Below are 113,376 nucleotides of genomic sequence, written 5' to 3' on the forward strand. Positions count from 1 at the left end.
GCACGAGACGGCACGCCCGGCATCGGCATCGTGTTCGAGACGCGGCCCGACGGGCTGCACATCGTCGACGTGATTCCCGACGCGCCCGCGGAAAAAGCCGGCGTGCGCCCCGACGATCTCGTCGTCGCGATGAACGATACGAGCGTCGTCGGCATCGATGCCGCCGACCTGACCAAACTCGCCAAGGGCGACGCAGGCGTGCCGCTGAAGCTCACGGTCCAGCGCGGCCCGTCGCACGCGGTGCTGAGCTTCGCGCCCGTGCGAACGATCCTCAAGCCGCATCCGGCGACCGCGAAACGGCTCGACGGCGACATCCTGTACACGCGGCTGTCGAGCTTCCCGGAACCGGCGGTCGGTGACTACGTCGACGCGATACAGGCCGCCCGCCACGCGGGGCCGCCGGTGAAAGGCGTGATTCTCGACCTGCGCATCAACGGCGGCGGCGCACTCAATGCGGCGATCGGCATCACCGCGCTGTTCGCGGGACGCGACCGCACCGCGATGGTGACAGTCGAACGCGGCGACGCCAACCGCCGCCGCTACACGACCAACTGGCCCGACTACGAATTGCCGGTCATGCACGGCCAGGATCCGCTCGCGCCGCTGCAGGCCGACGACTGGTGGCGCACCGTGCCGCTCGTCGTACTCGTCGACGGACAGAGCGCATCGGCCGCCGAAGCGACCGCGGCGGCGCTGAAGGATCTCGGCCGCGCGAAGCTGCTCGGCATGCCGACCTACGGGAAGGGGCTCGCGCAAACGGGCGTCGACCTGATCGACGGCACGCGCCTGAATTTCACGTACGCGCGCAACCTGCGGCCGAACGGCTGCCCGATGGACGGCTACGGCGTCGTGCCGGACTGGCTCGTGCCGCCGCGTCGCGACTCGGACGTCGACGGCGTGCTGCTGTGGTACCGGGAAGCCGATCTCGCCCGTGCACCGTATGCGGACCGGCTGGCGCCCGATCCGTTCGCGAAGGTGCGCAAGGAACGGCAGAAGCTGCGCGAGCAGCGTGCGCTCGCGAAGATCGATACGGCGAAGAGCGCGGCGCTGCCGCAGCGCGAGTTCGGCACGGCAACCGACTGGCAGCTCGGCCAGGCGCTTGCGGCGCTCGCCGGGCGCCCGGTGCGGACCGTCGAAGCCAGACCGCAGCTGATGCCGGCACAACCCGTATGCGAGCGCGCCGGCAACTGACGCGCGCCGCCCCATCCTGTCACCGGAAGCCGAACCGCCTGCGCAGCACGACCAGCGCCACGAGGCTCAGCACGGCCGCGAACATCAGGTAGAAGCTCGGCGCGGTCTTCATCCCGGTCGCCTTGATCAGCCACGCGATGATGAACGGCCCGAAGCCGCCGAAGATCGTCACCGCCACGTTATACGCGAGCGACATCCCGGTCGTGCGCGTCTGCACCGGAAACACTTCGGACAGCAAACCCGGCAGCGCCGCGAAGTAGCCCGTCATCAGGAACGCGAGCAGCACCTGCAGCGCGATCAGCGTGCCGAAGCCCGGATGGGCGACCAGGTACGCGAATGCCGGGTAGATCAGCACGAGGATGCCGACGGCCGGCGCGATCATCACGCGTACGCGGCCGTAGGTGTCCGACCAGTGGCCGACGAGCGGCGCGAACGCCATCTGGATCACGCCGACGACGAGGATCGCCGCGAACGCGGCCGACGGCGCGAGGCCGAGCTGCTTTACGCCGTAGGTCGGCATGAACAGCACGAGATAGGTCGCGACGGTGCCGAGCACGACCACGCCCATCGCGGCGACGAGGCGCGCCTTGTGCGATGCGAACGTGTCGCGCAGCGGGTTCGCGGTGCCTTCCGCCGCGAGGAACTCGGGGGTCTCGTCGACCTTCGTGCGGATGTAGTACGCGACCGGCCCGAGCAGCAGGCCGAAAAAGAACGGCACGCGCCAGCCCCACGACGCCATCTGCGCGGCCGTGAGCTGCGCGTTCAGCACGGTGCCGAAGCCGGCGGCGAGCAGGGTCGTGAGCCCCTGGCTCGCGACCTGCCAGCTCGCGAAGAAGCCGCGCCGGCCCGGCACGTGCTCGGCGAGGAACGCAGTCGCGCTGCCGAACTCGCCGCCGGCCGAGAAGCCCTGCATCAGCCGCGCGGCGACGAGGATCACCGGCGCCGCGACGCCGATCGTCTCGTACGTCGGCAGCACCGCGATGATCAGCGTGCCGCCCATCATCAGCAGGATCGACAGCGTGAGCGCGGCCTTGCGGCCCGCGCGGTCGGCATACGCGCCGAGCACGATCGCGCCGAGCGGGCGCATGAAGAACGACACGCCGAACGTTCCGAGCGTGAGCAGCAGCGACACGGTGTCGTTGCCGGCCGGGAAGAACAGCTTCGAGATCGTCACCGCAAAGAAGCCGTAGACGACGAGATCGAACCACTCGAGCGCATTGCCGATCGACGCGGCGACCACCGCGCGCCACACGCGCGGCGACGAGGCAATGGAGCTGGACTGCGTGACGGCATGCATCGGCGATCTCCTTGTCGTTGTACGTTCTGTTCGGGGCGGCCGCCCGCGCGCCGTCGGCCTGCCCGACGCCGCATGGCCGCATGCTGCGCTCGGGCGATTATAGGCGCGCAAAAAAAACCGCCGCGCCCCCGGTAACGGGAGCGCGGCGGTTTGCCCGCGGCGACCGGCGCGACGGCCGGCCTCGCCGGGAAGTCTTACTGCTGCTTGACCGCTTCGGCCGTGATCAGCAGCTTCGTCTTCATCTTGAAGCCGTACTGCTTGCCGTAGTCGAGGCCGAAATCGTCGCGGCTGAATTCGCCGACGGCGTCGACACCGCACACTTCACGCTTGAGCATCGGGTGCGGCATGCACTTGAGCGAATCGATCTTCAGCGTCAGCGGCTTCGTGACGCCGTGCAGCGTCAGGTTGCCGACCACCGATACCGGCTTGTCGCCGTCGAACTTGATCGTGCCCTTGTAGTTCGCCTGCGGGAACTTCGCTGCATCGAAGAATTCGGCCGTCTGCAGGTGCTCGTCGAGCTTCGCGCTGCCGGTGTGGATCGACGCGATGTCGGTCGTCACGTCGACGGTGCCCGTCTTCGCCGCGCGGTCGAGCGTCACGGTGCCGCTCGACTTGTCGAACTTGCCGCGCCAGACCGACAGGCCGCCGAAGTGGTCAGCCTCGAAGCTCGGGTACGTGTGGCTCGGGTCGAACTGGTAGATCGCGCTTTCGGCAAATGCCGAGAACGACAGCGAAGCGGCCAGCGCGCCGGCGGCGATGATCAGATGCTTTTTCAAACTTTTTCTCCTGGGAACGGCGCCGCGCCCTCGCGCGGCATTCAGTTGAGGCGGCAACCCGCCGCTTACTTCGTGGCGACGAGATGGAACTTGATCTGCACTTCGTCCGCGACGATCGACGTGTCCTTCCACTCGCCGGTACCGACGTTGAAGGCCGAACGCTTAATCGGCAGCACGCCGTCGAAGGTCTGCGTCGCGCCGTTTTGCGCGACCGTGACGGGCACCGTGACGGTCTCGGCCTTGCCCTTGATCGTCAGCTTGCCCGTCACGTTGTACTTGTTGCCGCCGGCCGGCGCGATCGCCGACGACACGAAGGTCGCCTGCGGATAGGTTTTCGCGTCGAACCAGTCCTTGCCGGCGACCTGGTCGTTGTACATCTTGTCGCCGAGGTCGAAGCTCGCGACGTCGATCGTCATCTGCGCGCTGCCCTGCGCAGCTTTCGCCGGGTCGAACTTCACCTGCGCGGAAAACTTCTTGAACGCGCCTTCGGTCGGCACGTTCATCTGCTTCGACACGGCGGACACCTTGCTCTTCGCGAGATCGACGTCGGCATGCGCCGCGCCCGACGCGACAAGCGCCGCCGCGGCGAACGCGGTCAGCATGGAGCGGGAGAAAGACACTTTCATGGGATCCTTCATTTGGCAAAGGGAAGCATGCGCGACAGCAGGCCGTCGCGGTCCAACAGCTGGTGCTTGAGCGCCGCGAGCACGTGCATCGCGACGAGTGCAAGCAGAATGTAATTCAAAGACACGTGCAGCGTCTTGAAGGTTTCCTTGAGCGCCGGATCGGGGTCGATCAGCCGCGGCAGCGGCACGATGCCGAGATAGACGACCGGGATGTTCGACGCCGAGCTGTACAGATAGCCCGTCGCGGGAATCGCGATCATCAGCACGTACAGCAGCATGTGCACGCCGTGCGACGCCGCGCGCTGCCACGCGGGCGTACCGCCCGGCAGTGCCGGCGGCACGTGGGTCGCACGCCAGAGCACGCGCACGACGGCCAGCGCGAACACCGTCACGCCGATCCACTTGTGCCACGAGAAGTACTTCAGCTTGGTCGGCGTGAAGCCGGGAATGTCCGTCATTACCCAGCCGAGCGCGAAGCCGCAGACGATCAGCAGCGCGATCAGCCAGTGCAGTGCGATCGCGGTATGCGCGTAGCGTGCCGGCACCGCCGGCAGCGATTTCGATGCCATCTTGGATTCCTCAGTTCAGCGAACGGCCGCGCCGGTAAATTCGTCCGACGCGTGTCAAGGGCGCCATGCTACCGCAACCTTTTGACGCGCGCGGACTCTGAAGACAGGCCCGCCAGCCGGCTGACAGCTTCCTGTCATGTTACCGATCAGTCACATAACGCGCGATCGTTGACACGCCGAAAAAGGCCTTTTGGTAAGATTGGCGCGGGTTCCGGCCCCGTCGACGTGTCTCCCCAGCCGTCGCACCACTGCCTTTTCCATGCAACGAAACGACCTGATTGCCTGCCACGAGTGCGACGCACTGTTGCACAAACCGCGCCTGAGCGGACGTGAAATCGCACGCTGCCCGCGCTGCGATGCGCTGCTCTATCGCAACAGCACCGCGCAGATCGAGCGGATCTGCGCGCTCGCGCTCGCGGCGCTGATCACGTTCTCGATCGCGCAGGCGTTTCCGATCCTCGAAATGGACGTGAACGGCAACCGCGTGCAGACCACGCTGATCGGCGCGATCGATTCGCTGTGGCACCAGGACATGGCGATCGTCGGCGTGATGGTGTTCTGCTCGACCGTGCTGTTCCCGCTCGTCGAGATGTCCGCGCTGCTGTACCTGTTGCTGCCGATACGGCGCGGCGTCGTCCCGCCCGGCTTCAACCTGGTGCTGCGCGCGATCGAGCTCGTGCGGCCGTGGGGCATGATCGAGGTGTTCATGCTCGGCATCCTCGTCACGATCGTGAAGATGGTGAGTCTCGCAAGGGTCGTTCCCGAGGCCGCGCTGTTCGCATTCGCCGCACTTACGCTGATGATCGCCGTCGTGCTGATGTTCGATCCGCGCACGCTGTGGGACATCGCCGACGATCTGCGCGCCGGCCGCTCGCCCGGGCAGCCCGACGATGCCGCCCCGCTGCCGAAAGCCGCCCGCCGATGACGATCCCGACCGCCGCCCGCGAGGGCTACGCCAGCTGCCACGCATGCGGCCTCGTGCAGACGCTCGACCATCCGCACGCACACTGCGCGCGCTGCGGCAGCGTGCTCCATTTCCGCACGCCGAACAGCCTGATGCGCACGTGGGCGCTGCTGCTCGCCGCCGCGATCCTCTACATTCCCGCGAACCTGCTGCCGATCATGCGCACCGCGTCGATCGTCGGCTCGCAGGAAGACACGATCATGAGCGGCGTGATCTATTTCTGGGTCTCCGGCGACTGGCCGCTCGCCGTCGTCGTGTTCGTCGCGAGCATCCTCGTGCCGATGCTCAAGCTCGGCGTGCTGCTGATCCTCGTGATCAGCGCGCAGCGACGCACCGCCTGGCGGCCGCTGCAGCGCACGCGCCTGTTCCGGATCGTCGAGCGCATCGGCCGCTGGTCGATGCTCGACATCTTCGTCGTGACGCTGACCGTCGCGCTCGTCCATTTTCGTTCGCTCGCCATCATCACGGCCGGCCCCGGCGCGCTCGCGTTCGGTTCCGTCGTGATCCTGACGATGCTCGCATCGATGCAGTTCGATCCCCGCCTGATCTGGGATCCAGTCGAAACCTCAGGGAATCACCATGAATAGTCCACAAGGCCCGCAGCACGACGCGCCCCGGCCGCCCGATCCGACGATCTCGACGAAAAGCGGGTGGCTGCCGTCGCTCGTCTGGCTCGTGCCGCTGATCGCCGCGCTGATCGGCATCGGCCTCGTGATCAAGTCCGTGCGCGAGCGCGGCCCGGAAATCACGATCAGCTTCCACAGCGCCGAAGGGCTCGAGCCCGGCAAGACCCAGGTCAAGTACAAGGACGTCGAGATCGGCATGGTCAAGACGATCAAGCTGTCGAAGGACCTGTCGCGCGTGCTCGTCCAGGTGCAGCTCAAGAAGGAAGCGGAGGACTTCGCGGTCAAGGGCTCGCGCTTCTGGATCGTGCGGCCGCGCGTCGGCGCGACTGGCGTGTCGGGGCTCGGCACGCTGCTGTCGGGCGCGTACATCGGCGTCGACGCCGGGCGCTCGGAGGATACGCTGACCGACTTCACGGGCCTCGAGACGCCGCCCGCCGTCACGGGCGACCAGAAAGGCACGCAGTACGTGCTGCGCGGCGATTCGCTCGGCTCGGTCGACATCGGCTCGCCGGTCTACTACCGCCGCGTGCAGGTCGGCCAGGTGGTCGGCTTCTCGCTCGACAAGGACGGCACGGGCGTCACGTTCAACGTGTTCGTCAATGCGCCGTACGACCAGTACGTCGGCGTGAACTCGCGCTGGTGGCAGGCAAGCGGCGTGGACCTGCGGCTCGACTCGAGCGGCCTGAAGCTGAACACGCAGTCGCTCGCGACGGTGATCCTCGGCGGCATCGCGTTCCAGACGCCGCCGAACCAGGGCACCGGCGCGACGGCGCCGAACAACACGACGTTCCGCCTCGCGTCCGACGAGGGCGACGCGATGCGCGACCCGGACGGCCAGCCGCTGCAGGTCGTGATGAACTTCAACCAGTCGCTGCGCGGGCTCGCGGTCGGCGCGACGGTCGACTTCCGCGGCATCGTGCTCGGCGAAGTGACGAATATCGGCATCGACTTCGATCCGAAGACGAAGAACTTCCTGATGCCGGTGACGATGAACGTGTATCCGGAACGCCTCGGCCGCCGTTTCCGCGAGACGATCGAGAGCAAGGGCGACCAGGCGCGCCGCGAGATCGTCGAGCGGCTCGTCCAGCACGGGCTGCGCGGCCAGCTGCGCACCGGCAACCTGCTGACGAGCCAGTTGTACGTCGCGCTCGACTTCTTCCCGAAGGCACCGGCCGTGAAGATCGACACGGCGCGCCAGCCGCTCGAGCTGCCGACCGTGCCGAACACGCTCGACGAGCTGCAGCTGCAGGTCGCCGACATCGCGAAGAAGCTCGACAAGGTGCCGTTCGACCAGATCGGCGCGAACCTGAACAGCGCGCTCGCGAACGCGGACAAGCTGTTCAAGCAGCTCGACACGCAGGTCGCGCCGGAAGCGCGCGACACGCTGTCGGCCGCGAAGCAGACCTTCTCGACCGCCGAGGCGACGCTGCAGCAGGATTCGCCGCTGCAGTCCGACGTGCGCGGCGCGCTGAAGGAACTCACGCGCACGCTGCAATCGCTGAACGCGCTCGCCGACTATCTGGAGCGCCACCCCGAATCGCTGCTCAAGGGCAAGCCAGGAGATAAACAATGACGACGACACGCGTGAACGGTTTCGCGAGCGGCGCGGCGGCGGCTGTCGCCGCCCTCGCGCTCGCCGCGTGCAGCTCGCCGCCCGCGCGGTTCTACACGCTCAGCCCGGCCGACGCCGCGGCGCCGCTGCGTACCGCGCCGGCCAACCCGGCATTCCTGATCGAGGTGCCGGCGGTCGGCGTGCCCGAGCAGGTCGCGAAGAGCCAGCTGGTCGTGCAGAAGAACGCCGCGCAGGTCGACGTGCTCGAGCAGGAACGCTGGGCGTCGCCGCCCGCCGACGAGATCCGCCGTGCGCTGTCGGACGATCTCGCCGCGCAGCTCGGCACGATCGACGTCGCGAATTCCGCGTACCCGCCCGGCGTGCCCGTGTATCGCATCAGCGTGAACGTGCAGCGTTTCGAATCGTGGCCGGCCAGGCGCGCGGCGGTCGACGCCGTGTGGAGCGTGCGCTCGCTCGCCACGCAGGCCGTGATGACGTGCCGCACGAGTGTCGCGGAACCCGTTGCCGACGGCTACGACGCGCTCGTCGCCGGCCACCGGCGCGCGCTCGACGTGATTGCCACGCAAGCCGCGGCCGGCGTGCGCGCGATGGCCGCGCGACGCGGCACTGCGGCTGCCACGGCACCCGCTGCCGGCAGCAGGACGGCCGCCGCGCCGGTCGTGCCGTGCCCGGCCAACCCGACCTCCGGCGGCGACGCCGGCGCAACGGGCAAGTCCGGCGCGTAAGCAGGCAGGGCGAAGGCGAGCACTCGGCGGCAGGCTCGCCGGCGCGGTTTCGGGCGGCGTGATCGGGACCGTCGCCAACGCGCTGGCCGCCGTCGGCGTTGCGGCGCCGCCCGCCCCCATCACGCTCACCGGCCAAAAGGCCGCTTTGCATTGTTTGTCAAAGTCGGCCGGAACCGGCGCCATGCCATACGGTCGGCTTGCGTTTTCCGGCCCGATTGACGATCCTACGCACTTTCCGGCTCGCGCCGTTCGTCGTGCGCGCCGGCCAGCGGCGCCGGGCGGCGTTCGGCCCGACCGCCGTGCCTCCCGGCGCCCGCACGCGATCGGCGTGCACCGCAGCGGGCAGCCGCATCGCGGGTCGCCGCGCATCGTCCGGCAACCGGCCCCGTCTCACCCGTTCTCCCCGGCGCCGCGCCGCTTCCCCGGCCGGCATCCCGAACCCGCCCGCCGAGGGCTTTCGCTATTCCGTTTATGTTTCGTTCCCTGACGACCCTGATCAAGAAGTGGCGCGCGTCGCGCAATGCCGGTCACCAGCTCGATGCGCTGCTCGCGCACGCCGACGCCGATGCGTCGTACGCCGAGCGCAGCGAATGGCTGATCGAGCTTGCGCACTGGCTGCGCCGCACCGGCACGATGCAGGCCGCGCACGACGCGCCGGCCGATCGCGACGCCGATGCGCGCGCGTATCCGGCCCATGCGCGGTTGCGCTACCTGTTCCACGTGCTCGATCGCAATCCCGCGTGGAAAACCCACGCCGCGCGCATCCTGCGCGGCATCCTGCGCGAGTGCGACGGCATTTCGTTGCTGTGCGACGCCGGCATGCCCGTGCACTCGGGGTTCTTCGGCGCGCTGTTCGAGCGGATCGACTCGTCGCTGATCCCGCCCGCGCCGAACCGCCGCGAGCTGTCGGCGCTCTTCACGCTGATGTTCCCGACGCCGGAAGACGCGCAATGGATCGACGCGTTGCCCGACGATCTCCTCACGCGCCTCGCCGAACTGCTCTCGTTCGACGTCACCGACGAAGAGCGCCACGAGCCGGGCTCGTTCTCGCGCGACCTGCTGGCCGCGCTGCACAACCTGACCTGCCAGATCAGCTCGACCGGCCTGTCGCAGACGGTGCGCAGCCGGCTCTCCGACGACGATGCACGCAAGCCGCTCGAAACGCAGCCGTTCTACCGCCTCACGCGTGCGATGCTCGCGGTCGAGACCGCGCATGCGGCCGTCGAGGACGGCGGCGACCCGAGCAAATTGCTGCACGAAGTGAACTACCTGCGCGTGCTGCTCGACGAATGCCGGATCGCCGTCGACGACGTGTTCTCGCACCTGTACCGCAACGGCGTATCGGTCGACATCGTGTTCCAGGTCGAACGGATGCGCATGCGCATCGTGCGCGCCGAGATGCTGCTGAACGCGTGGATGGCGCGCGACGACCTGCACGGCATGGCGCACCTGACGGCCGAGCTCGTCGACGCGAACCACAACAGCCAGAGCGTGTCGCACCTCGTGCGCAGCAACTTCTCGCTGTTCGCGCGCAAGCTCGTCGAGACCAACGCGGACACCGGCGAGCACTACATCTCGCGCGGTCGCGCCGAGTACCTGAAGATGCTGCGGATGGCCGCGGGCGGCGGCCTCGTCACCGTCGTGACCGTGTGCGTGAAGTTCGCGATCACGGGCGCGCACCTGCAGTCGATGCTCGAAGGGCTGCTTGCGGGCGTCAACTACGCGGCCAGCTTCATGCTGATGCACTTCCTGCATTTCACGCTCGCGACCAAGCAGCCCGCGATGACCGCGCCGACCCTCGCGCGCGAGCTCGACGACACCGGCAACGAGGAAGGCGTGAAGGCGTTCGTCGCGTCGGTGATCGCGCTGATCCGTACGCAGGCCGCCGCGATTTCCGGCAACGTGCTCGTCGTGCTGCCCGTGTGCCTGCTGGTGCAGCTGTTCGCGGGCAACCTGCTGCACGCGAACCTGATCTCGCCGGAGAAGGCGCATGCGACGCTGCACTCGTTCTCGCTGCTCGGCCCGACGCCGCTCTACGCGGCGCTGACCGGCGTGCTGCTGTGGGCGTCGAGCCTGCTCGCCGGCTGGGCCGACAACTGGTTCGTGCTGCACCGGGCCGGCGACGCGCTCACGTACAACCGCCGGCTGCGCCTCACGCTCGGCAAGGCCGGTGCCGCGAAGCTCGCGCACTTCTGCCGGTCGAACGTGGCCGGCGTGGTCGCGAACGTCGGGCTCGGCCTGATGCTCGGCCTCGTTCCGGCGATCGTCACCGTGATCATGTTCCCGTTCGAGGTGCGGCACGTGACGCTGTCGGCCGGCTCGATCGGCATCGCGCTCGGCGTGCTGGGCAAGGGTGCGCTCGGCACACCCGAGCTGTGGTGGGCCTGCGCCGGCGTGCTCAGCATGGCGATCCTCAACGTGCTCGTGAGCTTCGCGCTCGCGTTCACGATGGCCGTGCGCTCGCGCAGCCTGCGCCGCACCAAGGTGCGCGCGCTCGTCGCCGCGATCGTCCGGACGGTGCTGTCGAATCCGCTCGCGCTGTTCTGGCCGGGCAGCGGCCAGGCCGCGCGCGCCGGCCAGCCGGGCTCGCACTGAGCCCGCAGCGGCATGGCGGTGCCCGCCCGGGCACCGCCGCGCGGCCTGCTGGCACGCCTGCGCGGCGCCCCGGCCCGCGCCGCAGCACCGAAACGCGACGCAACGCCGGCCCCGGTCGCCCGCGCCGCGTACAATAGTGGACTTTTGCACGTCCTCACCCGCCTTATGTCCTCGCCCACCCTGTACGAATTCTTCGCTCCCTGCCCGCGCGGCCTCGAAGCGGCGCTTGCCGCCGAGCTGGCCGAAATCGCCGGCCGCCATCTGAACGGCGCGCCGTTCACCGCGGGCGCGCAGGTGCCGGGCGGCGTCCACTTCAGCGGCGGCTGGGCCGCCGGCATGGCCGCGAACCTCCATTCGCGGATCGCGAGCCGGGTCCTGCTGAAGATCGCGCACCGCGCGTACCGCAACGAGCAGGACGTCTACGCGCTCGCGCTCGAGCAGCCGTGGGAGCGCTGGTTCGCGGCGACGCAGACGCTGCGCGTCGACATCACCGCGATCAAGTCGCCGCTGAAGAGCCTCGAATTCGCGACGTTGCGCGTGAAGGACGCGATCTGCGACCGGATGCGCGACAAGACCGGCGCGCGCCCGAGCATCGACACCGGTGCGCCGGACGTGCGCGTGTTCGCCTTCCTGACGGCGGGCGAGTGCACGCTGTACCTCGACACGTCGGGCGAGCCGCTGTTCAAGCGCGGCTGGCGTCTCGACAAGGGCGCGGCGCCGCTGCGCGAAAACCTCGCGGCCGGCATCCTGCGCCTGACGGGCTGGACGCCCGGCACCGCGCTGTACGACCCGATGTGCGGCAGCGGCACGTTCCTCGCGGAAGCCGCGCAGATCGCGCTCGGCGTGGCGCCGGGCGTCGAGCGCCGGTTCGGCTTCGAGAAACTCAAGCAGTACGACATCACCGCGTGGCAAGGGCTGAAGGTCCCCGCGCTGGACGCGAAGCGCGCGGCGCGCGGCAAACGCGGCGAAGCGCTCGGCGTGTACGGCAGCGACATCTCCGGCGACATGCTCGAGAAGGCGCGCGCGAACCTCGAGCGTGCAGGCGTGCCGTCGGTATGGCTCAAGCAGGTCGACGCGCGCGGGATGACGCCGCCGTGCGACGGCCCGGGCATCATCCTCGCGAACCCGCCGTACGGCGAGCGGATCGAAGTGCGCGGCCGCAGCGCGCGCGGCGAGGTGCGCGAGACGGGCCGCAACCGCGGCAACGACGACGCATTCCGCCGTACCCACACCGACGCACCCGACAGCGAGTTCTTCAACGCGCTCGGCGATGCGCTGAAGCAGCGCTTCACGGGCTGGCAGGCGTTCCTGCTGACGTCCGACCGTTCGCTGCCGGGCCAGCTGCGGCTGCGCGAATCGGCGAAGACGCCGCTGTTCAACGGCGCGCTCGAATGCCGGCTGTTCCGCTTCGACCTGATCGCCGGCAGCGTGAAGGCGCGCCCGGCCACGCCGGAAGGCGACGCGTAAGCCTCACCGTCGCGCGGGGCCGCCGGCGCGGCGCGCGCGCATGCCGCCGGCGCGCGTCGGTGCTTCGGCAGCGCGCACGAAAGCACGCCCCCCGTCTCGAGCAGCCTCTCCCGGCGTGTTCGCACGGGCGGCCAGCCGCCGCGAATCTCCGAATCCCCCCCGAATCATCCCCGGTTCATCCCCGAACCGGACACGACCGTCTTGCGTGACGGCCAGCCTCACGACACCGTGGTATGGCTCGAGCCGATCGATCACGCGCGATTCCCCCTCCTTGAACGCGTGCGCCATCTGACGTCCAGCCGACGCGGCGGATCGGTCTCGGCCGCTTCGCCGAGATGTCGGCCCGCGGCGGATCACCGTCATCCCGACGCGCTCGCCGCGAACCCGGCCGCCATCCATGTCAGGGCTGACAACTCTACTGACAATACGGTGTCAGCAGCCCGCGCTCACACTGCAATCCCGGCGCAATGCAGGCTGGTTTTACTCCCGAACCCGAATAACAACGCAACAAGGAGCTCGTCATGACGTCAGCAACCGCCACTGCCACCCCGGAACGCGCGATCGCGTGGTTCGACATTCCGTCCCTCGATTTCGACCGGGCGATCCGCTTCTACGAAACCGTGCTGCAAACCACGTTGGAGCGCGCAGTCATCGGCGGCGTGCCGATGGCCACGTTCGACCGCGACGCGTCCAGCACGGGCGGCAGCATCGTGTTCGATCCGCAGCAGATCAAGCCGAGCGCGAACGGCGTGCTCGTCTACCTGAACGCCGGCGAATCGGTCGTCGCGGCGCTCGAACGTGCGAAGCGCGCGGGCGGCGTCGTGCAGGGCTCGGTCGTCGAGCTGCCGAACAACTACGGCTACGTCGGCTACCTGATCGACACCGAGGGCAACCGCGTCGGCCTGCACGCGCCGAAATGCCACTGAGCACAACGGCCGCCGGGCGCGCGCGGCGCTATCATCGCGAGGTCCCCACTGCCGTTGGAATCGAGGTGCCGTCATGACGCGCCGTGCCGACCGCCTGTTCCAGATCGCCGAGCTGCTGCGCGGGCGTCGTCTCACGACCGCGCAGCAGCTGGCCGACTGGCTGTCGGTGTCGCCGCGCACGGTCTATCGCGACGTGCGCGACCTGCAACTGTCAGGGGTGCCGATCGAAGGCGAAGCCGGCATCGGCTACCGGCTGAACCGCAACGCGAGCCTGCCGCCGCTCACGTTTACGGCCGAGGAGCTCGCGGCGCTCGCCACCGGCGCGCGCATGCTCGAAACCTGGGGCGGCGCGCGCTTCGCGAGCGGTGCGCGTTCGGCGCTCGCGAAGATCGCATCGGCAATGCCGGCCGACAAGCGCACGGCGCTCGACCGCCTGCCCGTGTTCGCGCCATCGTTCCACATCGACGAGACGTTTTGCGCGAAGGTCGACGCGATCCACCAGGCCATCGATACGCGCCACGTCGTCAGCTTCGACTACCGCGACCGGCTCGGCGCGCATTCGCAACGCCGCGTGTGGCCGCTCGGGCTCGTCTACTGGGGCGGGCGCTGGACGATCGGCGCGTGGTGCGAGCTGCGCGAGGATTTCCGCACCTTCGACATCGCGCGGATGGGCGACATCCTCGTGCACGAGCAGTTTCCGGACATGGAAGGACGGCGGATCGCCGACTACATGCGAATCGCGGAAGCGCCGATGCGCTGACGCGGCACGACGGCGCGCGCGTTGCGCGCCGCCGCGGTTCGCGCGCCGCGCTGCCGCACGGCGCCCGGCCCGCCGCCGCTCCCTACCCGCCGAACACCACCGTCCGCTTCGACCGCTCGTCGACGTGCAGCGAGAACACGTCGGGCCGCGCGTAATGCCCGACCACGTCGAAGTCGTAGCGCGCCCGCACGAGTTCATCGGTATCGATGCGCGCGGTCACGAGCCCGGCTTCGCCGATCAGCGGCTCCGTCAGCAGGTCGCCGAGCGGCCCGACGATCACGCTGCCGCCACGGATCAGCGGCCGCTCCGGATCCCAGCCCGGCACGTCGATGCCGAGCGCACGCGGCGACGGCTGCACCTGGCACGCGCTGACGACGAAGCAGCGCCCCTCGTGCGCGATATGCCGCATCGAGCTCTGCCAGACGTCGCGCTCGTCGACGGTCGGCGCGCACCAGATCTGCACGCCCTTCGCGTACATCGCGCAGCGCAGCAGCGGCATGTGGTTCTCCCAGCAGATCGCGGCGCCCGCGCGGCCCGCGGCCGTGTCGACCACGGGCAGCGTCGAGCCGTCGCCCTGCCCCCAGATCAGCCGCTCGGTGCCGGTCGGCATCAGCTTGCGATGCTTCGCGACGAGCCCGTCGCGCGGATCGAAGAACAGCGCCGTGCAGTACAGCGTGCTGCCGCCGCGCTCGATCACGCCGACCACGAGGCTCGCGCCCGTGCGCTGCGACAGTGCGGCCAGCTCGTCGGTTTCGGGCCCCGGCACGTCGATCGCCTGCGCGGCATAGCGCGCGTACGCGTCGCGGCCTTCGGGCAGCCGGTAGCCGAGCCGCGTGCCGAAGATCTCGCCTTTCGGATAGCCGCCGAGCACGGCCTCGGGCAGCACGACGAGCGACGCGCCGCTGTCGCGGATCGCGGTTTCGTAGCCGAGGATCGTGTCGAGCGTGGCGCGCGTGCCGGCGGGCGATGCGCCGATCTGCAGTGCGGCGATGACTGACGTGGACATGAAGGCGTCTCCGGTGAATGAGGTAACGCCATCTTTATCGATATGATGTCATCGATCAAATCGATAGAACGATAAGTGTCATGAATGCCGATGATATCGCCAGCCTCGACCTGAACCTGCTGAAGGTGTTCGAGGCGCTGTACGAGGAAGGCGGCGCGAGTCGCGCGGCGCTGCGGCTCGGCCTCACGCAGTCGGCGGTGAGCGCGGCGCTCGCGCGGCTGCGCGTGATCTATGCCGATCCGCTGTTCGTGCGCACCGGCCGCGGGCTCGCGCCGACGCCGCGCGCGGACGAACTGAAGCCGATCCTGTCCGACGCGCTCGACCGTTGCCGCGAAAGCCTCGCGATCGCGGCCGACGGCGGCGACCGCCTCGGCCGCACGATCTCGATCGGGCTGTCGGACGATTTCGAGATCGCGCTCGGCCGCGCGCTGATCGACGCCGTCGCGCGGGAAGCCGCCGGCATCCGGCTGATCTTCCGCCAGACGCACAGCGGCATCGCCGGCGACGCGCTGCTGCGCCATGGCGTCGACCTTGCCATCGCATCCGGCGGTTTCTCGGCGAACGGGCTCAGCCGACGCGCGGTCGCGACGGGCGGCTATGCGTGCCTGATCGACCCGGCCGCCCGCGAGCGGCCGCCGCGCACGCTGACGCTCGCCGATTTCCTGCGGCGCGACCACCTGCTCGTATCGTCGGGCGGCGTGATCGGAATCGTCGACGAGGCGCTGGCCACGCTCGGTCACAAGCGGCGCGTCGCGGCGTCGACCACGCATTTCGCCGCATTGCCGTACCTGCTCGCCGGCTCCGATGCGATCGCGACGATTCCCGCGCATGCGGCGCGCGCGATCGCGCAGTCCACCCCGCTGCGCGCGCTCGCATGCCCGGTCGACTTGCCGCACTACCCGGTCGAAATCGGCTGGCGCACGAGCACGCAGCGCGACCCGGCGATCGTGCGCGTACGCGACTCGATCGCCGCATGCGTCGCCCATCTCGTCGCGCCGTGAAATCGGCAAGCCAGACGAATTGAAAGGGTCTGATTCGTTTAGCGCAGCGACCGGCAGCGTTCGGGCGCAACCGGTAAAATGCCGAACCATGAAACCTGAAATCTGGACCCCGCATGTGACGGTCGCCGCGCTCGTCGAGCACGCCGGCCGCTTTCTCATGATCGAGGAAGAAACCTCGTCGGGCCTGCGCATCAACCAGCCGGCAGGCCATCTCGAAGCCGGCGAAACGCTGGCCGACGCCGTGATCCGAGAAACGCTCGAGGAAACCGCGCACCCGTTCACGCCCGACGCGCTCGTCGGCGTCTATCTCGCGCACTACGACCGTCCCGGCACCGCCGGTGCAACCTACCTGCGCTTCACGTTCTGCGGCGCGGCGGGCGAGCCGATCGCGGGCCACACGCTCGACGACGGCATCGTCCGCACGCTGTGGATGACCGCCGACGAACTGCGCGCCTGCAGCGCGCGCCATCGCTCGCCCGCGGTGATGCGCTGCGTCGACGATTACCTCGCCGGGCGGCGCATTCCGCTCGATTTCGTGCACACGCATTCGGTCGCACCGCGCCCCGAAGCATTCGAACGTCAGGCGGTCAACAAATGAGCAAGCGCCGTGTAGTGGTGGGCATGTCGGGCGGCGTCGATTCGTCGGTGACCGCGTGGCTGCTCAAGGAACAGGGTTACGACGTGGTCGGCCTGTTCATGAAGAACTGGGAAGACGACGACGACGGCGAATACTGCTCGACGCGCCAGGACTGGATCGACGTCGTGTCGGTGGCCGACCTGATCGGCATCGACGTGGAAGCCGTCAACTTCGCGGCCGAATACAAGGACCGTGTATTCGCCGAATTCCTGCGCGAATACTCGGCCGGCCGCACGCCGAACCCCGACGTGCTGTGCAACGCCGAGATCAAGTTCAAGGCGTTCCTCGACCACGCGATGTCGCTCGACGCGGAAATGATCGCGACCGGCCACTACGCGCGCGTACGCGAGCGTGACGGGCGTTTCGAACTGCTGAAGGCCTTCGATCATACGAAAGACCAGTCGTACTTCCTGCACCGGCTGAACCAGGCGCAACTGTCGAAGACGATGTTCCCGCTCGGCGAGATCCCGAAGACGAAGGTGCGCGAGATCGCCGCGCAGATCGGGCTGCCGAACGCGAAGAAGAAGGATTCTACCGGCATCTGCTTCATCGGCGAACGGCCGTTCCGCGATTTCCTGAACCGCTATCTGCCGACCAAACCCGGCCCGATGAAGACGCCGGACGGCAAGGTCGTCGGCGAGCACATCGGCCTCGCGTTCTACACGTTCGGCCAGCGAAAGGGCATCGGCCTCGGCGGCAGCAAGACCGGCAACGGCGATCCGTGGTTCGTCGCCGCGAAGGACATCGCGTCGAACACGCTGTACGTCGTGCAAGGCCACGATCATCCGTGGCTGCTCGCGCGCGAGCTCGTCGCCGGCAACGTGAGCTGGGTCGCCGGCGAACCGCCGGCCGAAGGTTTCGCGTGCGGTGCGAAGACGCGCTACCGGCAGGCCGATGCGGCGTGCGCATTCGGAGCCGCCACGCCCGGCCCGGCTGGCGAAGCGCGCTTCTCGCTCGCGTTCGACGACGCGCAGTGGGCCGTCACGCCCGGCCAGTCGGCCGTGCTGTACGACGGCGAGATCTGCCTCGGCGGCGGGATCATCGAATCCGCGCTGTCCGGCAACACGCAGCCGAACGAAGCACCGGCCCTCGCGCTCGCCCGCTGACACTGCCGCAGGTGCAGCGCAAACGGGCGCCGGCCGGAAGCGGCCCCGCCGCTCACCGCATGTTCTGCACCGACGCGTCGTAGCGCTCGCGCGCCGCGTCCAGCTCGGGAAAATGGCGCTCGGCCCAGCGGTCGAGCGCCACGAGCGTCTCCACGAGCGACCCCGCCACCGCCGTCAACCGGTACTCGACGTGTGCGCGCCGCGCCGCCACCGCGGTGCGTTCGATCAGCCCGTTGCGCTCCAGTTCGCGCAGCGTCTGCGTCAGCACCTTCTGGGAAATCCCGCCGATACGCTTGAGCAGCTCGCCGTTGCGCAGCGGCCGCTCGGCCAGCGCCGGCAGGATCAGCAGCGACCACTTGCCGGCGACCAGCGCCAGCGCATCGCGCGCCGAGCAGTCCGCTGCATAGACGTCGCCGGGAAATGCCATGGTTACCTCCGGGTGCGTGATTGCGCGGCCCCACTGCCGCCGGCCATCATCGTCGCACACTCCCGGAGCCCGCCATGCATGTGCTGATCGTCGTCGCCCATCCCGAACCGCAGTCGTTCAACGCCACACTCGCCCGCACGGCGGCCGACGCATGGCGCGCGGGCGGCCATGCCGCGACGGTCGCGAACCTGTATGCCGATGCGTTCGACCCGTGCGAGGCACCGCGCCACTATGCGGACCGGATCGACACCGCCCGCTTCGACGCACAACGCGAGCAGCGCCATCACTGGGAGCGCGGCACACTCGCGCCCGATGTCGCGCATCATATCGGCCTGCTGAAGCAGGCCGATGCGCTGATCCTGCAGTTCCCGCTGTGGTGGTTCGGCGCGCCCGCGATCCTGAAGGGCTGGATGGATCGCATATTCGTCTACGGCGGCCTCTACAGCAGCCGGCAGCGTCACGATCGCGGCGTGCTGCACGGGCGGCGCGCGTTGCTGAGCGTCACGACCGGCTCGTCGGCCGCCGCCTGCGCGCCCGACGGCCGCGAGGGCGATACCCGCCTGCTGCTGTGGCCGATCATGTACGCGCTGCGCTATGTCGGCTTCGACGTGCTCGAACCGCACCTGATCCACGACGTCCGCGGCGGCCTGGCCGACGACGCCGCGCGGCGGCAGGACGCGCGCCTCGCACGAAGCGTCGCCGACTACCGCACGCGGCTGCGCGACTGGCCCGCGTGGCCGCTGGTGCCGTTCAACCGGGACGAGGATTTCGACGACGACGCCAGGCTGAAACCCGGCGCGCCGGCGTACAGCCCGTTCATCCGCCCGGCCGGGGCCGGCCGGTAGCCGCCGGCTCGGCAACACGAGCATCACGACACCCGTAGTAGACTCTCGACCATCGTGGGCGCCGGCAGCGGCGGGTACTGTACGGGCAGCATGCCCGCCGGGCCTGCGCGATGCCTCGGGCGCCGACCTGCCGGCCGCCGCGCAATTCTGGCGACGTGACGGCCATCCAGACAATGACGATGGAGTCCCCATGTTTTCCCGACGCTATATCGCGATGTGGTGCGCGGTCCTGCTGTTCGTGGCCGTCGCGGCGCTCGCTGCCCGGCACACGATCGCGTGGCTGTGGCTCGTAATCCCGGCCGCCCTCGTCGCCCTCGGCCTGTACGACCTGAAGCAAGACCGCCACGCGATCCTGCGCAACTATCCGCTCTGGGGCCACTTCCGCTTCCTGTTCGAATTCATCCGACCTGAAATCCGCCAGTATTTCGTCGAGGACGACACCGACGAGAAACCGTTCTCGCGCGCGCAGCGCAGCCTCGTCTACCAGCGCGCGAAGAACGTCGCCGACAACCGGCCGTACGGCACCGAGCTGAACGTGAAGGCCGTCGCGCACGAATGGATCAGCCACTCGCTCGCGCCGACGAAGCTGCCGAACCACGATTTCCGTATCCGCGTCGGCGCGAACCGCGCGCAACCGTACGACATTTCGATCTTCAACATCTCGGCGATGAGCTTCGGCTCGCTGTCCGCGAACGCGATCCGCTCGCTGAACCTCGGCGCGAAGAAAGGCGGTTTCGCGCACGACACGGGCGAAGGCTCGCTGTCGAAGTACCACCGCGAGAACGGCGGCGACATCATCTGGGAAATCGCGTCCGGCTACTTCGGCTGCCGTAACGACGACGGCACGTTCAACCCCGACAAGTTCGCGAAGCAGGCCGCCGATCCGCAGGTCAAGATGATCGAGGTGAAGCTGTCGCAAGGCGCGAAGCCCGGCCACGGCGGCGTGCTGCCGGCCGCGAAGATCACGCCGGAAATCGCCGAGACGCGCGGCGTGCCGATGGGCAAGGACTGCATCTCGCCCGCGACGCACTCGGAGTTCTCGACGCCGCGCGGGCTGCTCGAATTCGTCGAACGGCTGCGCACGCTGTCGGGCGGCAAGCCGACCGGCTTCAAGCTGTGCATCGGCCATCCGTGGGAATTCTTCGGGATCGCGAAGGCGATGCTCGAAACCGGCATCGTGCCGGACTTCATCGTCGTCGACGGCGCGGAAGGCGGCACCGGTGCGGCGCCGCTCGAATTCACCGACCACGTCGGCGTGCCGCTGCAGGAAGGGCTGCTGCTCGTGCACAACACGCTCGTCGGGATCGGCGTGCGCGATCGCGTGAAGCTCGGCGCGAGCGGCAAGATCATCACCGCGTTCGACATCGCGCGTACGCTCGCGATCGGCGCGGACTGGGTGAACTCGGCGCGCGGCTTCATGTTCGCGGTCGGCTGTATCCAGGCGCAGCACTGCCATACCGATCGCTGCCCGACCGGCGTCGCGACGCAGGACCCGGTGCGCCAGCGCGCGCTCGTCGTGCCCGACAAGGCCGAGCGCGTGTACAACTTCCACCGCAATACGCTGCACGCGCTGCAGGAGCTCGTGCAGGCGGCCGGCCTCGCGCATCCGTCGGAGCTGCGCGCGCATCACATCGTGCAGCGGGTCGCGCCGCATGAAGTACGGCTGATGTCGCAATTGCTGAAGTACCTGAAGCCCGGCGCGCTGCTCGACGGCCAGACCTGCGGCTTCTCGCTGTACGACAAGTGGTGGCCGATTGCGCGCAGCGATTCGTTCACGCTCGGCGAAGCCGTGTACGCGTCGATCGAATGACGCAGGCCACCGCCCCCGCCGCGGGGCGGCCCGGCAAAAAGAAAAGCGCCCCGCGGGGCGCTTTTCTTTTGTCTGCCGAATGCGTAATCGCGTGAATGCGTCGCGTGCGGCTCAGTTCTGCGGCAGCGTGTCGGCGAACGACGGCCGCTGCAGCAGCTTCGCGAAGTGCTTGTCGAGGTTCGGGTGGCGATCGCGCCAGTTGAGCTCGGGCATCCGGAAGTCGAGATAGCCGAGCGCGCAGCCGAGTGCGATGTCGGCGAGCGTGTAATGATTACCGACGCACCACGTCTTGCCGCCGAGGCCCTGCGACATCGCGACGAGACCGTCGTCGATCTTGCGTTGCTGGCGCGCGATCCAGCTCTCGCTGCGCTGCGCTTCGTCGCGCATCGTATGTTCGACGCGAATCGCGACCGCCGCGTCGATCACGCCGTCGCCCAGCGCTTCCCAGCACCGCACCTCGAGGCGCTCGCGGCCCGACGGCGGAATCAGCTTGCCGACCGGCGACAGCGTATCGACGTATTCGCAGATCACGCGGGAATCGAACACCGCGGCACCATCCTCCATCACGAGGCACGGGACCTTGCCGAGCGGATTCGATGCATGAATATCCGTCTCCGGCGCCCACACGTTCTCGAGCTCCAGCTTGTAGTCGATCTTCTTTTCAGCCAGCACGATCCGCGCCTTGCGGACGTACGGGCTGCTGAGCGAACCGATTAATTTCATCATCTGCCTTTTTAAGGGAACCGCCGAGAGTATACGTTGTCGCCGATCATAACCGGCCAGCGTCGCGCGACAGAAAATCGCCCGGACGGCCTGTGGATGGTTTGCAACAACCGCCGCACGGGCCTTCCGGGGCGGCTTCCCGCCCCCTCTTTCACGCATGGCGTCCCGCGGCGCTACAATCGCACGAATGAACGCGCCCCTCGATACCGCCATCGCCGTCGACGTCTACCGCCAGCGCCGTGAACGCGTGCTTGCCGCACTGCGTGCCGCCGGCGGCGGCGTCGCCATCGTCCCCACCGCGCCGGAAGTGCCGCGCAACCGCGATACGGACTATCCGTACCGGTTCGACAGCTACTTCCACTACCTGACGGGCTTCAGCGAGCCGGACGCCGTGCTCGTGCTCAACGCGGCCGCGCCTCACGGCGCGCCGGAGTCGATCCTGTTCTGCCGCGGCAAGAATCCCGACCGCGAAATCTGGGAAGGCTTCCATTACGGGCCCGAAGCCGCGCGCGACGCATTCGGCTTCGATGCGGCGTTCGCGGTCGACGTGATCGATACCGAGATGCCGCGCCTGCTCGCCGACGCGGGCACCGTGCACTACCGGTTCGGCGCCTCGGCCGATTTCGAGCGTCAGCTCGCAGGCTGGCTCGACGCGGTGCGCGCGCTGGCGCGCACGGGTGTCGCCGCACCGGACGCGATGCTCGACCTCACGCCGCTGCTCGACGACATGCGGCTCGTGAAGGACGAGCACGAGCTCGCGATCATGATGCGCGCCGCACACATCTCCGCACTTGCGCACCGCCGCGCGATGCAGGCGTGCCGCCCCGGCATCCGCGAATACGAACTCGAGGCCGAGCTGCTGTATGTATTCCGCAAGCACGGCGCACAGTCGCCCGCGTACGGCTCGATCGTCGCGGCCGGCGCCAACGCATGCGTGCTGCACTATCCGGCCGGCAACGCAACCGCACAGGATGGCGACCTGATCCTGATCGACGCCGCGTGCGAACTCGACGGCTACGCATCGGACATCACGCGCACGTTCCCGGCCAACGGGCGCTTCTCGCCCGCCCAACGCACGCTGTACGACATCGTGCTCGCCGCGCAGCAGGCCGCGATCGACGCGACGCGCGCCGGCGTGCCGTTCGAGGCGCCGCACGACGCTGCCGTGCGCGTGCTCGCGCAGGGGCTGCTCGACACCGGCATCATCCCGAAAACGCGCTTCTCGAACGTCGACGACGTGATCGCCGAGCGTGCCTACGCGCGCTTCTACATGCATCGCACCGGCCACTGGATCGGCATGGACGTGCACGATTGCGGCGACTACCGCGAGCGGCTCGCCGAACGTGACGGCAACGGCGCGCTGCCGTGGCGCACGCTGAAAGCCGGCATGACGCTGACGATCGAGCCCGGCCTGTACGTGCGCGCCGCCGACGACGTGCCGCCCGAGTACTGGAACATCGGCATCCGCATCGAGGACGACGCGATCGTGCGCGAGCACGGCTGCGAGCTGATCACGCGCGGCGTGCCCGTCGCGGCGGACGAGATCGAAGCGCTGATGCGCGCGGGCGCATGACCGGCTGCCGCCGACCGTTACTTCCGTTTCACGAATCAAGATGACGACCGCCTCCTCCCCGGCCACGCCGGACTACGATCTCGCCATCGTCGGCGCGGGCCCCGTCGGGCTCGCGCTCGCCGGCTGGCTCGCGCGCCGCAGCGCCACGCAGCACGCATCGATCGCACTGATCGATGCACGCGAACCGGCCGCGAGCACGAACGATCCGCGCGCGATCGCCGTGTCGCACGGCAGCCGCGTGCTGCTCGACACGCTCGCGTGGCCCGCCGACGCGACGCCGATCGAACATATCCACGTCTCGCAGCGCGGCCATTTCGGCCGCACGCTGATCGACCGCGATGAGCACGGCGTCGCCGCACTCGGTTATGTCGTGCGTTACGGCTCGCTCGTGCAGGCGCTCGCGGGCGCCGTGCGCGGCACGCGCGTCGACTGGCTCACGTCGACCACCGCGCGCGCGCCGCAGCAGGATGCCGACGGCGTCACGCTGACGCTCGACGGCCCGCAGGGCGAGCGCACGCTGCGCGCACGCGTCGTCATCAATGCCGAAGGCGGCCTGTTCCACGAACAGCAGGCCGACGCCGGCAAACATCGCCGCGACTACGGACAGACGGCGATCGTCGGCACGGTCACGGTATCGGCGCCGCGCCCGAACGTCGCATGGGAACGCTTCACGCACGAAGGACCGCTCGCGCTGCTGCCGCTCGGCGGGCCGCGCCAGGCCGAGTACGCGCTCGTCTGGTGCTGCACGCCCGACGAAGCGGCGCGCCGCGCCGCGCTGCCCGACGATGCGTTCTTGCGCGAGCTCGGCACCGCATTCGGCGCACGCATGGGCGACTTCGTCGCGATCGCGGGCCGCGCATCGTTCCCGCTCGGCCTGAGCGCCGCGCAGACGCTCGTCAACGGCCGCGTCGCGATCGTCGGCAATGCCGCGCAAACCCTGCACCCCGTCGCGGGCCAAGGGCTCAACCTCGGGCTGCGCGATGCACATACGCTCGTCGATACGCTGTCCGCGCAAGGCTTCGAAGCAACCGCACTCGCCACCTTCAACGCGCGCCGCGCACTCGACCGACGCTTCACGATCGGCGCGACCGACACGCTGGCACGCCTGTTCACGATCGACTCGGGCCCGCTCCCGCTGCTGCGCGGCGCCGCGCTCACCGCGCTGGAGTTCGTGCCGCCGCTCAAGAAGGTGATCGCGCGCCAGATGATGTTCGGCCAGCGCAACTGACCCGCGGCGCGCCCAGTCGCGCCACTCAAACCGGGTCAAATCGGCGGGGCATGGGAATACGGTAAAATGCGCGTTTCCGCCTACCCTTTCCCTGCCCGCGCCCGCCGCGGGCGGTGCCATTGCGATGCCCGTTATCGGCCCTCACGTATTGCGTAACAACCTGTTCGTCGCGCCGATGGCCGGCGTGACGGATCGTCCGTTCCGCCAGCTCTGCAAGCGGCTGGGAGCCGGTTACGCCGTGTCCGAGATGGTCGCGTCCAACGCGCAGCTGTGGAAAAGCGCGAAGACGATGCGGCGCGCGAACCACGAAGGCGAGGTGGAACCGATTGCGGTCCAGATCGCCGGCGCCGATCCGGCGATGATGGCCGAAGCGGCCCGCTACAACGTCGACAACGGCGCGCAGATCATCGACATCAACATGGGCTGCCCGGCGAAGAAGGTCTGCAACGTCGCGGCCGGCTCCGCACTGCTGCAGAACGAGCCGCTCGTGCAGCGCATCGTCGAGGCCGTCGTCGCGGCCGTCGGCACGGGGCCCGATGCGGTGCCCGTCACGCTGAAGATCCGCACCGGCTGGGATCGCGAACACAAGAACGCGATCACGGTAGCGCGCCTGGCCGAAGCCGCCGGCATCTCGATGCTCACCGTGCACGGCCGCACGCGCGCCGACCTGTACCGCGGCGACGCCGAATACGACACCATCGCCGCCGTGAAGGCGGCGGTGCGGATTCCGGTGGTCGCGAACGGCGACATCACGTCGCCCGCGAAGGCGAAGGCCGTGCTCGACGCCACCGGCGCCGACGCCCTGATGATCGGTCGTGCCGCGCAAGGTCGGCCGTGGCTGTTCCGTGAAATCGATCATTTCCTGCAAACCGGCGAGCTGCTGCCCCCGCCCCGGATCGACGAGATCCAGCACGTGATGAACGAACACCTGGAAGACCACTACGCTTTCTATGGTGAATTCACGGGAGTCCGTACTGCGCGCAAGCACATCGGCTGGTACACTCGCGGCCTTTCCGGTGCCAACGGGTTCCGGCACAGGATGAACACGCTCGATTCCACCCGCGAGCAGCTCGCCGCCGTCAATGCATTCTTCGAGGCGCAAAAGGCGCTGTCGGACCACCTCGTCTACGTCGATGACGAAGAGGAAAACGGCCAGGGCGAGTCGGACGACCATAACCAGTTAGCAGCATGAGCAAGCACAACATCGAACAATGTGTCCGCGAGAGCCTGGACGTGTATTTCCGGGATCTAGACGGCTCCAATCCGCATGACGTCTATGAAATGGTGATGTCCTGCGTCGAAAAGCCGATGCTCGAGGTCGTGCTCGTACAGGCGGGCGGCAACCAGTCGCTCGCCGCGGAGTACCTCGGCATCAATCGCAATACGCTGCGCAAGAAGCTGCAGCAGCACGGCCTGCTGTAGGCAGCCGTCCCGTCCCCGTTTCCCTGGCTATTGGTGGTTCCATCATGATCAAGCAAGCGCTCATTTCCGTTTCCGACAAGACCGGCATCGTCGACTTCGCGAAGTCGCTGTCCGACCTCGGCGTCAAGCTGCTGTCGACGGGCGGCACCGCGAAACTCCTCGCCGATGCCGGCCTGCCCGTGACCGAAGTGGCCGATTACACGGGCTTCCCGGAAATGCTCGATGGGCGCGTGAAGACGCTGCACCCGAAGGTGCACGGCGGCATCCTCGCCCGCCGCGACCTGCCCGAGCACATGCAGGCGCTCGAGCAGCACGGCATCCCGACGATCGACCTGCTCGTCGTGAACCTGTATCCGTTCGTCGCGACGATCGCGAAGGACGACTGCACGCTCGCCGACGCGATCGAGAACATCGACATCGGCGGCCCGACGATGCTGCGCTCGGCCGCGAAGAACCACCGCGACGTGACGGTCGTCGTCGACCCGGCCGATTACGCGGTCGTGCTCGATGAAATGAAGGCGAACGGCAACGCGGTCGGCTACGCGACCAACTTCCGCCTCGCGACGAAGGTGTTCGCGCACACCGCGCAATACGACGGCGCGATCACGAACTACCTGACGAGCCTGACCGACGAGCTGAAGCACGCATCGCGCAGCGCGTACCCGGCCACGCTGAACCTGGCGTTCGACAAGGTGCAGGACCTGCGCTACGGCGAGAACCCGCACCAGAGCGCCGCGTTCTACCGCGACCTCGCGACGCCGGCCGGCGCGCTGGCGAACTACCGCCAGCTGCAGGGCAAGGAACTGTCGTACAACAACATCGCCGATTCCGATGCAGCGTGGGAATGCGTGAAGACGTTCGACGCACCGGCCTGCGTGATCATCAAGCATGCGAACCCGTGCGGCGTTGCAGTCGGCAACGATTCGGCCGACGCGTACGCGAAGGCATTCCAGACCGACCCGACGTCGGCGTTCGGCGGCATCATCGCGTTCAACCGCGAAGTCGACGAAGCGGCTGCCCAGGCTGTCGCGAAGCAGTTCGTCGAAGTACTGATCGCACCGTCGTTCTCCGACGCCGCGAAGCAGGTGTTCGCCGCGAAGCAGAACGTGCGCCTGCTCGAGATCGCACTCGGCGACGGCCATAACGCATTCGACCTGAAGCGCGTGGGCGGTGGCCTGCTCGTGCAGTCGCTCGATTCGCGCAACGTGCAACCGAGCGAGCTGCGCGTCGTCACGAAGCGCCAGCCCACCGCGAAGGAAATGGACGACCTGCTGTTCGCGTGGCGCGTCGCGAAGTACGTGAAGTCGAACGCGATCGTGTTCTGCGGCAACGGCATGACGCTCGGCGTCGGCGCCGGCCAGATGAGCCGCGTCGATTCCGCGCGCATCGCGAGCATCAAGGCGCAGAACGCCGGCCTGACGCTGGCCGGCTCGGCCGTGGCATCGGATGCGTTCTTCCCGTTCCGCGACGGCCTCGACGTCGTCGTGGCGGCCGGCGCGACCTGCGTGATCCAGCCGGGCGGCTCGATGCGCGACGACGAAGTGATCGCGGCGGCCGACGAACACGGCATCGCGATGGTCCTGACGGGCGTGCGCCACTTCCGTCACTGATCACGGCATGCGGCCCGCGCGGCCGCTGCACGACAACCCGGCGGCATCCCCCCGCCGGGTTTTTTATTGCGCGGCGCCTTCGCACACGACCGGGCGACCGGCTTGCCGCGCCAATCGTTGTAGTATCGCTGCATCACGCCATTCTCCTCACTCATGCGAATTCTCGGCATCGACCCCGGCCTGCGCGTCACCGGCTTCGGCGTCATCGACGTCAGCGGCCACCGGCTCGCCTATGTCACGAGCGGCGTGATCCGCACGCCGACGGCCGACCTGGCCACCCGGCTCGGCACGATCTTCCAGGGCGTCTCGACCATCGTGCGCGAGCACGCCCCCGATCAGGCCGCGATCGAAAAGGTGTTCGTCAACGTGAACCCGCAGTCGACGCTGCTGCTCGGCCAGGCACGCGGCGCCGCGATCTGCGGGCTCGTCGCGGGCGGCCTGCCGGTCGCGGAATACACGGCGCTGCAACTCAAGCAGGCGGTGGTCGGCTACGGCCGCGCGACCAAGACGCAGATGCAGGAAATGGTCACGCGGCTGCTCAACCTCTCCGGACAACCGGGCTCCGATGCGGCCGACGCGCTCGGCATGGCGATCTGCCACGCGCACGGCGGCGATACGCTCAGCACGCTCGGCGGCCTCGCGCCGGCACTCGCGAAGAAAGGGCTGCGCGTGCGGCGCGGGCGGCTGGTCGGCTGACACCGGCGCCCCCTTCACACGGCACGCCGGATCGGCCGCCGTGCCCGCGCGCGATGCGCACGCGCCGTGCATCGCCCCGGCCTGATGGCCGAGTCCGTCGGCATCGCGCCGCACGTGCGCTACACTCGCGCTTTCTTCCTCGCATCAAGCCATCCATGATCGGTCGCATCGCCGGCATCCTGCTCGAAAAGAACCCGCCCCACCTGCTCGTCGACTGCAACGGCGTCGGCTACGAGATCGACGTGCCGATGAGCACCTTCTACAACCTGCCGCAAACGGGCGAGCGCATCGTGCTGCTCACGCAGCAGATCGTCCGCGAGGACGCGCACCTGCTGTACGGCTTCCTCACGCCGCAGGAACGCACGACCTTCCGCGAGCTGCTGAAGATCACCGGCATCGGCGCGCGCATGGCGCTCGCCGTGCTGTCCGGCATGAGCGTGCAGGAACTCGCGCAGGCCGTGACGATGCAGGACGCCGCCCGCCTCACACGCCTGCCCGGCATCGGCAAGAAGACGGCCGAGCGCCTGCTGCTCGAACTGAAGGGCAAGCTCGGCGCCGATCTCGGCGCGCTCGCCGGCGCCGCCTCGCCGTCCGACCACGCGACCGATATCCTCAACGCGCTGCTCGCGCTCGGCTATTCCGAAAAGGAAGGCCTCGCCGCGATCAAGAACGTGCCGGCCGGCACCGGCGTATCCGAAGGCATCAAGCTCGCACTGAAGGCGCTCTCGAAGGGGTAACGCCCGCATGACGCGCCGCCAACCGGTGCGTTGAAGCCAGTGTCGCGCAGCCGCGCGACGCTCGCCAGTCGGCCGTTCGGCCAGGTGGGCGCGACAGCGGCGCGCGGTACAATGGCCGCATGATTGAAACCGACAAACTCGCCACCGAGCAGCGGATCATCGCCGCCACGCCCGCCTCGTCGCACGAGGAGGTGTTCGAACGTGCGCTGCGGCCGCGCCAGCTCGACGACTACGTCGGCCAGGAAAAGGTGCGCGGCCAGCTCGAGATCTTCATCGAAGCCGCCAAGCGCCGCTCCGAGCCGCTCGACCACGTGCTGCTGTTCGGGCCGCCGGGCCTCGGCAAGACGACGCTCGCGCACATCATCGCGCGGGAGATGGGCGTGAACCTGCGCCAGACGTCGGGCCCCGTGCTCGAGCGTGCGGGCGATCTCGCCGCGCTGCTGACGAACCTCGAAGCGAACGACGTGCTGTTCATCGACGAGATCCACCGGCTGTCGCCGGTCGTCGAGGAAATCCTGTATCCGGCTCTCGAGGATTACCAGATCGACATCATGATCGGCGAAGGCCCGGCCGCGCGCAGCGTGAAGCTCGACCTGCAGCCGTTCACGCTCGTCGGCGCCACCACCCGCGCCGGGATGCTGACCAACCCGCTGCGCGATCGTTTCGGGATCGTCGCGCGCCTCGAGTTCTACGATGCCGATCAACTGTCGCGCATCGTGCGGCGCTCGGCGTCGCTGCTGAACGCGCAGATCGATCCGAACGGCGCGCTCGAAATCGCGAAGCGTTCGCGCGGTACGCCGCGGATCGCGAACCGGCTGCTGCGCCGCGTGCGCGACTTCGCGGAAGTGAAGGCCGACGGTCAGATCACCGCAGCCGTCGCCGATGCCGCGCTCGCGATGCTCGACGTCGATCCGGTCGGCTTCGACCTGATGGACCGCAAGCTGCTCGAGGCGATCCTGTACAAGTTCGACGGCGGCCCGGTCGGTATCGACAACCTCGCGGCGGCGATCGGCGAAGAGCGCGACACGATCGAGGACGTACTCGAGCCGTACCTGATCCAGCAGGGCTTCCTGCAGCGCACGCCGCGCGGGCGCGTCGCGACGCTGCTCACGTATCGCCACTTCGGGCTTTCCGCGCCCGACACCGGCCGCACCGAACGCGGCGAGTGGGATACCCCCGACGGGAAGTAACCCGTCGCCCGAACCGCAACCGCCATGACGACGCCGCCCAGCTCCCGCCCCGCCGCACCCGCACCGGGCCCGCGCTGGGCCGAGCCGATCCGCAAGCGGCTCGTAGCCGGCGTCACGCACCTGACCGTGGGCGGCGGCCCGTCGCTCGACCTCTCTTCGCCGCCGGGCGACCCTGGCCTGTTCGGCCCCGACGCGATCTGCTGGCGTGTGCATGCCGACTTCACGTCGATGATGACGGGCGGCATCGCCGCGCTGCTGCTGCAGGCTCTCCACCCGCTCGCGCTCGCGGGCGTCTGGGATCACTCGTCGTTCCGCACCGACATCCTGGGCCGCCTGCGACGCACCGCCACGTTCATCACCGGTACGACGTTCGGCAGCCGCGCGGACGCACTCGCGCTGATCGAACGCGTGAAATCGATCCACGCGCACATCTCGGGTACCGCGCCGGACGGCCGCCCGTACCGCGCCGACGATCCGGCGCTGCTGACCTGGGTGCATGTCGCGGAAGTGTCGAGTTTCCTCGCCGCGCATCTGCGCTATGTGAATCCCGCGCTGCCGGGCGAGTTGCAGGACCGCTACTACGCCGAAACGGCATTGATCGCCGAACTGCTCGGCGCCCACGAGGTGCCCCGTTCGCGTGCCGAGGTGGCCGCCTATCTCGCGCGCATGCAGCCTGAGCTCGAGGCCGGGCCGCGCACGTTCGACGTGATGTCCATCCTGTTGAACGTGCCCGTCGCGAAGCCCGCGCTGCGGCCGGCCGCGTCGCTGGTGATGCATGCGGGAATCGACCTGCTGCCGCCGTGGGCGCAGCGCATGCTCGGCGTGTCGGCGTTCGCGCCGCTGCGCCGCGCCGTGGTCCGGCCGGGCATCCGGGTCGTCGCGCCCGTGCTGCGCTGGGCGCTCGTGAACGGCGCATCAAAGCGTGCGCGCCGCCGCGCCACCGCGACACCGTCCGACGGCACCCCGTCTACCTGACGATTCGCTTCCTCATATCATTTCAATTTACTGTCAAATACCTGTGACAAGCTGACGGGCTTGCACCCGCGCACGGTCGCACGCGCCGTCCCTTCCGCCTGTCCGTGACCCGCGCGGTGTCCCGCCCACCCGACCGACACCCGATGCCCGCGATGCCACGCCTGCCGATCCGTTTTGCCCTTGCCGCCAGCCTGTCCACCGTCTTCGCCCTCACTGCCTGCGGAGGCGACGATGTCGCCGCCGTCGCGCGTTCGGATGCGCAAACGCCGTCCGGCGGCACCCCGGCCGCGCCGGCTCCCACGCCGCCGGCCACCGTCACGCCGCAACCGGGCAAGTGGAAGGCCGCTCGCACGGGCGACCTGATCGACGTGACGCTCGGCGATCTCCACCCGACGCAAGGCGCGATCGGCTACGACCAGATCTACTACAAGCTCGGCCGCTACGAACTGCAGCCCGACAAGAAATTCGACGACTTCTGCGCGGACGAAGGCCTCGGCGGCGTCGCTTCGGGCGGGTACACGGCCAAGTCGGTGCTGCGCGAGCCCGCGAGCTACACGTGCACGACGACCGATGTGAACGCCCGCGACCGCTCGGTGCTGAACCCGGTCGTGATCGGCCCGAACGGCGATGCGCTGTACCTGACCGACGGCCATCACGGGCTGTCGACCTACTACGAGACGCCCGACGGCGGCCCGGCGCTGCACGTGCACGTCGTCGTCAAGGACAACCTCAGCGACTACTCGGGCGACGCGTTCTGGCAGCAGATGCAGAGCCGCGGCTACCTGCGCCTCAAGAACGGCGAAGGCAAGCCGATCACGACCGCGCAACTGCCGACCGGCCTCGGCCTGAAACTCGGGATGACGAACGACCGCTACCGCTCGCTCGTCTATTTCACGCGCGACATCGGCTACAGCAAGCCCGCACAAGCCACCGACTACCTCGAGTTCTACTGGGCCGACTGGCTGCGCGCGCAACCGGGCACGTTCGCGCTCACCGGCTATGACCTGACGCGCGCCGGCACAACCGACCCGGATCCGGCGAAGGCCGACACGGGCTACCTGAACGCGGTCTGGAATGCGTCGACGCGCATGGTCACGGCCACCGACCCGGTGATCGACGGCAAGACGGGCGCCGACCTCGGGCGCGCGGACGCGATCAACGGCGGGAAGAAATACAACAAGGGGGAATTCGACAAGCTGCGCCAGCCGATCACGGCGGACAAGCCCGGCAAGATCGCGTACGCGCTCGACTACAAGACGCGCCACGCGCTGCCGCAGTAAGCAGCCGGCACCGCGCAGGAAGGAAACCCCGACCGGCGATGCCGGACGGGGCCTGCAGCTCAGAGCACCTTGCGGTACCCATCGTCGTCGCTTGCGGCGTCCAGGTGCGAGACGTCGGCCCACTGCACGACTTGCGCTCGGCCATCGACGTAATCGACGACGTTGATGCTCGTGTTGAGCAGCTGATAATTGCGCGGCGCCGACAGCTCGATGCCGTTCGCAAAACGATAGACGCAGTCGAGCACGCCGCCATGTGCGACGCACGCGATCCGGCCACCCGGATGCTCGGCGACGATGGGTTCGAGCGCATGCAGCACGCGGTGGTAGAACTCGCGCTGCGACTCGCCGCCCTCCGGCGCGAAGCCGGGGTCGCGCGTCTGCCAGGCTGCGTACGCATCGGGGAACAGCGTCTCGATCTCGGCGCTGTCGTGCCCCTGAAACTGGCCGTACGAACGTTCGCGCAGCCCTTCCCGCAGCCGCGGCGTCAGCCCGAGCGCGTCGGCGAACGGCTGCGCGGTCTGCTGCGCACGCATCAGGTCGCTCGAATAGATCGCGTCGAGCCGTGCACCGTCACGCGCGTCGCGCGCGAGCCTCACGGCAAGCCGCTGCGCCTGCTCGAGGCCCGTTTCTGCCAGCGGGATGTCGATATGACCCTGGATGCGCTTGATGCGATTCCAGGCCGTCTCGCCATGGCGGATGAAAAGAATCTGCGTGGTGGCCATCGCGGCGCGTCTCCGGGGAAGAATCAGGGCCGCACTTGCAGCCAGAATGTCACGGGGCCGTCGTTGACGAGGGACACCTGCATGTCGGCGCCGAACTCGCCCGTCTCGACGACCGGATGGCGCGCACGCGCGGCCGCGACGAAATAGTCGAACAGCCGCGCGCCTTCGTCGGGCGGCGCGGCCGGCGTGAAGCTCGGCCGCAGCCCGCTGTTGGTATCCGCCGCGAGCGTGAACTGCGACACGAGCAGCAGGCCGCCTGCGCGGCCCTCGCCGTCGATATTCGACACCGGCAGGTTCATCTTGCCGGCGGCGTCGCTGAACACGCGGTAGCCGAGCATCTTCGCGAGCAGCTTGTCGGCCACTGCGTCGGTGTCGCCGCGCTCCGCGCAGACCAGCGCGAGCAGGCCCGCGCCGATCTCGCCCGTCGTGCGATCGCCGACGCGCACGTCGGCGCGCTTCACGCGCTGGATCAGCGCGATCATGCGGTCAGCGTGACGCGTGCGAAGCGGCGCTTGCCGACCTGCACGACGAATTCGCCGGCTTCGACCTTCAGGCCCTTGTCCGAGACGGTCGCGCCATCGATCTTCACGCCGCCCTGCTCGATGTTGCGCAGTGCCTCGCTCGTCGACGGCACGAGGCCGGCCTGCTTCAGCAACTGGCCGATCGCGAGCGGCGCGCCCGCGAGCGTGACCGACGGGATGTCGTCCGGCACGCCGCCCTTCGCGCGATGGTTGAAGTCCTCGAGCGCACGCTCGGCGTCGGCCTGCGAGTGGAAGCGCGCGACGATTTCCTGCGCGAGCAGCACCTTGAAGTCGCGCGGGTTGCGGCCGCCTTCGATCTCGCGCTTGAAGCCGGCGATCTCGTCCATCGGGCGGAACGACAGCAGCTCGAAGTAACGCCACATCAGCGTGTCCGAGATGCTCATCAGCTTGCCGAACATGTCGTTCGGATGCTCGCTGATGCCGACGTAGTTGCCCTTCGACTTCGACATCTTCTCGACGCCGTCGAGGCCTTCGAGCAGCGGCATCGTGAGAATGCACTGCTGTTCCTGGCCATATTGCTTCTGCAGTTCGCGCCCGACCAGCAGGTTGAACTTCTGGTCGGTGCCGCCGAGCTCGAGGTCGGCGTTCAGCGCGACCGAGTCGTAGCCCTGCATCAGCGGGTACAGGAATTCGTGGATCGAGATCGGCACGCCGCCCTGGAAGCGCTTCGTGAAATCCTCGCGCTCGAGGATCCGCGCAACCGTGTAGCGCGACGCGAGCTTGATCATCCCGTCCGCGCCGAGCGGCATCGACCATTCGCTGTTGTAGCGGATTTCGGTCTTGTCGCGGTCGAGCACGAGCGCGGCCTGCTCGAAGTAGGTCTTCGCGTTCGATTCGATCTGCTCGCGCGTGAGCGGCGGGCGCGTCGCATTGCGGCCCGACGGATCGCCGATCAGCGACGTGAAATCGCCGATCAGGAAGATGACCGTGTGGCCGAGATCCTGCAGCTGACGCATCTTGTTCAGCACGACCGTATGGCCAATGTGGATGTCAGGCGCTGTCGGGTCGAGGCCGAGCTTGATGCGAAGCGGCGTGCCCGTCGCCGCGCTGCGTGCAAGCTTCTGCGCGAACTCTTCCTCGACCAGCAGCTCGTCGACGCCGCGCTTCGTGACGGCGAGCGCATGCCGGACTTCGTCGGTGATCGGGAAAACAGGCTTGGAACTGGGTTCGGTGCTCATCGGTGCCAGGAAGAATGTCGCAAAAACAGGGATTTTCCCATAACTTGCGCGCCCATCGCTTAACGGCGCGTCACGTTGCGCGGATAATCGGGCGCAAGGCGCGCGGCACCGGCCCGCGCCGCACGATCCAGGAGGACCCAACGTGCCGCAACGACAGCCGCAACACGCCCATCCGGCCGACGGCATCTACTTCGGGCTGATGTCGGGCACCAGCATGGACGGCGTCGATGGCGTCGCCGTGCGTTTCGAGGCCGGCCGTGCGCCGGTCGTGCTCGCGGAAGCGTTCGTCGGCTTCGCGCAATCGCTGCGCGACGCGCTGTTCGCGCTGCAGCAGCCCGGCGACGACGAGATCGACCGCGAATCGCTCGCGGCGAACGCGCTGGTCGCGCGCTACGCGGTGTGCTGCCACGAGTTGCAGCGCACGGCCGGGCTGTCGCGCGACGAGATTCGCGCGATCGGCGTGCACGGCCAGACCGTGCGCCATCGCCCCGAGCGCGGCTATACGCGGCAGATCAACAACCCGGCATTGCTCGCCGAGCTGACCCAGCTCGACGTGATCGCCGATTTCCGCAGCCGCGACGTCGCCGCGGGCGGCCATGGCGCGCCGCTGGCGCCGGCCTTCCATGCGACGGTGTTCGGCGCACCGGGCGAGACGCGCGTCGTCTGCAATCTCGGCGGGATCAGCAACATCACGATCCTGCCCGGCGAAGGCGGCGACGTGCGCGGCTTCGACTGCGGCCCCGCGAATGCGCTGCTCGACGAATGGGCGACCCGCCATCTCGGCAAGCCGTACGACGACGGCGGCAAGTTCGCTGCGCGCGGCACCGTCCACGCGCCGTTGCTCGACGCGCTGCTCGACGAACCGTATTTCACCGCCCCGCCGCCGAAAAGCACCGGGCGCGACCTGTTCAATCCCGCCTGGCTCGACGCGAAGCTCGCCGCGTTCGCGCAGGTCGCGCCAGAGGACGTGCAGGCGACCCTCACCGCGCTCACGGCCGTGTCGGTCGCACGCGAGATCGCGCAGCACGCAGCCGGCTGCAAGGCCGTGTTCGTCTGCGGCGGCGGCGCACGCAATCCGGTGCTGCTCGACGCGCTCCGGAACGCGCTGCGCGAGGCCGGCGTGCCGGCCACGGTCGATACGACGGCCGCGCTCGGCGTGCCGCCTCAGCAGGTCGAGGCGCTCGCGTTCGCATGGCTCGCGTACCGCTTCACCGCGCGCCAGCCCGGCAACCTCGCGACGGTCACGGGCGCAGCCGGCAATCGCGTGCTGGGCGCGCTCTATCCGCGCTGACGCGGCACCTGCTCCACGGCAGGCGCCCGTCGCCATTGCGAACGGGCACAAAAAACGGGGCATGAAGCCCCGTTTCTCATTCCGGCGAACCGGATCGGATCTGCCGTGTGCTCAGACCGAGAACGACGAGCCGCACCCGCAGGTGGTGCTCGCATTCGGGTTCTTGATCACGAACTGGGCGCCGTTGAGGTCGTCCTTGTAGTCGATCTCGGCGCCGACCAGGTACTGGTAGCTCATCGAGTCGATCAGGAGCTGGACGCCGTTCTTGTTCATCACGGTGTCGTCCTCGTTGACTTCCTCGTCGAACGTGAAGCCATACTGGAAGCCGGAGCAGCCGCCGCCCTGCACGAACACGCGCAGCTTCAGGTCGGGATTGCCCTCTTCGTCGATCAGTTGCTTGACCTTGTCGGCTGCGGCGTCGGTGAAGACGAACGGAACCGGCATTTCGGCCGTCGTTGCTGCGGATTCGGTAACAGCGTTCATTGCGAACTCTCCAAAAAGCTTTAGCCGCTATTGTAGGGCCGATCAGAAGATCGTGCTGAAGTCCATGAAATCAATAGGTTCTTGTCGATTTCATCAAACACGCCTGCGCGGGCCGCGGCAGCACGCGCCTGGAGACGGACATAAAAAAACCGCCAGCGCGAACGCTGGCGGTTTTTCCGGCGGACGCCGCCCGGGGGCGGCGAGGCCATGAAGCGGAATTAACGCTTCGAGAACTGCTTTGCGCGGCGTGCCTTGCGCAGACCAACCTTCTTACGCTCGACTTCACGTGCATCGCGCGTGACGAAGCCTGCGTTCGACAGCGACGGCTTCAGCGTCGCATCGTAGTCGATCAGTGCACGGGTGATGCCGTGGCGCACTGCACCTGCCTGACCCGTTTCGCCGCCGCCGTTGACGTTGACCTTGATGTCGAACGTCTGGCCGTGGTTCGTGAGTTCCAGCGGTTGACGCACGATCATCAGCGACGTTTCGCGCGAGAAGTAGTCAGCGATGGGCTTGCCGTTGACGATGATGTCGCCCTTGCCAGCCTTGATGAAGACACGTGCGACTGCGCTCTTGCGGCGGCCCGTACCGTAGTTCCAGTTACCGATCATGTGGGCTCCCCTTAGATCTCGAGCGCCTTCGGCTGTTGCGCCGAATGCGGATGCGTAGCTTCAGCGTAGACCTTCAGCTTCTTGATCATCGCGTAGCCGAGCGGGCCCTTCGGCAGCATGCCCTTGACCGCCTTCTCGAGCGCGCGGCCCGGGAAGCGTTCTTGCATCTTGCCGAACGTCGTTTCATAGATACCGCCCGGGTAACCCGAGTGACGGTAGTACTTCTTGTCCAGAGTCTTGTTGCCCGTGACCTTCAACTTGCTTGCGTTGATGATGATGATGAAATCACCAGTGTCGACGTGCGGGGTGAACTCAGGCTTGTGCTTGCCGCGCAGACGGCGTGCCACTTCGCTGGCAACACGGCCGAGAACCTTATCCGTCGCGTCAATCACGTACCATTCACGCGTCACCTCATGGGCTTTTGCGGAAAACGTCTTCATGATCGATCCAAAAAAATTGCTTAGCCCGATGTGTTCTTCCTGCTTGTCTGTGTGCGCTTCGAGGCGCGGTGCAGGCTCTCCCTGTTCTTTTTCCGTGGGCATGAATGCGGAAAAGCCCTGAATTATAAAGGAAATACGACAAGGCGGTCAAAGGGAATCCACTTCCCGTGTCCATGGCGGCCGAAATGGGCCAAAATCCGTTCGTGCCCCGACAAGCCAGGCGAACCGAGCGCCCGGGGAGGCACCCATCGACGCGCGGCACATGACCATCCCGCGCCAGACCGGCCGAATCTGGAAAACAACAAACAAGCATGATGAATCAACGACTTACGCCCTTCCTTGCAGCCGCACTGCTGGCCGCCGCGGCGCCCGCCGTCGTCGCCCGCACCGACTGCGAAGCCAAGCTCGACGCACTCGATACACGCATTACCGAAGCCCGCGCCGCCCATGCCGAGGATCGCGTCGCCCGCCTGCGCGCGGTGCGCGAACGCGTCCGCCACTTCTGCGCGCGCGGGCACGGCCATGCGTCGGCCGTCCACGCACCGGCACCCGACGCACGCTCGCCCGGCACGGCGCCCGGCCCGACCGCGCAGCCGGCCGCCAAGCAACCGGCGTAACGATGCCGGGGCGCGCAAGCCGTACGCCGATGTTTGCATGGGACGAAAAAAAGCCCGAACGGCTGGTTCGGGCTTAATCCACCATAGGAGGAGGGTGGAGGAGACATTCGGAGGTTGCCGCAGCGCGACAACCAATGAGGCTCATTATACGAACGCGTCGCCGGCTGCACAAGAAAATTTACATTACGAAATCAAACACCATAATGCGGAATATTTCGCACCGCGTTTGAAAAATCCGCCTTCCCCTTTGAAATCAATCACTTGATCGCACACGGCAGGGCCGAAATTCGCCTCCGATTAGAGCAAAACCCCTAAATGCGACGGGGAATTGGCCGTCCGGCGCACCGCTCGCGCCGTTCCGGCATTGCGCGTCGTGCAGCGCATCAGCCGGCCGTTGCGCAGCGGGCTACAATGCCGGATCGAATCCGAATCAGGCAACGCTGGAGTGCAAGCATGGAATGCAAAGTAAGCTGGATGGGCCAGGACAGCATGGCGTTTTCCGCCGAGACCGGCAGCGGCCACCTCGTCACGATGGATGGCGCGCCCGAAGGCGGCGGCCACAACCTCGCGCCGCGCCCGATGGAAATGGTGCTGCTCGGCACCGGCGGCTGCACGGCCTATGACGTCGTGCTGATCCTGAAGAAGAGCCGCCAGGAAGTCAGCGGCTGCTCGGTTACGCTGAAGGCCGAACGCGCGAGCGAAGATCCGAAAGTGTTCACGAAGGTGCACTTCCACTTCACCGTCACGGGCCGCAACCTGAACCCGTCCACGGTTGAACGCGCGATCAACCTGTCGCACGACAAGTATTGCTCCGCGTCGATCATGATCGCGAAGACAGCCGAACTCACGCATTCGTTCGACATCGTCGCCGGCTGAACCCACGGCGAGCGCGCATGAAAAAAGGGCCGGCGCTCCGTGGGGAGACGCCGGCCCTTTCGCATTCGAGCGGCAAAGCAGGCCGATAAGCCGGATTCTGTGCACGCTGCGCGCCGAAGCACGCAACGCGTGGCAGCCATTCCTCTAGGCGCGCCATTGCTGACGCGCTCAAGCTTCCTACCCGCAGACGAGACGGGGGCCCCGTCCTGCATCCGAAAATGCGCGCCTGCCTACTTGGAATTGCTCCGGGTGGAGGTTACCGTGCCGGCGAACGTCGCCGTCGCCGCGGTGCGCTCTTACCGCACCGTTTCACCCTTACCTGATCCCGGCTTGCGCCGGGCCATCGGCGGTTTGCTTTCTGTTGCCCTGTTCCGCGTGTCGCCACGGATGGCCGTTAGCCATCACCCTGCCCTGTGGAGTCCGGACTTTCCTCGCCCCCGCGCGCCCGAAGGCGGCGAGGCCGCGACTGCCTAGCCTGCTTTGCGACGCGCATTCTAGCACTGCGCGCCGCGGGCCGCATGGAGTCGGGCTCACGCGGCGGTGCTAAAGGTCACGCCAGTTTCCAGCCGATCGTCTCGCCGGCTCGCAGCGGCACGACGGGCGTATCGCCCGCGAAGATCTCGCGTGGCAGTTCCCATGCCTCGCGACGCAGCGTGACCGTCTCGGCGCTGCGCGGCAGCCCGTAGAAATCGGCGCCGAAGAAGCTCGCGAAGCCTTCCAGCTTGTCGAGCGCGCCGGCGTGATCGAACGCTTCCGCATACAGTTCGAGCGCGTGCAGCGCCGTGTAGCAGCCCGCGCAGCCGCACGCGGTCTCCTTCGCGTCGCGCGCATGCGGTGCGCTGTCGGTGCCCAGGAAGAAGCGCGGGTTGCCCGACGTCGCGGCCTCGACCAGTGCAACGCGATGCGTCTCGCGCTTCAGCACCGGCAGGCAGTAGTAGTGCGGGCGAATCCCGCCGACGAACAGCGCGTTGCGGTTGTAGAGCAGGTGATGCGCGGTGATCGTCGCGCCGAGCAGGCCGGGCGCCGCGTCCGCGTCGCGCACGTAGTCGGCCGCGTCCTTCGTCGTGATGTGTTCGAACACGACCTTCAGGCCCGGGAAATCGCGGCGCAGCGGCGTCATCACGCGGTCGATGAAGACCTTCTCGCGGTCGAACAGGTCGATCGACGCATCGGTCACCTCGCCGTGCACGAGCAGCGGCATGCCGGTTTCCTGCATCGCCTCGAGCGTCTTCGCGCATTTCGCGAGATCGGTGACGCCGTGGTCGGAATTCGTCGTCGCGCCTGCCGGATACAGCTTCACGCCGTGCACGAAGCCGCTTTCGCGCGCGCGGCGAATCTCGTCGGGCGGCGTGTTGTCGGTCAGGTACAGCGTCATCAGCGGTTCGAACGTCATCCCGGCCGGCAGCGCCGCGAGGATGCGCTCGCGATAGGCCTGCGCCTGCGCGGTGGTCGTCACCGGCGGCTTCAGGTTCGGCATGACGATGGCGCGGCCGAACTGGCGCGCGGTGTGCGGCAGCACGGCGGCGAGCATGTCGCCGTCTCGCAGGTGCAGGTGCCAGTCGTCGGGACGGGCGAGCGAGAGCGTCGCCGGGGAGGAAGCGTTCGAGGCAGTCATAGGAGGCGTCGTGAGGAACGGGCTGGCCATCGGCGGGGCCGGAACGCGCGTGCGCGGGCCGACTGACGGCAAACCGCAACACGGGGCCTTCGGCCGGCGGAATCCGCTTTTTACCGCTCAGGGCTCGGTGATATGCTAGAAGCCGCATTGTACCGGGGTTCGCCCGGTTCGTTACCCCCCGCCTCAGCCTGCTGCCCCAAGTAAAATGTGCCAACTCTTAGGAATGAACTGCGCCGCGCCGACGGACGTCACATTCTCCTTCACAGGTTTCGCGGCCCGGGGCGGCCTCACCGATCACCATGCCGACGGCTGGGGCATCGCGTTCTTCGAAGATAAAGCCTGCCGCCTGTTCATCGATCACCAGGCCTCGGCCACGTCGCCGATCGCCGAAATGGTGAAGCGCTACCCGATCAAGTCCAAGAACACGATCGCGCACATCCGCAAGGCGACGCAAGGCCACATCCTGCTCGAGAACAGCCATCCGTTCATGCGCGAGCTGTGGGGCCGGCACTGGATCTTCGCGCACAACGGCGACCTGCAGGACTACGCACCGGACATGGACGGCAGCGTCTACCATCCGGTCGGCACGACCGACAGCGAACAGGCATTCTGCGTGCTGATGCAGGGGCTGCGCGAAGCGTTCCCCGGCGCGCAGCCGCCGTTGCCCGAACTGTTCGAGCGCGTCGGCGAGCTGACGCGCGGCATCACCGATCACGGCGTATTCAACTTCCTGATGTCGAACGGCCAGGCGCTGTTCGCGCATTGCTCGACGCGGCTGCACTACCTCGTGCGGCGCTGGCCGTTCTCGACCGCGCACCTCGTCGACGAGGACCTGTCGATCGACTTCGCGAAATACACGACGCCCGAGGATCGCGTCGCGGTGATCGCGACGCAGCCGCTCACCGACAACGAAGTCTGGACCGCGTTCGAGCCGGGCGAGCTGATCATGTTCCAGTGCGGCGACGTCGCCGCGCGGATGCGGATCCCGGTGCCGGAGCGCGTGCTCGAGAAGCTGCGCAATCCGTCGCTCGACGCGTCGGCATCGGCGCCGCGCGACACGCGCGAGGTGCTCGCGACCGCCGCCGAAGTCGATTCCGACGACGCGATCGACTTCTGAGCGTCCGGCGCGCCAGCGCCCTCCTCCTTTCACCTTTTCGCCGCGGCACCGCACGTCGATGGCCCACCGCGTCCAATCGCGGCGGCGGCTTCGTGCGCAAGCGACTCGGTAACGCTCACCGTCGCAACAAATCGCCCTCCCCTGCGCCGACTGCGTTTCATCGCGACCACAGTCCGGCACATCGAAGCGACGCCGCACAACACTTTTCGGATTTGATTTATTTTCAATTTAAAACAAATCGAAAACCAAAATACGGCGGCGGTATTCAGATAATCCGGCAACCGCATTTTAACGCACCAATCCGGCACAAACCGTGCGGCACCTCACCGAGCCAGCAGCCGCTGATTTGCATCACCCAAGCCCGCCAAGACCCTATACAGCAAGGCTTTCAGTTCGATTCATCGCACAACCAAAAAATACCCGATGAAAACAGCATGATTGCCGCATTTGTTAGATTCCCGACAATCGATCACTCGCCCGATCAATAGACTCCGCCCATCCTCGGTGTAACGAATTGCGATTCGCGGAGAAACGGCCACGGCCGCCGCACACCCATTCACGCCATTCTCCACCGCGGATTGCGATTTCACCGCGCCGCGGTGAAAACCACATCAAAACAAGAGAGAGGGGCTTGTCGTGAATCATTCATTTCGATCGATATGGAGCGAGACCACCTGCTGCTGGGTCGCGGTTGCGGAAACGGCACGGGCGCGCGGCAAGCGCCCGGGCAGCGCGTCCGGCACGAGCCGCCGCGCCGCTCACGCGGCAACGCACCGGACCTCGCTTCGCATCGTGGCATTCGGCGCGTTGCTCGCCGCGCTGTCGGCCGGCTCCGCGCATGCGTCGACCTGCGGCGGCGGCACGGCCGTCGCGAACGGCGGCACCTGCGCGCCCGGCAGTTTCAGCCCGACCGTCAACGACAACCTGGCAGGCTCCGCCACCGTCTCCGGCGGCGACACCGTCGGCGTGTCGGGCGCATGGACCGGCGCCGGCGGTGACCCGGGCTACACGCTCACGCCGATCGGCAGCACGACCATCGTGTCGGGCAACCCGACCCAGCCGCTGCTGTCGCTGGGCGGCAAGACGCACAGCGTCAGCACGCCCGACTCGATCACCGGTACCCACACGACCGTCGCGACCTACGACTCGTCCGCGTTCTCCGCGTCGACGGCCGGCGCGACCGAGGTGCCCGTCTACCATGACGTGAACGGCGATCAGTATGTGAACGCGCGCATCGGCACCGTCACCGCCACCGGCGGTACGCTCAACGTGTCGATCGGCAATGCGGCGAACGCGCCCGATGCGGCCGGCAACGCGATCTCGATGGCCGCGAAGGGAACCGACCTGACCTTCGCGGACGGCAAGGGCGCCACGACCAGCACCGTCAACTGGAACTCGCGCAACCAGATCCGCTTCACCACCGGCGATTACGTGGCGGACGGCGGCGCCATCGGCAGCCGCCAGCTCGACGTGCCGGCCTACGCGGGCACCTTCACCGCATTCGACGGCAGCACGTGGAAGGTCACCGACGCCGCCTCACTCGCCGCGTACAACGACTTTCTCGTGCGCTCGGTGCAAAGCGGCGCGCTCGGCTCGCAGGCCGCCTACGACAGTGCGCTCGGCCAGGCCGTCACGTTCTCGCAGCAAACCTTCCAGTATCAGAACAACGTGTCCCCGGGCGACAAGAACACGTTGCCGATCGGCTTCCTGTCGGCGATGCACGGCACGGGCGCGAACGCGACGCTGCACATCGGCACGGACGGCCAGATCGACTTTCGCGGCGTCAACACGATCGTCCCGAGCTCGGCCGTGCTCGCGGAAAACGGCGCGCACTTCATCAACGACGGGCGCCTGTCGGGCGACTTCACGCTGGTGCGCCTGCTGAGCGGCGCAAGCGGCGTCAACAACGGCGTGATCTCGTCCGGATACGCGTCCGGCGACGACTTCGACACGAGCGGCAGCACGCCGCCGAACAACTTCAACTTCCATGCATACACCGAAGGCAACGGCGTATTTGCGAACGGCACGGGCACGTCGTTCGTGAACAACGGCGTGATGAACGTCGGCGCATGGACGCTCGACGGCAACCAGCCGGACCTGCAGAACTACGCGGTCGCCGCGACAGGCGGCGCGACGGCATCGAACGCCGGCACGATCAACGTCGGCGTCAATGCGACGACACTCGACAGCCAGGTGATCGGCGGCCTCGTCGACGGCGGCAGCTTCACGAACCAGGCCGGCGGCACGATCTACCTCGGCCGCTCGGCGCAGTACGCGCCCGGCGGATCGGCAAACGACGTCGCGCTCGCCGCGCACGCGTACGGCATCCTGCTCGGCAATTCCGGCACCGCGAGCAATCTCGGCACGATCGTGATCGGCTCGCAGACGCAGAACGGCGCCGCGATGGCGAGCATCGGCTCGGCGGCCGGCACGCTGAGCAACGCGGGCGCGATCGTCGTCGACGGCGCGGCGTCCGGCACGCCGCTCGCCAACGTCGGCATGCTCGCGGCCAACACGGCCGCGACCGTGACCAACACCGGCACCATCACGCTGAACGGCGTCAACGGCATCGGCATCAGGGTCGTCGGCAACGGCACGACTGCGACGGCGGCGACCTCGACCGGCACGATCAACGTGGCCGGCGGCCTCGATCCCGCATCGGGCACACGCAACTACGGCGTATGGGCCGAGGGGCCGCTCGCGAAAGCGACGCTCGACGGCGCACTCAACCTGACGGGCACCGGCGCGATCGGCGCGCACGCGCGCTCGGGCGCGACGATCGACGTCGGCGCCAATGCCGTGCCCGCCTTCAAGTCGGGCACCAACCAGATCGGCTTCTACGCGTATGGCGCGGGCTCGAAGATCAACGTCGCCGCGCAGCACCTCAGCGTCGACACCGACGATTCGACGCTGTTCCGCGTTGCGGGCGGCGCAGCCTACACGGGCGCGTCGACGGCCGGCACGCTGACGACCGACGTCAACGGCCAGCGCGCGCACGGCGTGCTCGCGACCGACGCCGGCACCGTGCTGTCGACCGGCAACGCGATCTACAACGTCAACGGCGCGAACGGCATCGCGATCGCGGTCGAAGGCGGCGCGCAAGGCACGATCGACGCCGGTGCGACGATCAACCTGAACGCGGCCGGTGCGATCGCCGGAGTCGTCGACGGCCAGGCGCACGACCTCGCCGGTGCCAATGCCGGTGCACCGGTCGCGACGACGCTCACCAACGACGCCGCCGTCACGTCATCGACGGCCGGCGTGACGGGCTTCGTCGCGCAGAACCTCGGCACGCTCGCGAACCGCGACACGGTGCTGCTGACGGGCGCCGGCTCGACGGGCGTCGTGATCGGCGCACTCGGCACGGTGAACAACGCGTCGACGATCCGCGTATCCGACGGCACCGGCGCGCTCGTGCAGGGTGCGTCGGCGACGCTCGCCAACGCAGGGCTGATCGAAGCCGACGACGGCATCGCGGGCGTGCACCTGACGGGGGCCGGCGCATCGGTCGCGCTGTCGGGCACCGGCACCGTGAGCGCGAACGGCAGCGCCGACGGCGTGCTGATCGACTCGACCGTCACGGGCGGCGGGCTCGCGGCCGGCGCGACGTCGATCGCGGTCGGCGGCTCGGGCAAGGGGATCGACAACCAGGGGACGAACGCGACGATCACGCTGGCCGGCACGCAGATCGGCACGACCGGCAGCGGTGCCGACGGCCTGTCGTCGACGGGCGCCGGTGCACGCATCGCGGCCGATGCGGCGACCGTCGTCCGGACCACCGGCGACAACGCACGCGGCTTCTTTGTGTCGGGCGCGGATTCGACGCTGGCAGCCAACGGTACGACCGTCACCACGACCGGCGCGGGTTCGGCTGCAATCGTGACGAACGGTGGTGCGACCGCGCTGCTGTCGGGCGCGAAGATCACGACGGCCGGCGCGACCGCCGACGGCCTCGTCGCGCAGAACGGCGGCCGCATCGGCGATACGGGCTCGACGATCGCCAGCACCGCCGGCAACGGCGCCACCGCCGACAGCGGCGGCGTGCTCGCGTTGACCGGCACGACGCTCAAGGGCGCGACGGCCGGTGTGCTGACCTCCGATACGCTCGCAAACGGCGCGACGAGCTCGGTGCTCGTCGACGGCGGCAGCGTCACGTCCACCACCGGGCCGGCCTTCGCCGCGCGCGGCGGCACGGCCGACATCGCCGTGCGCAACGGCACGGTCGTGACGGCCGGCAACGGCACGCTGCTCGACCTGTCGAACGGCAGCCACGCCACCTTCACCGCATCGGCCGTGAACCTGGCCGGCGACATCGTCTCCGACGCATCGAGCACCGGCAACGTGCTCCTCGCGAACGGCACGACGCTGACCGGCAAGATCGATCCGGTCGCACTGACCGTCGACAACACAAGCACGTGGCGCATGACGGGCAGCTCCGTGCTGAGCAGCCTGAACAACGCGGGCCTCGTCACGTTTGCCGCACCGACCGGCTCGCCGACGCTCGCGGGCAGCTACAAGACGCTGACGACCGGCAGCTACGTCGGCAACGGCGGCACGATCGCGCTCAACACGTTCCTCGGCGCCGACGCGTCGCCGACCGACCGCGTGATCGTGAACGGCGGCGCCGCGAGCGGCACGACGGGCCTGAAGATCTCGAACACGGCCGGCACCGGTGCACAGACGAAGGGCGACGGGATTCCGGTGGTCGTCACGGCCAACGGCGGCACGACCACCGCATCGGCGTTCCAGCTCGCCGGACCCGTACAGGCAGGCGCGTACGAATACCGGCTCTATCGCGGCGGGCAAGGCGACGCGAACGGCTGGTACCTGCGCTCGCAACTCGATCCGTCGGATCCCGGCAACCCGATCCATCCGTCCGGCGGCGGTGACGGCGGCAACAACGGGAACGGCAACGGCGGCACGCTCGCGTATCGCCCTGGCGTGTCGGGTTATGCCCTCACGCCGCTGCTCAACGCCGATTACGGCTTCTCCACACTCGGCAAGCTGCACGAGCGCGTCGGCGACATCTACAACCTCGAGAAGCAGCAGCCCGGCAATCGCGACGGCGTGTGGGGGCGCATCGGCGGCCAGAGCCTCGACGCGAACGCGGGCCGCTTCGCGGCCGACGAGCGCACGTTCTTCGCGCAGTTCGGCAAGGACTGGACGCTCGACCAGGCGCCGAACGGCGGCGGCAGCACGCATGCAGGCGTGACGGCCAGCATCGGCGTGTCGAACGCGAGCTTCAGCGACATGGCGCGCGCGGATACGGCCAACCTGTCGACGTCGACGGGCTCGGTCGAGATGCATGCGCAAAGCGTCGGCGGCTACTGGACCAGGTACCTGCCCGACGGCACGTACTTCGACAGCGTCGGACAGGTCACGCACTACGGCAACCGCTATCGCGACAGCTACGGCAACGAGGCGTCGCAGAACGGCTTCGGCGTCGCGCTGTCGCAGGAAGTCGGCAAGCCGTTCGCGATCGGCGCGCTGCCGGTCGCGGTCGAGCCGCAGGCGCAGCTGATGTACCAGTACCTGAAGCTGAACGGGTTCAACGACAACGTCTCGGCGGTATCGGGCACGACGACGAACGCGCTGCGCGGCCGCGTCGGCGTGCGCATCTTCCGGCCGAACCTCCAGTCGGATGCGGGCGGCGGCGCAGCCACGCCGTACTTCACGGCCGACGTGCTGCACGACTTCCTGTCGCCAGGGCAGACCGTCGTCGGCGGCACGCCGTTCGCGACGCATCTCGGCCGCACGTGGTACGAGCTCGGCGTCGGCGTGACCGCGGGCTTCGGCAAGTCGGGCGAGCTGTATGCGAACGCGAAGATCGCGCGCAACATCGGCGGCGACTACCGGCGCGGCATCGTCGGGCAGGTCGGCTACCGGTACAGCTGGTAACGGCAGACGAAAAAAAACCGCCCGGGGCGCGACCGGGCGGTTTTCGTAACGGCGCACCTGCAGCGCCGACGAGCGCGAACGCTCAGTGCAGGATCTTCGCGAGGAAGTCCTTCGCGCGTTCCGATTTCGGATTCGAGAAGAAATCGTCCTTGCGGTCGTCCTCGACGATCGCGCCCTTGTCCATGAAGATCACGCGATGCGCGACCTTCTTCGCGAAGCCCATCTCGTGCGTGACGACCATCATCGTCATCCCTTCCTGCGCGAGTTCGACCATCACGTCGAGCACCTCGTTGATCATCTCCGGGTCGAGCGCGGACGTCGGCTCGTCGAACAGCATCGCGATCGGGTCCATCGACAGCGCGCGCGCGATCGCGACACGCTGCTGCTGGCCGCCCGACAACTGACCCGGGAACTTGTGCGCATGCGCCTTCAGGCCGACGCGGTCGAGCAGCTTCATGCCCTTCTCGTTCGCCTCGTCCTTGCCGCGGCCGAGCACCTTGATCTGCGCGAGCGTCAGGTTCTCGGTGATCGACAGGTGCGGGAACAGCTCGAAATGCTGGAATACCATCCCGACCTTCGAGCGCAGCTTCGACAGGTTCGTCTTCTTGTCGCCGACCGACTGGCCGTTCACGAGGATCTCGCCCTGCTGGAACGGCTCGAGGCCGTTCACCGTCTTGATCAGCGTGGATTTACCCGATCCCGACGGGCCGCACACGACGACCACTTCGCCTTTCTTGACCTCGGTCGTGCAGTCGGTGAGAACCTGAAACTGGCCGTACCACTTCGAAACGTTCTTGATGGAAATCATCTTGTGACCTTTTTCTGGAGACCCTTGACGAGTGCAGACGCCAACGAGCAAATCACGAAATAGCATGCGCCGGCGAACAGGACCATCTCGACGGTCGTGCCGTCGCGATCGCCGACGTTCGCAGCCGTGCGGAAGAAGTCCGCGAGACTGATCACGTACACGAGCGACGTATCCTGGAACAGGACGATCGCCTGCGTGAGCAGCAGCGGCACCATCGCGCGGAACGCCTGCGGCAGGATCACGAGGCGCATCGCCTGCGCGTAGTTCATGCCGAGCGCGAACGCGGCGTTCACCTGCCCGCGCGGCACCGCCTGGATGCCGGCGCGGATGATCTCGGAATAATACGCGGCTTCGAACAGCGAGAACGCGACCATCGCCGACGCAAGACGAATGTCGATCGTCGGCGACAACCCGAGCACGCCCTGCAGCAGCTGCGGCACGATCAGGAAGAACCACAGCAGCACCATCACGAGCGGGATCGAGCGGAACACCGTCACGTACGCTTTCGCGAACCACGCGAGCGGCTTCACGCCCGACAGCCGCAGCAGCGCCAGCAGCGTGCCCCAGACGATCCCGACCACGATCGCGATCAGCGTGATCTTGAACGTGACGATCGCGCCCGTCCACAGCGTCGGCAGCGCGCCGGGAATACTACTCCAGTCGAACTGATGCATCACTTGCCTCCGATATAGCCGGGCAGCCGCGTACGGCCTTCGATCCAGCGCATGAACGCCATCACGACGAGGTTGATGATCACGTACGCGAGCGTCACCGCGATGAACGATTCATACGTCTGCGCGGTGTAGTCGACGAGCTGGCGCGCCTGCGCGGACAGGTCGAGCAGGCCGATCGTCGACGCGACGGCGGAGTTCTTGAAGATGTTCAGGAATTCCGACGTGAGGGGCGGCACGATGATGCGGTACGCAACGGGCAGCAGCACGTAGCGGTACGTCTGCCATTGCGTGAAGCCCATCGCGAGGCCGGCGGCGCGCTGGCCCTTCGGCAGCGCGTTGATCCCCGAGCGCACCTGTTCGCACACGCGCGCGCCCGTGAACAGGCCGAGACAGATGATCGACGCGGTGAAGAACTGCGTGGCGGGCGGCAACTGCTTGATCCAGGTGCCGATCGATGCGGGCAGCAGCTCCGGTATCACGAGATACCAGACGAAGAACTGCACGATCAGCGGAATGTTCCGGAAGATCGACACGTACACGGTGCCGATCGCGGACAGCCATTTGTTCGGCACGGTGCGCAGCACGCCGAACAGCGAACCGACGATCAGCGCGATGACCCAGGCGACGAGCGACACTTCGATGGTCACCCAGAAGCCGGACATCAGCCATCCGAAATAAGTCGTCGGCTCGCCGGTCGACACGGGGCTCAGGAAGATGCCCCAGTTCCAGTGGTAAGACATGGGCAAGACTCCAGCAAAAAGAGACGGAAGAAGCGGGGCCTCTTCCGTCTCATTAGCGTCATTTCTGCATCAACGGCCCTGCGGTCAGTCGAGTGCCTTGTCGTTCGGGTTCGCGTACAGCTTCTTCATCGAATCGGACAGCGGGAAGTTCAGGTTCAGCCCCTTCGGCGGGATCGGGTTCTCGAACCACTTCGCGTAGATCTTCGCGGCTTCGCCCGACTTCTCGACTTGCGAGATCGCGTCGTCGACGACCTTCTTGAAGTCCGCATCGCCCTTGCGCATCATGCAGCCGTACGCTTCTTCCGATTGCGGCGTGCCGACGATCACCCACTCGCCCGGCTGCTTCGCCTTCGCGCGTTCGCCCGCGAGCAGCGCGTCATCCATCATGAACGCGACCGCGCGGCCCGATTCCAGCGTATTGAACGAATCGCCGTGATCCTTCGCGCTGATGATGCTCATGCCGAGCTGCTTGTCGTTGTTCATCTTGCGCAGCAGGCGCTCCGACGTCGTACCGGCGGTGGTCACGACCGTCTTGCCCTTCAGGTCCGCGAAATCCTTGACGCCCGAATCCTTCTTCGTCATCAGGCGCGTGCCGATCACGAAGATCGTGTCGGAGAACGCAGCCTGCTGCTGGCGCTCGAGGTTGTTGGTCGTCGAGCCGCACTCGATGTCGACCGTGCCGTTCTGCACGAGCGGGATGCGGTTCTGCGACGTGACCGGGATGTTCTTCACCTGCAGGTTCGGCAGGTTCAGCTTCTTCTTCACCGCGTCGACCACCTTCAGCTGGAATTCGCGCGAATAGCCGACCACCTGCTGGTTCTGGTCGTAGTAGGAGAACGGAATCGACGATTCGCGGTGGCCCAGCGCGATCACGCCCGTGTCCTTGATCTTCTTCAGCGTGCCCGTCTCCTGAGCATGCGCGCCGCTTGCGAACGCGCAAAGCGCCGCGAACATCAGGACTGCCTTTTGGTATTTCATTTTGGTCATCTCCTTGGCTAAAACCCGCGCCAGTGTATCAAAGTAATATTTTTGAAAGTACTGGTTGTTTACCGCACTACGAATCGCGCTGCGCGAAGCCTTCCTCCCGGCTTCGGGCGCCCCTTCCGGCGCCTGAATGCGCGCGCGGGCGATGCCGGATTCGGCACCGCCCGCGAGGGTTCATGCACGCAACCGGATGGATTGCGTCATGGATTGATCGTAGTCAACCGATCCGGAATCGGCAACCGCCGATCGAGGATCGCACGATCAGGGGTACAGGCCGCGCATTTCGCGCGCCATCAGGATGCGCTTGCACGCAACGATGAACGCTGCGGTACGCACCGACACCTTGTGCTCTTCCGCGACCGCCCACACGCCGGAGAACGCTTCGCGCATCACGCGTTCGAGACGGTGGTTGATCTCGTCTTCCGTCCAGAAGAAGCTCGAGAAATCCTGCACCCATTCGAAATACGACACCGTCACGCCACCCGCGTTCGCGATCACGTCCGGGATCACCAGCACGCCGTTCGCGGTCAGGATGTCGTCTGCCGCCGTCGTCGTCGGGCCGTTCGCGCCTTCGACGATGATCTTCGTGCGGATCTTCCCTGCGTTCTTCTCGGTGATCTGGTTTTCCAGTGCCGCCGGGATCAGGATGTCGGTTTCGACGGTCCAGAACTCGTCATTCGGCATCGGCTCCGCGCCTTCAAAGCCCGCGACGCCGCCCGTGCGTGCGACGTGGTCGAGCAGCTTGTTCGAATCGAGGCCGCCCGGCTGGTAGATCGTGCCCGTGTGATCCTGCACCGCGATCACCTTCGCACCCGCTTCCTGGAACAGCTTCGCCGCGATGCCGCCGACGTTGCCGAAGCCCTGCACCGCGATGCGTGCGCCTTCGATCTCGAGGCCCTTCTTCTTCGCCGCTTCGCTGCCGACGACGAACACGCCGCGGCCCGTTGCTTCCTTGCGGCCGAGCGAACCGCCGAGTGCGATCGGCTTGCCGGTCACGACGCCGGTCGACGTCTGGCCCTGGTTCATCGAGTACGTGTCCATCATCCACGCCATCACCTGTTCGTTGGTGTTGACGTCCGGCGCCGGAATGTCGGTGTTCGGGCCGATGATGATGCCGATTTCGCTGGTGTAGCGGCGCGTCACGCGCTCGAGCTCACCACGCGACAGCTTGCGCGGGTCGACGCGGATACCGCCCTTCGCGCCGCCGTACGGCACGTTCACGGCCGCGTTCTTGACCGACATCCATGCGGACAGTGCCATCACTTCCGACAGCGTCACGTCCTGGTGGTAACGCACACCGCCCTTGCCCGGGCCGCGCGACACGTTGTGCTGCACGCGATAGCCTTCGAAGTGCGCGACGGTGCCGTTGTCGAGCTCGATGGGGCAGTCGACGATCAGGATGCGCTTCGGGCGCTTCAGCGTTTCGAGCCAGCGCGACAGCGAGCCGAGATACGGCGCGACGCGATCGACTTGCTGAAGGTAGTTGCCCCACGGGCCGAGATCGTCGGCGTGCAGGTAGGACGGGATGGACTGCAATTGCGAAGACATGGATGCTCCAACGGTCAACAGGTGCGCACATTGTCGAAAAACCCGTTTTTTTTATCCAATGCCGTTTGCTTATTCGATTATGCGTTTCTTGCATGATCGCGATTTTTCGCAAATCCGCGGTCGATTTGCGCAAGAACGCACGCGATCGATCGTGCATCGCGTGCGGGAAAAATCGTGTTTCCTGGATGCGGGAGGGCCGCCGGACGGGCGCCCGGCAAGCGCCGCAAGCTCGGCGACAGCCGGCCGACCCGCGCGGTCGCGGTTAACCGCCCACGGTTAACCCGCGGTTTCGCGCAGCTCGTCGCGCACGACGTCCCACAGCGCTCGCACGAGCTTCTGGCGCGGATCGTCGCCCTGCAGCGCGAGCTTGTCGCAGTACAGCCGGATTTCCATCGTCAGCGTGAACGGGTGCGCGCCGCCACGCACCGACCGGTCGAGCCGGATCAGGCGGCCGCCGGCGACCGCATCCTCGACCGCACTGTGCGGCAGGAACGCGATGCCGTGGCCCGCGAGCGCCATCGCCTTCAGCCCTTCGGCCATGTCGGTCTCGTAGACGCGATCGAGGAACAGCGGCGTCGACGCATTCGCGACGATGACTTCCGTCATCCGGCCGAGATACGCGTTCGGCGTATACGACAGGTACGGCACGCGCGCGTCGGCCGTGCCCGGCAGCGTATAGCGCGGCCGCCCCGCGCGGCCCGGCGCGGAGAACGGGCTGATCGGCTCGCTGCCGAGGATCAGCATGTCGTAGCGCGCCGGGTCGAGCGCGACCGGATGGCTCGGGTGGTGGTAGCCCATCACGAGATCGCAGCCGCCCTCGACGAGCGACAGCACCGCGTCGTGCACGTTCAGCGCGCGCAGCCGCGTGTGGACCTGGCCCATCTTCGCTTCGATCCGCTGCAGCCAGCGCGGGAAATACGTGAGCGACAGCGTGTGCGGCACCGCGAACTCGATCGTCGGCACGGGCGCGCCGACGTGGCCGCGCAGCAGCGTGCGCGCCTCGTGCGCCTGCGACAGCATCGTCAGCGCCTGTTCGTAGAAGATCTGCCCGGCCTGCGTGAGCCGCGTCGGATAGACCGAACGATCGATCAGTTCGGTCGCGAGCCACGCCTCGAGCGCCTGGATGCGTCGCGAAAACGCCGGCTGGGACACGTGCCGCAGCTCGGCGGAGCGGCTAAAGCTGCGCGTTTCAGCGAGCGAAACGAAGTCTTCGAGCCATTTCAGTTCCATGCAGGCGGGCGCGGCGGGCGGCGGTCGGGAAGAAGCCTGCATTCTACCGGCGGGCGAGCGCGGCCGGCGGCTTGGCGGACGGCCGGCGCGCCTGCGCGGGCGGCCGCCGGCACGCCATTCGCGCGACGCCCCGCCGCCGCCCGGGCGTCGTGCGCCCGCGCCAATCGCCGCCGAACCGGTTCGGCCGGGATCGTCCCGCGCCGATGGTAAAATGCCGGATTCTCCCTCCCCTCGCTCGACCCGGCCCCAAGGCCCGCCCGATCATGTCCGACACTCGTCCCGATACGCTTTTCGCCCTCACCGCGCTTTCGCCCATCGACGGCCGCTACGCCAGCAAGACCGAAGCGCTGCGCGACTGGCTCTCCGAAGCCGCCTTCATGCGCCACCGCGTCACCGTCGAGGTGCACTGGCTGATCGCGCTGTCGCGCGCCGGCTTCGCGGAAGTCCCGCGCTTCTCCGATGCGTCCGAACAGTTCCTGCTGCAGCTCGCAGAGCGCTTCACCGCGCACGACGCCGCCCGCATCAAGGACATCGAGCGCGTGACGAACCACGACGTGAAGGCCGTCGAATACTGGCTCAAGGAATCGGTGAAGGGCCAGGAAGAACTCGAAAAGGCCAGCGAATTCATCCACTTCGCGTGCACGTCGGAAGACATCAACAACACGTCGCACGGCATGATGCTCGCCGGCGCGCGTGAGCACGTGATCCTGCCGGCGCTGCGCACGGTCTACCAGCGCCTCGTCGCACTCGCGCACGCGCACGCCGAGCAACCGATGCTGTCGCGCACGCACGGCCAGCCGGCCAGCCCGACGACGCTCGGCAAGGAACTCGCGAACGTCGCGGCCCGCCTCGCCCGTGCGATCACGCGCATCGAGAAGGTCGAGATCCTCGGCAAGATGAACGGCGCGGTCGGCAACTTCAACGCGCATCTGTCGGCCTATCCGGAATTCGACTGGGAAGCGTTCTCGCGCGACGTGATCGAGAACCGCCTGAAGCTCACGTTCAACCCGTACACGATCCAGATCGAGCCGCACGACTACATGGCCGAGCTGTTCGACGCCGTGGCGCGCGCGAACACGATCCTGCTCGACCTCGACCGCGACGTGTGGGGCTACATCTCGGTCGGCTACTTCAAGCAGAAGACGAAGGCCGGTGAGATCGGCTCGTCGACGATGCCGCACAAGGTCAACCCGATCGACTTCGAGAACTCGGAAGGCAACCTCGGCCTCGCGAACGCGACGCTGCGCCACCTCGCCGACAAGCTGCCGGTGTCGCGCTGGCAGCGCGACCTGACCGACTCGACGGTGCTGCGCAACATGGGCGTCGCGCTCGGCTACTCGCTGCTCGCGTACGACTCGCTGATCCGCGGCCTCGACAAGCTCGAAGTGAACCCGCAGCGCCTGAACGAAGATCTCGACAACTGCTGGGAAGTGCTCGCGGAGCCGGTGCAGACGGTGATGCGCCGCTACGGCATCGAGAACCCGTACGAGCAGCTGAAGGAACTGACGCGCGGCAAGGGCATCACGCGCGAAGCGCTGCAGGAATTCGTCGGCACGCTGGCGATCCCGCAGGATGCGAAGGACCGCCTGCTCGCGATGACGCCGGCGTCGTACATCGGCAAAGCCGTCGAACTCGCGAAGCGGATCGCGTAAGCACCGCCGTCGCCTGACGTAAAAAAGCCCGATGCGAAGCGATTCGCATCGGGCTTTTTGTTGCCTGCCGCAGTCCGGTCAGAACGAGATCATCCGCCCCGGGTTGAGCGCACTCATCACGCTCATCGCGGCCTTCGCGGCGGGAATCGCGATCGGCGACAGCTGGCGGCCGAGCGGAATCGCGCGATGGTCGATGCCGGTCAGCATCGAGAAATCGTCGTTGCGTCCGACGAAATCGTCACAGATCGCCTTGCCGATCCGCACCGTCTGCGCGACGCCGTGGCCGCTCCAGCCCTGCACCATGTACATCGGCACGCGGCCGTCGGTCTTGCGGCTGTCGGTCGCGCCGTTCAGCGTGAAGTCGCTGACGCCGCTCCAGCAGTAGTCGAGCGCGAACCGGCCGTCATGCTGCGGGAACACCGTGTTCAGCCGCGTGAGCAGGTACGCGTTCACGTCCGGCTGCGCCCAACAACTGCCGGTGCCCTGCCCGCCGAACAGCAGGCGGTTGCCGCGGACCGGCCGGTAATAGTCGATCTGGAACTGCGTGTCGTACACGGGCATGCCGGCCGGCAGCAGCGTCGCGACGTCGACGTCCAGCGGCGCCGTCACGCTCACGTAGGTAAAGAACGGCACCGTGGTCGCCGCGCCTTCGTCGAGCAGCCGGAACGTCGTGTTGTGCAGCGCGAGCACGACGCCGCGGCGCGCGGTGATCGTGCCGCCCGGCGTCGTCGCGACGACGCCCTCCCGTGTCTCGTCGAGCTCGAGCACCTCGGTGCCCTCGAACAGCGCGCCGCCGTTCAGCCGGAAGCCGTGCACGAGGCCGCGCACCAGCGCGAGCGGATGAATCTGCCCGCCGAGCGCGTCGATCGCCGCGCCGTGGTACAGCGCCGAGCGCACGTAGTCGTCATGCAGCTGATGGCGGCCGACGAGCGTCACGCCCGCGTCGCCGAGATGGCGGCGTGCATCCGCGCCGTCCAGCAACGCGCTCATGTGGCCCGGGTGGACCGCCGCGGTAATGTGGCCGCACTTGCGATCGAGTTCGAGCGCGTAACGTGCGCCGATCGCATCGATCAGGTCCATCGATTCGGCCGACGCAAAGCGCCACAGCCGCTTCGCGTCGTCGTGCGACAGGTAGTCGATCATGTCGGCGGCTTCCCAGCGCGCGAGGCCAGGCGTCAGTTGGCCGCCGTTGCGGCCCGATGCGGCCGAGCCGACGTGATGCTTGTCGACGAGGATCGTGTCGACGCCCGCTTCCGCGAGATGCAGCGCGGCCGACGCGCCTAGCAGTCCCGCGCCGATCACGAGCACGTCGCAGACGGCATCGTGCGCGAGCGGCGCGCTGTTCGCGTGACGCGACAGCGACGCCTCGTACCAGTTCGCCGGGCGCTCGCCGTCGTAGCGGGCCGGGTCGCACCAGTTCCAGTTGTCTTTTTCGATGTTCAGTTGCGTTTGTTCGAAACGCGATTCGCCCTGGATCAGGGGTGTGTTATCGGAAGTCATGATTGCACTTGCATGGTCTTGGGCCGCCTGTCGAAGAGCCTTCTGGCTTCGCGGGTGGGGCAGCCGGTTCCACATGGGTGTCAACGAGAAAAGAGGCGCGATGGCCCGTGTTGACGGCGGGCACGCTCGTGCCGCCTGGATCCCGGACTGTGCGAAAGCACGTCTTGAAAGGTGCCGGGACACCCAATTTCTACACCGCAGAAATAATTCTACAGTGTAGAATAAGCTTTCGTCAAGTTTACAGCCGGTGTCGCACCGGCACGCCAGCCCGCATCGATGAAAGACAAACCCGCCCAGGGCCCGCGCGGCCTCGACAAGGATGCGATCGTCGCGGCCGCACTCGCGCTGCTTGAAGACGTCGGCGAAGCCGCGTTCAGCGTGCGCAAGCTCGCGCAATCGGTCGGCTGCGACCCGATGAGCGTGCTGTACCACTTCAAGTCGAAGGAAGGCCTGAGCCGGGCGATCGCGAATGCGCTGTCGCGCTCGCTCGTGCCGGTCGATGCCGCGCTGCCGTGGCGCGAACGGCTGCGCGACCTCGCCCGCCAGTACCGCGCGCTCGCGCTGCGCTACCCGGCCGCGTTCGCGCTGCTGCAGCGGCACATGAGTACCGGGCCGGCCGATCTCGCGCACATCGAGGCCGTGCATCGCGCGCTGGCCGACGCCGGCATCCCGCGCGCGGCGCTGCCGTCGGTATGCGTCGGCTGGTATGCGAGCGTGATCGGGCTGGCCGCGGCCGAAGCCGGCGGCCTCACGCGCGCCGCGAACGACGTCGAGCTCGCGGAGATGGAAGCGTTGTCAGACACCGCGCATCCGCTCGTCAAGGCGGCCGCCCCGCTCTATGCGCAGCTCGATCCGGCCGCCGTGCACGACACGATGCTCGACGTGCTGCTCGACGGCATCGCGAAGCAGGCACGCGCGGCGTGACCGGCTCGGGACCGACGAGCCGCCAACGAAAAAGGCGCCCGAAGGCGCCTTTTTCATGACGATTGCCGCGAACCGCGCTCAGTGCTGCTGCGCGATGCCGATCTTCAGCATGACCTGATCGACGATCTGTTCGGGCGTCAGCTCGATGCTGACCTCGATCGCTTCGTCCGGGCCCGGCTCCTCGAGCGTGTCGAGCTGGCTCTTCAGCAGCGACGGATCGAAGAAATGGCCGGTGCGGCTCTTCAGGCGCTCCTGCAACACCTCGAACGAGCCCTTCAGATACACGAACCGCACGTCGGTGTCGGTGCCGCGCAGCACGTCGCGGTACGACCGCTTCAGCGACGAGCACGTGAACACGGCCGTTTCGCCCGCGCGCTGCTTTTCCTCGATGGCCGCGCGGATCGTGCGCAGCCACGGCCAGCGGTCTTCATCGGTCAGCGGAATGCCGTTGTGCATCTTTTCCTTGTTCGCCGCGCTGTGAAACGCGTCGCCATCGGTATAGCTGCACGACAGGCGTTCCGCCAGCATTTCGCCGATCAGCGACTTGCCCGCGCCCGACACGCCCATTGCGATCAGAATCATTGACTACCCCTTGTTACAGAACCAAGCTCAGCAGCAGCGTAAAGCTCAGACCGAGCACCGAGATGATGGTTTCGAGCAGCGACCAGGTCTTGAAGGTCTGGCCCACCGTCATCCCAAAATATTCCTTGATCAGCCAGAAGCCGCCGTCGTTCACGTGCGAGAAGATCAGCGAGCCCGAGCCCGTCGCGAGCACGAGCAGCTCCGGCCGGACCGACGCGCCCGACGCCGCCGCGATCGGCGCGACGATGCCGCAGGCCGTCGTCATCGCGACCGTCGCCGAACCCGTCGCGAGACGCATCAGCGCCGCGACGAACCAGCCGAGCAGCAGCGGCGACAGGTTGGCGTGCTTCGCGGTCTCGACGATCTGCTGCGAGATCCCGCTGTCGCGCAGGACGCCGCCGAAGCCGCCGCCCGCGCCGACGATCAGCGTGATGCCGGCGATCGGCGCCAGGCACTCGCTGCAGAACTTCTGGATCTGGTCGCGGTTGAAGCCCTGCTTCGCGCCGAAGGTCCAGAAGCTGACCAGCACGGCGATCAGCAGCGCGACGTCGGAGTTGCCGGCGAAGCGCAGCAGGTTGTTCGGCAGCGACTTCGGCGTGAACACCAGGTCGGCCCAGCTGCCGACCAGCATCAGCACGACGGGCAGCAGGATCGTGAACAGCGTGATGCCGAAGCTCGGCAGTTCGCGCTTGCGGCCGTCCGTGTTCGTATCGACGAACTGCGCGGCGAGCGGATTGTTTTCCGGCAGCTTCACGAACTTGGAGATCGTCAGCGCGAACAGCGGGCCCGCGATGATCGCGGTTGGCACGCCGACGACGAGGCCGAGCGCGATCGTCTTGCCGATGTCGGCGCCGTATTGCTGGACGGCCAGCAGCGCGGCCGGGTGCGGCGGGATCAGCCCGTGCACGACGGACAGGCCGGCCACCATCGGCAGGCCGACGACGAGCAGCGACTTGCCAGTGCGCTTCGCGACGTTGAACGCGATCGGGATCAGCAGCACGAAGCCGACTTCGAAGAACACCGGCAGGCCGACGATGATCGCGACGAACATCATCGCCCAGTGGATGTTCTTTTCACCGAACCAGTCGATCAGCGTGGTCGCGATCCGTTCGGCGCCGCCCGATTCGGCCATCATCTTGCCGAGCATCGTGCCGAGGCCGACGACGATCGCGATGTGGCCGAGCGTACCGCCGGTGCCCGTCTCGAACGACTTGACGATCTTGTCCATCGGCATGCCGACGACCAGGCCCAAGCCGAGCGAAACGATGATCAGCACCAGGAACGGGTAGATCTTGAAGCGCGCGATCATCAGGATCAGCGCGGCAATCGCGATCAGCGTGAATACGAGCAGCATGCTGCCTTGGACAGCCCCCATGTGGCACTCCTCCTAGAATTGTTCGAACCGGGCGAGTTGTTGCGAGTATGCCCGGCTATGCAGGTCTCCGAAACACGGGGGGTACCCACCCCGTCAGGACGCTGAATTTTACTTATCTTTACGGTCCACGGATAGAACCGGTTCCATCAGCAAAAACCCTCGGCAAAACAAGCACTAAGGCTCGCTTTCCGAGGGTTAAGGGCCTGTTCGCGCCAGTAACGGGCCCTTCTGGCGGCCAGCGCGACGAATGATTGCTCCATAAACGGGGGAACGAGCCTCTCCGCCCACATTGCGGCGTCGTTCGTCGCTTGTTTGGCTCGGCCAAACGGCGCTCCTCACTCCTTGCACGCGCCCAAAGGAAGTCCCCTTGGGGGACGGGCGGAGAGGCTCGTTCGCAAGCCCGTTACTGGCGCGAACAGGCCCTTATCATCTCGTACAAGTCTTAACGGGGAAGCTGGCTCGCGGCTTGCGCCAGGCGCGTGACTTCGGCCCAGTCCTGCGCGGCGAGCGCGGCTTTCGGCGTGAGCCACGAGCCGCCGACGCACACGACGTTCGGCAGTTTCAGGAAATTCGGCGCCGTTTCGACCGTGATGCCGCCGGTCGGGCAGAACTTCAGCGCCGGGAACGGGCCGTGGAACGCCTGCAGCATCGGCACGCCGCCCGCCTGCTGCGCGGGGAAGAACTTCACGATCTCGTAGCCGAATTCGAGCGCCTGGATGATGTCGCTCGGCGTCATCACGCCCGGCAGCAGCGGCAAGCCCGCGTCGAGCGACGCGAGGTGCAGCTCCTTCGTCAGGCCCGGCGACACGCCGAACTTCGCGCCCGCGCGCTTCGCCTGCTCGCAATGCTCGGGCTTCGTGATCGTGCCGACGCCGACGACGATGTCGTCCGCGAGCTGGCTGGCGCGCTGGATCGCCTCCAGGCCGGCCGGCGTGCGCAACGTGATCTCGAGCACCTTCACGCCGCCTGCGTGCAGCGCACGCGACACGTGTTCGCCCTGCTCGACCGAGTCGAATGCGAGCACCGGAATGACCGGGCCCAGCTTCACGATTTCAGCAATCGTCTTCATTGAATTGGCTCCTTGAAATTCATGCGGCGACGTGGGCGGCCGTTTCGCCGACCAGCGCGCCAAAAACCGATGCGCCCTGCTCGGCCGGCGCGGCGGCCGCGCGGAACACGCCGAACAGTTCACGCCCGAAACCGACCTCGTTCTCGGCCTGGTGCAGCGGCTGCGCGACCGGGCGCGCCTGCCACTCGGCGGCGTCGACCTCGATGTCGAGCACGCCGGCTTCCGCGTCGATCACGAGCGTATCGCCCGTCTTCACCTTGCCGAGCGGGCCGGCCAGCAACGCTTCCGGCGACACGTGGATCACGGCCGGCACCTTGCCCGACGCACCCGACATGCGGCCGTCGGTGACCAGCGCGACGTGGAAGCCCTGATCCTGCAGCACGCCGAGCAGCGGCGTCAAACGGTGCAGCTCGGGCATGCCGTTCGCGCGGGCGCCCTGGAAGCGCACCACCGCGACGAAATCGCGCTTCAGCTCGCCGCGATCGAATGCTTCCTGCACGGCTTCCTGCGAATCGAACACGATCGCGGGCGCCGTCACCTTGCGGTGCTCGGGCGCGACCGCCGAAATCTTGATCACGCCGCGGCCGAGGCGGCCCTGCATCAGGCGCAGGCCACCGTCCGGCTGGAACGGGTCGCGAATGCCGCGCAGCACCTTCGTGTCGTGGCTCTCGGCCGCGCCGTCGACCCACGTCAGCTTGCCGTCGATCAGCTTCGGCTCCTTCGTGTAGTGCGCGAGACCCTTGCCGGCGACCGTCGTCACGTCCTCGTGCAGCAGCCCGCCTTCGAGCAGATTGCGCACCAGGAACGCGACACCGCCCGCCGCGTGGAAATGGTTCACGTCGGCCTTGCCGTTCGGGTAGATCTTCGCGAGCAGCGGCACGACCGCCGACAGTTCGTCGAAATCGTTCCAGTCGATCAGGATGCCGGCCGCGCGCGCAATCGCGACGAGGTGCAGCGTGTGGTTGGTCGAGCCGCCCGTCGCGAGCAGCGCGACGATCCCGTTGACGATCGCCTTCTCGTCGATCACGTGACCGATCGGCGTGTAGTGGCCGCGCTCGACGGTCAGGTCGAGCACGCGGCGCGCGGCCTCGGCCGTCAGCGCGGTACGCAGCGGTGTGTGCGGATGGACGAAAGCCGAGCCCGGCAGGTGCAGGCCCATCAGCTCCATCAGCATCTGGTTGCTGTTCGCGGTGCCGTAGAACGTGCAGGTTCCGTGGCCGTGATACGCGGCCGATTCGGCTTCGAGCAGCGCGTCGCGGCCGACCTGGCCGGTCGCGAACTGCTGGCGGATCTTCGCCTTGTCGTCGTTCGACAGGCCGCTCGTCATCGGGCCGGCCGGCACGAAGATCGTCGGCAGGTGGCCGAACTGCAGCGCGCCGATCAGCAGGCCCGGCACGATCTTGTCGCAGATGCCGAGGCAGAGCGCCGCGTCGAACATGTTGTGCGTGAGCGCGATGGCCGTGCCCATCGCGATCGCCTCGCGCGAGAACAGCGACAGCTCCATCCCCGGGTTGCCCTGCGTGACGCCGTCGCACATCGCGGGCACGCCGCCCGCGAACTGCGCGACGCCGCCGTTCTCGCGTGCGGCCGCCTTGATGATCTCGGGGAAATCCTTGTACGGCGCATGCGCGGACAGCATCTCGTTGTATGAGGACACGATGCCGATGTTCGGCTCGCGGATCGCCTTGATCGAAAACTTGTCGTTACCCTCGAGGCCGGCGAAACCGTGCGCGAGGTTCGCGCACGACAGCGCGCCGCGCGCCGGGAACTTGCCCTGCGCGCCGTCGATGCGCTGCAGATAGGCGGAACGGGTCGATTGGCTGCGGGCGATCACGCGTTCGGTGACCTTCGCCAGAGTGGGGTGCAGCGACGTCATGCTGGGCGCTCCTGTATGCCGGCCGACACCGGCGGTTGGAATCGTGGGGACGGTCGAACACGTCGACAGAACGAAGCCAGTCTAGTAGAAAAACTACAAGCACGCAATGTGGAATCAGTGGCCTGCAACCCTCATTCCCGCTACCAGCATAGCGATACCTAGTAAAAACCCTAACCATCCTCACTAAAAGCATTACGCCCGAGCTAGTATTTTCATGTAGATTTTCTACAATTCGATTGCGATACACTCGCTCATCCGAACCCGATTTCCGCCTGCCTCCCCATGCTGCCCCGCATTGAAGCGATCCGCACCGAGTTGCGCCCGTCCGAGCGCAAGCTCGCCGACTACATCCTCGCCGCGCCGCGCGAGGTGCTCGACCTCGCGATGACCGAGCTGTCGACGCGCGCGGGCGTCAGCCAGCCGACGATCGCCCGCTTCTGCCAGGCGCTCGGCTGCAGCGGCTTTCGCGAATTCAAGATCCGGCTCGCGCAGAGCGTCGCGCCGGGCGTGTCATCGGTCTATCGCGACGTCGAGCCCGACGAACCGGCGCCCGGCATCATCGGCAAGGTGTTCGACCGCACGATCGGCGCACTGATCGAGGTGCGCAACAGCCTGTCCGCCGGCAGCGTCGCCGAGGCGATCGGGCTGCTGTCGAACGCGTCGCGGATCGAGTTCTACGGCGCCGGCGGCTCGGGCATCGCCGCGCAGGACATCCAGCACAAGTTCTTCCGGCTCGGCGTGCCGAGCGTCGCGTATTCGGATCCGCACACGTTCTCGATGTCGTCGGCGCTGCTCGGCCCGCACGACGTGGTCGTCGCGATCTCGAACACCGGCCGCACACGCGACATCGTCGATGCCGCACGCTCCGCGCTCGCGTGCGGCGCGAAGGTCGTCGCGATCACGCAGAGCCATTCGCCGCTCGCGAAGCTCGCAACGGTGAGTCTCGCGTCGAACGTGGCGGAAGAAACGGACGTGTTCTCGCCGATGACGTCGCGGATGTCGCATCTCGCGATCGGCGACATCCTCGCGGTCGGCGTCGCGCTGTCACGCGGCCCCGCGCTGATGGAACGGGTCGGCCGTGCGAAGGAGGCGATCACGCGCCGCCGGATCGACGACGGCACGAAAGATTGAGCAGACGCCCGCGCCGATCGCGCGCACGAACCGTAAACGACAAACGGCGCCCCGCGGGGCGCCGTTGCGCATCAGGCAGCGCCGGCAACCTCGCCGGCGATGTCGCTCAGAACGGCTTGATCACGACCAGCGCGACCGCCGCGAGCATGCCGAGCACCGGCAGCTCGTTGAACACGCGATACCACTTGTCGGTGCGGCGGTTCTCGCCACGCTCGAACACCCGCAGCAGGTGCCCGCAATACGCGTGATAGACGATGAGCAGCAGCACGACCGTCACCTTCGCGTGAATCCAGCCCTGCCCCTGCCCGATGCCGATCGACAGCCAGAGCCACAGCCCGCAGGCCAGCGCCGGCACCGCGATCATCGTCATGAAGCGGAACAGCTTGCGCGCCATCAGCAGCAGGCGACGCACGGCGGCCGGATCGGTTTCCATGGCCAGGTTCACGTAGATGCGCGGCAGGTAGAACAACCCTGCAAACCACGCGGCGATCAGAACGATATGGAACGTCTTGACCCAGAGCATCGCCATCGGTTGTGTGCCTCGCTGTTTACTGGCGGCCTTCGCCGTGTCCGAGCACGACGTACTTCAGCGACGTCAGCCCTTCCAGGCCGACGGGGCCGCGTGCGTGCAGCTTGTCGTTCGAGATGCCGATTTCCGCGCCGAGGCCGAACTCGAAGCCGTCCGCGAAACGCGTCGACGCGTTGACCATCACGCTCGCCGAATCGACTTCGCGCAGGAAGCGCATCGCGCGGTCGTGATCCTCGGTGACGATCGCATCCGTGTGGTGCGAGCCGTAATGGTTGATGTGCTCGATCGCGGCGTCGAGGCCGTCGACGACCTTGATCGCGAGCACCGGCGCGAGATACTCGGTGTGCCAGTCTTCCTCGGTGGCGTCGACGAGCGGGCCGACGCCCGCATCGGCGAGCACCGCGCGCGCGGCCGCATCGACGCGCAGCTCGACCTGCTTGTCGCGATACAGCTTGCCGAGCGGCGGCAGCAGCGTTGCCGCGATACCGCTCGACACGAGCAGCGTCTCCATCGTGTTGCAGGTGCCGTAGCGGTGCGTCTTCGCGTTGTCGCAGACGGTCAGCGCCTTGGCGAGATCGGCGCGATCGTCGACGTACACGTGGCAGATGCCGTCGAGGTGCTTGATCATCGGCACGCGCGCCTCGTTGATCAGGCGCTCGATCAGGCTCTTGCCGCCGCGCGGCACGATCACGTCGACGTATTCGGTCATCGTGATCAGCTTGCCGACCGCCGCGCGATCGGCCGTCGCGACGACCTGCACCGCATCCTGCGGCAGGCCTGCCGCCTCGAGCCCTTCGCCGATCAGCTTCGCGAGCGCCGCGTTCGACTCGAGCGCTTCGGAGCCGCCGCGCAGGATCGTCGCATTGCCCGACTTCAGGCACAGCGCGGCCGCGTCGATCGTCACGTTCGGGCGCGATTCGTAGATGATGCCGATCACGCCGAGCGGCACACGCATCTGGCCCACCTGGATGCCGCTCGGGCGGTACTTGAGGTTGCTGATCTCGCCGATCGGATCGGCCAGCGACGCCACCTGGCGCAAGCCTTCGACCATCGTCTTCAATGCCTTGTCCGACAGCGTCAGGCGATCGACGAACGCGGCATCCAGCCCCTTTTCACGGGCACGGGCGACATCGCGTGCATTCGCATCCTTCAGCACCTGCGCGTCGCGTTCGATCGCGCTCGCCACGGCGTCGAGCGCCGCGTTCTTCGCCGCCGTGCTGGCGCGCGCCATCGCGCGGGAAGCGTGCCGGGCGCGACGGCCCAGGTCGGTCATGTACTGATCGATATCCATCGTGTGACTCGAGAAGCGCGCCGCGCTGGGCGGCATGAATTCGTGGGGAAGCGTGAGCGGCGGCGGCCGGAGAGCCGCGCCAGCTATCGAAACATTGTAAGCGGGTTGCGCAACGCGCGCTGAAGGCCCGAACGGGACTTAGCGTCGCACGCGCCCCGCGGTCGGCGGTCGCTCGCCGCGGGCACCGGCCACCGTCATCGCGAGCTGGAACAGCCCGTCCCACGGATCGGGCGGCGGTTCGTCCTGCGTGCGGCGCCCCGGCGTGACGGCCGTGAGCCCCTTGACCTGACGGTCGAGCTTCGCGGCAAACGCGAGCGCCTTCTCCAGCACGGCTTCGGACACGCGATTCAGCGCGGGGCCGATCAGCCGCTCGCGCGGCCCCCACACGCGGTTCTCGCGCAGCAGCGTTGCGAGCGGCTTGCCGGCCGTCGTACCGCGCTTGATCCGCAGCAGCGTGCGCAATTCCTCGACGACGGCCCACATCACGAGCACGATCGCCTCGCCCTCGCCCTTCAGCCCGTCGATCATCCGCGCGAGCCGCGCGGCGTCGCCGGCGAGCATGGCTTCGTTCAGCTTGAAGACGTCGTATCGCGCGACGTTCAGCACCGCGTCGTGCACCTGCTCGAACGAAAGTGCACCCTGCGGATACAGCAGCCCGAGCTTCTGGATTTCCTGGTGTGCGGCGAGCAGGTTGCCTTCGACGCGCTCGGCGATGAACTGCAGCGCGCGCCGCCCGTCCTCGCCGGGCGCAGCGCGCTGGCCCTGCATCGCGAGGCGCTGGCCGATCCAGTTCGGCAGTTGCGCGCGGTCGACCGGATCGATCTTCAGCGCGACGCCGCCGTTCTGCAGCGCGGTGAACCATGCCGATTTCTGCGTGGCCGCATCGAGACGCGGCAGCGTGACGAGCATCAGCGCGTCGGGGTTCGGCGTGGCCGCGAGCGTCTTCAACGCATCGGCGCCTTCCTTGCCGGGCTTGCCCGACGGAATGCGCAGCTCGATCAGCTGGCGCTCGCCGAACAGCGACATCGCCTGGGTCGCGCCGAGCAGCACGCTCCAGTCGAAGCCGCGCTCGACCGTATGCACCGAACGCTCGGTGAAGCCGGCCGCGCGTGCGGCCGCACGAATGCGGTCACACGCTTCCTGCGCGAGCAGCGGCTCGTCGCCGTAGACGGTATAGAGCCCGGCCAACCCCTTCGCGAGGTGCGGCTCCAGCGCATCAAGTCGCAGTTGCATCGATACGTGCGCCGTCGATCAGAGCGGCGGCGGCGGCAACGGCGCGCGCGGTGCGACGCCCGGTACCACGTCTTCCGGCGCCGGCGTCAGCGAATGGACGATCGCGAGACGCCGCATCAGCTGGTCGACCGCGTCGTTCTGCATGTCGCCGTAAAGGATGTCGGCTTCCTGCGCCTTCGCGTTCGTGTACTGGTCGCTGTACGTCATCGCGCGGTTCAGCGCGATCGCGCTCGGCGGGATCAGCACCGTGCCGTCCTTGCTCGTCAGCGTGTAGTTCAGCGTGTAGAACAGCGCATATTCCTGCGCGGAGCCGTACTTGTTGAGCGTCAGCGTGTTCTGCCCGCGCGATTCCCACATGCGCAGCACGGCGTCGGCGTCGTCCGCCGACTTGACGATCTTCGTGTCGCTGCCGGCCTCGACGAGGCGCACGAGACGCGCCTCCACCGGCGCCGGCGCGCCGGCGATCAGCAGGTGCTTGAACGCGTAGTCCTGCTGGCCGCGCAACTGGAAGCCGCATGCCGACAGCGCAACCGCGCTGCCGACAGCGAGCATCAAAAACGATCTGCGGATCACCTTCGCTCCTTCTGGGGTAGTCCCGACGGCCAGCGGCCGTCAGACGACGATGTTCACGAGGCGGCCCGGCACGACGACGATCTTCTTCGCCGGCTTGCCGTCGCTGAACTTCGCGAACGCGTCGTCGGCCACCGCCGCGGCTTCGATCGCCTCGCGGCTCGCGTCCTTCGCCACCTTCAGCGCGCCGCGCACCTTGCCGTTCACCTGCAGCACGAGTTCGATCTCGGCCTGCTCGAGCGCGGCCTCGTCGACCTTCGGCCACGGTGCGTCGAGCAGCGGGCCGAATTCTTCCGCGTAGCCCAGCGCCTTCCACAGCTCGAACGTGACGTGCGGCACGACCGGGTACAGCACGCGCAGCAGCACGCCGTACGTTTCACGCAGTACGCCGGGCGTCGCGCCCTTCGCGCCGTCGATCGCGTTCAGCATCTTCATCGCGGCGGAAACGACCGTGTTGTACTGCAGGCGCTGGTAGTCGAAATCGGCTTGTTTCAGCACGCTGTAGATCTCGCGGCGCAGCGCCTTGTCGGCTTCGCCGAGCGCGGCCGCATCGAAGCCCGCGCGCGCGGCGAGCGCTTCGCGGTTCGTCGCACCGAAGCTCCACACGCGGCGCAGGAAGCGGCTCGCGCCCTCGACGCCCGCACCCGACCACTCGAGCTGCTGCTCGGGCGGTGCGGCGAACATCGTGAACAGGCGCGCGGTATCCGCGCCGTACTGGTCGATCAACAGCTGCGGATCGACGCCGTTGTTCTTCGACTTCGACATCTTCTCGATGCCGCCGAGCACGACCGGCTGGCCGTCCGCGTTCAGCGTCGCGCCGACCGGGCGGCCCTTGTCGTCGTGCGTGACCGTCACGTCGAGCGGGTTGTACCAGGTCTTCTTGCCGGAAGCGTCTTCGCGGTAGTACGTCTCGTTCAGCACCATGCCCTGCGTGAGCAGGTTCTTCGCCGGCTCGCCGAACTTCACGAGGCCGAGGTCGCGCATCACCTTGGTCCAGAAGCGCGAATACAGCAGGTGCAGGATCGCGTGCTCGATGCCGCCGATGTACTGATCCATCGGCATCCAGTAGTCGGTGCGCGCGTCGACCATCGTCTCGGCGTCCGGCGCCGTGTAGCGCGAGAAGTACCACGACGAATCGACGAAGGTGTCCATCGTGTCGGTTTCACGCTTGGCTGCCGCGCCGCACTTCGGGCACGCGCAATTCAGGAACGCTTCCGACTTCGCGAGCGGGTTGCCCGAGCCGTCCGGCACGAGGTCCTCCGGCAGCACGACGGGCAGATCCTGCTCGGGCACCGGCACGTCGCCGCACGACGGGCAGTGGATGATCGGGATCGGCGTACCCCAGTAGCGCTGGCGCGACACGCCCCAGTCGCGCAGGCGCCACGTGACCTGCTTGTCGCCGAAGCCGCCGGCCTTCAGGTCGGCCGCGACCGCGTCGACCGCATCCGTATAGCGCAGGCCGTCGTACTTGCCGCTGTTCACGCAGACGGCCGTTTCCTTGTCGCCGTACCACTCCTGCCATGCGTCGAGCGAGTACTGCTGGCCTTCGGCCGAGATCACCTGCTTGATCGGCAGGTCGTATTTCTTCGCGAACGCGAAATCGCGCTCGTCGTGGCCCGGCACGCCCATCACCGCGCCTTCGCCGTAGCTCATCAGCACGTAGTTGCCGATCCACACCTCGACCGGCTCGCCGGTGAGCGGGTGCGTGACCGAGAAGCCCGTCGCGACGCCCTTCTTCTCCATCGTCGCGACGTCGGCCTCGGCGACGCCGCCGCGCTTGCATTCGTCGATGAACGCGAGCAGCTCGGGCTTGTCCTGCGCGAGGCGCGTGGCGAGCGGATGCTCGGCCGCGATCGCGCAGAACGTGACGCCCATGATCGTGTCGGCACGCGTCGTGAACACGCGCAGCAGCTTCTTCTCGCCGTCGAGTTCATACGGGAAGCCGAAGTTCACGCCGAAGCTCTTGCCGATCCAGTTCTGCTGCATGATCTTCACGCGCTCGGGCCAGCCGAGGCCGTCGAGGTCGTTCAGCAGCTCATCGGCGTACTGCGTGATGCGCAGGTAGTACATCGGGATCTCGCGCTTCTCGACGAGCGCGCCCGAACGCCAGCCACGGCCGTCGATCACCTGCTCGTTCGCGAGCACGGTCTGGTCGACCGGGTCCCAGTTCACGGTGCCCGTCTTCTTGTACGCGATGCCCTTCTCGAGCATCTTCAGGAACAGCCACTGGTTCCACTTGTAGTAGTCGGGCTTGCACGTCGCGATTTCGCGCGACCAGTCGATCGCGAGGCCCATCGACTGCATCTGGCCCTTCATGTAGTCGATGTTGTCGTAGGTCCACTTCGCGGGCGGCACGCCGTTCGCCATCGCGGCGTTCTCGGCCGGCATCCCGAATGCGTCCCAGCCCATCGGCATCAGCGTGTTGTAGCCGTTCATCCGCAGATAGCGGTACATCACGTCGTTGATCGTGTAGTTGCGCACGTGACCCATGTGCAGCTTGCCGGACGGGTACGGCAGCATCGACACGCAGTAGAACTTCGGCTTCTGCGAATCTTCCTGCGTCTTGTAGGCATCGGCTGCGCGCCAGTCGCCCTGGGCGGCGGCTTCGACGTCGGCGGGTACGTATCTCTCGTGCATGGTGTGGTTCGGACTAGGCTTTAAGCGACGCGACGGCGCGCGCGCAGGAGTGGATCGAAAATCGTGCTTGCCCGGCGGACCTGCAGGTTCGCTGTTGCGGACCTGTTCGCGGTTTCCGGGCATTTTCCGGGTAACCCGCAGCATGCCCGGGTAGCCTGGAAAATTCCGGGTTACCTGAAAAAAGCCTGCCAACCGGGAAAAACGTTGATTATACCGCCCGCGCCGGCCCATTCGACCGGTCTTGCGGCGTGCAGCCCGATCCCGTGGCGGGGACGGGCCCGCCGGCTCCGCTCAGCGGTTGACCGGCACGGCAGGCGCCGCCGCCGAACCGCCCGCCTGCGGCGGCACGTCGGTCACGAAACCGATCCGCGTGAGACCGGCGGCCTGCGCGGCGCCCATCACCTGCGCGATCACGTCGTAGCGGGTCGCGCGCGACGCGCGCAGCCTCAGCTCCGGCGGTGCGCCGCCCGCGGCGGCGGCCCGGAAGCGCGCGGGCAGCGCATCGAGCGCGACCGGTGAGTCGTCCCAATACAGCTTGCCCGCATCGTCGATCGACAAGGTGACGGATTGCGGCGTGTCGCGCGCGACGCTGGCCGCGACCTTCGGCAGGTCGAGCCGGATCGCGTGCGTCATCAGCGGCGCGGTAATGATGAAGATGACGAGCAGCACCAGCATCACGTCGATCAGCGGGGTCATGTTGATCTCCGCCATCGGCGCGGACGTCTTGTGGTGCTCGAGTCCGCCGAATGCCATGGTCGCTTCTCCGGAATGGGTACGTCAGGCTTCCTGCGCGCACACGAACACGTGCAGGTCGCGCGCGAAGCCGTCGAGCTCCTCGGCAAGCTGCCGCACGAGCCGCCCGAGGATGTTGTAGGCCAGCACGGCGGGAATCGCGACGACGAGACCGAACGCGGTCATGATCAGCGCCTCGCCGACCGGCCCCGCGACGTTCTCGATCTGCGCCTGCCCGCTCGCGGCGATGCTGCCGAGCGCGTGGTAGATGCCCCATACGGTGCCGAGCAGCCCGACGAACGGCGCGGTGCTGCCGATCGACGCGAGCAGCACCTGGCCGAATTCGAGGCGCCGCTGCGAGCGCAGCATCGCGTGCCGCAACGCGCGCAGCACGCGTTCGCTGCGCTCGACGCGCGCGGCCAGGGCAGCCGGGTCGTGGTCGTCGGCCGCATCGCGCGCGGCTTCGGCGAGCGGCACGAACACGCGCTCGCGATCGGCGCCGGCGAGCGCGGCGATGCCCGCGTCGAGCGACGACGCGCGCCAGAACGCGGCGAGCGCGCGCGGCCCCTGCCGCTTCGCACGGACCAGGAGCCAGGCTTTCATGAGGAGGAAGCACCAGCTGGCGACGGACATCGCCAGCAGCACGTAGGCAACGGCATGCGTGATCGCATCGCCGCTTTCGAGGTAGTGGACAACGCCGGTGGGTATCGCCATCGGAGTTTCCCCGTGGTATCAGCGCAGGCCGAGCACGTCCTGCATGTCGAACAGGCCGGCGCCGCGCGCCGACAGGAAGTGGACCGCGCGCAGCGCGCCCTGCGCATACGACACGCGGCTCGACGACTTGTGCGTGATCTCGATGCGCTCGCCGATCCCGGCAAACAGCACGGTGTGATCGCCGACGATGTCGCCGCCGCGCACCGCGGCAAAGCCGATCGACGACGGATCGCGCTCGCCGGTCACGCCGTGGCGGCCGTACACCGCGCACTCGTCGAGCGAACGCCCGAGCGCGCCGGCGACGGCTTCGCCCATCATCAGCGCGGTGCCCGACGGCGCATCGACCTTGTGACGGTGATGCGCCTCGATGATCTCGATGTCGTAACCGTGCGAGAAATGCTTCGCCGCGAATTCGAGCAGCTTCAGCGTGACGTTCACGCCGACGCTCATGTTCGCCGCGAACACGATGCCGATCTTGCCTGCCGCGGCCTGCAGCTCGGCCTTCTGCTCGGCGGTGAAGCCGGTCGTGCCGATCACGAGCTTCACGTCGTGGCGCAGCGCGGCCTCGATATGCGCCATCGTGCCTTCCGGACGCGTGAAATCGATCAGGGTGTCGGCCTGCGCGAACACGGCGTCGAGGTCGGCGGTCAGCTTGACCCCGGTTTCCTTGCCGAGGAACGCGCCGGCGTCCTGGCCGAGGAATGGCGAATCGGCGCGGTCGAGCGCGCCGACGAGCTGCGCGTCGGCATCGTTGAGAACGGCTTCGATCAGCATCCGGCCCATTCGGCCCGATGCCCCGGCAATCGCAATCTTCATGGCTTTCTACACGACAGGTCTAAAGACGGGCGGCACACGCCGCCCGGTTTCCGCACGCGAACTTACTGTGCCGGCGCGGTGAGCGGCTGGTTCTGCAGCGTATCGGAGCCTTGCGGGCCGACCGGCGGCGATGCCTCGTTCGACACGTTCGGCTGCGGCGGACGATGGAACTGGAACTGCGGCTGGATCGCCGGAACCGCACCCGGCGGCTGGCCGCCCGGCACCGGCGCACCGCCGGCAGCCTGCGTGGACGGCGCGAACCGCCGTGCGGCCGTGCCCTGACCCGACACCTGGTTCGTCGCACGGTTCGCCGCGCGAGCGGCCTGCGCGTTCGCATCCTGGTCGACCGCCGCACCGGACGCCGGCGCGGTGGACGGGCTGGCGACAGCCTCCGGCGCCGGCGCGCTCGCGGCCGCCTGCGCGGCGCTCGCGGCGGCGGCGGCCTCGGCGGCCTTCTTCGCCGCTGCGGCTGCCTTCGCCTTCTTGCCGCCGCGGTCGCCGTCGATGTCGGCCAGCAGGTCGAGCTCCGAAGGCAGGTTGTCCGCCCCCGTCCAGCTCGCCAGGCGATCGCCCGAGAACGTCACGACGAGATCGCGCTGCTGGACGACTGCCGTCGAGCCGCGCTTGAAGTAGAAGAGGTAATCCCAGCGGTCGGCGTGGAACATGTCGGCCAGCAGCGGGGTGCCGAGCAGCGCACGCACCTGCTCGCGCGACATGCCGACCTGCAGCTGCGCGGCCTTCTCCTGCGACACGAAGTTGCCTTGCACGACGGTGATCCGATAGGGGGTGATGCTCTGCGCGATGCGCTGCGTCACGCTGTCGTACGACGAACAACCAGCCAGCGCGGCAACGGCGGCGGCAGCGATGATGACACTCCGCATGCGGCTCCTCTGAAAGTGCGAAAGAGATTCTGGAATCATTTCCCTCACCGTGCAGGCCCGCGTTGCAGGCCGCGCGTGTTTCTGGAACGGCGAAAAGCCGGTAACATTGAAGCCCTGCATTGTACTCTAGGGATGCCTAGCCATGACCAATCCGACGGATCTCAAGAATATCGGGCTAAAGGCCACCCTACCGCGCCTCAAGATTCTCGAGATCTTCCAGCAAAGCCCGGTGCGCCACCTGACGGCAGAAGACGTCTACCGGAACCTGCTCAACGAGCAGCTCGACATCGGGCTGGCCACCGTCTACCGCGTGCTGACGCAGTTCGAGCAGGCCGGCCTGCTGTCGCGCAGCAACTTCGAATCCGGCAAGGCCGTGTTCGAACTGAACGAAGGCTCGCACCACGACCACCTCGTGTGCCTCGATTGCGGCCGCGTCGAGGAATTCTTCGACGCCGAGATCGAAAGCCGCCAGCAGGCGATCGCGAAGGAGCGCGGCTTCCGGCTCCAGGAGCACTCGCTCGCGATGTACGGTTCCTGCACGACCGAGAACTGCCCGCACCGCAAGCACTGATTCGCGCGCCTCGCGCACGCAGCACGGCCCGGCCGGCATCTCGCCGCCCGGGCCGTATTCATTTCGGGATAACGGCGCCGTGTGAATCGTGCGCCCCAGGCTTTCGAAAACCCTTCGATATCCCCGCCCGGGCTGCCGTCAGGCTGCCGGAGCCGGGCGCCGCCCTTCCGTCAGGTCGCGCAGGCCGGCTCGAACTCGAGCGCCCACGCGCACTCGAGCGGAATCTCGTCGCAATTCGGCTGCGGGCCGCCGCGATCGACGATCACGAAATCGCTGACCGCGTCGAGCGCGAGCAGCGGATGGTGCCAGACGCCCTTCGCATAGTTCACGCCCTGCCAGCCTTCCGCGAGGAACGCGCGCATCGCGTCGGGCCGGAATTCGCCAGCCGGCGCGACGACGATCGCGTAGCGCGACACGGCCGCGAGCGGGATGAACGCCTGGCTGCCGTGCGGATGGCGCTCCATCAGCGTGACCGCGACCGGCAGCGCGCGCGGCTGTGCGCGGAAAACGCTGACGAGCGGGCGGCCGCCGTCCGCGCATACGTCGATCGTCGCGAGATCGTGGAAGCGCTCGGTCGTGCCGCCGTTGATCGGAAAATGACGCGCGCCTTCGAGCGCGATCACGTCGCCGAACGGCGCAAACGCTTCGCGCGTCAGGCGCTCGACGCGCAGGATCCGGGATTCGCTCATGCCCTTGCCCTCCTTCAAGCCGGCTCGCCCCACAGACGCAGGCGCGACACGCCACCGTCCGGGAAGATGTTGAAACGCACGTGCGTGACGGGGCCGAGCGCGGCAAGCTGGTCGAACGTGTGGACGTGGTCCATCTGCAGCTTCTGCTCGCCGAGCAGTTCGGCCCAGAACATCGCCTGCGTGACGAGCGAATCGTCGGTGCCGCCCGCGACCCGCGCGGCCTGCAGCGAGCAGCGGTCGGGGAAATTGCCCTTGAAGAACGCGGTATCGACCTCGACGCGCCGGATGATGCCCGGCCGCGCGAGCGCGACGATCGCCCAGTCGTTGCCGGGCTCGCGGCGCCGCCGCGTTTCCCAGCCGTCGCCCATGTTCACGCCGCGCCCCGGCATCAGCATCTGCGATGCCGGGCCGAAGTGCTGGTTGTTCGCGGCCACCAGGTAACCGCCGTTCTCGATCGCCGCGAGATCGACGAGCTCGCCGGCCGGCACCTGGCGCCAGTCGCGCTGCGGCTGGCCGTACACGCGCAGCCGTGCGAGGCCGCCGTCCGGGTACAGGTTCACGCGCAGGTGCGTATAGGGCTGCGCATCGTCGACGCTCACGTAGTGATGCGAATTGCCCTGCAGCGTCGTCGCCGGGACGATCGGGCGCCATTGCGCGTCGTCAGGCGGCAGGTCGCCTTCGGCGACGCATGCGTCGATCGACGCGGCCGGCGGGAAGTTGCCGGTGAAGTGGCTCGTATCGAGGTCGACGCCGTGGATCACGCCCGGCCGCGCGAGCCGCACCACGCAGAAGTCGTGGCCGGTCGTGCGCTTGCGGTGCGTTTCCCAGCCGTCCATCCACTTGCCGTGGTCGTCGTACTTGCCGGGGATGAATACGGCCGGCTCGGGATTCAGCATGCGCTCTTTCGGCGCGAAGAATTCATCGCTGGCAAAGAGCGCCTGCGCCCCGAGGCGCGGGTCGGCGAGGTTCATGTAACGCCGCGTAAAGGCAGGCGCATTCGGATCGAGGATGGGGGCTGCCATGTCGTCTCCTGATGTTTGATGGCGTGCCGGCGCATCGAGGCGCCGGCTGCATGAATTCGGTTGCGCGGGACGACCAGGGGAAGCCGCCCCGCGCGGGGGGTGCGCTCAGAGCGCGTGAGCCTGGTCGCCGGCGACCGGCGCCGTGCGGCCTTCCTCTTCGGCCGGCACGTAACGCAGCTCGCGGTTCAGCACGCGCGTCGCGCGGGCACGATCGATGTCGTTCTCCCACACCGCGACGACGACCGTCGCGACGCAGTTGCCGATCAGGTTGGTCAGCGCGCGGGCGATGCCGACGAACCAGTCGACCGGCAGGATCAGCACGAGGCCGAGCACCGGAATCGCCGGGATCGCCGACAGCGTCGCCGCGAGGATCACGATCGCCGAGCCCGGGATCCCGTGCGCGCCCTTCGACGTGACGAGCGATACGAGCAGCACGACGATCAGGTCGTGCGTCGACAGCGGCGTGTTGGTGGCCTGTGCAATGAACAGCACGGCGAGCGTCAGGTAGATCGAGAAGCCGTCGAGGTTGAACGAATAGCCGGTCGGGATCACGAGGCCGACCGTCGAATCCTTCACGCCCATGTATTCGAGCTTGCGCATCACCTGCGGCAGCACCGCATCCGACGACGCCGTGCCGAGCACGATCGACAGCTCCTCGCGCAGGTAGCGGATCAGCTTGAACACCGAGAAGCCCGCGAGCCGCATCACCGCGCCGAGCACGACCGTGACGAACACGAAGCAGCTCAGGTAGAACACCGCAACCAGGTAGCCGAGCTGCTTGAGCGACGCGACACCGTACTTGCCGGTCGTGAACGCGATCGCGCCGAGCACGCCGAGCGGCGCGAGCTTGATGATGAAGCCGATGATCCGGAAGAACACGTGCGACAGTTCCTCGATCAGCGAGTTGACGCGCTGCGCCTTGTCGCCGAGCAGCGACAGCGCGGAGCCGAACAGCACCGCGAACACGAGGATCTGCAGGATGTCGCCCTTCGCGAACGCGTCGATCGCGGTGTCGGGGATGATCTTCATCAGGTAGCCGGCCGTGTCCTTCAGGCTTTCGGCGTTCTTTGCGTACGACGCGAGCGACGACGCGTCGAGCGAGCGCAGGTCGATGTTCATCCCGACGCCCGGGCGCGTGACCCACGCGAGGACGAGGCCGATGCCGAGCGCGAGCGTCGTCATGATCTCGAAGTAGATGACGGCCTTCAGGCCGACCCGGCCGACCTTCTTCAGGTCGCCCGCGTTGGCCATCCCGCTGACCACCACGCAGAACACGATCGGCCCGATCACCATCTTGATCAGCTTCAGGAAGCCGTCGCCGAGCGGTCGCAACGACTCGGCGAAATGCGGGAAGAACGCACCGAGCGCGATCCCTAAAATTAGTGCGACGACTACCCGGCCAAACAGCGAATTGAGGAATTTCGACACGGCGCTCTCCCGATCCAACGGTTGCAGTTTCGTCTGTTCATACTGGTAAGACCAGTGATGTTATGGTGGATAGTAGGAAGCCGATATAGTCGCGTCAAGGACGGACAAAATAGGGATTTCCCACCCCTGCCCGCCTGGTTTCGATCCGTCGGACAGGGGCAGATCGTGGCTTTCCCGTAGGGCGGTCATGCACCGCCCGCGTGCGGATTACAATGCCGGTCAGACCGGCCAAAGTTCACATCATGAAAAACGTTCCGCATACCGTGACCGACGCCGCCATCGCGACGATCCGCGACCGGATCGAGGCAGGCGTTTATCCGGTCGGCAGCCTGCTGCCGGCCCAGCGCCAGCTCTCCGAGGAGCTGGAGATCAGCCGCGCGTCGTTGCGCGAGGCGCTGTCGACGCTCGAAGCGCTCGGGATGCTGCGCATCCGCGCCGGCAAGGGCGTGTATGTCGAAAGCGCGCAGGCCACGGCCGCGCACGCATGGCGCTTCGCCGAGCAGTCGTCGCCGCCCGACACGTACCAGATGCGCTATGCGCTCGAAGGGTTCGCCGCGCGGATGGCCGCGCACGTCGTCAGCGACGACGACATCGCGTGGTTCGAGGACAACCTCGCCAGCCTGCACGTCGCGCTCACCGAAAGCGCGCTCGACGACGCGTCGCAGCTCGACTTCGACTTCCACATGCGGATCATCCATCTCGCCGGCAACGCGGCGATCGAATCGGTGCTGCGCAGCAGCGCGGACATCATGAAGGAAAGCCAGCGCATGCCGTTCTACCGGCGCGAGCTGCTGCTGTCCACGTGGCAGGAGCACCGCGCGATCGTCGACGCGCTGATCGCGCGCGATGCGGCCGCTGCCGGCACCGCGATCGAGACGCACATCGCGAACGCCGCGCAGCGCGCGGGCGTCTTCTTCCCGACGCCCGGAGCGTAGTCCTCCCGCGCCACCGCCCGGCCGTAGCGGTCACCGTTCCGATGGATCGCGATGCACGAGCACGCGCTCGATGAAAGCGCACGCCGCGTCGCTGCGGGTCACGCAGTCATGCGGCAGGCCGGCAATCCGTTTCCGCCGCACGACGAAAAAGGCACGCGCCGCACGTTGCGGGCGTGCCTTTTTGCCGAGGGCGCTGCTGCCGTCGCGCGCCAGGGCCGCACCGTCAAGCGGCCTCGGTCGCGAAATCGATCAGTACCTTCATCGCGCGCTGGCGATCGCCGGCCAGCTCGAACGCGAGGTTCGCATCGCGCATCGGGAACACGCGCGTGACGGCCGGACGCAGGTCGACGCGCCCCGCGTTGATCAACTGCACCGCGAGCGCGAATTCCGCGTGAAAGCGGAACGAGCCGCAGATCGACAGCTCTTTCGCGACCACGACGTTCTGCGGCAGGCTGACATCGCCGCCGAGCCCGAGCTGCACGACGACCCCGCGGGGGCGCATCACGTCCAGCCCGTCGCGCAGCGCGCGTGCATTGCCTGAACACTCGATCATCACGTCGAAAGTGCCCTTGTCGGCGCCGTAGCGCTCGACCCAGCCGGCATCGGCCGCCGCATTGATCGTGCGGTCGGCGCCGAGCGCGCTCGCCACTGCCAGCGGCGCTTCGACGACATCCGTCGCGACGATCTCCGCCGCGCCGTGCACGCGCGCCGCCGCCACCGCCAGCACGCCGATCGGCCCGCAGCCCGACACGAGCACACGCTTGCCGATCAGCGGGCCCGCGCGCGACACCGCATGCAGCCCGACCGCGAATGGCTCGGCGAGCGCCGCAAGAGACAGCGGCACGTGGTCGGCGACCTTCACGCACTGCACCGCGTCGCACACGAGCGCATTACGGAACGCGCCCTGCACGTGCGGCATCCGCATCGCGCTGCCGTAGAAGCGCATGTCGAGACACTGGTTCGGCAGCCCTTCGAGGCAATAGCGGCACGCGCCGCACGGCCGGCTCGGATTGACCGCGACGCGATCGCCGACCTTCACCGACGTCACGTCCGGCGCCACTTCCGCAACCGTGCCGGCCACCTCATGACCGAGCACCATCGGCTGCTGCAGCCGGATCGCGCCGAAGCCGCCGTGCCGGAAATAATGGAGATCGGAGCCGCAGATGCCGCCCATCGCGACATCGACGCGCACCTGGCCCGGGCCGATCTCGCCCGCGTCCTGCTCTTCCACGCGCAGGTCGTTCGGCCCGTGGATCACGACACACATGCAACGCATACGCATGACAGCCTCCTTGTCAGACGGCACTCGTCAGCCCGCCGTCGACGAACAGCGTCTGGCCGTTCACGAAATCGGATGCAGCCGACGCGAGGAAGATCGCCGCGCCGCACAGCTCGTCGACGCGCCCCCAGCGGCCGGCCGGCGTACGCTTGCACAGCCAGTCCGAGAACGCCGCGTCGTCGACCAGCGCGCGGTTGAGTTCGGTTTCGAAATAGCCGGGCGCGAGGCCGTTCGCCTGGATACCGTGGCGCGCCCAGTCCGCGCACATCCCTTTCGTCAGCATCCGCACCGCGCCCTTGGTCGCCGCGTACGGCGCGATCGTCGGCCGTGCGAGCTCGCTCTGCACCGAGCAGATGTTGATGATCTTGCCGCGGCCGCGCGCGATCATGTGCCGCGCGACGGCCTGCGCGACGTTGAACACGCCGTCGAGGTTCACGCGCATCAGCGCATGCCAGTCGTCGGGCTCGAACGCATCGAGCGGTGCGCGGCGCTGGATGCCCGCGTTGTTCACGAGGATGTCGATCGCGCCGACGCGCGCCTCGAAATCATCGATCGCCGCGCGCACCTGCGCATGCTCGGCAACGTCGAATACCGCGTAGTCGGCCGTGAAGCCTTCCTCGCGCAGGTGCTGCACGAGCGTCGCGGCCTTCTCCTCATTGCGATCGTTGATGACGATCGCGGCCCCCGCCTCGGCCAGCCCCCGGGCGAGCGTCAACCCGATCCCGCGGCCGGAACCGGTAATCAGTGCGCGGCGACCGTCGAGACGGAACCGTTCAAGCGCGTTGGTCATGCGTGTCTCCCCGTGCCAGTCGAGCCGGCGGCCCATCGCGGCCGGTCTCGCGTTGACGGTATCTTCGGCTGCCTGCCGGGCGCCGCGCCAATGGTCTTTTTTGATCCGGTTATCATGAAACCTGATCACCGCTTTCTCGTGCTCGCCGCCCATGGAACTCAAGCAATTGCGCGCCTTCGTCACGCTCGCGGAAGAGCTGCATTTCGGGCGCGCCGCGCAGCGCCTGTTCATCGTACAGCCCGCGCTGAGCATGCAGATCAAGGCGCTCGAGGAAGAACTCGGCGCGCGCCTGTTCGAGCGCGACCGGCACAAGGTCGAACTGAGCGATACGGGGCGCGTATTCCTGCCCGAGGCGCGCGCGACGCTGCAGCAGGCCGCGCGCGCGGAACAGCTGGCGCGGCTGTCGAGCCGCGGCGAAATCGGTACGCTGCGGATCGCGTTCGTATCGTCGGTGCTGCCCGTGCTCCTGCCGGCCGTGCTGCGCACGATGCGCGAGCGCTATCCGCTGATCACGCTCGAGCTGAAGGACATGCCGACGCCCGACCAGATCGCCGCGCTGCGCGACCGCCGGATCGATTTCGGGATGATCCGGCTGCCGGCCGCGTATGCGGGCATCGACACGCGCGTGGTACTGGAGGAAGGTTTCGTCGTCGCGCTGCCGCTCGACCATCCGCTCGCCGCCCACGATGTGATCGCGCCGGCCGCGCTGCGCGGCCAGCCCGCGTTCGTGCTCGCGCGCCGCTACGCGCCGGGCTTTCACGACGACATGCTGCTCGCGCTGAGCCGCGCGGGCACGACGCTCGAGATCGCGCAGGAGTTCGGGGAGTTCACGACGATGCTCGCACTCGTCGCGGCGGGGATGGGCATCGGGCTGATTCCGGCGGAAGCCGCCAGCGCGCTGCCGCCGAACGTGCTCGCGCGGCCGCTCGACCTGGCCGGGCACAGAACGGGCATCGGCCTCGCGTGGACCGACCTCGACAGCCCGCTGAAGCGCGCGTTCGTCGCGGCGCTCGAGCAGGTGACGGCAACATCGGGCAACAACGGCGCGCAATAAAAAAGCCCGGCCGAAAAACCGGGCCGGGCTCGTTCGCCGCGCAGGCCGCCTTGCAGCGGCCGCGCAACGTGCGGGATTACTTCGCGTTCGCGAACGCGACAGCCGTATCCAGCATGCGGTTCGAGAAACCCCACTCGTTGTCGTACCAGCTCGACACCTTCACGAGGCGACCCGACACCTTGGTCAGCGTTGCGTCGAACGTCGACGAAGCCGGGTTGTGGTTGAAGTCGATCGACACCAGCGGTGCTTCGTTGTAGCCGAGGATGCCCTTCAGCGCGCCTTCCGAAGCTTCCTTCATGATCGCGTTGACTTCCTCGACCGTCGTGTCGCGCTTTGCGATGAACGACAGGTCGACGATCGACACGTTGATCGTCGGGACGCGAATCGCGTAGCCGTCGAGCTTGCCGTTCAGTTCCGGCAGCACGAGGCCGACGGCCGAAGCAGCGCCCGTCTTCGTCGGGATCTGGCTGTGCGTGGCCGAACGCGCACGGCGCAGGTCTTCGTGATAGACGTCCGTCAGCACCTGGTCGTTCGTGTACGCGTGGATCGTCGTCATCAGGCCGGTTTCGAGGCCGATCTTGTCGTTCAGCGGCTTGACGAGCGGTGCGAGGCAGTTCGTCGTGCACGATGCGTTCGAGATGACGGTGTGCTCGGCCTTCAGCACGTCGTGGTTCACGCCGTAGACGATCGTCGCGTCGACATCCTTGCCGCCCGGTGCCGAGATGATCACCTTCTTCGCGCCGCCCTTCAGGTGCGCGCTGGCCTTTTCCTTCGTCGTGAAGAAGCCCGTGCATTCCATCACGACGTCGACGCCCAGCTCGCCCCACGGCAGTTCGGCCGGGTTGCGGTTTGCCAGCACGCGGATCTTGTCGCCGTTCACGACGAGGTAATCGCCGTCCACCGACACTTCACCCGGGAACTTGCCGTGCGCGGTGTCGTACTGGGTCAGGTGCGCGTTGGTCTTCGCATCGCCCAGATCGTTGATCGCGACGATCTCGATGTCGTGCTTCTTGCCGTTCTCGTAGAACGCGCGCAGCGTGTTGCGGCCGATGCGGCCGTAGCCGTTGATTGCGACGCGAATCGTCATGGTCTATCTCCTGATGGCTGAAAAAATTCGTTTCGTGCAGCTTCACGGTGCGACGCGCGCGAGGGGTGGCGCGCGTCGCGTATGCTTTTAGGCCAGCACGGCCTTGGCGGTCTCGACGACGTGCTCGACGGTGAAGCCGAAGTACTTGAACAGCACGCCGGCCGGCGCCGATTCGCCGAACGTGTCGATCCCGACGACGCCGCCTTCGAGGCCGACGTACTTGTGCCAGAACGACGTCACACCCGCTTCGATCGCGACGCGGCGCACGCCGTGCGGCAGCACGCGTTCACGGTATTCGGCGTCCTGGCGGTCGAACACGTTGGTCGACGGCATCGACACGACGCGTGCCGCGATGCCCTGCTGCGCGAGCGGCTCGACGGCCTTCATCGCGAGTTCGACTTCCGAGCCCGTCGCGATCAGGATGATCTTGCGCGCGACGATTTCGTCGTCCCAGTCCTTCAGCACGTAACCGCCCTTCTCGATGTTCGCGATCTGCGCATCGGTACGCGGGTTGAACGCCAGGTTCTGGCGGCTGAAGATCAGGCTCGACGGACGGTCGGCGGCGACCGCGTGCGTCCAGGCCACGGCCGTCTCGACCGTGTCGGCCGGACGCCATACGTCGTGGTTCGGGATCAGGCGCAGGCTCGACACGTGCTCAATCGACTGGTGCGTCGGGCCGTCTTCGCCGAGGCCGATCGAGTCGTGCGTGAACACGAAGATCGACGGCACCTTCATCAGCGCGGCCACGCGCAGCGCGTTGCGGCTGTAGTCGGAGAACGTCAGGAAGGTGCCGCCGAACGGCTTGTGGCCGCCATGCAGCGCGAGGCCGTTGATCGCGGCGCTCATGCCGAATTCGCGCACGCCGTAGTTGATGTGGTTGCCCAGCTGGACGCCCGGGCCTTCCGGATTCGCGCGGACGGCCTTCGATGCCTTCCAGTTGGTCAGGTTCGAGCCGGTCAGGTCGGCCGAGCCGCCGAGCAGCTCGGGCAGCGCGGCAGCCAGGCCTTCGATCGCCTGCTGCGACGCCTTGCGGGTCGCGACCGTCTCGGCGCGCTCGTTCGCGCCGGCGATGATCGCCGCAGCCTTTTCGGCCCAGTCGGCCGGCAGCTGGTTGGCCATCCGGCGCTCGAATTCAGCTGCTTCTGCCGGGAACTTCGCGCGGTACGCAGCGAACGTCGCATTCCATTCGGTTTCCGCGCGCTTGCCGGCTTCCTTCGCATCCCATGCCGCATAGACTTCCTGCGGAATCACGAACGGCGCCCAGGTCCAGCCGAGCGCTTCGCGCGTCTTCGCGATTTCTTCCGCGCCGAGCGCCGCGCCGTGCACGTCGTGGCCGCCGGCCTTGGTCGCCGCGCCCTGGCCGATCACCGTCTTGCAGCAGATCAGCGTCGGCTTGTCCGACAGCTTCGCCTTCGCGATGGCTGCGTCGACCGCGTCGACGTCATGGCCGTTCACGTTCGGGATCACGTTCCAGCCGTACGCTTCGAAGCGCTTCGGCGTGTCGTCGTGGAACCAGTTCACGACGTCGCCGTCGATCGAGATGCCGTTGTCGTCGTACAGCGCGATCAGCTTGTTCAGCTTCAGCGTGCCGGCGAGCGAGCAGGCTTCGTGCGAGATGCCTTCCATCAGGCAGCCGTCGCCGAGGAACACGTACGTGTGGTGATCGACGATCTTCGCGCCGTCACGGTTGAACTCGTCGGCCATCAGCGCTTCGCCGAGCGCCATGCCGACCGCGTTCGCGAGACCCTGGCCGAGCGGGCCGGTGGTCGTCTCGACGCCCGGCGTGATGCCGTATTCCGGGTGGCCCGGCGTCTTCGAGTGCAGCTGGCGGAAGTTCTTCAGCTCTTCGATCGGCAGGTCGTAGCCGGTCAGGTGCAGCAGCGAGTACAGCAGCATCGAACCATGGCCGTTCGACAGCACGAAGCGGTCGCGGTCTGCCCAGTGCGGGTTCGTCGGGTTGTGCTTCAGATGGCGCGACCAGAGCGCGACGCCGATTTCGGCCATGCCCATCGGCATGCCGGGGTGGCCGGAGTTCGCTTGCTGGACGGCGTCCATCGCGAGCGCACGGATCGCGTTGGCCATCAGGGTGGTGGAGGCGGGAGACGAAGTCGTCATGTCGAGTCCGGAGAACGAGTCGAGGAAACGGGGGCACGGCGGCATCCGGAAGCTCGAGCGTCAATCGTTCCCGGCGCGCGGTGCGGCGCCTGACGGACGCGAAGCGGACGGAGCCTACGGACGGGGCTGCAAAGCTCGTCATTTTAACAGATGGGCTGACATTTCCCTTGTCGGCGAGTAGTGTTCCGGCACGGTTTTCCGTCAACGCGCCGGCCTCCTATAATTCAGACGTCGGAACTGCCTGCCCCCGAGTGGCCCGCCCGTGAGCACCACGCTTCTCTTTCACCCTACGCCCCACGCCACCTACGGCTTCCCGAATGCCCGGCGGCTCGCGCACGTCGCGTCCCCGCACCAGCAGATCGAAGTCTGGGAAACGCCGCAGCTCGGCCGCCTGTTCACGCTGGACGGCCGGCCGATGACGTCGGTCGGCGACGAGTACGTCTATCACGAGTGCATGACGCACCCGGCCGCACTCGCGCACCCGTCGCCGAAGAAGGCGCTCGTGCTCGGCGGCGGCGACGGCGGCGCGGCACGCCAGCTGCTCAAGCATGCGTGCCTCGAGCGGATCGTGATCGCGGAGCTCGACGACGAGGTGGTCGGGATGGCGCGCCGCTATCTCGACGACGTGCACCAGGGTGCGCTCGACGACCCGCGCGTCGAGGTCGTGATCGGCGACGCCGCGCATTTCGTGGAATCGACCGTCGAGCATTTCGATCTCGTCGTGTTCGACCTCACGCCGCCCGATTCGCCGGCGGCCGGCCTTTATACCCGCGCGTTCTATGCGCGGCTCAAGCGGATCCTGACGCCGTGCGGCGCGATCTCGATGCATCTCGGCTCGCCGGTGTTCCATGCAACGCGCATCGCCGCGCTGCTCGATGACCTGCGCGCGAGCTTCGCGGTCGTCGATCCGCTGTCCGCGCACGTGCCGCTGTACGGCTCGCAGTGGCTGATGGCGATCGCGAGCGACACGCTCGACGCGGCCGCGCTGTTTGCACACGACATCGACGAACGGCTCGCGGCCCGTCGCGTCCACGGCCTGCGCTACTACGATGCGCGCCTGCATGCGTCCCTCTTTGCCCTGCCGCGCGCGCTGCGCGATACACTGGGCATCCGCCGCTGAGCGTCCGCGCAGCCGCCTCGCTTCCGTTTTTCCATCGCGTCCTTGCGGGATTCGCGATGCATGGCGCCGGGGCGAAACGTCCCGGACGCCGCGCCGCCCCCTGAACGAACGCCCGGGCATCGAATCAGAACACGTGCCCAAGCGCCCCCACAGGAGATTTTCATGACCGATCCACGTCCGGCCAACGTGCCTTGGTTGACGCCCTACCTGGCCGTACGCAACGCGCGCGCGGCCATCGATTTCTTCAAGGCCGCATTCGGCTTCGAGCTGCGCGACGTGCACGACGAAGACGGCGTGATCATGCACGTCGAGATGGCCTACCGCGGCCAGCTGATCGTGATGTTCGCGCCCGAAGGCGCATTCGGCTCGACCGCGCGCACGCCGAAGAGTGCGAATGCCATCGCGCCGCAATCGTTCTACCTGTATGTCGACGACGTCGACGCCACCTGGCAGCGCGCGCTCGACGCGGGCGCGAAGTCGCTGAGCGCGCCGCAGGATCAGTTCTGGGGCGACCGGTTCGCGCAGATCGAGGATCTCGACGGCTACCGATGGGCGCTCGGGCGCCGTCTCGACGCATGACTCCAACCGTTACACGCATGAACGAAGCCACCACCACCGCGGCCGTGCCGCGCTTTTTCGTCGACGCGGCATTGCGCGCCGACGCCACGCTCGCGTTGCCGGCCGAGGTCGCGCGCCACGCACAGGTGCTGCGCCTGCAGCCCGGCGACGTGCTCGCCCTGTTCGACGGCACCGGCGGCCAGTACCGCGCACGGCTCGTCGAGATCGACAAGCGCAGTGCGCTCGCACAGATCGACACGTTCGAACCGGCTGAGGCCGAGCCGCCCTATCGCGTGACGCTCGCCCAAGGCATCGCCGGCGGCGACAAGATGGACTGGGTGATCGAGAAGGCCGTCGAGCTCGGCGTGACGGCGCTCGTGCCGCTGTCGACCGCGCGCGGCGTCGTGAAGCTGTCCGGCGAGCGTGCGGACAAGCGCGTCGCGCACTGGCGCGGCGTCGTGCGCGCGTCGTGCGAGCAATGCGGGCGCAACCGCGTGCCCGACGTCGCGCCGGTCGCCGGCTTCAGCGCATGGCTCGATAGGCTGCCTGCCGCACCGGCCGACGGCGAGCTGCGGCTGCTGCTGTCGCCGCGCGCGAGCATCCCGTTCACGTCGCTGCCCGACGCGCCGCCCGCTGCAACGGTCACGCTGCTGATCGGACCGGAAGGCGGGCTGTCGCCCGACGAGGAAAATGCGGCACGCGCACGCGGGTTCACCGCGCTGTCGCTCGGCCCCCGCGTGCTGCGCACCGAGACGGCCGGCGCGGCCGTGCTCGCGGCGCTTGCGGCGCGCTGGGGGGGATGGTGACGGGAAGTCGCGCCTTCGCGCGGACGCAAAAAAGCCCGCTCGCAGCGGGCTTTTGACGGTGATTCGACGGATCGGCCGGTGGCCGACGCGCACTTACGCGAACGAGTAGAACACGCGGAACGCGACCTTGCGCTCGGCCCAGAATTCGGCCGCCTCGCGGAACACGTCGAGCAGTGTCTCGCGCCCTTCCTTGTCGAACTTCTGCGCGATCGGCAGCCCTTCGAGGACGATCACGAAACCGGGCTGCGCACCGGCCTTCGCGACGAGGTCGGTGAGGCAGTCGTACAGCGCGTCGTAGTTCTTCCCGAAATGCTTCGGAAACAGGAACGACGTCGCGATCGTTTCCATCACTTCCTGCTTCGACTGCGCGGCGCCGCAATACGCATACAGGAAATGCTGGCCGAGCCGACCGGCTTCGTCGGCGAGATCCTGCACGCGGAACGCGCGGATCGACTGCACGAGATTGGGTCGCACGGTCGTGAAAAGGCTCATAGGCTCCTCGTTCGATGAAAGCCCGGGCTCGGCTTCCTGTTGCTCCGGCGTGCCGCCGGCCTGCGCCGCCGCGTGCAGCTGAATCACACGCTGAAACAGATTGCCGTCGCCGGCCGCGAACAGTTCCGCCGCCGCCGTGTCGTGCGCGTAGATGGAGTCGCTCATGCCATTCGTCCCGAAGTCATTCAACAATACGTTTAAAACTGTTGTAGTGGTCGCCCGTGTAATAACAGTTGTCGATCCGGCGCAACGGCCCACCACAGACGATCCGGCGCGCGCCGCGATTGCGCGCACGCGGCGTCGGCACCGTGTACTCATGGTAGTAGCCGCGCTTCGCCTTCGGCAGGATCCGCTCGCGGTTGCCGAACACGACGCCGTCTTTCTCGTACGGATAGGGGCCGCCGGCGCTGATCAAACCCAGCGTGGTCACGGCCTCGCGCGGAAGACGGGCGGTCGGGATCGTATCGAGCCCGCTCGCGGCCACGTCGGCCGGAACGGCCTCCCGTGCGTAAGCGGCGGAAACCAGACTGCCCGTCGGCGTGCCGACGATACCCATCGCGAACATCGCGAAGACGGACGCGAGCGCGCCGTTGCGGAGCCACTTGCGTGCCATGAACCAGGGTTCCCGCTGTTAAATCAAGTAGTTGACGACCAACAAAGGCGTTAGCGTAGCGTTATTGGCCGCGCGAATCAATGTCCGTTTGGGAATCGAAAGGCCAGTGATACCCGGAATTGCGCATTTTTTACCGAATTCGCACTACATTTATCTTACATGAGATAAAATACGGGCGGCATCTCTGCCATGGCAAGACTCTGCCTCCTTGCCGTGCTCGCTACGCTGAGTGGAGAGAGATGCTGATGTTGCTTGAGGGAAGCGTGTTTGCGCCCTGCCCGCGGCGTGCCCATTGCGGGCACGCCTCTTTTTGCTTTTGTTTACAATTTCGCCCGACGCGCCACACCGGATCGACCTGCCTGGCGCGTTCGTTTTGGCTCAGCGCGTGGCGTTCACGTCGGCGACCAGCAGCGCCGCCATGTTGACGATGCGACGAACGGTCGCCGATTCGGTCAGCACGTGCACCGGCTGCGCAGCGCCCAGCAGGATCGGCCCGATCGCGATGTTGTTGCCCGCGGCCGTCTTCAGCAGGTTGTACGCGATGTTCGCGGCGTCGATGTTCGGCAGGATCAGCAGGTTCGCTTCGCCTTCCAGCGTCGATTCCGGCAGGATTTCCTTGCGCAGCGCCGCATCGAGCGCGACGTCGCCGTGCATCTCGCCGTCCACCTTCAGCTCCGGCGCGCGTTCCTGCAGGATCGCGAGCGTATCGCGCATCTTCTTCGCCGAAGGTGCGTTGCTCGTGCCGAAATTCGAGTGCGACAGCAGCGCGACCTTCGGCTCGATGCCGAAGCGGCGCACTTCTTCCGCAGCCATGATCGTGATCTCGGCCAGCTCTTCCGGGGTCGGATCGACGTTCACGTGCGTGTCGACGAGGAAAATCTGGCGGCCCGGCAGCACGAGACCGTTCATCGCCGCGTACACGCTGCAGCCCGGGCGCTTGCCGATCACCTGGTCGATGAAGTGCAGGTGGCGGTGCGTGGTGCTGATCGTGCCGCAGATCATGCCGTCCGCTTCGCCCTTCTTCACCAGCATCGAGCCGATCAGCGTCGTGCGGCGGCGCATCTCGACGCGCGCGAGCTGCTCGCTGATGCCCTTGCGCGCCATCATCTTGTAGTACGTCTGCCAGAAGTCGCGGTAGCGCTCGTCGTGCTCGGTGTTGACGACCGTGAAGTCGGTACCCGGCGTCAGGCGCAGGCCGTAGCGATGGATACGGTGCTCGATCACCGACGGGCGGCCGATCAGGATCGGCTTCGCGAGTTTTTCGTCGACGATGATCTGAACGGCGCGCAACACGCGCTCTTCTTCACCTTCCGCGAACACAACGCGCTTCTTCTCTTCCGGCGCAGCGCGCGCGATCTGGAAGATCGGCTTCATCGTCGTGCCGCTGTGGTACACGAACTGCTGAAGGTGGACGCGGTACGCCTCCATGTCCTCGATCGGGCGCGTCGCGACGCCGCCGTCCATCGCGGCCTGCGCGACGGCCGGTGCGATCTTCACGATCAGGCGCGGGTCGAACGGCTTCGGGATCAGGTATTCGGGCCCGAACGACAGGTCCTGGATGCCGTACGCGGTCGCGACGATGTCGCTCTGCTCGTGCTGCGCGAGCTCGGCGATCGCGTTGACGGCCGCGATCTCCATTTCACGCGTGATCGTCGTCGCGCCGACGTCGAGCGCGCCGCGGAAGATGAACGGGAAGCACAGGACGTTGTTGACCTGGTTCGGATAGTCGGTGCGGCCGGTCGCGAGAATCGCGTCGGGGCGCACTTCGAGCGCGGCTTCCGGCAGGATTTCCGGCGTCGGGTTCGCGAGCGCGAGGATCAGCGGGCGCTCGGCCATGCCCTTCACCATCTCCTGCTTCAGCACGCCGGCAGCCGACAGGCCGAGGAAGATGTCCGCGCCGTCGATCACTTCGGCCAGCGTCCGCGCTTCCGTTTCGCGCGCGAAACGCTCCTTGTCCGGATCCATCAGCTCGGTGCGGCCTTTGTAGACCACGCCGGCCAGGTCGGTCACCGTGATGTTCTCGAGCGGCAGGCCGATGTCGACCAGCAGGTCCAGGCACGCGAGCGCGGCCGCACCCGCGCCGGAGGCGACGAGCTTGACCTTCTTGATGTCCTTGTTGACGACCTTCAGCCCGTTCGTGACGGCCGCGGCCACCACGATCGCGGTGCCGTGCTGGTCGTCGTGGAACACCGGAATCTTCATCCGCTTGCGCGCTTCGCGCTCGACGATGAAGCAATCCGGCGCCTTGATGTCTTCCAGGTTGATCCCGCCGAAGGTCGGCTCCAGCGCGGCGATCACGTCGACGAGCTTGTGCGGGTCCGACTCGTTCAGCTCGATGTCGAACACGTCGATGCCCGCGAACTTCTTGAACAGCACGGCCTTGCCTTCCATCACCGGCTTCGACGCGAGCGGGCCGATGTTGCCGAGACCGAGCACCGCCGTGCCGTTCGTGACCACGCCGACCAGGTTGCTGCGCGCGGTGAAGCGCGCCGCGTTGAGCGGATTCTCGACGATCTCCTCGCACGCGTACGCCACACCCGGTGAGTACGCGAGCGCGAGGTCGCGCTGGTTGATCATCTGCTTGGTCGGGGCGATCGCGATTTTCCCGGGGGTCGGGAATTCGTGATAGTCGAGCGCGGCTTCGCGAAGTTTGGCTTTGGAGGAGGCTTGGGTAGACATGTGTCTCTTGGCGGGCGGATTAGAATAACTCTTCGACGGCATTGTAGCGCCAATCATCGGCCGCCAGACCGGCGATTCAGGTGCAACAGCCGCGACAAAATTGTACTGAACGGTGCAGGAGCGCCGCCGCTCGCCTCGTACAATGCCGTTCCTTCCACCGTTTCGGATCCATCCGCCGTGCCAGCCGCCCTCTCCGAGTTTTCGCTGATCGAACGCTTCTTCACGCGCCGCGCCGCGCAGGGCGCCCGCGCGTCGACGCTCGGCATCGGCGACGACTGCGCGTTGATCGCGCCCCGATCCGGGAAATTGCTGGCCATTTCAACGGACATGCTGGTGGAAGGCCGCCACTTCTTCCCCGACGTCGCGCCCGACGCCCTCGGCCACAAGACGCTCGCGGTCAACCTGTCGGACCTCGCCGCGATGGGCGCCGAGCCGCGCGCGTTCACGCTCGCATGCGCGCTGCCGCGTGCCGACGCCGCGTGGCTGGAAGCGTTCAGCAACGGGCTGTTCGCGCTCGCCGAGCGCTACGGCTGCGAGTTGATCGGCGGCGACACGACGAGCGGCCCGCTGAACCTGTGCGTGACCGTGTTCGGCGAAGTCTCGCCGGAAGCGGTGCTGCGCCGCGATGCCGCGCGCGACGGTGACGACGTCTGGGTGTCCGGCACGCTCGGCGATGCGCGCGCCGGCCTCGGCGTCGCCCGCGGCGAGTGGGCGGCCGGCGCAAACGAAGCCGCGGCATTCCGGCGCGCGCTCGAGTACCCCGAACCGCGCATCGCGCTCGGCCTCGCGCTCGCGGGCGTCGCGCACGCGGCGCTCGACCTCTCGGACGGCCTCGCCGGTGACCTGCAGCACATCCTGGCCCGCTCGAACGTGCGCGCCGAGATCGATGCCGACGCGGTGCCGCGCTCGGCCGCGCTCGCGACGCTGCCGCCCGACGTACAGCGCCGCTGCACGCTGGCCGGCGGCGACGATTACGAACTGTGTTTCACCGCGCCGGCGGCGGCCCGCGCGGCAGTCGAGGCGGCGGGCGTGACGGCCGGCGTGCCGGTCACCCGAATCGGTACAATACGCGCGTTGTCCGCGCCGTCGGACCAGCCCGCGATCGCGTGGCGCGACGCTGCCGGCGCGCCTCTCGCTCTCACGTTGCACGGCTTCGATCACTTCCATGCAGACTGACCCGACGCCCGCGCACACCGCGGCCGAGCCCGGCGCCGCATCCGGCGGCAACGCGCCGCGGCGCGCGACCGCGCGTTTCATGCTGTCGCATCCGGCACACATCGTGTCGCTCGGCTTCGGCAGCGGGCTCGCGCCGATCATGCCCGGCACGTTCGGCTCGCTGTTCGGCTGGCTCTCGTTCGTCGTGCTCAACCGCTATCTGACGGTGCCCGAATGGTGGGCGCTGATCGCGGTCGGCTTCGTGGCGGGCACGTGGCTCACCGGATTCACCGCGAGGAAAATGGGCTCGGCCGATCCGGGCGCCGTCGTCTGGGACGAGATCGTCGCGATCTGGCTCGTGATGCTGTTCGTCACGCCCGCGACCTTCGTCGGCCAGCTGTGGGCGTTCGTCGCGTTCCGCGTCTTCGACATGCTCAAGCCGCCGCCGATCCGCTATTTCGAGCGCCGCCTGAAAGGCGGGCTCGGCATCATGGTCGACGACCTGGTCGCCGCGTTCATGACGCTGCTCGTGATCGCCCTGTGGCGCTCCGTCGTCGGCTGACCGATTTTCCGACTCCCGTTTCCCGACGCGCATGCCAACCGATTCCGTCGTCCACCAGCTTGCGATCCGCGCAGGCAACAAGCTGCGTGACGAGCACCTGACGCTCGCCACCGCCGAATCCTGCACCGGCGGCATGATCGCCGCGGCGATCACCGACATCTCCGGCAGCAGCCAGTGGTTCGAGCGCGGCTTCGTCACGTACTCGAACCAGGCCAAGATCGAGATGATCGGCGTGCCGCCCGACCTGATCGACAAGCACGGCGCCGTCAGCGAGCCCGTCGCGCGCGCGATGGCCGAAGGCGCGCTGCGCAACAGCCGCGCGCAGGTCGCGCTGTCCGTCACCGGCATCGCGGGCCCGGCCGGCGGCAGCGAGAAGAAGCCGGTCGGCACCGTGTCGTTCGGCTGGAGCAACCGGCTGCACACCGACGTCGAGACGCTCGTGTTCAAGGGCGACCGCGACCAGATCCGCACGCAGGCGGCCGCGCATGCGCTGCGCGGGCTGCTGAAGCTGCTCGACGAGCGCGAGGGCTGATCGGGCCGGGGGCGCACGCCGCACCCCCGCCTGCCCGCTTACTGGATCGCGTCGGGCTTCACGAAGATCCAGTTCTTGTCCGCCGTGACCGGCAGGCCGAGCGATTTCTGCTGCGCAGCCGATTCATCCGACCACGCGCGGATCTGCGCCATCTGCTTGTCCTTCTTGTTCACCCACACGCGCACGCCGCCGCGCGCGACGTCGGTCGCGTTCAGCAGCATGTAGCCGTCGGACGTCGGCGTGTCGCCCGCGACGAGCACCGGCTTCTTCCACTGGTCGATCCAGCCGACGATCGAGCCGAGCTTGCCTTCGTACCACGTCATCGGGTTCATCAGGAACGGCGTGATCACCAGCCCGCGGTTCGCGGCCTCGTCGTACTTGCCGGCCTTGATCTGCAGCCGCGATGTGGTCAGCGCACCGGTGGCCGGGTTGCGCAGCAGCGTCGTCACGCCGATCACGTTCTGCGGCTTCACGTTGTAGCCGTACTTCGGGTCGGACAACACGAGCCGCGCGAGCTCCTCGTGCGCGGCCGTCATCACGTAGACCTCGATCCCGTTCTCGCGCAGCGCGTTGTACAGCTCCTGCATCCCGCGGAAGAAGCGCGGCGGGTTCACCGTGCCGTCGACCACCTTGTCGCCCTGCCAGTAGCGGATCGGGATCGGCTTGCCGTCGGCGAGCATCGCGTCGACGTGGCGCTTCAGGTCGGCCAGCGACTGGCCGGCGAACGCCTGCGCGATCCACGGGTAGCAGACCAGGTCGTCGATCTCGCACAGCCGGTAGTAATAGCTCGTCAGCGATTCCCGGTAGTCGGCGGCATCCTTGAACGGAATCAGCTTCAGCGACGGGTCGAGCGTGTCGCGCGTCAGCACGCCACGGTTCTCGAGGTACGGCAGCAGCGACTCCTCGAGGTCGTAGCGATAGGTCGTGTTGTCGGCGTCGAACACCGCGTAGTCGCCGCGGTGCGCGTGCGCGGCGATCATCGCATTCAGCGCCTTCGCGCTGTCGGCCGGCCAGTGCGAGAGGTCCGCCGCATGGGCGAACGTCATGCACAGCGATGCAGCGAATGCGCTCAGAAGTCGGCGGGACAGCTTTGGCATGGCGTCACTCCCTTTCTTGACATTTTCGTTACGGATCGATGACAAGCGGGAGCATCGCGCGATTAGATTGGCGACATGCGATACGGAAGCGACGGGAAGTTGTCCGCGTGCGCCAGTGCAGGCCGGGCGGGCGGAGGAACGGAAAAACCGAGGGGAAGCGGCGGGCTCGCGCGCGGGAGCCCGCCGGAACCGGCTGCCCGGAGCGGGCTCCTGCCCGGACCGCCGGTGCAACCGATCAACGATGCGCGTTGATCGTGTCGCGCGTCTTCTGCGCGGCGAGCGCCGCGGCTTCGGCGAAATCCTCGCCCTTGCTCGCGTACAGGATCGCGCGCGACGAGTTGATCATCATGCCGGTGCCGTCGGCGGTGCGGCCCGCATTGACGGTCGCCTGCACGTCGCCGCCCTGCGCGCCGATGCCGGGGATCAGCAGCGGCATGTCGCCGACGATCCCGCGCACGATCTCGATTTCCTTCGGGAACGTCGCGCCGACCACGAGGCCGAGCTGGCCGTTCTTCGCGTTCCACTTGTTCGCCGCGAGATCGGCGACGACCTGGTACAGCGGCCGGCCGTTCGTGTCGAGGAACTGCAGGTCGGAGCCGCCCGGGTTCGACGTGCGGCACAGCACGATCACGCCCTTGCCTTCGTGCTCGACGTACGGCTCGACCGAGTCGTAGCCCATGTACGGGTTCACCGTGACGGCGTCCGCGCGGTAGCGCTCGAACGCTTCGCGCGCGTACTGCTCGGCCGTGCTGCCGATGTCGCCGCGCTTCGCGTCGAGGATCACGGGCAGGCCCGGATGCTGGAGGTGGATGTGCGCGATCAGCCGCTCGAGCTGGTCTTCCGCGCGATGCGCGGCGAAGTAGGCGATCTGCGGCTTGAACGCGCTCGCGTATTGTGCGGTCGCGTCGACGATCTGCCGGCAGAATTCGAAGATCGCGTCGGGCTGGCCGTCGAACTGCACGGGAAAGCGCGACGGCTCGGGATCGAGACCGACGCACAGCAGCGAATTCGTGCGCTGCCACGCGGCGCGCAGCGACTCAATGAAAGTAAGCGGGGAAGACATGGCGGATACTCGCGGCAAACCGTTGGTAGACCGCGTATTTTACCCGCGTCGCCGGCCCGCCTCGCGTGTCGCGGCATTGCCGCGCGCATCGGCGCGCTCGACGGTGAACGCGAAACGCCGCGTGAGCCGCTCGCCGGGCGCGAGCAGCGTCATCCCGTGCGCGGCCGCGCCGCCCGGCAGGTTCACCGCATTGATCGGATGATCGACCGGCTCGAAGCAGAAGAAATCCTCGCCGGGCGGCGTATAGAGCACGTACGCGTCGGCGTCCGCCGCTATCGTCAGCGACAGCCCGCGGCGCGGCCAGCTCACCGTCGCGTGGCCGCCCCAGCCGGTGAACGCATGATTGACGAGCGCGGCCGGCAGCGGATACGCGACGCCGAACTGCCAGGCCGGCGGCACGCTGACGTGCCGCACCGGCAGGAAATCCGCACCCGACAGCCACAGCCCGCCGGCGGCCGCGGCCAGCTCGGTCGCGGCATCGCGCACGAGGAACGGATGCACGCCGAGCCCGAACGGCAGCCGCGCGCGCCCCGCGTTCTCGATCGTCAGCGCGATCGACAGCGTCGCGTCGTCGAGCTCGAACGACTGGATCGCACGGAACGCATACGGCGCGCCGGCGGTGCGATCGAGCGACAGTTGCAGCGACGTGCCGGTCGCATCGTCCACCTGCCACCGCGCGAGCCAGCCGTCGCCGTGGATCGGCAGCGGCTCGTCGCGGCGATTGCGCGGCACCGCGACGCGGCGCCCGTCGCATTCGAACCGCCCGTCGCCGATCCGGTTGGAGTACGGCAGCAGCGGATAGCACGCGAGTTCGTTCGGGTCCGTTGCCGTCTCCGGGTGCTCGCAGCGGCGGAACACCGGCACCAGCGCGCCGTTGTCGCCGCGCCAGTCGAAGCGCGCGATGCCGCCACCGAGATGCGGCAGCACGTCGAGCCGCAGCAACGCGTTCGACAGCGTGACGGCCGCCGCATGCGCAGCGCCGACGCCCTGCGCGAAAGCCGCCGTCTGCGGGCCGGGGCTGACCGGCTGCGCAGCGGCGGCCAGGCGCGCGCGGCGCGACTGGCTGGTGGACGACGATGCGCGCGAGGACGTGGCGGTCATGGTGAACTCCTTTCCTTCGTCGAAGAAACGATACGGGACGTGCGAACGGTCAGGCCCAGCCGCCGTCGACGATCACGTCCTGCGCGGTGATCATCCGGCTGTCGTCGGCTGCGAGAAACAGCGCCATCCGCGCGAGGTCGGCGGGCAGCAACTCGGCATCGAGGCACTGGCCGGCCTTGATCGCCGCGCGGCCCGCGTCGTCGAGCCACAGCCGGCGCTGCTTGTCGGTCATCACCCAGCCGGGCACCAGCGAATTCACGCGGATGCCGAACGGGCCGAGGTCGCGCGCGAGCCCGCGCGTGAGCCCCTGCACGGCGGCCTTCGCCATCACGTAGACGGGATAGCCGCCGTTCTTCAGCATCCAGCTGATCGAGCCGAGGTTGATGATCGCGCCGCCGCCCCGCTGCTTCATGTCGTCGATCACCGCCTGCGCGGCGAAGAACTGGTGACGCAGGTTCACCGCAATGCCCGCGTCGAACGATGCGGGCGTCACGTCGCCGATCGCGTGGCGCGTGTCGTTCGCCGCGTTGTTCACGAGCACCGCGATCGCGCCGATGCGCGCGCGGATCGCGTCGATCGCATGGCGCAGCGCGTCGATGTCGGTCAGGTCGCACTGGAGGAACAGCGGCGCATGGCGCACGTGCGCGAGGCTTTCCGCGAGCGCGGCACCGGCCGCCGCGTCGAGGTCGACGAACGCGACGCGCGCGCCCTGCTCGGCGAAGTGTTCGACGAACGCCGCGCCGATGCCGGTCGCGCCGCCCGTGATCAGCACCGCGCGATCCTCGAGGCTCGGGTAGCGGGCATAGCGCGCGTGGCTCGCGGTGTGCGGGTCGGGCGCGGAAGTGTCGATGGTCATGCGGTTCGTCTCCGTAAGAGCGGATCGGGTCAGTCGCGGACGCCGCGGTTCTTCAACTGGTCGAGCAACACGGCCGCGAGCAGGATCGCGCCGCGCACGAGGTACTGGTAGAACGCGTCGATGTTCAGCAGGTTCATCACGTTCTCGACGGTGCCCATGATCAGCACGCCGATCACGACGCCCGAGATCGTCGCGCGTCCGCCCATCAGCGACACGCCGCCGAGCACGCACGCGGAGATCACGTTCAGCTCGAAGCCCTGCGCGGCGTTCGGCTGGCCCGACGTGATGCGCGATGCGAGGATCACGCCCGCGAGCGCCGTCACCGCGCCCTGGATCAGGAAGATGTACACGCGCGTGCGTTCGACGTTGATGCCCGCGAGCCGCGAGGCTTCCGGGTTGCCGCCGATCGCGAGCGTGTTGCGGCCGTATACCGTCTGGTTCAGCAGCACGCCGAACGCGATGAAGCACAGCAGCGTGACCCAGATCGGCAGCGACACGCCGAAGAGCGTGAGCCCGCCGAGCGCGATGAAGGTATCCGACGACACGCCGACCGCCTGCCCCTTCGACACGATGAAGCCGAGCCCGCGCACGATCTCCATCGTCGCGAGCGTCGTGATCAGCGCGTTGATGCGCAGGTACGCGATCACCGCGCCGTTCACGAAGCCGATCGCTGCGCCGGCCGCGACCGCCGCGATGATCGCGACGAACGTGTTGTCGGTCGCGTTCAGCACCATCGCGCACAGCACGCCCGAGAACGCGACGGTCGAGCCGATCGACAGGTCGAAGTCGCGCGATGCGAGACAGAACATCATCGTGCACGCGACCATGCCGATCTGCGAGATCGACAGCGCGAGGCCGAGCATGTTGTCGATCGAGAAGAAGTGATCGACGGTCAGCGACATCGTGATGAACATCACCGCGAAGATCGCGATCAGGCTGTATTCGGTCAGATGCTGCCACCACTTCTGGCGGTCGCTCTGCTGTGGCACCAGCGCGTCGGCCGACGGCTTCACGGCGGCGCTGCCAAGGTTTTCGTTGACTTGCATGATTGAGTCTCCTGCTCCTGCATCGCACGGCCTGCGCCGCGCATGTCCGATTCGATTGTCGTGTCCTGCGTCAGGCCGCCTCGACGGCGCTCGTCTGCGGCAGCGCCAGGCTCAGCACCGCGTGTTCGTTCGCCTGGTCGCGCGGCAGCTCGCCCGCGATCCGGCCCTCGCGCATCACGACGATGCGGTCGGACACGCCGAGCACTTCCGGCAGCTCCGACGACACCATCACGATCGCGCAGCCGCGTTCCGCGAGCCGGTAGATCACGTCGTAGATCTCGTGTTTCGCGCCGACGTCGATCCCGCGCGTCGGCTCGTCGAGGATCACGACCTTCAGGTCGGGCTCCGCGAGCCAGCGCGACAAGATCGCCTTCTGCTGGTTGCCGCCCGACAGGAAGCGGATCTTCTGCCGCCGGTTCGGCGTCTTGATCTTCAGCCGCTGGATGAAACGGTCGGCCGTTTCGCTCTCGGCCTTGCGGTTGATGAAGAGCCCCGCGCGCAGCGAATGGCGGCGGCAGCTGATGTTGATGTTCTCCGCGACCGACGCGATCGCGATGATCCCTTCTTCCTTGCGATCCTCGGGGCACAGCACGATGCCGTGGCGGATCGCGTCGCCGGTGCGCTTCACGTCGATGCGCGCGCCGTCGAGCGTCAGCGCGCCCGCGCGCCGGCGATCCGCGCCGTACACGAGCCGCATCAGCTCGCTGCGCCCCGCGCCCACGAGCCCGAAGAAGCCGACGATCTCGCCCGCGCGCACCGAGAAGCTCGCGGGTTCGCGCAGTGCCGGGCCGTCGATGCCTTCGGCCGCGAAGCGCACGTCGCCGAGCGCACGCGGCGCGTAATGGTAGATATCCGAAATCTCGCGCCCGACCATCTCGGCGACGAGCCGTTCGCGCGGCACGTCGGCGAGCGATTCGTGCGAGGCGATCTTGCGCCCGTCGCGGAAGATCGTGCAGGCGTCGCACAGCCGGTAGATCTCGTCCATCCGGTGCGAGATGTAGATCAGCGCGCGGCCCTGCGCACGCAGGTCGTCGACGAGCTTGAACAGCACTTCGGTCTCGCGATGCGACAGCGAGCTGGTCGGCTCGTCGAGCGCGATCACGCGCGCATTGCGCATCAGCGCCTTGCAGATCTCGACCATCTGCCGCTGCGCGATCGACAGCCGCCCGAGCTTCGCGTCCGGATCGAGATCGACGCCCATCGCGGCGAGCCGCTCGCGCACGAAGCGCTTCGCCTCGCGCTTCCTCACCCAGCCGAACGCATTCGGCAGGCGGCCGAGCAGCAGGTTTTCCGCGACCGTCAGGTCGGGCACGTACTGCAGCTCCTGGTGAATCACCGCGATGCCGGCCGCGATCGACGCGGCCGCACTCGCGAACTGCACGGGCTGGCCGTCGACCAGCACGCTGCCCGCATCGGGCTGGTATTCGCCGCCGAGAATCTTCAGCAGCGTCGACTTGCCCGCGCCGTTCTCGCCCATCAGGCCATGCACCTCGCCCGCATGCACGTCGAACGAGATGCCGTCGAGTGCGCGCACGCCGGGAAAGACCTTGCCGATATTGTCAAAACGCAGTGCCGCTGACACGTCGTCTCCCTACTTCCTGATCGATCGACCGCCGGCCGCCGCCTCGCGGCGGCAGCCGGCGGGCCGCTTACTTCGACGCGAGCCCCATCTCGTCGCGCACCTTCGACACGTTGTCGCGCGTCGCGAGCATGCCGGTCGTCAGCGTCAGCGCCGGCGGCGCCTTGCCCTGCGTGATCCACGTGTACATCAGGTCCGAGGTTTCCTCGCCGTGACGCTTCGGGCTGATGATCACGGTGCCGTAGAAGCCCGTCGGCTGCGGCTTCTTGAACTCGTTCAGCGCCGAATCGGAGCCGCCGATGCCGATGCCGATCATGTTGTCCGCCTTGAAGCCGCGCCCTTCGGCCGCGCGCACCGCGCCGAGCACGGCCTCGTCGTTCAGGCCGTACGCCACCCAGTGCTTGAACTGCGGATTCTTCGTGAGCGCGATGTTCGCCGCGTTGAAGGCATTCTCCGTGTCGGTCTTCGCCTGCGGCGCCGCGATCACGTTCGCCTTCGGGAAGCCGACGGCCACCAGCGCGTCGGTCGCGCCGCTGGTGCGGTCATGCGCGGTCGGCAACTGCTCGTAGGTGATGTCGATCGCGCCGACGTCCTTCATGTCCCAGCCGCGCTTCTTGATCTCGGCCGCGATGCCGTCGCCGACCTGCTTGCCGATGTTGTAGGCGGAAATCCCCATGTGCGGGACCGCCTCGATCGGCTTGCCCGCGCCGTCGACGAGGCGGTCGTCCACCGTCATCATCTTCAGGTTGTGCGACTTCGCCTTCGCGACGATGCCCGGCCCGAGCTTCACGTCGGGCGTGCAGATGATGAAGCCCTGCGCCTTCTGCGCCGACAGGTTGTCGATCGCGCTCATCACCTTCTCGCCGGACGGCGCGCCGATCTTCACGAGCGTGAAGCCCTTCTGCTTCGCGGCGATCTCGGCGAATTTCCACTCGTCCTGGAACCACGGCTCTTCCGGCTGCTTCACGAGGAAGCCGATCTTGACCGGGTCGGCCGCGTGCGCGACCGGGCTGCCCATCACCACCGCGGCCGCGGCCGCCAGCGTTACGAACGTTCTGCGTTTCATCTCCAGTGTCTCCTTGTTTTCATCGAACAGGATGTAGCCGCTTGTTGGTTTCGACGCTGCGTGCGCGCGGCCGTCGCACGTGCGGACTTTCGAATCGTTGCGTCAGTCGTGATACAGCGCCGCGCGCCCGCCATCGACGGTGATGCACGCGGCATTGATAAACGGCGCCTCGTCGGACGCGAGGAACACGGCCGTCATCGCGACCTCCTCCGGCCGGCCGATCCGCTTCATCGGCTGCAGCGCGAGCGTTTCGGCGCGCGCGGCAGCAGGGTCGGGTTGTGCGTCCCACCAGTCGCGCGTGAGCTGCGTCTCGATGTAGCCCGGCGCGATCGCGTTCACGCGCACGTTGCGCGCTGCGTATTCGATGCCGAGCGCGCGGGTGAGGCCCAGCACGCCGTGCTTCGCGACCGGGTACGGAAAGCAGCCCGGAATGATCCTGAACGCGTGCGTCGACGCAATGTTCACGATGCTGCCGCGGCCGCGTTCGACCATCCCCTCCAGCGCCGCGCGGCAACCGTGCCACACGCCGTCGAGGTCGACCGCGAAGCAGCGCCGCCAGTCGTCGTCGGTCATCGTCAGCGGATCGGCAAACACGTTGATGCCCGCGTTGTTCACGAGCACGTCGAGCGGGCCGAACGCCGCCTCGGTCTGTGCCAAAGCAGCACGCACCGACTCCTGCCGCGCGACATCCGCGTGCAGCGGCAGCACGCGCGCGCCGGCAATCTCCTGTGCAATCCCGGCGGCCGTGCGCTGCGCCTGCGGAAAGTCGAGATCGACGAGCGCGACGGCAGCCCCCTCGCGAACGAACGCGCGGGCGATCGCGGCGCCGATGCCCCGGCCCGCGCCCGTCACCATCGCGACCTTGTCCGCGAGGCGGCCCATCATGCGGCTCCGCCGCGCGCCGCGCGCAAGCCGGCCTGGAACGCATGCGCGTTCGCCGCGGTCGCGTCGGCCGACTGGCCGGGGCGATACAGCGCCGAGCCGAGCCCGAAACCGTTCGCGCCGGCATCGAGAAACGGCGCCATGTTGTCGGGCGAGATACCGCCGACCGGAATCAGCGGCACCGCGCGGTCGATCACCGCGCGCCACGCCTTCACGACAGGCACGCCGAGCTGCTCGGCCGGAAACATCTTCAGCACGTCGGCGCCATTCGCGAGCGCCGCAAAGGCTTCGGTCGGCGTCGCCACGCCCGGCGCGCTCGCGAGGCCGCGCTCGCGAGCGCGGCGGATCACGGCCGCGTCGCTGTGCGGCATCACGATCAGCGCGCCGCCCGCATCCTGCACGCGGTCGACATACTCGGCGCGCAGCACGGTGCCCGCGCCGACGATCGCGTCGTCGGGCAGCGCACGCCGCAGCGCGGCAATGCTGTCGAACGGATCGGGCGAGTTGAGCGGCACCTCGACGATCCGGAAGCCGGCTTCATAGAGCGCATGGCCGTGGTCAGCCGCTTCGGCAGGCGTGATCCCGCGCATGATCGCGATCAGCGGGCACGCGTCGAACGCACGCATCAGCGCGGCGTGGGGCGCGTACGGCGCGGGCAGGGTCAGGTCGGACGGCATCGAAAATTCCTCGGCAATCAGTTCATTGGTCGGCACAGACGGGCTCCCCATCCGCACGCACGAGCCCGGCGCGAGACGCGATCCGCCACAGGCCGCGGTCGGTCGCGTGTGCGACGACGCGGGCGGGCGGGTGGCCGAATTCCTGGAGCGCATCGGCGTAGCGCGCGCACAAGCTGTCGTCGCCGATCAGCAGCAGCGGCTGGTCCGCGAGCGCGATGCCTCGCTCCGCGAGCATCGCGTCGAGCGCGTTGAGCTCATGGCCGATCAGCAGCCCGGACAGGTAATCGCCCTGCGCATCGGGCGCGAGCCGGTCAGTCAGGCCGAGCGTGCGCGTGCTGAAGATCGTCGCGAGCAGCCCCGTGTGCTGCGCGCCGCGAGCGACCGAGACGCCGCGCACGAACGCCGCACGATCGGGCGATGCACCGGCGCGCATCGTGCGGCCGAGGATCGTGTGGTCGCGCAGCACCGCGAACAGCTCGCCCGTCATGAAGGTCTGGAAACGCTCGATCAGGCCGTCCCTCACCCATGCCCATTTCGCATGGGTGCCAGGCAAGCCGATCAGTACCCCTGAACGATCGGCGCCAAGCGTGGGATCGCTCGCGAGTGCACCGAATATCTGCGTTTCTTCGCCGCGCATCACGTCGGGCAATTCGCCCGTGGCGATGACGCCCGGCACGATCGAGATCGTCGTGCCGCGCGACGTCGTCACCGTAATGAGGCCCTTGACGAGCGCATCGGCGCCGGCCGGCACCGCGACGTACGGCGCCTCGCGCCAGCCCTGAGCGCTGCCGACCATCCCGGCGGCGAGCACCGGCAGGCCCGGCGTGCGGTCGAGCCAGTCGCCGCACGCTTCCTCGAACACGGCGTCGAACGCGCGCGCGCCGCCGCCCGGCACATGCATGACGCCCGCCGCACGGCTGCGCGTGTCGATGAGCGCGCCGTGCGCGTCGTACAGATAAGCGCGCAGCGACGTCGTGCCCCAGTCGAGCGCGATCAGCGACGGGGTGGCGGTACTGGCATCCGGAACGGGCCGGGTCGAAGTCGTCATCGTTTGATCCTGCGGGTACCCTGCGGCGGGCTCCAGCCCAGTTCCGCGGAAATGGCTCGCGCTTCGCGCTGCACGAGCGGAATCAGTTCGTCCATCCGGTCGTGCGGCATGTACGGAATCGTGCTCGCGACCGACACGGCCGCAACGATCGCGCCCGATGCGTCGCGGATCGGCGCGGCCACGCAGCGGATCGACGCCTCGTTCTCCTCGAGATCGAACGTGTAGCCGCCGGCCGCGTAATGCGCCATGCGCTGCAGGAACGCGCTCGTCTCGGGCCGGTTGTCCGGCTTGAAATTGACGCCGGCAAGCGCCCGCCGCGCGGCCTCGAACAGCGAGCGCCACGTGTCGGGATCGGTGTCGAGCATCATCGCCTTGCCGATGCCGGTCGACGCGAGCGGCATCCGGTGGCCGACGCGCGAGCGCATCTCGAGGCCGCGCGTGCCGGGAATCTTGTCGATGTACAGCACGTCGTCGCCGTCGCGCACGCCGAGATGGATCGTGTCGAGCGTCGCTTCCGCGAGCGCTTCGAGGTGCGGGCGCGCCACCGCGGTGAGCGGCATCTGCTCGAGCGCGATAGTGCCGAGCTCGATCAGCTTCGGGCCGAGCAGGTAGCCGCCCTGCACCTGGCGCAAATAGCGCGCCTGTACGAGGCTGCTGACGAGGCGATGCGTCGTGCTGCGCGTCGTGCCGAGCGCGGCGCCGATCGCACGCATGTCGCGCGCGCCGTTCGCGATCGCCTCGAGGATCGCGAGACCGCGCAGCAACGTCTGCGTACCGGCCTGCTGTGCGGCGAGATCGAGCGGCGTGCTGGTCGCGCCGATGCTGTCGGTCAGCGACGCATCGTCCGGCGTCGCACGCCGGGCGTCGAGGGCAAGGGTATCGGGCATCTTGGTCATGGGGCGGGGCTTCTTCAACGGAATCGGTGAAGCCGTTCGCACGATGCCGGAACTGCGCGCGGCGTCGCGACGAGGCGGCGGTCGATGCACCGAGTAAAGCGCCCGGCGAACTTCATGGAAGGTGTCTCCGTGTGCGTCGGGCGCCGCGCGATGCGTGGGTCCGAAGCTGTCGATGTGCTTCGGATTGTAGGAGCGCACGCACTCGCCTCCAATATTTGAATGCGTTGCCCAGATAATGAGAATTCGGCGCGAATCCGCCACGTATTCGACGTAACGGCGGCTTCATGTGCACGGGGGCGAAACCCGCCGTGCAGCAGGTTCCGCCCCCGTTTGTTCACCGCGCGCCGTGCTTACTGCTGGCTGCTCGTGCTGCGTGCCTGCATGTAGCGCTGGACGTCCGCGAACGACACGCGGCCGTTGCCGCCCGAGTCGATCTGCCGGAAGTGGTTCGCGACATAGCCGAGGCCGGCCGCGCGTGCCTGCGACTCCGTGATCGAACCCGTGTTCTGCGCGTCGGCCGCGCTGAACTGTCGCGCGAGCTTGCCCACCACCTGCGCATGCAGCGCGGCGCCCGTCGTCTGCGTGCCGGCGGTCGGCTTGCGCGCGGCCGGCGGCACATACGGATCGCCGAGCTGCGCCTGGCGCGCGCGCACCGGTGCGGCGGCGTCGCTCGCCTGCGCGAACGCGGATACGGATGCTGCGGCGCCGACACAGGCGAGCGCCGCGGCAACGACGATGAAACGGTTCTTCATATCAGGCTCCAGTCTGGAATGAGGTCGTCGACGGCAGGCGCGGCGCCACCGCGGGCGCGCATCGCCTGCCTGGCGCAGCATCAGTGCGCGGCCGCGTTGTAGAAGGTCACGAGGTCGGCTTTCTCCTGCGGACGCGACGTATCGTCGAGATAGACCATGTGTCCGCCCTGATAGTCCTTGATCGTCAGGTTCGGTTGCGTCCCGAGCCGCGCGAGGTCGAGCTCGGTCTGGTAGAACGGCGTCGCGATGTCGTGATATCCGTTCAGCGACAACACCTTCAGTTGCGGATTCAGCGATAGCGCCGCGGCGAGATCGGGGATCGTGTCCGGCATCGCGAGGCCGTCGTGCGTCCAGTCCCACGTGTTGATCGCATTGCTGCTCACCGAGTAGGCCGACTGCGCGGTGTACTTCAGCTCGTTCGGCAGGTACTTGCCGATCGTGTCGGTGAACGGCTTCGTGATGAACGAGCTCGACGGATCGCCGTCGGCCGCCAGCGGGCTCGATACCGGCACGTTCACGCGCGCGTCGTAGCGACCGATCAGCGTGCCCGGGATCAGCGACAGCTGGAAGCTGTTGTCGAAGAAGGTCGGGATCACGTTGAAGTCCGCATTCCACAGCGACTGCTTCACGCCGGTCGAATTCACCATCGTCGTGACGAGGGTCGGCGGCGGCGGCGTATGGCTCGCCAGGTATGCGTTCACGGCCGGCGCGTAGCTGCCGGCCGTCAGCAGGCGCATCTGGTCCGCATACTGCGGCAGGCTCGACGGGTTCGGGTTGTCGAGCTGGTAGTACGCGCCGACCGTGCCATACGACGGCACGAAACCCGCGCAACTCACCGGGCTCGACCCGTTGTTCGAGTTGCCGATGTAGTCGCTCGCCATGTCGCAGTTCACGTTGTAGTTCAGGATCGACGACTGCAGCACGATGCCGTCGAGTTTCACGCCGGCCGTCTCGAGCAGGTTCGCGAGCACGTCGGTGCGCGGCGTGCCGTACGATTCGCCGAACAGGTATTTCGGCGAGTCGTTGCGCTGGTTCACGGCGATGTAGCGCGTCACGAAATCGCGGAACGCGCCGCCGTCCTGGTCGACGCCCCAGAACGTCTGGTTCGTGTTCGGCGCGATCGCTTCCGAGAAGCCGGTGCCGATTGCATCGACGAACACGAGGTCGGTCGTGTCGAGCAGGCTTTCCTGGTTGTCGACGAACGGGAACGTCGACGTGTTCGCGTTCGGGTCACCCGTCTGGATCCGGCGCGGGCCGAACGAGCCGAGGTGCAGCCACACCGATGCCGAGCCGGGGCCGCCGTTGTACAGGAACGTGACGGGCCGCTTCGCCGCGGGCTGATTGTCGGCCGTATAGGCGACATAGAAGAACGATGCTTCGGGCGCGCCGGTCTGCGGATTGCGCGCGACGAGGTGGCCGGCCGTGGCCGTATAGCGGATCGTCTTGCCGTTGAGGGTGATCTGGTGATGCGTGACGGCGGCCTTTTCAACCGCGGCGGAGGCGTCGAGCGACGCGTTTGCGCTCGACGAATAACTGTTCGGATCGTTGTACGCCTTGTCCACCTGACTGGCGGGATCGGCTGAATTGTCGGCGCTGGCAGCAGTAGACGAAGTCACGTCGTCGTTGCAGGCCGTCAGAATCAGCGAAGAAAACACCACTCCCAACAACAGCTTCGCTTTGCTTGCTGGCATCGTTGCTTTCCTTCTCTCGGATGTTGTTGTGTCGAGCAGCCGGATAAGCCACCCCCCGCCTCGATAGCGGCCGATAAGCCGAGGCGCTGGCCAATATACGCGAGCCCGTCAGCTTTGAAAAATTTTGAAATATTTGGCTGGCGGCCGGTGCGGCGCACACCTTTCAGGAATGCTTCGGTTTGCGAAACGTTGCATTTCACATACCTTTCATCGACTTTCGTGTTTACGCGGGAAGACTAAAAATCCCGGAATTTCGTGCCATATCGGCAAACAAAATCGCACGGCGCCCGGTATTGCTCAGCAAAACGAAATAGATGGATTCGTCTAAAGGATGTGGCACGAAATGCGTATGACACACATGTGCCGCAGTGCACAAACGATCCGCGCGTGGCGCACGGGCGATGAAACCGTCAATGCGACGGCGCGAGCGCGCCGTTCATTGCGATTGCGGCAGCTCGGCCGCGCCCATCCGGCGGGCAATGACTGCCGCACGCTGCGCCTGGTAGGCCGAGCCGCGGTGCGCGTCGAACCAGCGCGGCTTCGGCAGCATCACCGCGAGACGCGCCGATTGCCACGCGCCGAGCCGGCTCGCGGGAATCCTGTAGTAATAGCGGGCGGCCGCTTCGGCGCCGTACACGCCGCGCCCCCACTCGACGGAATTCAGGTAGATCTCGAAGATCCGCTCCTTGTCGAGCACCGTTTCGAGCATCCACGTGATGATGAGCTCCTGCCCCTTGCGGATGTAGCTCTTCTCGCGCGACAGGAACAGGTTGCGCGCGAGTTGCTGCGTGATCGTCGAGCCGCCGGAGACGATCCGGCCGCGCGCCTTGTTCTTCTCCCACGCCTGCAGGATCGCGTCGACGTCGTAGCCGTTGTTGGTCGCGAACGTCGAATCTTCCGACGCGATCAGCGCGCGCTTCAGGTTGCGCGAGATCTGGTCGTACGGCACCCATTGATGCTGGATCTGCGCGGGCGACTTGTCACGCGACAGCCACCACGCGTCGGTGCGCATGAACGCGGTCGAGCCCGGGTTCATGAACGACCACAGCGCGATCTGCGCGAGATAGAACAGCTGCGTCGCGAGCCACGCGCCCGCGAACACCGATCCCGCATAGACGATCCAGCGGGTCGGGCTCACCGTCCGCGTGGGCTGTGTGCCGCTCACCGCCACCACGTGCCGCGCTCCGTTCAGCTTGCCGCAAGCGCCTGGCGCAGCGCGGCCAGCACCGGTGCGCCGTCCGGCCGCACGCCGCGCCAGATGAAGAACGATTCGGCCGCCTGCTCGACGAGCATCCCGAGGCCGTCGGCCGTGCGGGCGCCGAGCGACGCCGCATGCTGCATGAACACCGTCGGCTGCGCGCCGTACATCATGTCGTACGCAAGCGTGCCCGCGCCGAATGCCGCCGCGTCGCACTCCGGCAGCGCGGCATCGAGGCTGCCGGCCGTAGCATTGATCACCACGTCGTACGGCTCCGCGCGCACGACATCGGGGCCGCCGCCCGCGAGCGTGCAGCCCGCGTCGTGCGCGGCCTGCATGAACTGGCCGACGAGCGCTTCGGCCTTGCTCGCGGTGCGATTCACGATCGTGATCGACAGCGGTGCGCGGTCGAGCAGCGGCAGTACGACACCGCGTGCCGCGCCACCCGCGCCGAGCAGCAGGATGCGTGCGCCTGCCAGCGACACGCCGAGATTCGCTTCGATGTCGCGCACGAGGCCGACACCGTCGGTGTTGTCGCCGTGGATGCGGCCGTCGGCGTCGATGCGCAGCGTATTCACGGCACCCGCCGCCGCGGCGCGCGGCGACAACGTGTCGGCAAGCGCATGCGCGTCGAGCTTGAACGGCACCGTCACGTTCGCACCGCGACCGCCTTCGGCGACGAATGCCCGCACGGCCGCCTCGAAACCGTCGACCGGCGCGAGTCGGTGCGTGTATTCGACCAGTTCGCCCGTTTGTGCGGCGAATTGCGCGTGAATGAACGGCGACTTGCTGTGCGCCACCGGATTGCCGAACACCACATAACGGTCGGCGCCGCTCGTCGACGCGACCGCGGTCATGATGCGCGCCCCTCTTCGCCGGCGTCGCCGTTCGCGGCTTCGCCGCCTTCGCCAGCTGCTGCGCCATCCGCTTCCGCCAGTGCTTCGGCTTCGGTTTCGGCCGTCGCGTCTTCGGCGTCGATCAGCGTGTCTTCGCCGCCTTCGGCGTCATCCTCTTCCTCAGCCGCGTCGCCGCTCGTCACGGTCGGCGCGTCGAGCACGTTCAGCAACCGTACCGACGCCTCGATCGTCAACTCGTCGAGCGACATCACGTCGAGCAGCACGCGCGTGCCGCGCGCATGCACGCCGAGCCCCGGCACGTGCAGCAGCAGCGGAATTTCCTCGAGGCGCACGAGGTCGCCCTTCACGACGCTCGCGACGACCTGCTTCTTCTGTTCCTGCGCGAGCCAGCGCAGGCACCAGAAATATTCCATCCGGCGCTGGTAGTCGGCGTAGGCCGTGTAGGTGTCGTCGAAGCCCTGCACGACTGCGTACAGATCGGCGTCCTTCGGCTTGAACGGCGCGGCGAGCTTCGCGGTAACGCCATGCTGCACGCACGCGAGCAATTGCCACTGGTTCACGAGGTCGACGTAGCGGCGCAGCGGCGACGTGCTCCACGCGTACTGCGCCACGCCGAGGCCTTCATGCGGCGCGGCCGTCGTCTGCATCCGCGTGCGCTTCGGGCCCGGCGCGCCGAAGCCGCGCTGCGAGCGGTAGATGCCCGGCACCGTGTGGTCGTGCAGGAACGCGCCCCAGGTCGAGTTCGCGAGGATCGCGAGCTCCGACACGATCAGGTCGAGCGGCGACCCGCGACGGCGCGGCGTGATCGACACGTGCTCGCCGTCGACGTAGAAGTTGTAGTCGGTGTTGCGCTGCACCTCGCGCTTCAGGCCATAGCCCGCGCGCGCGACCTGGCGCTTCTCGAACAGCGCCTGCGCGAGCGGCCACAGCACGGCGATGTCGTCCTTGTGCGGATAGTCGCCGGTGCCGGCCGCGAGCGTCTCTTCGTTGACGAGTTCGTCGAGGTGGTTGTGTCGCAGGTTGCTCTTCACGAACACGAGCTCGGCGCGCGTCTCGTTCGCGACGATCTCCTGCGTTTCGCGGTTGACGATGATGTACAGCGACAGCGCCGGGCGGTAATCGCCCTCTTTCAGCGTGAACACGTCGACGACGTCGTCCGGCAGCATCGTGATCTTGTCGCCCGGCATGTAGACGGTCGACAGGCGCGTGCGCGCGATCGCGTCGACCGGGTCGCCGCGCACGATGCCGAGCGCCGGTGCCGCGATGTGCACGCCGATCCGCACGCGGCCGTCGGCCAGGTGCTCGACCGAGAACGCATCGTCGATTTCGGTCGTCGTGATGTCGTCGATCGAGAACGCCTGAACGTCCGCGCGCGGCAGATCGTCCGGCAGCGCGCCGACCGTGACGGCCGGGAAGCCCGTGCCGTGCGGGAAGAATTCCGCGAGGAAGCGCGCCTCGTGCAGCGCGCGCGGCGACGCGATGCCGCCGCAGTCGAGCATCAGCCGCGCCGGCGACACGCCGCGCGCGGCAGCCGCCGCTTCCATTGCCTTGTATTCGATCGCGTTCTTGTCCGGCCGCGTCAGCAGCCCGAGCACCTTGCCCGCGAACGCGTCCGGCAGCTTGCCGGCCTTCAGTTCCTCTTCATACTGCACCTGGACGAGCGCCTGCTGGCGCTTGCGCTCGAGCGACGCGAGCGCCATCTTGAGTTGCTCTTCCGGCGCGCGCTGGTACTGGCCGCGCCCCTTGCGGCGAAAGTAGACGGGCGAGCCGTGTAGTCGCAACACCAGCGCCGCGCGCTCGACCGGGCCGTACGTCGCGCCGAAGTATTCCGCGGCCAGCGCCGTATACGCGAACTCGTCGGCCGGCGCGCATTCCCACAGGAAATCCAGATCGATCTGCTGCGCGGCCGTGTCGGCCTCCTGCATCAGTTCGCTTGCGGCCGGCTTGTCGAATTCGATCAGCACGTCTTTCGCGCGCACCTTCGCCCGCCGCCCGCCGGGCAACTCGACCTGAAACGCGTCGCCCTGGCGCGACAGCACGCTGCCCGCCTTGAAACTGCCCGATTCCTCGAAGAAAACGTTCACTCAGTACTCTCGTTCAGACTGCCGGGCGCCGCGTCGGCGGCGCCGCATGATGATGGGAATTCGATCGGCACGTGGCCGGTTTAAGACGTCTTTCCGTCGCAAAACGCGAGAACGTCGTCGACATAGTCGGCAAATTCGCTGATCCCGTGATCGCTGCCTTCGATCACGCGCGTTTTCGCGCCCGGGTAATGCGCGAGCATCTCGCGGTAATCGAGCACCTCGTCGCCGGTCGCCGCGAACAGATAGTAGCGTTCGGCACGCGTGATCGCCGGCACGCGCAGCGCATCGAGCTCCTGCAGGTGACGGCGCTCGACGACGATCGTGCCGCCGCCGTGGTACAGCGGCTGTTCACCGAGATGCTGCTCCAGATCGCGTTGCGGCACGATGGCCGGATTCAGCAGCACGGCCTTCCAGCCGTGCTTTTCGGCCAGCCAAGTCGCGTAATAGCCGCCGAGCGAGCTGCCGATGACGGTCACGTCGCGCGCACCGGCCACCTCCGCCTCCGCGACCGCGATCGCCTCGAGCGGCGACACCGACAGCGACGGGCACCGCCACTCGTCGGTGCGGCCGAGTTCGGCCATGCGCGCGGCAAGTAGCCGCGACTTCTGCGATTCCGGCGACGACCGGAAGCCGTGCAGGTACAGGATCACGGGCGGCTCCCGAGCGCGTCGAGCAGCTTCTGGTGCACGCCGCCGAAGCCGCCGTTGCTCATCACGAGCACATGGTCGCCCGGGCGCGCGGCCGCGACGACGGACTTCACCAGCAGGTGCAGATCGTCGAATGCGTGCGCCTTCTCACCCAGCGGCGCCAGGGCCTCGGCCAGATTCCAGCCGAGCGCATCGCGCCCGGTCGGCGCGCCGTAGCCGAACACGAGATCGGCGTCGGCCAGGCTCGCCGGCAATTGCGACTTCATCACGCCGAGCTTCATGGTGTTCGAGCGCGGCTCGAGCACCGCGAGGATGCGGGCATTCTGACGGCCGATGCGTGCACGAAGGCCGGCGATCGTAGTGTCGATCGCGGTCGGATGGTGCGCGAAGTCGTCGTAGACGGTCACGCCGTCCACGCTGCCGCGCACTTCCATCCGGCGCTTCACGTTGCGGAACGACGCGAGGGATTCGGCCGCCTGCGCGGGCGGCACGCCGACATGGCGCGCGGCCGCGATCGCCGCGAGCGCGTTCATCCGGTTGTGATCGCCCTGCACTTGCCACGCGACTTCGCCGACGCGTTCCGCGTGCGAATACACCGCGAAGCGCTCGTCGACCGGCACGCCGTCCTCGGCCGGCAGCGCCTGCCAGCCGCCGTCGACGCCGAAGCGCTCGACCTCGCTCCAGCAGCCGCGCGCCAGCACGCGCTCGAGCGCATCCGAGCGGCCGTTGGTGACGATCCGGCCGACACCGGGCACGGTACGCACGAGATGGTGGAATTGCGTCTCGATCGCGGCGAGATCCGGGAAGATGTCGGCGTGATCGAATTCGAGGTTGTTCAGCACCGCGGTGCGCGGCCGGTAGTGGACGAACTTCGAGCGCTTGTCGAAGAACGCCGTATCGTATTCGTCGGCCTCGATCACGAAGAAGCTCGAATCGGTGAGCCGCGCCGACACGCCGAAGTTCAGCGGCACGCCGCCGATCAGGAAGCCCGGATTCAGGCCCGAGTCTTCCAGCAGCCACGCGAGCATCGACGACGTGGTCGTCTTGCCGTGCGTGCCCGCGACCGCGAGCACCCATTTGCCGGCCAGCACGTGCTCGCCGAGCCATTGCGGGCCCGACACGTACGGCAGGCCGCGATCCAGGATCGCCTCCATCAGCGGATTGCCGCGCGTGACGACGTTGCCGATCACGAACAGGTCCGGGTTCAGGTCGATCTGCTCGGCGCCGTAGCCCTCGATCAGCGTGATGCCCTGCGCCTCGAGCTGCGTGCTCATCGGCGGATAGACGCCCGCGTCGCAACCCGTCACCGTGTGGCCCGCCTCGCGCGCGAGTACGGCGAGACCGCCCATGAAGGTGCCGCAGATGCCAAGAATGTGGATGTGCATAGATGAATGCTTTCGCGCCGCCGGGCGCCGTCGATTCGGAAAGGATGCGTGTGCGGCGCGGCGGACGGGCCGTGCGGTCGACGCCCGGCCAACGGCTTTTGCCGCGACACAAAGAACACTATTGTAACTGACGGCCTGCCGTGCCCGGCGGCCCGAACGCTGCGCGCGGACGGCGCCGGCACGCCGGCCGGCAGGCCGCCGCACCCGCGCTCGGGCCCTGCGGCGATCGAGTATGATTGCCGGATCATGTCTCGTAAAACCCTTCTCGACCCGCGGCGCGTCCGCGAGGAAATCGCCCAGTCCGCCGCGCGCCTGATCGCGGAGGACGGCCTGGACTATGCCGGCGCCAAGCGCAAGGCCGCGCGGCAGTTGCTGGGCGATACGCGCGTTGCCGGCGAATGGCTGCCGGATAACGACCAGATCGAGGAAGAATTGCGCGAGTACCTCGCCCTGTTCCAGAGCGACACGCAGCCGGACGAACTGCGCCGCCTGCGTGAAATCGCGCTCGACTGGATGCGCCGGCTCGCCGAGTTCCATCCTTATGTGACGGGCGCCGTGCTGAACGGCACCGCGAACGCACATTCGGACATCCATTTGCAGGCATTCACCGACAACCCGAAGGACGTCGCGATCTACCTGCTGAACCAGAACGTCCAGTACGACGTATCCGAGACGCGGCACTTCGCGGGTCGCGCCGACGTCGAGACGCTCAGTTTC

Annotated in this window: 105 protein-coding genes and 1 other RNA gene (1 of these 106 only partly in view); 43 read left to right on the forward strand and 63 right to left on the reverse strand. The window is 67.6% G+C overall.

Annotation, left to right across the window (positions count from 1 at the left end; translation table 11 throughout):
- A partial coding sequence (locus FFS49_RS15205; protein ID WP_137951009.1) for a S41 family peptidase occupies window positions 1-1,191 on the forward strand: 1,191 nt, incomplete at its 5' end.
- Window positions 1,192-1,210: 19 nt separating this feature from the next.
- On the opposite strand, the gene FFS49_RS15210 is transcribed toward FFS49_RS15205, so the two are convergent.
- From FFS49_RS15210 to FFS49_RS15225, 4 genes are all read right to left on the reverse strand, one after another.
- Complete coding sequence (locus FFS49_RS15210; RefSeq protein WP_105815982.1) at window positions 1,211-2,488, reverse strand: MFS transporter; 1,278 nt, start codon at window positions 2,486-2,488, stop codon at window positions 1,211-1,213.
- Between the two features lie 194 nt (window positions 2,489-2,682).
- On the reverse strand, window positions 2,683-3,264 hold the full coding sequence (locus tag FFS49_RS15215) for a YceI family protein (RefSeq protein ID WP_105815981.1): 582 nt from the start codon (window positions 3,262-3,264) through the stop codon (window positions 2,683-2,685).
- 65 nt (window positions 3,265-3,329) lie between these two features.
- Complete coding sequence (locus tag FFS49_RS15220; RefSeq protein WP_006482463.1) at window positions 3,330-3,890, reverse strand: YceI family protein; 561 nt, start codon at window positions 3,888-3,890, stop codon at window positions 3,330-3,332.
- A gap of 8 nt (window positions 3,891-3,898) precedes the next feature.
- Window positions 3,899-4,459 carry a cytochrome b gene (locus FFS49_RS15225; RefSeq protein WP_039361403.1) on the reverse strand — a complete coding sequence of 187 codons (561 nt, stop codon included), beginning with the start codon at window positions 4,457-4,459 and terminating at the stop codon, window positions 3,899-3,901.
- Between the two features lie 259 nt (window positions 4,460-4,718).
- On the opposite strand from FFS49_RS15225, the gene FFS49_RS15230 reads away from it, so the two are divergent.
- From FFS49_RS15230 to FFS49_RS15270, 8 genes are all read left to right on the forward strand, one after another.
- Complete coding sequence (locus FFS49_RS15230; protein WP_105815980.1) at window positions 4,719-5,384, forward strand: paraquat-inducible protein A; 666 nt, start codon at window positions 4,719-4,721, stop codon at window positions 5,382-5,384.
- On the forward strand, window positions 5,381-6,010 hold the full coding sequence (locus tag FFS49_RS15235; RefSeq protein WP_088926392.1) for a paraquat-inducible protein A: 630 nt from the start codon (window positions 5,381-5,383) through the stop codon (window positions 6,008-6,010). The genes FFS49_RS15230 and FFS49_RS15235 overlap by 4 nt, the downstream gene beginning before the upstream one ends.
- Complete coding sequence (locus tag FFS49_RS15240) at window positions 6,003-7,622, forward strand: MlaD family protein (protein ID WP_039361410.1); 1,620 nt, start codon at window positions 6,003-6,005, stop codon at window positions 7,620-7,622. Before FFS49_RS15235 ends, FFS49_RS15240 begins: the two co-directional genes overlap by 8 nt.
- Window positions 7,619-8,347 carry a PqiC family protein gene (locus FFS49_RS15245; protein ID WP_105815979.1) on the forward strand — a complete coding sequence of 243 codons (729 nt, stop codon included), beginning with the start codon at window positions 7,619-7,621 and terminating at the stop codon, window positions 8,345-8,347. The genes FFS49_RS15240 and FFS49_RS15245 overlap by 4 nt, the downstream gene beginning before the upstream one ends.
- 471 nt (window positions 8,348-8,818) lie before the next feature.
- Complete coding sequence (locus FFS49_RS15255; protein ID WP_105815977.1) at window positions 8,819-10,942, forward strand: site-specific recombinase; 2,124 nt, start codon at window positions 8,819-8,821, stop codon at window positions 10,940-10,942.
- Between the two features lie 165 nt (window positions 10,943-11,107).
- Window positions 11,108-12,409, forward strand: coding sequence for a class I SAM-dependent RNA methyltransferase (locus FFS49_RS15260; RefSeq protein WP_039361417.1), 1,302 nt, complete (start codon window positions 11,108-11,110; stop codon window positions 12,407-12,409).
- 521 nt (window positions 12,410-12,930) lie between these two features.
- A complete protein-coding gene (locus FFS49_RS15265; protein WP_039361419.1) occupies window positions 12,931-13,335 on the forward strand; it encodes a VOC family protein in 405 nt (134 codons plus the stop codon).
- Between the two features lie 73 nt (window positions 13,336-13,408).
- Entirely contained in the window at window positions 13,409-14,095 is a 687-nt protein-coding gene (locus FFS49_RS15270) for a YafY family protein (RefSeq protein WP_039361421.1), read from the forward strand.
- Window positions 14,096-14,177: 82 nt separating this feature from the next.
- On the opposite strand, the gene FFS49_RS15275 is transcribed toward FFS49_RS15270, so the two are convergent.
- Window positions 14,178-15,101 carry a carbon-nitrogen hydrolase family protein gene (locus FFS49_RS15275; protein ID WP_105815975.1) on the reverse strand — a complete coding sequence of 308 codons (924 nt, stop codon included), beginning with the start codon at window positions 15,099-15,101 and terminating at the stop codon, window positions 14,178-14,180.
- An 80-nt stretch (window positions 15,102-15,181) separates the two neighbouring features.
- On the opposite strand from FFS49_RS15275, the gene FFS49_RS15280 reads away from it, so the two are divergent.
- From FFS49_RS15280 to mnmA, 3 genes are all read left to right on the forward strand, one after another.
- Window positions 15,182-16,102: a LysR family transcriptional regulator gene (locus tag FFS49_RS15280; protein ID WP_105815974.1), complete on the forward strand. Its 921-nt coding sequence runs from the start codon at window positions 15,182-15,184 to the stop codon at window positions 16,100-16,102.
- Window positions 16,103-16,190: 88 nt separating this feature from the next.
- Window positions 16,191-16,700, forward strand: coding sequence for an NUDIX hydrolase (locus FFS49_RS15285; protein WP_039361426.1), 510 nt, complete (start codon window positions 16,191-16,193; stop codon window positions 16,698-16,700).
- Window positions 16,697-17,845 (forward strand): tRNA 2-thiouridine(34) synthase MnmA, encoded by a 1,149-nt coding sequence (mnmA, locus tag FFS49_RS15290; protein ID WP_105815973.1) that lies wholly within the window; start codon window positions 16,697-16,699, stop codon window positions 17,843-17,845. Before FFS49_RS15285 ends, mnmA begins: the two co-directional genes overlap by 4 nt.
- Before the next feature lie 52 nt (window positions 17,846-17,897).
- On the opposite strand, the gene FFS49_RS15295 is transcribed toward mnmA, so the two are convergent.
- Window positions 17,898-18,272, reverse strand: a complete 375-nt coding sequence (locus FFS49_RS15295; protein WP_039361430.1) for a helix-turn-helix domain-containing protein — start codon at window positions 18,270-18,272, stop codon at window positions 17,898-17,900.
- A 74-nt stretch (window positions 18,273-18,346) separates the two neighbouring features.
- Between FFS49_RS15295 and FFS49_RS15300 the strand changes: the two genes are divergently transcribed.
- Both FFS49_RS15300 and FFS49_RS15305 read left to right on the forward strand, forming a co-directional pair.
- Window positions 18,347-19,117, forward strand: a complete 771-nt coding sequence (locus tag FFS49_RS15300; protein ID WP_105815972.1) for an NAD(P)H-dependent oxidoreductase — start codon at window positions 18,347-18,349, stop codon at window positions 19,115-19,117.
- 190 nt (window positions 19,118-19,307) lie between these two features.
- Window positions 19,308-20,927 (forward strand): FMN-binding glutamate synthase family protein, encoded by a 1,620-nt coding sequence (locus tag FFS49_RS15305; RefSeq protein WP_039361434.1) that lies wholly within the window; start codon window positions 19,308-19,310, stop codon window positions 20,925-20,927.
- A gap of 111 nt (window positions 20,928-21,038) precedes the next feature.
- On the opposite strand, the gene FFS49_RS15310 is transcribed toward FFS49_RS15305, so the two are convergent.
- Window positions 21,039-21,653 carry a glutathione S-transferase N-terminal domain-containing protein gene (locus FFS49_RS15310; protein WP_071333927.1) on the reverse strand — a complete coding sequence of 205 codons (615 nt, stop codon included), beginning with the start codon at window positions 21,651-21,653 and terminating at the stop codon, window positions 21,039-21,041.
- 184 nt (window positions 21,654-21,837) lie between these two features.
- Between FFS49_RS15310 and FFS49_RS15315 the strand changes: the two genes are divergently transcribed.
- The 10 genes from FFS49_RS15315 to FFS49_RS15360 all read left to right on the forward strand — a co-directional run bounded on the left by FFS49_RS15315 (window position 21,838) and on the right by FFS49_RS15360 (window position 32,361).
- Window positions 21,838-23,223 carry an aminopeptidase P N-terminal domain-containing protein gene (locus FFS49_RS15315; RefSeq protein ID WP_039361438.1) on the forward strand — a complete coding sequence of 462 codons (1,386 nt, stop codon included), beginning with the start codon at window positions 21,838-21,840 and terminating at the stop codon, window positions 23,221-23,223.
- Window positions 23,224-23,263: 40 nt separating this feature from the next.
- A complete protein-coding gene (locus tag FFS49_RS15320; RefSeq protein WP_046544951.1) occupies window positions 23,264-24,451 on the forward strand; it encodes a UbiH/UbiF/VisC/COQ6 family ubiquinone biosynthesis hydroxylase in 1,188 nt (395 codons plus the stop codon).
- A 124-nt stretch (window positions 24,452-24,575) separates the two neighbouring features.
- The gene (dusB, locus tag FFS49_RS15325; RefSeq protein ID WP_006497523.1) at window positions 24,576-25,643 is read left to right on the forward strand and encodes a tRNA dihydrouridine synthase DusB; all 1,068 of its coding nucleotides are present in this window, start codon (window positions 24,576-24,578) and stop codon (window positions 25,641-25,643) included.
- Window positions 25,640-25,873, forward strand: coding sequence for a Fis family transcriptional regulator (locus tag FFS49_RS15330; RefSeq protein WP_006476892.1), 234 nt, complete (start codon window positions 25,640-25,642; stop codon window positions 25,871-25,873). The genes dusB and FFS49_RS15330 overlap by 4 nt, the downstream gene beginning before the upstream one ends.
- 44 nt (window positions 25,874-25,917) lie before the next feature.
- Window positions 25,918-27,483: a bifunctional phosphoribosylaminoimidazolecarboxamide formyltransferase/IMP cyclohydrolase gene (purH, locus tag FFS49_RS15335; protein ID WP_071333925.1), complete on the forward strand. Its 1,566-nt coding sequence runs from the start codon at window positions 25,918-25,920 to the stop codon at window positions 27,481-27,483.
- Window positions 27,484-27,636: 153 nt separating this feature from the next.
- Complete coding sequence (gene ruvC, locus FFS49_RS15340) at window positions 27,637-28,179, forward strand: crossover junction endodeoxyribonuclease RuvC (protein WP_039361444.1); 543 nt, start codon at window positions 27,637-27,639, stop codon at window positions 28,177-28,179.
- 155 nt (window positions 28,180-28,334) lie between these two features.
- The gene (ruvA, locus tag FFS49_RS15345) at window positions 28,335-28,916 is read left to right on the forward strand and encodes a Holliday junction branch migration protein RuvA (protein ID WP_039361446.1); all 582 of its coding nucleotides are present in this window, start codon (window positions 28,335-28,337) and stop codon (window positions 28,914-28,916) included.
- 119 nt (window positions 28,917-29,035) lie between these two features.
- On the forward strand, window positions 29,036-30,106 hold the full coding sequence (ruvB, locus tag FFS49_RS15350; protein ID WP_039361448.1) for a Holliday junction branch migration DNA helicase RuvB: 1,071 nt from the start codon (window positions 29,036-29,038) through the stop codon (window positions 30,104-30,106).
- Between the two features lie 24 nt (window positions 30,107-30,130).
- Window positions 30,131-31,081, forward strand: coding sequence for an oxygenase MpaB family protein (locus FFS49_RS15355; protein WP_105815971.1), 951 nt, complete (start codon window positions 30,131-30,133; stop codon window positions 31,079-31,081).
- A 152-nt stretch (window positions 31,082-31,233) separates the two neighbouring features.
- Complete coding sequence (locus tag FFS49_RS15360; protein WP_105816072.1) at window positions 31,234-32,361, forward strand: ParB/Srx family N-terminal domain-containing protein; 1,128 nt, start codon at window positions 31,234-31,236, stop codon at window positions 32,359-32,361.
- A 59-nt stretch (window positions 32,362-32,420) separates the two neighbouring features.
- On the opposite strand, the gene FFS49_RS15365 is transcribed toward FFS49_RS15360, so the two are convergent.
- The 3 genes from FFS49_RS15365 to tyrS are packed head-to-tail and all read right to left on the reverse strand — an operon-like array spanning window position 32,421 to window position 34,803.
- Window positions 32,421-33,083, reverse strand: coding sequence for a histidine phosphatase family protein (locus FFS49_RS15365; RefSeq protein ID WP_046544947.1), 663 nt, complete (start codon window positions 33,081-33,083; stop codon window positions 32,421-32,423).
- Window positions 33,084-33,106: 23 nt separating this feature from the next.
- Entirely contained in the window at window positions 33,107-33,565 is a 459-nt protein-coding gene (gene dtd, locus FFS49_RS15370; protein ID WP_071333922.1) for a D-aminoacyl-tRNA deacylase, read from the reverse strand.
- Window positions 33,562-34,803 carry a tyrosine--tRNA ligase gene (gene tyrS / locus FFS49_RS15375; RefSeq protein ID WP_039361454.1) on the reverse strand — a complete coding sequence of 414 codons (1,242 nt, stop codon included), beginning with the start codon at window positions 34,801-34,803 and terminating at the stop codon, window positions 33,562-33,564. Before tyrS ends, dtd begins: the two co-directional genes overlap by 4 nt.
- Window positions 34,804-34,945: 142 nt before the next feature.
- Between tyrS and FFS49_RS15380 the strand changes: the two genes are divergently transcribed.
- Window positions 34,946-36,094, forward strand: coding sequence for an anhydro-N-acetylmuramic acid kinase (locus FFS49_RS15380; RefSeq protein ID WP_105815970.1), 1,149 nt, complete (start codon window positions 34,946-34,948; stop codon window positions 36,092-36,094).
- A gap of 111 nt (window positions 36,095-36,205) precedes the next feature.
- Here the strand turns inward: FFS49_RS15380 and erpA are convergent, their stop codons facing one another.
- The 3 genes from erpA to rplM form a co-directional block, all read right to left on the reverse strand.
- Complete coding sequence (gene erpA, locus FFS49_RS15385; RefSeq protein ID WP_011350956.1) at window positions 36,206-36,577, reverse strand: iron-sulfur cluster insertion protein ErpA; 372 nt, start codon at window positions 36,575-36,577, stop codon at window positions 36,206-36,208.
- 218 nt (window positions 36,578-36,795) lie between these two features.
- Window positions 36,796-37,188 carry a 30S ribosomal protein S9 gene (gene rpsI / locus FFS49_RS15390; protein ID WP_011883283.1) on the reverse strand — a complete coding sequence of 131 codons (393 nt, stop codon included), beginning with the start codon at window positions 37,186-37,188 and terminating at the stop codon, window positions 36,796-36,798.
- An 11-nt stretch (window positions 37,189-37,199) separates the two neighbouring features.
- Window positions 37,200-37,628: a 50S ribosomal protein L13 gene (gene rplM / locus FFS49_RS15395; RefSeq protein WP_009687896.1), complete on the reverse strand. Its 429-nt coding sequence runs from the start codon at window positions 37,626-37,628 to the stop codon at window positions 37,200-37,202.
- Between the two features lie 311 nt (window positions 37,629-37,939).
- On the opposite strand from rplM, the gene FFS49_RS15400 reads away from it, so the two are divergent.
- On the forward strand, window positions 37,940-38,245 hold the full coding sequence (locus FFS49_RS15400; RefSeq protein WP_105815969.1) for a DUF1090 family protein: 306 nt from the start codon (window positions 37,940-37,942) through the stop codon (window positions 38,243-38,245).
- 411 nt (window positions 38,246-38,656) lie between these two features.
- Window positions 38,657-39,121 (forward strand): OsmC family protein, encoded by a 465-nt coding sequence (locus tag FFS49_RS15410; RefSeq protein WP_171026767.1) that lies wholly within the window; start codon window positions 38,657-38,659, stop codon window positions 39,119-39,121.
- 70 nt (window positions 39,122-39,191) lie between these two features.
- Here FFS49_RS15410 and rnpB read toward each other — a convergent pair.
- Both rnpB and pyrC read right to left on the reverse strand, forming a co-directional pair.
- Window positions 39,192-39,603, reverse strand: an RNA gene (gene rnpB / locus FFS49_RS15415) — RNase P RNA component class A.
- 68 nt (window positions 39,604-39,671) lie between these two features.
- Window positions 39,672-40,736, reverse strand: coding sequence for a dihydroorotase (gene pyrC / locus FFS49_RS15420; protein WP_105815967.1), 1,065 nt, complete (start codon window positions 40,734-40,736; stop codon window positions 39,672-39,674).
- A gap of 205 nt (window positions 40,737-40,941) precedes the next feature.
- Between pyrC and FFS49_RS15425 the strand changes: the two genes are divergently transcribed.
- The 3 genes from FFS49_RS15425 to FFS49_RS15435 all read left to right on the forward strand — a co-directional run bounded on the left by FFS49_RS15425 (window position 40,942) and on the right by FFS49_RS15435 (window position 47,751).
- A complete protein-coding gene (locus FFS49_RS15425; protein ID WP_039361465.1) occupies window positions 40,942-41,853 on the forward strand; it encodes a class II glutamine amidotransferase in 912 nt (303 codons plus the stop codon).
- Window positions 41,854-41,945: 92 nt separating this feature from the next.
- The gene (locus FFS49_RS15430; protein WP_137909741.1) at window positions 41,946-42,341 is read left to right on the forward strand and encodes a hypothetical protein; all 396 of its coding nucleotides are present in this window, start codon (window positions 41,946-41,948) and stop codon (window positions 42,339-42,341) included.
- A 148-nt stretch (window positions 42,342-42,489) separates the two neighbouring features.
- Window positions 42,490-47,751, forward strand: coding sequence for an autotransporter outer membrane beta-barrel domain-containing protein (locus FFS49_RS15435; RefSeq protein WP_105815966.1), 5,262 nt, complete (start codon window positions 42,490-42,492; stop codon window positions 47,749-47,751).
- Window positions 47,752-47,833: 82 nt separating this feature from the next.
- Here FFS49_RS15435 and FFS49_RS15440 read toward each other — a convergent pair whose 3' ends face one another.
- From FFS49_RS15440 to FFS49_RS15465, 6 genes are all read right to left on the reverse strand, one after another.
- Window positions 47,834-48,559 carry an amino acid ABC transporter ATP-binding protein gene (locus FFS49_RS15440; RefSeq protein WP_046544940.1) on the reverse strand — a complete coding sequence of 242 codons (726 nt, stop codon included), beginning with the start codon at window positions 48,557-48,559 and terminating at the stop codon, window positions 47,834-47,836.
- On the reverse strand, window positions 48,556-49,233 hold the full coding sequence (gene gltK / locus FFS49_RS15445; protein ID WP_039361469.1) for a glutamate/aspartate ABC transporter permease GltK: 678 nt from the start codon (window positions 49,231-49,233) through the stop codon (window positions 48,556-48,558). Before gltK ends, FFS49_RS15440 begins: the two co-directional genes overlap by 4 nt.
- Window positions 49,233-49,973, reverse strand: coding sequence for an amino acid ABC transporter permease (locus FFS49_RS15450; protein WP_039361471.1), 741 nt, complete (start codon window positions 49,971-49,973; stop codon window positions 49,233-49,235). Before FFS49_RS15450 ends, gltK begins: the two co-directional genes overlap by 1 nt.
- A gap of 84 nt (window positions 49,974-50,057) precedes the next feature.
- The gene (locus FFS49_RS15455) at window positions 50,058-50,951 is read right to left on the reverse strand and encodes a glutamate/aspartate ABC transporter substrate-binding protein (RefSeq protein ID WP_039361473.1); all 894 of its coding nucleotides are present in this window, start codon (window positions 50,949-50,951) and stop codon (window positions 50,058-50,060) included.
- A 267-nt stretch (window positions 50,952-51,218) separates the two neighbouring features.
- On the reverse strand, window positions 51,219-52,505 hold the full coding sequence (locus tag FFS49_RS15460) for a Glu/Leu/Phe/Val dehydrogenase (protein WP_039361475.1): 1,287 nt from the start codon (window positions 52,503-52,505) through the stop codon (window positions 51,219-51,221).
- Between the two features lie 276 nt (window positions 52,506-52,781).
- On the reverse strand, window positions 52,782-53,735 hold the full coding sequence (locus tag FFS49_RS15465) for a LysR substrate-binding domain-containing protein (RefSeq protein WP_105815965.1): 954 nt from the start codon (window positions 53,733-53,735) through the stop codon (window positions 52,782-52,784).
- A gap of 263 nt (window positions 53,736-53,998) precedes the next feature.
- Between FFS49_RS15465 and purB the strand changes: the two genes are divergently transcribed.
- The gene (gene purB, locus FFS49_RS15470) at window positions 53,999-55,387 is read left to right on the forward strand and encodes an adenylosuccinate lyase (RefSeq protein WP_039361481.1); all 1,389 of its coding nucleotides are present in this window, start codon (window positions 53,999-54,001) and stop codon (window positions 55,385-55,387) included.
- 78 nt (window positions 55,388-55,465) lie between these two features.
- Here purB and FFS49_RS15475 read toward each other — a convergent pair whose 3' ends face one another.
- Window positions 55,466-56,887, reverse strand: a complete 1,422-nt coding sequence (locus FFS49_RS15475) for an FAD-dependent oxidoreductase (protein WP_105815964.1) — start codon at window positions 56,885-56,887, stop codon at window positions 55,466-55,468.
- A 276-nt stretch (window positions 56,888-57,163) separates the two neighbouring features.
- On the opposite strand from FFS49_RS15475, the gene FFS49_RS15480 reads away from it, so the two are divergent.
- Window positions 57,164-57,811 carry a TetR/AcrR family transcriptional regulator C-terminal domain-containing protein gene (locus FFS49_RS15480; RefSeq protein ID WP_047851620.1) on the forward strand — a complete coding sequence of 216 codons (648 nt, stop codon included), beginning with the start codon at window positions 57,164-57,166 and terminating at the stop codon, window positions 57,809-57,811.
- 78 nt (window positions 57,812-57,889) lie between these two features.
- Here the strand turns inward: FFS49_RS15480 and FFS49_RS15485 are convergent, their stop codons facing one another.
- The 4 genes from FFS49_RS15485 to edd form a co-directional block, all read right to left on the reverse strand.
- On the reverse strand, window positions 57,890-58,393 hold the full coding sequence (locus FFS49_RS15485; RefSeq protein WP_039361487.1) for a gluconokinase: 504 nt from the start codon (window positions 58,391-58,393) through the stop codon (window positions 57,890-57,892).
- Window positions 58,394-58,406: 13 nt separating this feature from the next.
- Window positions 58,407-59,768 (reverse strand): GntP family permease, encoded by a 1,362-nt coding sequence (locus tag FFS49_RS15490; RefSeq protein ID WP_039361489.1) that lies wholly within the window; start codon window positions 59,766-59,768, stop codon window positions 58,407-58,409.
- A gap of 442 nt (window positions 59,769-60,210) precedes the next feature.
- Window positions 60,211-60,837 carry a bifunctional 4-hydroxy-2-oxoglutarate aldolase/2-dehydro-3-deoxy-phosphogluconate aldolase gene (gene eda / locus FFS49_RS15500; protein WP_011350938.1) on the reverse strand — a complete coding sequence of 209 codons (627 nt, stop codon included), beginning with the start codon at window positions 60,835-60,837 and terminating at the stop codon, window positions 60,211-60,213.
- A gap of 19 nt (window positions 60,838-60,856) precedes the next feature.
- On the reverse strand, window positions 60,857-62,713 hold the full coding sequence (edd, locus tag FFS49_RS15505) for a phosphogluconate dehydratase (RefSeq protein ID WP_071333915.1): 1,857 nt from the start codon (window positions 62,711-62,713) through the stop codon (window positions 60,857-60,859).
- Between the two features lie 282 nt (window positions 62,714-62,995).
- Between edd and FFS49_RS15510 the strand changes: the two genes are divergently transcribed.
- Complete coding sequence (locus FFS49_RS15510; protein WP_039361495.1) at window positions 62,996-63,844, forward strand: MurR/RpiR family transcriptional regulator; 849 nt, start codon at window positions 62,996-62,998, stop codon at window positions 63,842-63,844.
- Between the two features lie 106 nt (window positions 63,845-63,950).
- Here the strand turns inward: FFS49_RS15510 and FFS49_RS15515 are convergent, their stop codons facing one another.
- From FFS49_RS15515 to FFS49_RS15555, 9 genes are all read right to left on the reverse strand, one after another.
- Window positions 63,951-64,373, reverse strand: coding sequence for a CopD family protein (locus FFS49_RS15515; RefSeq protein ID WP_011350935.1), 423 nt, complete (start codon window positions 64,371-64,373; stop codon window positions 63,951-63,953).
- 19 nt (window positions 64,374-64,392) lie between these two features.
- The gene (locus FFS49_RS15520; protein ID WP_039361497.1) at window positions 64,393-65,664 is read right to left on the reverse strand and encodes a glutamate-5-semialdehyde dehydrogenase; all 1,272 of its coding nucleotides are present in this window, start codon (window positions 65,662-65,664) and stop codon (window positions 64,393-64,395) included.
- A 138-nt stretch (window positions 65,665-65,802) separates the two neighbouring features.
- On the reverse strand, window positions 65,803-66,897 hold the full coding sequence (holA, locus tag FFS49_RS15525; RefSeq protein ID WP_039361500.1) for a DNA polymerase III subunit delta: 1,095 nt from the start codon (window positions 66,895-66,897) through the stop codon (window positions 65,803-65,805).
- 18 nt (window positions 66,898-66,915) lie between these two features.
- A complete protein-coding gene (gene lptE, locus FFS49_RS15530; protein WP_039361502.1) occupies window positions 66,916-67,470 on the reverse strand; it encodes an LPS assembly lipoprotein LptE in 555 nt (184 codons plus the stop codon).
- Window positions 67,471-67,509: 39 nt separating this feature from the next.
- Entirely contained in the window at window positions 67,510-70,104 is a 2,595-nt protein-coding gene (gene leuS / locus FFS49_RS15535) for a leucine--tRNA ligase (RefSeq protein WP_105815963.1), read from the reverse strand.
- A gap of 291 nt (window positions 70,105-70,395) precedes the next feature.
- Entirely contained in the window at window positions 70,396-70,857 is a 462-nt protein-coding gene (locus tag FFS49_RS15540) for a biopolymer transporter ExbD (protein WP_039361506.1), read from the reverse strand.
- A 24-nt stretch (window positions 70,858-70,881) separates the two neighbouring features.
- On the reverse strand, window positions 70,882-71,550 hold the full coding sequence (locus FFS49_RS15545) for a MotA/TolQ/ExbB proton channel family protein (protein WP_039361507.1): 669 nt from the start codon (window positions 71,548-71,550) through the stop codon (window positions 70,882-70,884).
- A gap of 18 nt (window positions 71,551-71,568) precedes the next feature.
- A complete protein-coding gene (dapB, locus tag FFS49_RS15550) occupies window positions 71,569-72,366 on the reverse strand; it encodes a 4-hydroxy-tetrahydrodipicolinate reductase (RefSeq protein ID WP_039361509.1) in 798 nt (265 codons plus the stop codon).
- A 62-nt stretch (window positions 72,367-72,428) separates the two neighbouring features.
- A complete protein-coding gene (locus FFS49_RS15555) occupies window positions 72,429-73,247 on the reverse strand; it encodes an outer membrane protein assembly factor BamE (RefSeq protein ID WP_039361511.1) in 819 nt (272 codons plus the stop codon).
- A gap of 142 nt (window positions 73,248-73,389) precedes the next feature.
- On the opposite strand from FFS49_RS15555, the gene fur reads away from it, so the two are divergent.
- Window positions 73,390-73,818, forward strand: a complete 429-nt coding sequence (gene fur, locus FFS49_RS15560; protein ID WP_006400349.1) for a ferric iron uptake transcriptional regulator — start codon at window positions 73,390-73,392, stop codon at window positions 73,816-73,818.
- A 170-nt stretch (window positions 73,819-73,988) separates the two neighbouring features.
- Here fur and FFS49_RS15565 read toward each other — a convergent pair whose 3' ends face one another.
- The 3 genes from FFS49_RS15565 to FFS49_RS15575 form a co-directional block, all read right to left on the reverse strand.
- Window positions 73,989-74,507 carry an ureidoglycolate lyase gene (locus tag FFS49_RS15565; protein ID WP_105815962.1) on the reverse strand — a complete coding sequence of 173 codons (519 nt, stop codon included), beginning with the start codon at window positions 74,505-74,507 and terminating at the stop codon, window positions 73,989-73,991.
- 14 nt (window positions 74,508-74,521) lie between these two features.
- The gene (gene alc / locus FFS49_RS15570; protein ID WP_105815961.1) at window positions 74,522-75,529 is read right to left on the reverse strand and encodes an allantoicase; all 1,008 of its coding nucleotides are present in this window, start codon (window positions 75,527-75,529) and stop codon (window positions 74,522-74,524) included.
- A 105-nt stretch (window positions 75,530-75,634) separates the two neighbouring features.
- Window positions 75,635-76,957: a C4-dicarboxylate transporter DctA gene (locus FFS49_RS15575; protein ID WP_105816071.1), complete on the reverse strand. Its 1,323-nt coding sequence runs from the start codon at window positions 76,955-76,957 to the stop codon at window positions 75,635-75,637.
- A gap of 212 nt (window positions 76,958-77,169) precedes the next feature.
- Between FFS49_RS15575 and FFS49_RS15580 the strand changes: the two genes are divergently transcribed.
- A complete protein-coding gene (locus FFS49_RS15580) occupies window positions 77,170-77,892 on the forward strand; it encodes an FCD domain-containing protein (protein WP_076841700.1) in 723 nt (240 codons plus the stop codon).
- A 223-nt stretch (window positions 77,893-78,115) separates the two neighbouring features.
- On the opposite strand, the gene FFS49_RS15585 is transcribed toward FFS49_RS15580, so the two are convergent.
- Window positions 78,116-79,174: an L-idonate 5-dehydrogenase gene (locus tag FFS49_RS15585; protein WP_105815960.1), complete on the reverse strand. Its 1,059-nt coding sequence runs from the start codon at window positions 79,172-79,174 to the stop codon at window positions 78,116-78,118.
- A 13-nt stretch (window positions 79,175-79,187) separates the two neighbouring features.
- The gene (locus FFS49_RS15590; protein ID WP_039361577.1) at window positions 79,188-79,961 is read right to left on the reverse strand and encodes an SDR family NAD(P)-dependent oxidoreductase; all 774 of its coding nucleotides are present in this window, start codon (window positions 79,959-79,961) and stop codon (window positions 79,188-79,190) included.
- Between the two features lie 151 nt (window positions 79,962-80,112).
- Here FFS49_RS15590 and FFS49_RS15595 point away from each other — a divergent pair, with 151 nt between their 5' ends.
- Window positions 80,113-81,015 carry a LysR family transcriptional regulator gene (locus FFS49_RS15595; protein WP_105815959.1) on the forward strand — a complete coding sequence of 301 codons (903 nt, stop codon included), beginning with the start codon at window positions 80,113-80,115 and terminating at the stop codon, window positions 81,013-81,015.
- Between the two features lie 76 nt (window positions 81,016-81,091).
- Here FFS49_RS15595 and gap read toward each other — a convergent pair whose 3' ends face one another.
- Together gap and tkt are read right to left on the reverse strand one after the other, a co-directional pair.
- Window positions 81,092-82,102, reverse strand: a complete 1,011-nt coding sequence (gene gap, locus FFS49_RS15600; protein ID WP_039339278.1) for a type I glyceraldehyde-3-phosphate dehydrogenase — start codon at window positions 82,100-82,102, stop codon at window positions 81,092-81,094.
- A gap of 87 nt (window positions 82,103-82,189) precedes the next feature.
- A complete protein-coding gene (gene tkt / locus FFS49_RS15605; protein WP_039339276.1) occupies window positions 82,190-84,262 on the reverse strand; it encodes a transketolase in 2,073 nt (690 codons plus the stop codon).
- A gap of 217 nt (window positions 84,263-84,479) precedes the next feature.
- Between tkt and speE the strand changes: the two genes are divergently transcribed.
- From speE to FFS49_RS15620, 3 genes are all read left to right on the forward strand, one after another.
- Window positions 84,480-85,337, forward strand: coding sequence for a polyamine aminopropyltransferase (speE, locus tag FFS49_RS15610; RefSeq protein ID WP_039339273.1), 858 nt, complete (start codon window positions 84,480-84,482; stop codon window positions 85,335-85,337).
- A 162-nt stretch (window positions 85,338-85,499) separates the two neighbouring features.
- On the forward strand, window positions 85,500-85,916 hold the full coding sequence (locus tag FFS49_RS15615) for a VOC family protein (RefSeq protein ID WP_039339271.1): 417 nt from the start codon (window positions 85,500-85,502) through the stop codon (window positions 85,914-85,916).
- A gap of 17 nt (window positions 85,917-85,933) precedes the next feature.
- Complete coding sequence (locus FFS49_RS15620; RefSeq protein WP_039339268.1) at window positions 85,934-86,701, forward strand: 16S rRNA (uracil(1498)-N(3))-methyltransferase; 768 nt, start codon at window positions 85,934-85,936, stop codon at window positions 86,699-86,701.
- A 93-nt stretch (window positions 86,702-86,794) separates the two neighbouring features.
- Here FFS49_RS15620 and FFS49_RS15625 read toward each other — a convergent pair whose 3' ends face one another.
- The 3 genes from FFS49_RS15625 to FFS49_RS15635 form a co-directional block, all read right to left on the reverse strand.
- Entirely contained in the window at window positions 86,795-87,358 is a 564-nt protein-coding gene (locus tag FFS49_RS15625) for a barstar family protein (RefSeq protein WP_006476945.1), read from the reverse strand.
- 16 nt (window positions 87,359-87,374) lie between these two features.
- Entirely contained in the window at window positions 87,375-87,806 is a 432-nt protein-coding gene (locus FFS49_RS15630) for a ribonuclease (protein WP_039339266.1), read from the reverse strand.
- A 378-nt stretch (window positions 87,807-88,184) separates the two neighbouring features.
- On the reverse strand, window positions 88,185-90,527 hold the full coding sequence (locus FFS49_RS15635; RefSeq protein ID WP_269755970.1) for an NADP-dependent malic enzyme: 2,343 nt from the start codon (window positions 90,525-90,527) through the stop codon (window positions 88,185-88,187).
- Between the two features lie 135 nt (window positions 90,528-90,662).
- Here FFS49_RS15635 and thiL point away from each other — a divergent pair, with 135 nt between their 5' ends.
- The 3 genes from thiL to FFS49_RS15650 are packed head-to-tail and all read left to right on the forward strand — an operon-like array spanning window position 90,663 to window position 92,734.
- Window positions 90,663-91,661 (forward strand): thiamine-phosphate kinase, encoded by a 999-nt coding sequence (thiL, locus tag FFS49_RS15640; RefSeq protein ID WP_039352985.1) that lies wholly within the window; start codon window positions 90,663-90,665, stop codon window positions 91,659-91,661.
- Window positions 91,651-92,202: a phosphatidylglycerophosphatase A gene (locus FFS49_RS15645; RefSeq protein WP_039352988.1), complete on the forward strand. Its 552-nt coding sequence runs from the start codon at window positions 91,651-91,653 to the stop codon at window positions 92,200-92,202. Before thiL ends, FFS49_RS15645 begins: the two co-directional genes overlap by 11 nt.
- 31 nt (window positions 92,203-92,233) lie before the next feature.
- Entirely contained in the window at window positions 92,234-92,734 is a 501-nt protein-coding gene (locus FFS49_RS15650) for a CinA family protein (protein WP_039352991.1), read from the forward strand.
- A 38-nt stretch (window positions 92,735-92,772) separates the two neighbouring features.
- On the opposite strand, the gene FFS49_RS15655 is transcribed toward FFS49_RS15650, so the two are convergent.
- The 18 genes from FFS49_RS15655 to mpl all read right to left on the reverse strand — a co-directional run bounded on the left by FFS49_RS15655 (window position 92,773) and on the right by mpl (window position 112,659).
- Window positions 92,773-93,831 (reverse strand): phosphorylcholine phosphatase, encoded by a 1,059-nt coding sequence (locus tag FFS49_RS15655; RefSeq protein WP_105815958.1) that lies wholly within the window; start codon window positions 93,829-93,831, stop codon window positions 92,773-92,775.
- Between the two features lie 235 nt (window positions 93,832-94,066).
- Window positions 94,067-94,894, reverse strand: coding sequence for an orotidine-5'-phosphate decarboxylase (gene pyrF, locus FFS49_RS15660; RefSeq protein ID WP_105815957.1), 828 nt, complete (start codon window positions 94,892-94,894; stop codon window positions 94,067-94,069).
- 39 nt (window positions 94,895-94,933) lie between these two features.
- A complete protein-coding gene (locus FFS49_RS15665; RefSeq protein ID WP_039352996.1) occupies window positions 94,934-95,995 on the reverse strand; it encodes an aldose 1-epimerase in 1,062 nt (353 codons plus the stop codon).
- A 49-nt stretch (window positions 95,996-96,044) separates the two neighbouring features.
- Entirely contained in the window at window positions 96,045-96,851 is an 807-nt protein-coding gene (locus FFS49_RS15670) for an SDR family oxidoreductase (RefSeq protein WP_071333906.1), read from the reverse strand.
- A 29-nt stretch (window positions 96,852-96,880) separates the two neighbouring features.
- Window positions 96,881-97,897, reverse strand: coding sequence for an L-arabinose ABC transporter permease AraH (gene araH, locus FFS49_RS15675; RefSeq protein WP_089439200.1), 1,017 nt, complete (start codon window positions 97,895-97,897; stop codon window positions 96,881-96,883).
- Window positions 97,898-97,967: 70 nt separating this feature from the next.
- On the reverse strand, window positions 97,968-99,479 hold the full coding sequence (gene araG, locus FFS49_RS15680; RefSeq protein WP_105815956.1) for an L-arabinose ABC transporter ATP-binding protein AraG: 1,512 nt from the start codon (window positions 99,477-99,479) through the stop codon (window positions 97,968-97,970).
- 67 nt (window positions 99,480-99,546) lie between these two features.
- Complete coding sequence (locus FFS49_RS15685) at window positions 99,547-100,542, reverse strand: arabinose ABC transporter substrate-binding protein (RefSeq protein WP_105815955.1); 996 nt, start codon at window positions 100,540-100,542, stop codon at window positions 99,547-99,549.
- 102 nt (window positions 100,543-100,644) lie between these two features.
- Complete coding sequence (locus FFS49_RS15690) at window positions 100,645-101,424, reverse strand: SDR family oxidoreductase (RefSeq protein ID WP_039353010.1); 780 nt, start codon at window positions 101,422-101,424, stop codon at window positions 100,645-100,647.
- On the reverse strand, window positions 101,424-102,101 hold the full coding sequence (locus tag FFS49_RS15695; RefSeq protein ID WP_039353183.1) for a 2-dehydro-3-deoxy-6-phosphogalactonate aldolase: 678 nt from the start codon (window positions 102,099-102,101) through the stop codon (window positions 101,424-101,426). The genes FFS49_RS15690 and FFS49_RS15695 overlap by 1 nt, the downstream gene beginning before the upstream one ends.
- Window positions 102,102-102,123: 22 nt before the next feature.
- The gene (locus FFS49_RS15700; RefSeq protein ID WP_039353013.1) at window positions 102,124-103,149 is read right to left on the reverse strand and encodes a 2-dehydro-3-deoxygalactonokinase; all 1,026 of its coding nucleotides are present in this window, start codon (window positions 103,147-103,149) and stop codon (window positions 102,124-102,126) included.
- Window positions 103,146-104,045, reverse strand: coding sequence for an IclR family transcriptional regulator (locus FFS49_RS15705; protein ID WP_011350890.1), 900 nt, complete (start codon window positions 104,043-104,045; stop codon window positions 103,146-103,148). The genes FFS49_RS15700 and FFS49_RS15705 overlap by 4 nt, the downstream gene beginning before the upstream one ends.
- A 350-nt stretch (window positions 104,046-104,395) precedes the next feature.
- A complete protein-coding gene (locus tag FFS49_RS15715; RefSeq protein WP_105815954.1) occupies window positions 104,396-104,797 on the reverse strand; it encodes an EF-hand domain-containing protein in 402 nt (133 codons plus the stop codon).
- Between the two features lie 80 nt (window positions 104,798-104,877).
- Window positions 104,878-106,488, reverse strand: a complete 1,611-nt coding sequence (locus tag FFS49_RS15720; RefSeq protein ID WP_039353019.1) for a peptidase S10 — start codon at window positions 106,486-106,488, stop codon at window positions 104,878-104,880.
- Window positions 106,489-106,924: 436 nt separating this feature from the next.
- The gene (gene mtgA / locus FFS49_RS15725) at window positions 106,925-107,662 is read right to left on the reverse strand and encodes a monofunctional biosynthetic peptidoglycan transglycosylase (protein WP_105815953.1); all 738 of its coding nucleotides are present in this window, start codon (window positions 107,660-107,662) and stop codon (window positions 106,925-106,927) included.
- Between the two features lie 14 nt (window positions 107,663-107,676).
- Window positions 107,677-108,543 (reverse strand): shikimate dehydrogenase, encoded by an 867-nt coding sequence (gene aroE, locus FFS49_RS15730; RefSeq protein ID WP_105815952.1) that lies wholly within the window; start codon window positions 108,541-108,543, stop codon window positions 107,677-107,679.
- Window positions 108,540-110,627 carry an RNB domain-containing ribonuclease gene (locus tag FFS49_RS15735; protein WP_071333904.1) on the reverse strand — a complete coding sequence of 696 codons (2,088 nt, stop codon included), beginning with the start codon at window positions 110,625-110,627 and terminating at the stop codon, window positions 108,540-108,542. The genes aroE and FFS49_RS15735 overlap by 4 nt, the downstream gene beginning before the upstream one ends.
- 80 nt (window positions 110,628-110,707) lie before the next feature.
- The gene (locus FFS49_RS15740) at window positions 110,708-111,277 is read right to left on the reverse strand and encodes a YqiA/YcfP family alpha/beta fold hydrolase (RefSeq protein WP_071333903.1); all 570 of its coding nucleotides are present in this window, start codon (window positions 111,275-111,277) and stop codon (window positions 110,708-110,710) included.
- Entirely contained in the window at window positions 111,274-112,659 is a 1,386-nt protein-coding gene (mpl, locus tag FFS49_RS15745; protein ID WP_105815951.1) for a UDP-N-acetylmuramate:L-alanyl-gamma-D-glutamyl-meso-diaminopimelate ligase, read from the reverse strand. Before mpl ends, FFS49_RS15740 begins: the two co-directional genes overlap by 4 nt.
- 246 nt (window positions 112,660-112,905) lie before the next feature.
- Between mpl and FFS49_RS15750 the strand changes: the two genes are divergently transcribed.
- On the forward strand, window positions 112,906-113,376 hold the 5' portion of the coding sequence (locus FFS49_RS15750) for a hypothetical protein (protein ID WP_039353186.1). 174 nt of this gene lie beyond the right edge of the window; the window shows 471 of its 645 coding nt (coding positions 1-471); the start codon lies at window positions 112,906-112,908; the stop codon falls past the right edge of the window.

It is taken from the genome of Burkholderia sp. 4NA327C6 (assembly GCF_005502655.1).
Lineage (GTDB): Bacteria > Pseudomonadota > Gammaproteobacteria > Burkholderiales > Burkholderiaceae > Burkholderia > Burkholderia contaminans.

Coding starts and splice junctions, on each gene's coding strand:
- FFS49_RS15400 (WP_105815969.1), top strand. CDS start 37,940: ATGATGAATCAACGACTTACGCCCTTCCTTGCAGCCGCACTGCTGGCC.
- rplM (WP_009687896.1), bottom strand. CDS start 37,628: ATGAAGACGTTTTCCGCAAAAGCCCATGAGGTGACGCGTGAATGGTAC.
- FFS49_RS15630 (WP_039339266.1), bottom strand. CDS start 87,806: ATGGCACGCAAGTGGCTCCGCAACGGCGCGCTCGCGTCCGTCTTCGCG.
- FFS49_RS15655 (WP_105815958.1), bottom strand. CDS start 93,831: ATGCCAAAGCTGTCCCGCCGACTTCTGAGCGCATTCGCTGCATCGCTG.
- FFS49_RS15715 (WP_105815954.1), bottom strand. CDS start 104,797: ATGAAGAACCGTTTCATCGTCGTTGCCGCGGCGCTCGCCTGTGTCGGC.
- FFS49_RS15485 (WP_039361487.1), bottom strand. CDS start 58,393: ATGATTCTGATCGCAATGGGCGTGTCGGGCGCGGGCAAGTCGCTGATC.
- ruvC (WP_039361444.1), top strand. CDS start 27,637: ATGCGAATTCTCGGCATCGACCCCGGCCTGCGCGTCACCGGCTTCGGC.
- pyrF (WP_105815957.1), bottom strand. CDS start 94,894: ATGTCTTCCCCGCTTACTTTCATTGAGTCGCTGCGCGCCGCGTGGCAG.
- FFS49_RS15540 (WP_039361506.1), bottom strand. CDS start 70,857: ATGGCATTCGGCGGACTCGAGCACCACAAGACGTCCGCGCCGATGGCG.
- ruvB (WP_039361448.1), top strand. CDS start 29,036: ATGATTGAAACCGACAAACTCGCCACCGAGCAGCGGATCATCGCCGCC.
- FFS49_RS15265 (WP_039361419.1), top strand. CDS start 12,931: ATGACGTCAGCAACCGCCACTGCCACCCCGGAACGCGCGATCGCGTGG.
- FFS49_RS15690 (WP_039353010.1), bottom strand. CDS start 101,424: ATGGGCCGCCTCGCGGACAAGGTCGCGATGGTGACGGGCGCGGGCCGG.
- mpl (WP_105815951.1), bottom strand. CDS start 112,659: ATGCACATCCACATTCTTGGCATCTGCGGCACCTTCATGGGCGGTCTC.
- FFS49_RS15620 (WP_039339268.1), top strand. CDS start 85,934: ATGAACGAAGCCACCACCACCGCGGCCGTGCCGCGCTTTTTCGTCGAC.
- FFS49_RS15645 (WP_039352988.1), top strand. CDS start 91,651: ATGCAGACTGACCCGACGCCCGCGCACACCGCGGCCGAGCCCGGCGCC.
- FFS49_RS15565 (WP_105815962.1), bottom strand. CDS start 74,507: ATGAGCGAATCCCGGATCCTGCGCGTCGAGCGCCTGACGCGCGAAGCG.
- FFS49_RS15490 (WP_039361489.1), bottom strand. CDS start 59,768: ATGGGGGCTGTCCAAGGCAGCATGCTGCTCGTATTCACGCTGATCGCG.
- holA (WP_039361500.1), bottom strand. CDS start 66,897: ATGCAACTGCGACTTGATGCGCTGGAGCCGCACCTCGCGAAGGGGTTG.
- FFS49_RS15365 (WP_046544947.1), bottom strand. CDS start 33,083: ATGGCCACCACGCAGATTCTTTTCATCCGCCATGGCGAGACGGCCTGG.
- eda (WP_011350938.1), bottom strand. CDS start 60,837: ATGAAGACGATTGCTGAAATCGTGAAGCTGGGCCCGGTCATTCCGGTG.
- FFS49_RS15230 (WP_105815980.1), top strand. CDS start 4,719: ATGCAACGAAACGACCTGATTGCCTGCCACGAGTGCGACGCACTGTTG.
- FFS49_RS15300 (WP_105815972.1), top strand. CDS start 18,347: ATGCATGTGCTGATCGTCGTCGCCCATCCCGAACCGCAGTCGTTCAAC.
- fur (WP_006400349.1), top strand. CDS start 73,390: ATGACCAATCCGACGGATCTCAAGAATATCGGGCTAAAGGCCACCCTA.
- FFS49_RS15210 (WP_105815982.1), bottom strand. CDS start 2,488: ATGCATGCCGTCACGCAGTCCAGCTCCATTGCCTCGTCGCCGCGCGTG.
- FFS49_RS15355 (WP_105815971.1), top strand. CDS start 30,131: ATGACGACGCCGCCCAGCTCCCGCCCCGCCGCACCCGCACCGGGCCCG.
- dtd (WP_071333922.1), bottom strand. CDS start 33,565: ATGATCGCGCTGATCCAGCGCGTGAAGCGCGCCGACGTGCGCGTCGGC.
- pyrC (WP_105815967.1), bottom strand. CDS start 40,736: ATGACTGCCTCGAACGCTTCCTCCCCGGCGACGCTCTCGCTCGCCCGT.
- FFS49_RS15425 (WP_039361465.1), top strand. CDS start 40,942: ATGTGCCAACTCTTAGGAATGAACTGCGCCGCGCCGACGGACGTCACA.
- FFS49_RS15225 (WP_039361403.1), bottom strand. CDS start 4,459: ATGGCATCGAAATCGCTGCCGGCGGTGCCGGCACGCTACGCGCATACC.
- FFS49_RS15440 (WP_046544940.1), bottom strand. CDS start 48,559: ATGATTTCCATCAAGAACGTTTCGAAGTGGTACGGCCAGTTTCAGGTT.
- FFS49_RS15455 (WP_039361473.1), bottom strand. CDS start 50,951: ATGAAATACCAAAAGGCAGTCCTGATGTTCGCGGCGCTTTGCGCGTTC.
- FFS49_RS15465 (WP_105815965.1), bottom strand. CDS start 53,735: ATGGAACTGAAATGGCTCGAAGACTTCGTTTCGCTCGCTGAAACGCGC.
- FFS49_RS15720 (WP_039353019.1), bottom strand. CDS start 106,488: ATGCCAGCAAGCAAAGCGAAGCTGTTGTTGGGAGTGGTGTTTTCTTCG.
- FFS49_RS15705 (WP_011350890.1), bottom strand. CDS start 104,045: ATGACCAAGATGCCCGATACCCTTGCCCTCGACGCCCGGCGTGCGACG.
- purH (WP_071333925.1), top strand. CDS start 25,918: ATGATCAAGCAAGCGCTCATTTCCGTTTCCGACAAGACCGGCATCGTC.
- FFS49_RS15310 (WP_071333927.1), bottom strand. CDS start 21,653: ATGATGAAATTAATCGGTTCGCTCAGCAGCCCGTACGTCCGCAAGGCG.
- edd (WP_071333915.1), bottom strand. CDS start 62,713: ATGACGTCGCTGCACCCCACTCTGGCGAAGGTCACCGAACGCGTGATC.
- FFS49_RS15685 (WP_105815955.1), bottom strand. CDS start 100,542: ATGAAACGCAGAACGTTCGTAACGCTGGCGGCCGCGGCCGCGGTGGTG.
- FFS49_RS15410 (WP_171026767.1), top strand. CDS start 38,657: ATGCCGGATCGAATCCGAATCAGGCAACGCTGGAGTGCAAGCATGGAA.
- FFS49_RS15700 (WP_039353013.1), bottom strand. CDS start 103,149: ATGACGACTTCGACCCGGCCCGTTCCGGATGCCAGTACCGCCACCCCG.
- FFS49_RS15245 (WP_105815979.1), top strand. CDS start 7,619: ATGACGACGACACGCGTGAACGGTTTCGCGAGCGGCGCGGCGGCGGCT.
- FFS49_RS15695 (WP_039353183.1), bottom strand. CDS start 102,101: ATGCCGTCCGACCTGACCCTGCCCGCGCCGTACGCGCCCCACGCCGCG.
- FFS49_RS15585 (WP_105815960.1), bottom strand. CDS start 79,174: ATGCGTATGCGTTGCATGTGTGTCGTGATCCACGGGCCGAACGACCTG.
- mnmA (WP_105815973.1), top strand. CDS start 16,697: ATGAGCAAGCGCCGTGTAGTGGTGGGCATGTCGGGCGGCGTCGATTCG.
- FFS49_RS15235 (WP_088926392.1), top strand. CDS start 5,381: ATGACGATCCCGACCGCCGCCCGCGAGGGCTACGCCAGCTGCCACGCA.
- FFS49_RS15450 (WP_039361471.1), bottom strand. CDS start 49,973: ATGTCTTACCACTGGAACTGGGGCATCTTCCTGAGCCCCGTGTCGACC.
- FFS49_RS15295 (WP_039361430.1), bottom strand. CDS start 18,272: ATGGCATTTCCCGGCGACGTCTATGCAGCGGACTGCTCGGCGCGCGAT.
- FFS49_RS15545 (WP_039361507.1), bottom strand. CDS start 71,550: ATGGCGATACCCACCGGCGTTGTCCACTACCTCGAAAGCGGCGATGCG.
- tyrS (WP_039361454.1), bottom strand. CDS start 34,803: ATGAGCACCGAACCCAGTTCCAAGCCTGTTTTCCCGATCACCGACGAA.
- FFS49_RS15555 (WP_039361511.1), bottom strand. CDS start 73,247: ATGCGGAGTGTCATCATCGCTGCCGCCGCCGTTGCCGCGCTGGCTGGT.
- FFS49_RS15515 (WP_011350935.1), bottom strand. CDS start 64,373: ATGGCGATGCTCTGGGTCAAGACGTTCCATATCGTTCTGATCGCCGCG.
- FFS49_RS15275 (WP_105815975.1), bottom strand. CDS start 15,101: ATGTCCACGTCAGTCATCGCCGCACTGCAGATCGGCGCATCGCCCGCC.
- FFS49_RS15360 (WP_105816072.1), top strand. CDS start 31,234: ATGCCACGCCTGCCGATCCGTTTTGCCCTTGCCGCCAGCCTGTCCACC.
- FFS49_RS15320 (WP_046544951.1), top strand. CDS start 23,264: ATGACGACCGCCTCCTCCCCGGCCACGCCGGACTACGATCTCGCCATC.
- FFS49_RS15255 (WP_105815977.1), top strand. CDS start 8,819: ATGTTTCGTTCCCTGACGACCCTGATCAAGAAGTGGCGCGCGTCGCGC.
- FFS49_RS15240 (WP_039361410.1), top strand. CDS start 6,003: ATGAATAGTCCACAAGGCCCGCAGCACGACGCGCCCCGGCCGCCCGAT.
- FFS49_RS15625 (WP_006476945.1), bottom strand. CDS start 87,358: ATGAGCGACTCCATCTACGCGCACGACACGGCGGCGGCGGAACTGTTC.
- FFS49_RS15635 (WP_269755970.1), bottom strand. CDS start 90,527: ATGCCGTCGAAGAGTTATTCTAATCCGCCCGCCAAGAGACACATGTCT.
- aroE (WP_105815952.1), bottom strand. CDS start 108,543: ATGACCGCGGTCGCGTCGACGAGCGGCGCCGACCGTTATGTGGTGTTC.
- FFS49_RS15595 (WP_105815959.1), top strand. CDS start 80,113: ATGGAACTCAAGCAATTGCGCGCCTTCGTCACGCTCGCGGAAGAGCTG.
- FFS49_RS15510 (WP_039361495.1), top strand. CDS start 62,996: ATGCTGCCCCGCATTGAAGCGATCCGCACCGAGTTGCGCCCGTCCGAG.
- gap (WP_039339278.1), bottom strand. CDS start 82,102: ATGACGATTCGCGTCGCAATCAACGGCTACGGCCGCATCGGCCGCAAC.
- FFS49_RS15270 (WP_039361421.1), top strand. CDS start 13,409: ATGACGCGCCGTGCCGACCGCCTGTTCCAGATCGCCGAGCTGCTGCGC.
- dusB (WP_006497523.1), top strand. CDS start 24,576: ATGCCCGTTATCGGCCCTCACGTATTGCGTAACAACCTGTTCGTCGCG.
- araH (WP_089439200.1), bottom strand. CDS start 97,897: ATGCAAGTCAACGAAAACCTTGGCAGCGCCGCCGTGAAGCCGTCGGCC.
- FFS49_RS15580 (WP_076841700.1), top strand. CDS start 77,170: ATGCCGGTCAGACCGGCCAAAGTTCACATCATGAAAAACGTTCCGCAT.
- leuS (WP_105815963.1), bottom strand. CDS start 70,104: ATGCACGAGAGATACGTACCCGCCGACGTCGAAGCCGCCGCCCAGGGC.
- FFS49_RS15475 (WP_105815964.1), bottom strand. CDS start 56,887: ATGACTTCCGATAACACACCCCTGATCCAGGGCGAATCGCGTTTCGAA.
- FFS49_RS15260 (WP_039361417.1), top strand. CDS start 11,108: ATGTCCTCGCCCACCCTGTACGAATTCTTCGCTCCCTGCCCGCGCGGC.
- alc (WP_105815961.1), bottom strand. CDS start 75,529: ATGGCAGCCCCCATCCTCGATCCGAATGCGCCTGCCTTTACGCGGCGT.
- FFS49_RS15590 (WP_039361577.1), bottom strand. CDS start 79,961: ATGACCAACGCGCTTGAACGGTTCCGTCTCGACGGTCGCCGCGCACTG.
- FFS49_RS15220 (WP_006482463.1), bottom strand. CDS start 3,890: ATGAAAGTGTCTTTCTCCCGCTCCATGCTGACCGCGTTCGCCGCGGCG.
- erpA (WP_011350956.1), bottom strand. CDS start 36,577: ATGAACGCTGTTACCGAATCCGCAGCAACGACGGCCGAAATGCCGGTT.
- purB (WP_039361481.1), top strand. CDS start 53,999: ATGTCCGACACTCGTCCCGATACGCTTTTCGCCCTCACCGCGCTTTCG.
- FFS49_RS15285 (WP_039361426.1), top strand. CDS start 16,191: ATGAAACCTGAAATCTGGACCCCGCATGTGACGGTCGCCGCGCTCGTC.
- FFS49_RS15650 (WP_039352991.1), top strand. CDS start 92,234: ATGCCAACCGATTCCGTCGTCCACCAGCTTGCGATCCGCGCAGGCAAC.
- FFS49_RS15615 (WP_039339271.1), top strand. CDS start 85,500: ATGACCGATCCACGTCCGGCCAACGTGCCTTGGTTGACGCCCTACCTG.
- FFS49_RS15305 (WP_039361434.1), top strand. CDS start 19,308: ATGTTTTCCCGACGCTATATCGCGATGTGGTGCGCGGTCCTGCTGTTC.
- rpsI (WP_011883283.1), bottom strand. CDS start 37,188: ATGATCGGTAACTGGAACTACGGTACGGGCCGCCGCAAGAGCGCAGTC.
- ruvA (WP_039361446.1), top strand. CDS start 28,335: ATGATCGGTCGCATCGCCGGCATCCTGCTCGAAAAGAACCCGCCCCAC.
- FFS49_RS15520 (WP_039361497.1), bottom strand. CDS start 65,664: ATGGATATCGATCAGTACATGACCGACCTGGGCCGTCGCGCCCGGCAC.
- FFS49_RS15665 (WP_039352996.1), bottom strand. CDS start 95,995: ATGACCGCCACGTCCTCGCGCGCATCGTCGTCCACCAGCCAGTCGCGC.
- FFS49_RS15670 (WP_071333906.1), bottom strand. CDS start 96,851: ATGACCATCGACACTTCCGCGCCCGACCCGCACACCGCGAGCCACGCG.
- gltK (WP_039361469.1), bottom strand. CDS start 49,233: ATGCATCAGTTCGACTGGAGTAGTATTCCCGGCGCGCTGCCGACGCTG.
- dapB (WP_039361509.1), bottom strand. CDS start 72,366: ATGAAGATTGCGATTGCCGGGGCATCGGGCCGAATGGGCCGGATGCTG.
- FFS49_RS15460 (WP_039361475.1), bottom strand. CDS start 52,505: ATGTCTTCGCAATTGCAGTCCATCCCGTCCTACCTGCACGCCGACGAT.
- FFS49_RS15280 (WP_105815974.1), top strand. CDS start 15,182: ATGAATGCCGATGATATCGCCAGCCTCGACCTGAACCTGCTGAAGGTG.
- tkt (WP_039339276.1), bottom strand. CDS start 84,262: ATGCCGCCGTGCCCCCGTTTCCTCGACTCGTTCTCCGGACTCGACATG.
- FFS49_RS15330 (WP_006476892.1), top strand. CDS start 25,640: ATGAGCAAGCACAACATCGAACAATGTGTCCGCGAGAGCCTGGACGTG.
- FFS49_RS15315 (WP_039361438.1), top strand. CDS start 21,838: ATGAACGCGCCCCTCGATACCGCCATCGCCGTCGACGTCTACCGCCAG.
- FFS49_RS15480 (WP_047851620.1), top strand. CDS start 57,164: ATGAAAGACAAACCCGCCCAGGGCCCGCGCGGCCTCGACAAGGATGCG.